The organism is Solibacillus sp. FSL H8-0538 (assembly GCF_038003525.1).
Lineage (GTDB): Bacteria > Bacillota > Bacilli > Bacillales_A > Planococcaceae > JBBOPI01.
Window position 1 is genome coordinate 1383773 of the sequence record NZ_JBBOPI010000001.1, and the last position, 115343, is coordinate 1499115.

The following is a 115343-nucleotide window of genomic DNA, read 5'->3' on the forward strand; positions in this document are numbered from 1 at the left end:
ATAATCAATATAGAGGACGTCAACACAAGTAAAGTAGATATGACGAGTTTTCGCGGGCGCATTATTAAAATTGGTAAGGATGCGTCTTGTGATTTTAGAGCAAGTCATATTCGCTACACTCAAGACGGCATGCAATTTATTCTGCATCACAAGATGAAAAGTTATGACATATTCATACCAGGATTTGGTGAGCATCAAGTGTATAACGCACTTGCTTCCATTGCGGCGGTTTATGAAATGGGTGTAACAATTCCAGAGGCTGCTGTTCAGTTACAATCATTCCGACAGTTGAATAAACATCTACAACTGTTTGAAGGTATCAATGACTCAATACTGATAGATGATACATGGAGTATTACAACGACTTCCTTAAGCGCTGCATTAGAAGTATTAAATGCACTTGGAAAAAGCAAAAAAAAGGTGGCAGTCATTGGCACGATTACGGATTTAGGGTCAAGTGGATATATTATTCATGAGCAGGCAGGGGAATTGATTCATGACATTGGTGTAGATGTGCTGATCACCATTGGGGATCATGCTAAAATCATTGCTGACCATGCTGTGAAATTAGGAATTGGCGTCCCAGTCTATTCGTTTAAAAATAATGTCCTTGGTTACCAATTATTACATGATATTGTGGATGCCAATACGATTGTACTAATAAAAGGGGATATGTACAGCAAATCAATACATGAGTTAGCCTCAAAAATGAAGAAATCATCTTTACCCACTGAATAGAGTTATTATTCAGTGGGAATTTTTTAGTGGATAAGAAAGTACAACTTACCCATCCACAGTGATAAGGACATCAACTCGCTCTATTTTGGACGAGTTTTGTTTTTCAAATGCTAGATAGAAAAGTAAATCTTCTCTACTACTACGTGACAAATACTGTGCCTTCGAAGTCCCCACGATAATATATTGTAATAATCTAATAAGAAGGGAGAGAAATATATGGGTGTAATTTGTCCTTGTGGGGTAATTGTTAATGCAACTAAACAAAGAGAAAACGTCAAATTTGACGGGGTGCGGGGTACGATTACTGGGAATTTGACGTATCTAGCAGATGTTTGTGTGACGACACTTGCTTCTTCTACACTTTCATTAGCATTTGATGATACAGAGACGCCAAATCAATTTAGCTTCTTGTTTACGGCCAATGCCATCACTAGTGTTACATGTGTAAGGGAAGGGCAGAACTGTGTTGTTACAGTAAAAGGTACAGGAACGATTGGAATGCAGGAGTTTTCTTTTGAAGCAACTTTTAGGGATCAAGTTGCTCAAGCGGCGAATGATATTGTTCAAAGCTTTGTAATTAACGGTTTCTTTAATCAAAATGGTGCAGTGCCTGTTGCGCAAGGTTCTATTGTTGCATTAGGCTGTCAGACTTTGTAATAGTAGTGAAACTCTCAGTTGAAATTGACTGAGGGTTTTTTAAAACGAGGAGGAGTTAGGAAATGAAGGCTAGTAGAGGGAGGATTAGCCAATACAAAATATTAAGAGCTGATGAACAATTAAGAAAGCATCTCGTTAAAACGGAACTATTATCAAAGCAATCCTTATTAACAATGTTGGGTGTAAATGAGTCAATTGTCATCAAACCTGTTTATGGTTCAGAGGCAATCTGTATATTTCAAAAAAATAATCTATACCATATTCAAACAAATGACTTGGTGTCAACAGTGCAGGGCAAAGAAGCATTATTTATAGCAATACAAAATGGAATGACACAACAATACTATATTATTCAAAAGTCACCATCTACTAATAAATTATTTCGACAGTTTGTGACAATGCACAGAAACACGCCGTTATCTGAATGGTACGTAGCATCGAAAACGAAGCAGGCACATTCGATCTTCAATCCGCTACTTGCTAGAATCTATTTTAAGAGAATACAGCAGGTAGTCACTCGTACAGCTAAAAGGCTAGGGAAATCGTTTTCAGGTTGCCATACGATTGTGCTAGACATAGCATTCGATTGGCGTGGGAATATATGGATTTTTGATACGGTCCTTCATTTTCCGAACAGTAAGTGGAGCCAGTATCATGTATTAAATAGAAAGCGAAAAATTCGTAAATATTTGCCTAATACAGATTTACTGACGCAAGAAACGTTTCACCAATATTTACAACATTATAAAGCCATCATTCTGAAACCATGCATCGGTCAAAATGGAAAAGGAGTCATTCAAATTAGTCAAAAAAGTGACTTGACCTATGAAATTCATGTAGGAATAAAAAAGGTAGTGAAACCGAGCTTGGATGAAGCGTTTCATTTTATAAAAAAGACCTATTTATTCAAAAGCGATTACATTGTACAACAAAAAATTACATTAGCTACGATTAACAACTGTCCAATTGATGTACGTGTAGTAACGCAAAAGGTGAGTGCAGCGTGGAAAGTAACAGGAAAGATTGTAAAAGTCGCGGGCGAACAGTTTATTATAACGAATGCAGCGCAGAAATTACTAACGTTAGATCAGGCAATACAGGATGCAAAAATCCCACAAATTCATGCCAAAAATCTCGATGCTCGGCTGAACAAGATTAGTTTGCTTGCTTCAGAGCTGTTGGAAGAAAACAATGGAGAGCTTTCTATTATTGGCTTTGACATCGGCATGACAAAAAGGGGGACCTTGTGGATTATTGAAGGCAATATGGTTCCTGACGTCAAGATGTTTAATAAATTGGAAGATAAAACAATGTATAAAACGATAGTGGATGTTAGAAATGCGAAAAAAAAGTGAGTTTATATCCAATCATCAAAAAAAGCTGTTCATACTATACTAGGTGGAGGTGTTATCTTGAAACAGTTACTCGTGAAGGATATTCAGAAATTACTGCAAGGAGAATTACTAAATGGTTCAGTGGATTGGCATGTCAGGCATGCGATTTATTATGAACGGCATGATTTGACACATTCCAATACACTTATATTTGTAAATAAAAATGATTCAATCAACTGGCAAGCCATCAATAATAAAGGGCCTTCTCTTGTCATTTCCGATAAACCTATTAATGAGCTAAAGAATGCGCTTGGTAATACTACCGTTATTAGAGTGAGGAGTATTATGCAGGCATACTGGACATTTATCGATTATTACCGAGGCCTTTTTCAAATACCCGTTGTTGCATTAACCGGAACATGTGGGAAAACAACGACGAAAGAAATGATTAAATACATCGTAAGTAAGGAATGGCCGGTGCAGGCATCTGTAAGCAGTAAAAATGAGCCCCGTCAATCATTGCCTTATTTAACTGGTATCGAGAAGGATACAAAAGCAGCTGTGTTCGAGCTAGGTCTAGGAAACACAGGGAATATTAAACATCAATGTATGATATACAAACCTACAATTGGCATCATTACAAATATCGGTGTGCATCATTTAGATGGATGCAAAAATCTAGAAGGTTATATAAAGGCAAAGTCAGAAATTGTAGAAGGATTATCCAATGAAGGTACATTAATAATCAATGCAGATGATGAAAATACGAAAAAAATTCCATTGCACAGCTTTAAAGGTAAGGTTATTACGTTTGGTGTACAAGGACAGGCAGATTTCAAAGCCGCCAATATTCAATTCACAAATAACGGTATGAAATTTCAACTCCATGTGTCCAATAAAACCTATTCTGTGTCTGTTCCTGGATTCGGTGAACACCAAGTTTATAATGCACTAGCTGCCATGGCGGCTGTAAAAGAAATGGGATTGACGATCGAAAAAGCCATCGCTCATTTAAGATCATTTAAACAAATGGCAAGACACTTAGAGTTTTCAAGTGGCATAGAAGGAAGTACCATTATTGACGATACATGGACAAATAACCCTACATCTGTTGAAGCAGCATTGAAAGTTTTGGATACGATAGGAAAAGATAAAAAGGTAATCCTCTTACTTGGCGATATTAACCGACTAGGTAACTTCGAAAAAAAGTATCACCGTGAAATTGGCACGATGGTTGCAAAAAGAAATATTCATATGCTTATTACAATTGGAACAAAGGCAGAAGAAATAGCCAATCAAGCGATAAAAGAGAGAACAAAGGCAGAGGTTCATATTTTTAAAGATGTCACAGGGGTACTCGATGTACTAAAGTCAAAGATCGATAGTGATACGATTGTGCTCATAAAGGGCCCTATGTCTAGTAAGTCCATGATTGAATTTGCAAATAGCTTAAAAAAATAGCTTAGAACAAGAAAAAGAAGCATCCACTTTAACGTTATGGAATGCTTCTTTTATTTGTATATGTTCTTGATAACGCGGCGTGCAGTTACGTAGTTTTGTTGCACCAAAGTGGTACTTAAGTTTTTCTTCCCTACATTGCCTGATGTCATACTAATATATTGATTGTTTCCAAGATAAATGCCTGTTTCCGTAATCGTCTTCCCGCCATTATTTGTTGAGAAGAAAATATGTTCGCCTTTTTGCAGTTGTGATATTAATACGGCTTTCCCAGCTAATGCTTGTTTACTTGCTAATTTATCCTTTAAATCAATTCTATGCTGTTTAAAGACACAGTACGTAAAGCTAGCACTCGTAAATGTGAGTGAAATTTCGTTTTATGAATAGCTGAATTTTGCTTTTCCAATAAGGCTTGATGTAGTATTGATAAATTTATCTGAAGTTCCAGATGGTAAGCTGACAGTCGGAACTGAGCTTTCTTAAAAAACTCGTTTTGCTGTAATATAATGCTCATTGTAATAGTCAACTAACAGTACTCTTGTAATAACACCATCAGAATTTGGAATAATCAGACGATGGTTACCCGCATAGATAGCTACAAGAGAAGGAGTTTTAGAACCTTTTACACTATTAAAGAACACTAAATCCCCCTTCTTTAAATTGGCGCGTGAAACAGTCTTTCCAAGGTTCATTTGCGCTTTTAAGTTCGTAGTACCCAAATTTACGCCACTTTTTTGATAGACGTACTCTACAAATCCAGGGGCTGTAAAGCGTAGGTATTTTTCATTATTCGTTGTGCTAATTTTTACTTTGTTTTTTAAATCATAAGCGTTTTGAACAATCTTGTCACCTTTAGTTGCTGGATTAGCTGACATTAAAGTAGGTAATACTCTTCGGGCAGATACATAATTTTCTGTATAATATGGTTTGCTATTTAAGTCAGAAATGACGATATTTTGCTTAGAGTCAGCCATGTGTATCATTTTGTTGTTACCAATATACATACCAACGTGATCAGGATCTGTTCCTGTCTTTTTACTCTTAAAGAAGAGTAAATCCCCTTTTTGTAATTGATTTCGCGTAACATACGTACCTTGTTGGATCATATAATTTTCGTTATATGTCGCAAGATCTACGCCGTTTTTTTCGAAAATGTACATTAGAAATGTAGCACAAGAGAATTTGTATGGAGCAGTAGGCTTGTACACTGTATTACTATACGTTGACTTACCTATTAAGCTTTTACCTGTTTGAATTAGCTGGTCCGCTTTCGCTGCAACGGCTTGATTGTTATTTTGTGTATTTGTGGTTGCAGCCTCTACTTCTATTGGTTGACTTGTTCCTGGTAACATTCCCAACGAACTAAAACCAATTGTAAGTGCAAGTGTCGTCTTTAAAAAATATTTATTCATGCTGTGTAATTCCTCCTAGAAGTTTTCGTAGAACTAATAAAATCATAGCATGCAAAAGTGTTGTTTCAGGAGGTAAATGTTTCCATGGTTGTTTTGGAGGGCCTGTAAACCTTGATATGAAGGGCTTTGTTGATGGAGTTTACAGTTTGATTAAAAATATTACAAATTAACATATTAAGGACTAGAACCATAGATTATGGAGTACGTGAGTGAATAGTACTTCTATTAATTTATGTCCGATAAATAGGGTTTAGTTCATCTGAGATGATGTAAAGTAACTTGGAAAAAAAGCTCTATGAATATATTTAGCAAGGGTGGGGAAGCGTTTCGTTTATTGCGAGAAATGTGAGATAATTCTTTTAAATAATGATTTCAACTGGGGGAAGAAAAATGGAATTTGTAGCAATCGATTTTGAAACAGCTAATAGTATACGATCTAGTGTTTGCTCAATTGGAATCGTAAAAGTAAAAAATGGCAAGATTCAGGAAGAACTACACTCACTTATTAATCCATTGAGTGAATTTCACTATTACAATACGAAAATTCACGGTATTACTGAGGAGATGGTATCTAGTGCACCTACATTTGAGGAGTTTTGGCCTGAATTTAAACATTTCGTCGAAAATCAAACAATTATTGCACACAATGCTAGCTTTGATATCGGTGTGCTTCGTGAATCTTTAAAACGCTGTCATGAAGTAACACCAAATTTTGACTACGGATGCTCCTACCAAATTGCTAAAAAGGTTTGGCCGGATTTATATAATCATAAGCTGTCTACAGTATCAAACTACTTAAATATTAGCTTAAGACACCATGATGCATTAGAGGATGCGCGTGCTGCTGCTTTGATAACATTAGAAGCATTGAAAAAAACGAAAACAAATTCTGTTCATGAATTAGCTAAGTTAAACAAACTAAAGATTGGGGCATCAAACGAGGTAGCTAAAAGGACAAGCCGTTCGAAACCTCGTTATTCAGATGCTCAAATTTACTCTCTTGTAAAGCCCTCCACTACACCGAGGAGTGGGCATCCGTTTAATGGAGCAATCATTGTGTTTACTGGGGAGATGGTTGCGATGACGAGAATACAAGCAGCTCAATACGCAGTGGATTGTGGCGCAAATTGTACAGGGACTGTAGATAATCAAACGAATTATTTAGTAGTAGGCGATCGTGCATTGGACAAGTATGTGCAAGGTATAAAGAGCACAAAAATGCAAAAAGTGGAACAGATGATTTTGCAAGGGTATAAAATTGAAATCATTGTCGAACAGGATTTTATAAAATTAGTCAAAATGTGAATGAAAGAGGTCGTATTTAACATTTTACATGTTAAATACGACCTCTTTTTGTTTTTTCACCTGAGAGTAAATGTCTGTTTTATTTTGAATGAATAATACTTATTAAGTTCGGTACGTTTCTTATGCACTATATACTGTGTTGGAATTACTATTTTGCGCTTATGATACGGTGAACCGTATCATAAGTAAATGAGGTTTTTAAAGTAACCGCCAAAACATTATATTAATAGTGTTTTGGTGGTTTAATTTGTTAAATCATTCCGAGTTGTATGCGAAAATAGAAGAACAGACGTTTACTCCGATAAAAACCTTAATTTAATGAACCACACTTAGACCATTCAAGGTGAATCGTATCATAAGAAAATACTGTTAAGAAAAGAACCACCTAGAACGTTGAATTAACAATGTTTTAGGTGGTTTTCGTTTATCCAAATTCAAAAATGTCTGTTTTAAATAAGTGCCTGTCACTGTTCGTTTTCTAATGAAAAATTCATTATTTATCGGGAAATGACAGGCACTATTGCCTGTCGATGAGCTACAGGCTTTTTTCTTCGTTGGTTAATAGATTTTGGATAACTTGGTTTGTTATATTTGGTACTATTTCTAATGAGTATTTCATTTCCATTCTTTCAAGTTTCTTGTGAGCATCCAAACCATATGGACCGATATTAATAACAGGGACATTTATATCTCGGATATCTTGAAACTCGACATAGTGTTTTGTGCCCCAACCAGGGTTATTTGTCGAAACGGCGTTGATGCCATCTTCATCATCACTTAGAGCCATAAAGCTCATATCAGAGATATACGGGAAAAAGTTTCGAGTAACAATTGGATGTGGATATTCTGGCTGTATTGTCTCCACTGCTTTATCAAGCGCGCTAATTAAGTTAAGCTCATCAGTTGTTTTCCCTGTCACTTCAATCCTTGGAGAGTATAGGGAAGAGTAAAATAAAATAATAGCCGGATCTTTATCCTTCATCCATTTCCAGGCTTCCTCGACAACTCGTGCAGCAAACATTCGCGTATCTAATACCGTATTTGTCAAGAGGACTTCTTTAAATTCATTCATGTGTACAATGTATGAATCACCGTTTTCTTTGATTAATAATTGTTCCATTTCTTCAAATGTAACAACTCTCGGCTTCCAAGGGGGCGAAACAAAAGGTTCGCCACTAATTTCACTGTATTTGTGATACCTCTCTTCAAAAGTAGCAAGCGCGTTGGCAAAAGCGATCATGGCTTGATCTTTAAGCTTGACCAGTACGTCTTTTGGAGACCAAGAGTGAATAAAGAAATTATAATAAACATAAGAGGATAGTGCTGTTTGAACGGTATAAGATGGTTTTAAGTCCGTTTGTTTTAATGATACGGGCGGAACTGTCGTTTCTCCATAAGCCTCGTTACAAAGCTCAGGATTATAGTTTATTTGCTTTGTCAGTTCGGCAGCGATAAAGTTAGGATCCAAACCTTCAAAAGCTGAACCAACATGTGTTTCTGCACCGGTTATAAAAAATGATGGCAGCAGTTTGCCAACTGTTCCTTTATAGATATAGCGATTTTCATCTCCTTCAAAGCGGGGTGAAACGAAATCAGAATTGATGGCTGCAATATATTTAAAACCATGTTCCTCTTTCCATTTTTTCAACGTTTTTAAAGAGGAAAGAACTCCGTGTGAGCCGTCTTCCTCGTCACATTCTGCTAACAACAAAATGTTGCCGTCCAGTTCCTCAAGATGTTCGGAATAGTACTTTAAGAGATAGAGATTGCTAGCAACGCCGCTTTTCATATCAAGGACACCACGGCCAAACAACCAATCCCCGGATTCTAAATGTTCTTTGGCTGAAGTAGGTAATTTTTCCTTTTTCAATGCTTCCATTAGGTCATCTGGAGAACAGGCATGTTCTTTCAACTGGTTGAAATCATCGATCCCGACCGTATCTATATGGCCCATTAAAATAATTGTGTCGTTGCTATTTCCTTTTTTTCCTTTAACAAATGCCATAACATTATATCGTTCTTGATCATCGTTTATAGTCTTCTCTAAAGTTACTGACCCAGGATTATGTAAAAAGTATGGTAATGAAGAGATGGTCTGGAATAAAGAATGGGCGATTGTCCCCTCGCCAGTTGTATTTACGATACTTTCTATGTTAACAAGCTGTTTCGTATAAGTAAGTATATCATCACGGCAATTCAACATATGACTTCCTCCTTTTTTTGCATGTTATTTTATCAAAATGTAACTTAAGATATAAACCTCGTCAAGTGTACAGCCATAAATTTCTATTGTACTATGCGAAATATTCTACTATAATGGACAAAGTTATTAAATTTCATATCAAATCCTCATCTTTAGCATTAGGTGGGGTAGAGGTCGCGATTTATAAAAGTATCCTATTGGAGATTTAGTGAAATCTAGGAAAATGGGAAAAAGGATGAATCGCCGAAGCATTTTGAAATCACTATTTTCAATTTAGCTGGGGCTGCACTCGAATAGGGGCAGAACTGTCACAATTCCTTTGAATTGTGGAGAACTATCACAACAAATGCAAAGAGATGAGGGTGTATTTAAAACACTGTCAAATAAAAGCGACAGTGTTTTTTTTATTTCAAAGGAGGAACACAAATGAAAAAGTTTTCAATTTTTTTAGTGGCGGCAATGTTGTTGGTTTTATCCGCATGTGGCACGCAGAAAAGTAATCAAGGAGAAAAGGAGACAACAAGTGGATCTGAAAATGAGTTAGTCAAAGAAGGATCATTAACATTTGCGATGACAGGGCAGTATCCGCCATTGAACTTCAAAAAGGATGGTAAGTTGGCTGGATTCGATGTGGAAATTGGAACTGAAATTGCTAAACGAATGGGGCTTGAGGCGAATCCTGTAACAAATCCTTGGGAAACAATTATTCAAGGGCTAAAGGCAAATAAATATGATGCGATTATCGGAAGCATGACCGCAACACCTGAACGTGATAAGCAAATTGATTTTACTGAACCGTATTATCTGTCAGGTGCACAAATCTTTGTTGCAGAAAACAATACGGATATCCAGTCAAAAGAAGATTTAAAAGGTAAAACAATCGGAGTTATTCAAGCAAGTACTTGGAAAAGTATAGCTGAAACATTAACATCCCCTAATAATGTAAAGGGCTATCCAGTTGACGTTAATGCACTTCAAGATTTGGCACTTGGACGCTTGGATGCGGTTATCACCGATAAAATTGTTGGTGTAAGTGCAAAAAATGAAAAAGGCTTAAAAATCAAACCTATTGGCGATTTGTTAAATGAGGACCGCGTGAGTATAGGGATCACTGAAGGAAATAAAGATCTCGCAAACAAAATCAACGATGCACTTCAATCCATGATTGATGATGGCACATACGAAAAAATTAGTATGAAGTGGTTTAATACAAACATTATGGAAAGATAGCTATTAGTATTTCAAGCAAGCACCTTTTACTAGGCGCTTGTAATATAAAGGAAGGAGGCTGGTCTCATGGATTTTTTACAAAATATCGTGGATATTTTTAGTGAACATGGAGTTGCCTTTTTAAAAGCTTCTTGGATGACGATCTCGATAACGGCTATTTCCTTGCTGTTTGCGATGATTATTGGACTTGTTTTTGCTTGTTTTAAAATTTCTTCAAAGAGGATCCTAAATTGGATTGCCGATATTTATATTGGAATTATCAGGGGAACGCCTCTCATTGTTCAGCTTATGTTTTTGTATTATGGGTTGGCCAATATAATTAATTTAGACAATTTCACAGCAGGTGCATTGGCATTGGGTATTCATACCGGTGCTTATATTGCAGAAATCTTTAGAGGATCCGTACAATCAATTGATCGCGGACAGATGGAAGCAGCAAGGTCTTTAGGAATGTCTTCCTCTCTTGCAATGAGAAGAATTATCTTTCCACAAGCTTTCAAAAGATCCATCCCTCCTTTGGCCAATCAGTTCATTATTGGCTTAAAGGATTCTTCCCTTGTCGCTTATATTTCGGTAATAGATTTATATAACACAGCCCTAGGAGTCCAGGGAGAAAACTATATGCCATTTGAAACCTATTTTGTCGTCGGAATTTATTATTTAGTAATTGTGCTTGTTTTCACTTGGATTGCTAAACGAATTGAGCAGAAAATGGATGTTAGCAAACCTAAGGAGGTTAATATAGCATGATTGCAATTCATAATCTTTCAAAGTCCTTTGGAAAGCTTGAAGTTTTAAAGAATATCAACTTAAGTATAAATGAGCAAGAGGTAGTTGTTTTAATCGGTGCAAGTGGTTCAGGTAAAAGTACACTACTTCGATGCCTAAACTTTTTAGAAGTGGCACAAAGCGGTGAAATTTTCATTGATTCAGAAAAAATAGATATAGCAAAAACGGATTTAAATAAAGTAAGAGAAAAAGTAGGAATGGTGTTCCAACACTTTAATCTTTTCCCTCATAAAACCGTACTTGAAAACATTATTGAAGCACCGATTTTTGTTAGAAAAAAGGCGAAAAGTGAAGTTATTGTAAAAGCAAAGAAACTCCTTCAAAAGGTAGGGTTAGAGGATAAGGCAAACTATTACCCCGAACAGTTATCAGGAGGACAAAAGCAGCGTGTAGCGATTGCAAGAGCATTGGCGATGGAACCGAAAGTTATGCTTTTTGATGAGCCGACTTCCGCCTTGGACCCTGAGCTAGTCGGTGAAGTCCTTCAGGTTATGAAAGATCTCGCAAGTGAAGGGATGACGATGGTGATTGTGACCCATGAAATGGGCTTTGCAAAAGAAGTAGCAGACCGGGTCATCATGCTTGCAGACGGCAATATTATTGAAGAAGGACATCCAAGCGATATTTTTGCTCAGCCAAAACATGAGCGAACACAAAGGTTTTTGAATCAAATATTATAAAAATGGAAAATCTACCTTCTGCTTTATCGGAAGGTAGGTTTTTTCGCTATTAGACATGTTGCGGAGAACCGTACCACAAATAAATGAGGTTTTTTCTTTTTATAATAATCCCATTAATAAAAAGTATAGCTTTAAGAAATAAAAATGAAATAGGTGGAGTATTTAGAATATAAAAACGGTCTCATTCGTAAACTAGTCATTTTATGACCTACTTTTTATGCAGATAAGAAAGTATAACTTTCTTATCTGCATAAGTAAGGACATCATCTCTCCCTAAATTGGGCGAGATGTGTCTTTCTAATCTTCTACATTACCGAACCGGCTAAATACATTAACATGTGGAACTTTTCATCCTTAACATGATAATCAAAAAAAGGTCCAGGATCTGTACAATAACCGATATTTTCGCTTTGTATTATTTGAAATCCATTAACTAATAAATTCTCCTCTATGTAATTTGGAAATAAAATGTGTTGGTGAGAATCTGGATATATGGATGAAATATTTCTCAATGATTTGGACGAACTATCATAATAAGAGTACCCCCCAACGATGATTGAATCGCTGTGGAAACGGTTTTTTAGAATACGTATAGGAAACTGTGGATTGAGTAATGAAAAATCATTTGTTGTTAAACTGTCCACAAAAACATCGATACTAAGGGGTTTCAATGGCAGGTTTAAATCGGAATTCAAAATATAAAGTACGTTAAGTAAAGGATTGATACCTTCAATCCTTTTTCTAACCTTCTTGAGCATCGCAAGTGAGTAGCCGCTGAATACATAGGATGCACACAAGTCGAAATTGTCAATGTATTTGGGTAGTGTCACAAAGGCATCAATGTTGGTTTCCACAATTAATTTGTTTTTCAAATCTATTTTTTGCAGTGCTTTTTGAAACCAAAAGTTACTTTTTTCAAACAAATTTATCATTCCGTGATTCATCTCTTTAATTGTTTGTATGTCGTAAAAATAGGACGGATATGGAGAAGTCTCATACAAGTTCGCGGTGATGATAATACCTTCTTCAATAACTGCTTCGTAACCACAAGTACAAGTTAAACATCCTTTTTGAATGGAATTATTATTAATCGACACATCTTTCATTTCAAGTGGGATGTGGCACTTTGGACAATAGAGAATATTTACAAAGGCTAGCGGGACTCCTGTTAAATTTTCCCTTTCGGATACAGGATAACTGGTATGAACCGATTTTTCAATTAATTGGATTGCCCTTGATAATTCATTTTTTTTCTGGATTAGCTGGTTTTTTTTATCAATTAGCAAGGTGTTGTAGTAGTCGATATCTTCATGGTCCATGAAATTTGTAACACGCTGATACGATAGAATTTGTTGTATTTCTTGAAGTGAAAAATGGAGTTTTTTTAGCTTAGCAATAAAAGCCATATCATCGTGGCTCGATTGATTCATTTGATACTGGGTGTTTTTTTTGTCCGGAAGTAACAAACCAAGCTCGATGTAATAACGAACAGTATCGTTTGATACATCGAAAATCTTTGCAAATGTACCGATTTTCATAGATTTCCCCCCTAATAAAAAAAGTGGAGTTACTCCATTTTTTTTTGGAAATATGTCTAAAAAATGAACAAAAGACTATTGACTTTGAGTCAGCACCAAATATTATGATAGCTCTATTAAGTCTGAATAGTCAGAAAAGTTTTGGGATTATTGTAACATATCAGTCAACAAAGGAGAAGAAATACTATATGGATAATATGGATCGAATGGATACGCTTTCATTGTGGAAAGCGACTGAAAACAGCTATAAAAAAGAAAAGTCTCTTGAAGGAAATGTAGAGGCAGATGTTGTCATTATTGGTGCAGGATTTACAGGCCTTTCTTCTGCGTACCATTTACAGAAATTAGGTCGAAGCGTTATTGTGCTTGAACAAGAATCGATTGGATATGGTGCCAGCGGTCGTAACGGTGGAATGGTATTACCAGGCTATAAACCAACAATGCAGGAGCTTTCTAAAAAATATGGACCTGTCGAAGCGAAACAACTAAATGATCTTTCATTGCTTAGTGTTGAACTAGTAAAAGAAATTATAGAAGAGCATCAAATTAACTGTGATTTTAGAAGGACGGGTCATATTGTAACAGCTTTCAAGGCGAAACATTTTGAAGGATTGAAAGCTGAAAGCGAATATTTAAATAAAAATTTCGGTTATGAATCAAGTGTACTTGATAAAAGTCAGTTACATAAAGAGATTGATTCTCCAATTTATCATGGTTGCTTAGTTGACAATTCAAGCTACTCATTCCATCCGCTGAACTATGCAATTGGTTTGGCAGAAGCCGCTAAATCAGTTGGCGCGAAAATCTTTGAGTTTTCGAAAGCATTATCAATTGAATATGGTCAATCAAGTGTGAAAGTTGTAACAGAAAATGGGGTTGTTACTGCGAGGGATATTATCGTGGCTACAGATGGCTACTCCGGAAAAATCATAAATGAGTTAAACAAAGGTGTACTCCCTGTTTCAGCACGTATGATTGCTACAGAACAGCTTCCGGAATCACTGTTGAATACCATCATCCCTAAAGATCGTATGGTTTTCGATACAAGTAACTTCCTATACTATTTCCGTCGTACACCTGATAATCGAATGATTTTTGGAGGGGGGGATATCCGACCAAACTTAGGAGATAGCGTCTACCAAAGTGTTTATGATGCTATGGTGACAACTATGCCAAAATTGGCTGGAAGCAAGATCGATTACCAATGGGGTGGCTTTATTGGAGTAACTATGGACACTTTTCCAGTGGTAGGTAGGTCTAAAGAAGGTGCCTATTTCGCAACAGGTTATTCTGGACATGGAGCATCGCTTACTACGTTGTTCGGTAAGTTATTGGCTCAATGGATTGTTACGGGAGATGCAGGAGGATATCGTTTTGAAAAGGAACGTCTAAAAACAATCCCATTTTATAATCAAAAAACGATGTTGGTAAACCTTGCACATATTGGATTCAAAGTGCTAGATAAAATTAGATAAAGGAGAGATACTAATGAACATTAACATGTTTATTGATGGAGAATGGAGAGAATCGTTATCAGGTGGAAGAAAAGACATTTTAAATCCAGCAACTGGAGAGGTGATTGCGTCGGCTGCTAGTGGAACCGTAGAAGATACAAAATTAGCAATCAAGGCAGCTCGTGGAGCGTTTGATAGCGGCATCTGGTCAAATTTATCAGTAGATGAAAGAGCTGATTATCTTTATAAGATAGCAGATCGTCTTGAAGAAAAGGCGGCAGAAATAGCACTCTTGGAAACAGAAAATAACGGTAAGGTTATTCGTGCTACTACAAATGTGGATATTCCTGTTACCATTCAAACCTTCCGCTATTATGCAGACCAGATCAAACTTATGGAGCAGGAATCCTATACCCGCGCTGACTCTTCGGAAACGATTATTATTCAGGAACCGGTAGGTGTTTGTGGTTTGATTGTACCATGGAACTTTCCACTTATGATAGCTGCTTGGTCTATTGCTCCGGCCCTTGCCGCAGGAAATACAGTTGTCCTTAAGCCTGCTGAAGTCACACCTGTAAGCGTATACAAATTATTTGGAATTTTTGAAGAAGTCGGTCTTCCAGCAGGTGTGGCCAACTTGATTTTAGGACCTGGGTCCAAAATGGGGAACGAGCTTGCTGAGAGTTTTGAAGTTGACAAGGTGGCCTTTACCGGCGGAACACAAGCGGGACAAAGCATTTTGCGAGCTGCTGCTGGCAATATGAAAAAAGTCACGCTTGAGCTAGGGGGGAAATCACCACTAATTATATTTGACGATGTGGATTTTGAAACGGCAGTCGAAAATGCCATGTTTGGCATTTTCCACAATGCGGGTCAAGTTTGTACAGCCGCATCTCGTTTACTAGTACATGAGACTATTTACGATAGGTTTGTAGAGAGATTGGCAGAACGTGCAAACAAAATTGTAGTTGGCAATGGGGAAAGTGAGACCATTGAAATGGGGCCACTTACAAATGAATCCCATATGATTGAGGTTTTACATTACATTAAATCTGGAATTGAAGAAGGCGCAAGATTAGTATGCGGTGGTAATCGCATAACAGAAAATGGGCTCGATCAAGGATTTTTTATTGCTCCAACGATCTTTGCAGATGTAAATCCGAACATGCGTATTGTAAAGGAAGAAATTTTTGGTCCAGTTCTTGTTGTAGAGAAATTTAAAGATGAGGAAGATGCAGTCCGAAAAGCGAATGATTCCATTTATGGATTAGCGGGTGCTGTATTTACTGAAGATATAGATCGCGCAAGACGTGTGGTTAGTAAATTGCGAGCGGGAATTACTTGGATTAATAGTTATCACCTAGCTTATGTTGATAGCCCTTGGGGAGGGTATAAGCAAAGTGGAATTGGAAGATCATTGGGTGCTATTGGGCTGGAATACTTTATGGAATTGAAGCAAATTAATATTCATCAGAAAGCTAACCCTGTAGGCTGGTATGCGAATTAACGGTTTAACTTGCTAATAAAATTGAATATATAGGAGGATATATCTATGGGAAGAGAAGGGAATCGTCCCTCGGTAAAGAGAGATCAAGCAGAGGCAATAAATAACGTGGAGTATGATTCAATACTAGGAACAAAAAGTATTCCTTCACTGTATTTTCGGTTTGCTTTAGCAGGAATTATGGCTAATTTGATTCTTGGGGTTGTAGCTGTTATTGATGGCCATTTCGTCAGTTATTTTTCGGTATTAGAAGTTGAAGGGATCGGTATTGGTTTCACAGTTATGGTTATTACTCGTATGGTCGGGGTTCTTTTTGGAATAGGAGCTGGAGCAGTTATTTCTCTCCGACTAGGAAAAGGGAAGATTGAAGAAGGTAGATCAATAATGGGTCAAACTCTGTGGTTCACCCTATTCTTTTCTATTTTGCTAGCTGTAATAGGATTGGTCTATGAAAAAGAATTGATGATATTATTTGGGGCAAGCAGTGAGTCTCTCTCTTATGCGGTGGAATACAGCCGTCTTTTATGGATTACACTGCCCATAACGATATTAGCTGTCGTACTTAGTATATTAACTACTATCGACGAAAAACCTTTATTATCCATGAACAGTTGGTTGTTGGCTGCTCTTGTTGCCGGAGCTACAGAATGGGTGTTGGTCACGAAATTTGATATGGGAATGATGGGTTCCTCATGGGCCAATACAATTGCGCAATCGGTTCCTGCTCTACTAATATTTTATTTCTGGTTTGGTAAAACAAAACTGAAGCCAAAAATGAAAGATATTAAGATTAAACTTAAAAAAATCGGTGAAGTAGTTTGGACGGGATTTGCCTCTTTCTCAGGTCAACTTATGATGTTTTTTGCCATAATTTTCATGAATAATTTACTTCAAGAATACGGTGGTGGGCTACATGTAGCCGCTTTCACCATTCAAAATGGATATGTTACAAACCTGCTTGCCTTAGCAGCGCTCGGTGGAATGACAGGACTTCAACCAATCATTAGTTATAATTACGGTGCTGGTAATTATGATCGTGTTAGAGATGCAATCAAGTTCGGACTAATTTTTACGACAGCATTCTTTGTAATAACTACAGCTATGCTCATCATTTTTGCGGATCCAATAGTGACATTTTTCGCTGGCGGAGATCCAGAATTACATCAACTAGGCGTCTGGACAACTATCATTTTTAATTCATTGTTTACATTTAATGCAATTAGTATGCTTATCTCCGGCTATTACGAAGCACAGGAGAGAAACTGGACAGCAACATTTATTAATGTAAGTAAAATGGTATTGTTTGCGTTCCCGTTCATGTTTATCTTTCCGAAATTCTGGGGTGTGGATGGTATCTGGTACTCATTTCCCGCAGCAGAAATTCCTGGCGTTCTCATCGCCCTTTATTTTATAAAAAAGGAATTCAAATATTTAAATGAGATGAGTGCGAATAAGGAATTCAAGTATTTAAATGAAATGACTACGAAGAAGCTAAGTTTATAGAACTCTGCTAATCTATCAAACGAAAGAGAGATGTTAATAATGTTTTTTGCGAGAGAAGTAACAGATGAAGAAGCTAAACAACTAAGTGTTGATACGTGGGAACCATGGATAGGTGAAACGGATAAAGGAATGTGGCACCTAGAAGAACAAGAGGTTTTCTATGTAACAGATGGAGAAGTGTTCATTACCGTTGACGAAAAAAAATATCATCTTACGAAGGGATGGGTAGCTTCATTAGCTAAAGATCTTGTCTGTGAATGGGATTGTCCTGTCCTTGTAAAAAAGAATTTTATATTAAACACTGAAATCTATTTAAAATAAATATTGGAGGTTTACCATGGAAGTAATAAAAGTGGAAGCTGAAATTGTATTTGTAAATGGAGAAGTTATCACAGTAGATCAAAAGAATACTGTAACAGAGGCTGTAGCTGTTAAAGATAATCGCATCGTCTTTGTTGGGTTAAATCATGAGGTTAGTAGTTTCATAGGAGGAAAAACGAATGTCATCGATTTGCAAGGAAAAACACTTCTTCCAGGATTCATAGATTCTCATATTCACCTAACGTTTTATGGGTTGAATCAGCTGGCGATAAATTGTAAAGCTGAACATATCGATTCCATTGAGATTTTATTAGATGTTTTGAAAAAGAAATCCTTAGAAACGCCTAAGGGTGAATGGATACGGGCTGTTGGATTTAATGAAACTGTTGTAAAGGAAATGCGGTATCCAACAATCGCTGAACTGGATGCAATTTCAGTAGAACATCCTATTATGATATCACGCACTTGTAACCATATAAGTGTCTTAAATAGTAAAGGACTGGAACTAGCGCAAATAAACGAGAATACACCAGATCCTGCTGGTGGGATTATTGAAAGAGATCTAGAAGGAAGATTAACAGGAAGATTAATTGAAGCAGCAAATATGGAAATGCACGAGGTTGCAAGTTATTCAGAAGATGAACAAAGACAGGCTGTAAAAATTGCATCAGATCATTTCATTGCTTCGGGCTTAACAAGTGTACATGAGGCTGGAGGACAAGGTTCTGATAGTTTTCGCATACTGCAACTGGCTGTGAAAAGCAGGGATATTCGTGTCAGAGTATACGCAATGATATGTCAGATAAATAACTCCCAAGAATTTGTTCATAAAATGGTAGAAGCTGGTGTGGTAACTGGTACAGGAGATGAAAGATTTAAAGTAGGACCGGCAAAAATGTTTACAGATGGGAGTAGCACGGGACCTACCATTGCGACCCGTGAGCCATACGACAGTGACCCAAACAATTATGGCATTCTTTATAAAAGTGAGGAAGAAATTTACCGAGTTTTAGGAGAAGCACATAAAAAAGGATATCAACTCACTGTACATGCACAAGGTGATAAAGCCATTGAAATGTATTTAAATTGTGTAGAAAAGGCGATGGAGGAATCACCAAGAAAAAACCATCGACATCGGATTGAGCATGCGGGAATCTCATCGCCGGATTTACAAGAAAGAATGAAAAAACTTAATATTATACCGATTCCAAATCCTCCATTTCCGTATGAATTCGGAGAGATTTATGTTAGGCATTACGGTGATCGCGTTCAACATATGTACGCTGTCCGTGATTTTATTGATCAGGGGATCATAGCAGCAGGTGGATCCGATGCGCCAGTTACTGAAATTAACCCTTTATTAGGAATTCATGTTGCTGTTAATAGAAAAAGCCAGTCGGGTATGGATATTGGTTCCAGTCAATCCGTAAGTGTTATGGAGGCTATTAAACTATACACATGGAACGGTGCTTATGCGAGTTTTGAAGAAGATATAAAAGGGAGCATAGAGGTTGGGAAGTTAGCTGATTTAGTTATCCTTAATAACAGCATTTTAAATGTCAGCCCAAACCAAATTAAAGATATAAAAGTAGAAACAACTATGATCGATGGGGAAATTATCTATTATAAAGAAAATTTTGTGGAACTAAATCGAGTATAGATTATTAAATTATGGCATGCGGAATACTCCTATACTCCAGTTTTTATGTACAAAAATTCCGTGATTTGTGCCTATTATATTATCACGGTGAACCGTACTATGAACTGAACCCCGAATAGTGGACACTTTAAAAAAAGTGGACCTATTCGGGGATTTTTGTGTTTTTAAAAGGCAAAATCCCGTTATACTATCATTTAACAATTAGGAACTGATGATACTCAAGAGTAAAATTATCTTTAACGAACAACAGATTCGACAACTAGAATTAAATCCAAACGTGGCAACAGTGTCTGATCTTGCCATTCAATAGACAGCAGAATTTAAAATTAAAGCAGTCGAAGAAAATATAGCCGGGAAAGGCCCTGCACAAAGCTCTCATGAAAATGGAGTATTACAATACTTCACGCAAGCAATGGAATCTAAAAAGAGGGCTCCAGCAGAATACAGGAACCATCTCATCGCAGCTTAGACCGCTAAATCGCTTTTTATTAAATTGTCCGTTAAATGGGGCGCAATTCACCAAAAAGCGATGGATGAAATAGCTATCGGGGAAACTTCCTTTGTGATCGCACACCGTTTATCAACCAAAAAAATGCAAGTTTAGTCATTGTCATGAAAGGTGGCGATATTATTGCAACGGGTAACCGTTTCAATATGTAAATAAAAACTATGATGATTCTAAATAAAAATAAGAATAACTTTGAAAGTAATAAAGAATATTAGTTAAAAATGTATATGATTGTAAATATGGATATAAAAGTGAAACCCAATCATAGTAAGCGGTATGTATTAAAGAAGTATCAAAGAACAACTAAACGTTCTTGATACTTCTTTTTTTCAATTTCATATAAAGGGATTACTGAAATATGATTAATTATGGCATAGAAAGGTTTTGGTTCTCCTGGAAATACCATAGGGAAGCATGCCAAGCGTTTGTTGCTTCCCTCTTATGCTAATTTCTTTTGTTTTTGATCTAAAAAATGACTAAAGAAAGTTAGCAGAGCTGCACAGACTGCAACTATCCCACCGACCCATGTTACATTTATTAAATTCTCTTGATGGTATACAATTCCGCCTAATGCAGAACCAAAAGCGATACCTACGTTGCTTGCCACTGGCATAAGTGAAGCAGCGAGCCCTGTTGCTTTTGGCTGATAAATTCCGGCGAGGTCTATTAAATAAAGCTGAGTAGATGTTGTTAATAGGATGGCCATTAACGACATCAGGCCAATGTTTACCAGTCCTAAAATAAAATGATTTGTAGTCCAAAACAGACTTGTCAGAACAACTGCCTGAACGAGAAAAACAAACCGGAGGCGACCGATAGCATTGTGGCTGGCAATTTTACCGGCAAGGATGTTGCTGAAAATCGAGATAAATCCGTACCCAAATAAGACTAAACTAATCGAATGATTTGGTACTTCCATTCCCTTCAAGATAGGAACAAGGTACGTAAAGACGGTATAAGTTGCGCCAAATCCGAGAGCAGGAATGAAAAAAGCCATCAAAATTCTTGGATTGGTCATTAAAGAAAACTGATCACGTATCGAACTGCGTATTTGGCTGAGTCTATTAGGCAAGACAAAAAAGGATGCCAAAAACGCCAATCCTCCTAGGAAAGTAGTTAACATGAAAGTGGCATTCCAGCCGTACGATTCGGCGATGACAATACCAATTGGCACTCCAACGACATTTGCAAGTGTGAAACCACCGAAAACGAATGATATAGCAAGTCCGCGTTTTTTAATCGGCATGGTTTCACTTGCAACAATCATGGCTAGAGAGATTAATACTCCTGTTACTATCGCTGTCATAATTCGAAGTGCAAGGAACATGATGTAGCTCGTGGAGATTACACACAAAGCATTCAGTATGATGAAAGATCCTATCAAAAACAACATCCATTTACGCTTTGGAAAATGACTTGTTGCTGACATCACTAGTGGTGTGGCGATGGCAAACGTAAATGCAAACGCAGAAACGAGTGTGCCTGCTTTTGCATTTGTTATATGAAGGCTCGAGGAAATATCTGTTAAGATTCCGACAATAACAAATTCGCTTGTCCCGAGAACAAATGTTAATAAAGAGAGTGTTAAGATGAGCAACCAATGTTGCTTAGATAATTTTGTGGGGTCCATAAATACCTCTATTCTAAGATGAATGTCAATGTATCACATTGTAGATAAACGACCTAAACATCATACCATAAAATATTTTTGCGAGAAAAATACTTTTTTATTAAATAGAGGTTAATGGATTACCGGGATCAAAAATACAACAGGAATTAGCAGCAAACTATTTAAGAAAGCACATTTCTGTTGATAAGGCTATTTGTAGCGAAGGCACTGAAAAAGTTAATTTCTACTGAAAATTCTAATAAGTATTTGCTAAATAGTGAAAGATGATTAGTGCTCTGGCACTCGCTTTCCGCGGGCGGTGGCGAGCCTCCTCGTCGCTACGCTCCTGCGGGGTCTCACCTGTACCGCTTTTCCCGTAGGAGTCTCGCGCCGCCGCACCAATGCTTTCTGAAAAAATAAAGAAGAAGCATAAAATTATTATAAAAAAATAATGTTTCGGGGTTTTTCAGTGCCCTCTTTGTAGCAGTAGGTATTCTTAGATTTAGTGAAATGGGCATACGACTTATCTGCAAATAACTGCAATCTTATGTCACTAAATAAAAATTATGTCGTATGTCAATTTCACCATTTTACATATAGGTCGCTTTTATAAACTATTGTGAAAAATGTGATTTAGATATGATATGCGGAACTATATTATAAGTAAGTACAATTTTTTTGAATTTGAAAGAGGAAGTTTTCATGCAATTCACATTTTAATGAGTTGTCGTGAGCTATCTTATAGTTATATAATTAATAACTGATTACATAGAGGAGTTGAAAAGAATATGTTCACGCGCAATAAAGTATTTTATTTTGTCTTTAGCCTGATGGCGGTAGCTTTTGTTTTGACGGGTTGTGGAACATCAAAAGAAATTGGGCAAACAGAGGATAAGACGGTAAAGGAATCGGACGAAAAAACGGATTATTCATCAACTGTGAAAGAAAATCCAATTGTCACGATTACTATGAACAATGATGAAAAAATCGTCATTGAACTAGATCCTTCTATTGCTCCTAATACGGTAGCAAATTTTGTTTCCTTAGTCGAAGAAGGTTATTATGATGGCCTTATTTTTCATCGAGTTATCCCTGATTTTATGATCCAAGGGGGAGATCCTTCAGGAAATGGTTCAGGTGGACCAGGATATTCTATTGAAGGTGAATTTTCTAACAATGGTTTTGAAAATAATCTGAAACATGAACGCGGTGTCATTTCAATGGCACGGACGCAAGATCCAAATTCTGCGGGATCACAATTTTTTATTATGGTAAAAGAAGCGCAAAATCTTGACGGAGATTATGCTGCTTTTGGAAAAGTAATTGAGGGTATGGAAACAGTAGATGCTATTGTTGCCGCTGAAAGAGACGGTGCAGATAAGCCGTTAGAAGATCAGCAAATGAAAAAGGTCGAAGTGGATACGAAGGGCTTTGACTATCCTGCTCCAGTAGTACAAAAATAGAGGATGTAACAATCCAATAACTTGTTATAAGGGAATTGTTAAGGAATACAATTCCTTTCTAAGTAAGGACATCAACTCGCCCTATTTTGGGCGAGTTTTGTCTTTCTAATGACAGTACTGCTATGTAGCTCATTTCTGATGACTAATTGCTTGATGTTCATATACAACAAACGAAATAAGCTTTTCCCAACAATGATGAAGGTGAATAGTTGAAATTAATTTTTAAGAAAAAACAGAGTGAAAAGGAATCTCATCATTATTACGATAAAACGTTGGATTTCCTTTACGTCAAATGAAGTACTCTCTAGAGTTAGAAACAACAGCTAAACTCAACTGTACCCAATAAAGTTGTACCATTTTCATGTACAATTCCGAATTCTTTTAGAACTAAGTATATCACTGATTCTTATTAGGAATTAAAAACATGCCACTGCAGTTTGCAGTGGCATGTTAAATCGTTATTGTAGAATATTGGGTGGAGATGCGTTGTTGTTTGTTGAAGATGCGTTTAATACCGATGCAGCTATATTAGATAAATGAGCATTATTAGGTGTACCGTCTAGAGGTGTTTTTGTTGCACCTGCATTTAAGCTGTTGTCACCATTCGTAGAAGAATCTTGCTTGTTCCCGCTATTTTTAGAAGCTGAAGTTGTTTTAGTACCCCCACTATTTGAAGAAGCTTTTTTCCCGCCACTTGAATTTCCATTTTTAGCATTATTCGCGTTAGCATTTACGTTCGTAGTGGAATTCTCATTTGATGCGCCACTCGATGCGGACGATTGCTTTCCACCATTATTCGTTCCAGTAGCATTTTGTGATCCGGTCATACTCGCCACGTCATTCATAATTTTACCAACCTGTGGTACTACGGTTTGTGCGATGTTACCAATAGTTTGAGCCGCATTTCCACCGGACATTTGTTGGGCCACCTTTTCAATCGTCTGAGCAATGTTGTTCCCCGCAGCATTTTGTCCAACCCCGCCATCACTCATGTTTTGTGTATCACTCGTACTTTGAGATGCATTTCCACCATTTACTATTTGCAAAATATTTTCTACCATCTGGAAAATGGTTCCTCCCGTTTGATTAGTGCTACTACTCGAAGCACTTTGTCCGGATTGATTTCCGCTTTTCATCGCTACTCCTGCACCAGCTAATGAAACTAGAGAAGCGTTTCCGTTCATCACTTTTTGCAACAAGTTACTGCTCGACATCGCGGAACCCATCGCTTTTCTTGGACAATATCTTGTTGCGCCTTCCGCTGCTTTCATTGAACCATACAAGACGAGCATTTGACCACGTTTGCTTTTCGGATTCCGCATAAGTTGGATAGTACCGTATGCGGTCATCATTGAGCCCAGCATGAAACGGGCGTATGCATTTCTGGAACTGATGTTTTGTTGATTATGTGTCATCTGTGTGGACCCTCCTATTTGAGTTTTGGAAAGAGCGGTGCTATTCTTTTAAAATTTTTTCACCAGTAACGAAGTAGTGAGTTAACAAATACATGGAAAAGAGAATGGGTGACATGGCATTGCCGGTTTGGAAAATAGGGAAATGCGGGGTAAAATAATTAAAGTTGGAAAGAAGGTACCGGAACTACCGTTTACAAACCCCACGTAATAGCGCGGAATTTTAAATCTTGAGTATCAGGTAACATTTGGATTTTTGGTGATCATATAATTGATGCAGGAATGTAAAATCCCTAAGAAATAGAAGGCGCGGAAATCGTAGATAAAAGTTAAATGATTATTCGGGGCAATATTGAGCCACATGTTCACCTATTTCAACTATATAATCCCCATTCAGTTGCTGATTATGCGTCTGAAATTTTTCTGTTTATTTTATAAGAGGCATCTTAATAAAAATTAGTTTCTTCTAGATCGAGGTTTTTTTGTTAAAAATAAAAAACAAAGGATACAAAGTAAACTGCGTGTTCTAATAGTGAACTTTAGCATCCTTACGTTAAAAAAGATGACTCAATTTGGTAGCAGTCATCTTTTTATATATTCCATAGAATTTTATCTTAGTTTTATAGAGAGTTTAGAAATACGAAAGAATAAATAATCTTCATAAACAATAGAGAGGACTTATTCGTAACACTAGGTTGCGAAATAAATCCCCAAAACATTGCATAATCATGTCATATGCTTACTATCATATTCTGGGAAGTGAAAAGCATAGATGAAGGTTAGAAATTCTTCGAAGGGAAGGGAAGATTCTCCTTCTAGTTCTCCATTTCCCGTAACGCTTGTTTGAATAGAGTTTCCCCAAGTTTGCAAACTGTCGTTATTTGGATTGTAAAAATAAACACGAATGGTACCAGATGGATCTGAATCGATTCTTTGTATAAGGACAGCGTGAGCACCAAGAACCTGGCCGGTACGATTGTAAATTGTAATGCCAGCAGGTTGAGGAAGCCCTGCATTAACGTTAGGGTTCATTGTTGGATGATAATAACGTCGGAAGCTTTCATGAAACGTTAAGTCATTATAGATATCAGAAAAACCTGACCAAATTCCTATCATATGAAAAGCTGGGTTAATCCACTTATGAGGGTCTTGCCCACGTCCTTCAGCTGCTTTTAACATTTCGAAATAAATCGCATCCAGATGAGCAACAAATAGTAAGGATATCCGATCGATATTAATTTCATCTTCAAGCGGAACAGGAGAAAGCATATCAGAAGAGATGACTCTATCTTCAAAAGGAATTGAGATGCTTCCTGTTCTCAAAAATTCATTAAACATTTTTAATAACAGCACCGGTTTTTTTTGTGACCAATAACTGATTGCCCTTGTGGATTGGCACGTAGGATTAAACCCTTGCCCGATCCCTAAAGGTGTTCCTAAAATATTTAACATTTCTGACACGATAAGAGCTCGTGGAGTAGGTGTATTGGTGTATTGTTGAAGAGTTGAAAGTCTGGTTTTAATCTGCTCATGGATAGGAACCTTCATCAGCTCTTCTAGTTCTTTTATCAGTTCACTCGTAAATATATCTCTTTGTAATAAACGAAGTAAACCATAAATACTTCTACGCGTTTTCACCATAATTGAAGAAGAAATAAAAGAAGAAATAAAAGGAAGGCTTAACTGTAGATTTCCTTTTGCTTTTTCGTCCACAGCAAGAATGTATTGGAGCAAGTTTGGTTTTTCTTTATTGATATAATGCAAGAAGACTACATGAAAGGGTGAAACAAGCCCAGTTCTTTCCATAGATGAACGTAACTGCTCAGCTTCCTTCATTAAAATTGAGTCGCTTACGTTTTTTAGTTCGTATTCATAATCTCCCCCAGTACTTTTAGCCATATCTGATGGAGAAAAAACGGCATTTTCATAAAGCATCAGCTTCGAGTTCGATTCTTCCAACCTACCAGCTAATTTTTTTGCACTCCCAATGAGCTTCATAATTTTATTCGTGACAATTGGCCTTTGAACAGCGAGGTTATCCACCTCTTGATAGAGATTTTCATAAACACGTGACGAAAAACAGTGTTCAGAAATAAATCTTAAAATTTCAGAAGCCTGTTCATCCTTGTAAAGTAGGGTTACTCGATTTTCTTCGGTTTCCTTCATGATGAGCAAATCGATATTTAAAGCCAATACCATCGTCAAAAATTCTGTTGCTTCATAGGCATACATATTTGGATGTACATAGTGACCTCTTGCAATGGCAAGAACTCTTAGATTGCTCAAGATTTCTGCTACTGCCTGCTTACCATCATGCAGTGTACCTCTAACAAGAGTAGGATTGAGTTTCTGTACATTTTCCCATGGTTTTCCTATAAACAATCCAGCCTGATCAAAGAGATGAGCATAGACATAAAGTTTTTCCAATCCATTCGGTTCTTTGAGAAGGGCGGATGCTGCATCAAATACAGTTTGTTGAAATAATTTTTTACTTTGTGAAGAAGCATGCCATAACTGTTGAAACGCTCTTTCAAATGAATTCTCTGTAGATAATTGGAAAAGTCCCATATTTTCGTCCTCCTTTCAGTTTTATAAATATAATTAACAAAAATGTTTCATTTTAAAACACCATCATCTAATCGGTGGTTAGGTTGTTATAGTTAGAATATTTAAAAACTTCAATAAAATTACCATTAAATAAATAAATTTAAAATTAATTGATTTTCTCGAATAGTAAAAAATTAATGAATTATGGAACAAAGGCTAAGTACGCTACGTCCTATGGCAACGCCTTTGAGACCATCATCGTGTTGGCTTCATTCCAGGGACTCAAGTTGCTTGCTAATCCCCTAGAAGTTGACGCCTCCACTCGAATCAACTTGTAATTGCTGAGAATAAATGCGTCATTGGCATTTATTTACTGATAAGTTGTATCTAGAATTCGTCAATTCGCGTTTTTCAAAAAAATTAGTCGTTTATTAGAAAGGCAGCACAAGCCGAACAATCCCTTTTGCAAGAAATCGAAGTATAAAAAAAACACGTGAGAAATCACTATAAAATTGAAATGAAAAATACTGACTAAACAATCACTGTAAATATGATACAGCTTCATTCGTGGCCAATCTGAAACGGATTGTGAAATTACTGACCGGAATAGTGAAAGAATAGAAAAAGAAAACCGACACTTCCTGTTCAATATCGAACAAAAAGTGCCGGATTTTTATTTTGAAAAATCAATTTGTTTTATAAACATAAGTTTTTCAATGCGCTCCGAATCAATTTGGTTCTTTTATATCGAATGCATTAAAATAGAACGACTTCGTTATGCCCAGACATAATTTTTTCCCCAGCTGTTCTTCGCCAATGCTTCCACTTTTTCAACAAGGCTGTCTTCCACCATATACGTGTCACCTTGTTCGTATGGATTATAGTGGTATGCATACATTCTTGATACAAATTCATGAAACGGTAGGGAGGATTCGCCCTCTAATTCACCGAGGCCTGACACACTGGCTTTAATGCCTTGGCCCCAATTTTGAGTGCTGTCGTTATTAGGATTGTAAAAATAAATTCTAGTAGCACCATTTGGATCTTTATCAATCCGATGAATCGAAACGGCATGAAGACCAAGGAGCTCTCCATGTACATTTGTTAGAAAAATACCGACTGGATTTGGATAAATTAACTCATATCCCTCATTAAAATCGGGATGGTGGGTTGCGTAAAATAGTTTCACGAAAGTGGAATAGTTGGTAACTTCCAATGAATATTGATCCAGTACATTGTTAAAACCACTTGGAATCCACTCACCATAAAATTCGCGGTTCACCCACTTATGACCATCCTCTCCTCGAAGAAGTGTTCGCATCATCATTTCGTTATAAATTTTATCTAGGTGGGGGACAAGAAGTATCGATACTGGATCTAAATCTTGTTTCATATCATCGGCAACCCCACCTAAAAGAAGGCTGGAATGAATGATTTCATTTTCAAAAGTCATCACAATATCATGGTCGCGTGCGGCACGAATGATGAATTCCAACAGCTGACTCATATTAAATTGTGCCCAAAGAGAAATGCCCCTCGCGGATTGACAAATTGGGTTTAGACCTTGCCCAACACCAAGTGGTTGCCCGAGAACACTTACGACTCCAGCAATAAGAATGCCATTTATGCTTATTGCACTCTGTTCATTGACAAATAGTGAAAGTGATTTACGTACATGTGCATGAATCGGCAGCTCAAATAACTGACGAAGGATAGGGACAACTGAATCTATTTTAAGTACGCCACGATTAAGCAACTTTGAAAGTCCATATATTGCTTGTCGTGTTTCAGGGTAGATAGCAATCTGGATAATATCATGAATTAATTTTTGATTCGTATTAAAACTTGAAGTTCCCGTTTCTGTTAAAGCGAGTGATGTTGTAATAATATCGTAATTTTTCCGGTTAAGGAAACGAAGAAGAACGGCATGGAAAGGTGAAACAAGGCCGGTTTCCTTCATCGATTCTGCAAATATTTTTGCCTCAGCCAAAAGTTCTTCTTCATTTGCCTGTTCTAATTTTAGTTTGTATTCTCTTTGATCAGCAGAATCTATGCTTAGTGGTGTTGGAGCATCTGTGGCACGTGCATACTTTTCAAGAGCTCCTGTTGTTTTTTCGTCAATCTCACTATTCAATAATTGTTGTGACATGTGAATCATATCTAGAATTCTACGAGTAATAATAGGGCGTTGAACCGTCAGTCTGTCAATCTCTTGAACCATTTGCTCAGCAACTGCTTTGAATGAAAGCTCCTGACCAAGGTACGTAAATAAATTTTGAGCACGGATGATATGATCTTCTAGAGGAGTCGTATTTTCCTCTGTTTCAACAGGGGACAACAAATCAAGATTCAGTGCTAGGACTTCATTTAGAAAGGCACTCGCATCTTCTTCAGTTAAACGCTCATGTTTAGCGGTTCCTTTTGCAATCGCAAGCATTCTCATTTCACTCAACAATTCGATAATGGAATAGATTCCTCTCACTCGTAAAGAAGCACCTACAAATGGAGGTTGTAATTTTGATGGGTCTTCCCATTCTCCTCCGAGGAACACACCGGCTAGGTCAAATCGGTGTGCATATTTTTCAATAATGGCCATGCCTTCGTTTGTAGATGCTAACTCATTCGCAATTTGGTAAACATTTGTTTGATAAAGACTTTTTGCGAAAGGCTTTGCCTGTTCCAGTATATTTAAAGCTGGTTCAAATTTTTCTTCTAATAGGGTAAATGGGTTATTGACCTTTTTTCTCCTAGAAGTCGTACTTGCTGTTTTTTTTCTAGGTGTAGTACTTGCTGCATTTTCTTTTGTTACAGTACTCATGCTTCAATTCACTCCTTATAAGTAGAAATTATGTTTTTCAAATTTTTCTAGCAGAATTCGCATTTCTTGACTATCTTCACCGAAGAATGTAATTGATCCATAATGGTTACCATATCCTACTCGTTCTGCGACTTTGGCTGTCATCGGGATGAACATATCATGTTTTAGGAAATATGGATGTTCTTTCAGTTCAGTCGGAATGTTTAATTTTGTTACAGATTTTACTTTTGGATAAACCATCAAGTTGCCGGAATGCCCTTTTGCTGAACCAATTTCGTCAGGGAAAAAGGCTTCTAGTTGTTCTTCTAGTGTATCTGGATCACTACAAAGAACTTGTGCTTGATATGGACTGAACCCATAAACTCTTTCAATATGCTCGAAAATATGACCGCCTGGGATACGTGCAGCAACCTCACCGAAATATAAGATGCCATCAGTGCTAATGAAAAACTCAGGATGGATAATGCCGTATTGAATTTCAAAAGCATTCACAAGCGTTTCAATCGCTTCTCTAATTTGTGGTCTCCATTGTTCAAGTGATGGAGAGGCGGGAACAAAGTTAGAGTGCCCAAGCTTGACATATTCCGTGATATTCAAGAATTTTATTTTTCCATTATGGATAAAGGCCTCACATGAAAATTCTTGGCCTTCTAAGTGGCTTTCCATTAAAAGAGGGAATTCTGAATCGTCAATTTCTACTATGTCATCTAGATTTGAAATCATTCGATGCCCAACTGTACCAGCTTTATCAAATGGCTTCACATGAATCGGTTCGTAAGTCTCACCATCTAACTTTATTAATGATTGGTTCATTCGTTTGAAGAATCGGGCAATATCTTCTTTATTAAATGCTTCTTCAAAGACACCAACTCGAAGACCTGCTAAGTGTGCTCTACGTTTCATCAATCCTTTATCTCGTAACAGTAGGGATTTATTAAAAATTTTAGGGTTTTCCCAAAGTAATGAATTAATCATGCCAGCCCATTCAACAGTTTCTTCATATATTGGGACAGTTAGTTTTGTATTTAGTTCTTTTAATTTTTCATAAAGCTCGATTGAGTTTTCGATTGGAACTTCGAAATTCCAAGGGATTAATTCGATTCCATTTTTTTCAGCAAACTCCTTAAAATCTGCTGGACCAACAACGACAAATGGACGCCCCATTTTATCAATTGCTTCAATTGCTTGTAGACTCCAGCCAAGTAATGCTGTAGTTTGGGTTTGATTCTCTTTCATCGCCATGATTCTCCCTATCACTTGATTTATTTTATTTCTAGTAAAATGTTCTATTCGTATCTTATTTTACTAAAAAAAATAGCAAATGAAATGCTTTCGACAAATAATTCTGAATTATACCAAAAATAGAATAATTGCTACATTATATCCTATGTATTATTTAATAATCCCAATGATAAGATATGATTAACTCAAATTTCAGACTTATTAGATAAAATAAAAAATCAGTCAAAGGGGTAATTCAATTTGGTAATCCAAAAAGAGAGTGTAATTGAAGAAGTATACGCGGTTAAAAACTGGTATGAACGATTGAAAGAATATTTTCCAGAGCGAGAAATGAAGTCTAAAAAGCATTTTGATGTTCTTTTTAAAGAAAAAAAGGGAACTTATAAAATGATGGAAGGTTTGGATTATCTAGTTGTTTACTTTGAGCAACAAGAGTATATATTCATAGATTATATTTTAGTTTCGGGGAATAGTCGGGGAAAAGGCGTAGGAACTGTGGTTTTGAATGAATTGAAAAGTAAAGGAAAAGCAATTGTATTAGAAGTTGAGCCCATTTCGGAGATTGATCCGGATTCTGAAAAAAGAATTCGCTTTTATCAACGACATGGTTTCTTAATTGTGGATAATATTGGTTATGAGAGAGTTCATTTAGTAACAAATGAGCTCAATAAAATGGATATACATTGCTGGTCGCCACAATGTGTAACGGAACAATGGGTATTAGATTGCATGAAAGAAATTTATAGTGAAGTTCATGCATATAAAGTAAAAGAAATCTTTGGCCGTGACCCTCAGCCAGCATCAGAAGTGCTCTGGCTAAAAGAAAAAGTAAATGTCCAATAAGTGTCTAAATAAAGCCTTGTCTAGAGCCGCAACGGAGAACCGTATCATAAGTATTTGAGGTTTGGCTCTTAAGCATAAAACAGTCTGATGAACGAAGCTGTTAACTTAAAGGCAACTATGTTTTCGATATTTAATTAGTAAAAATGAGTGTATACAGAAATAATAGGTGATAACTGTGCTCCGACCTGTTTATCTCTTGTTTATTTTCACATTATCATAATTAATTCAGAAAACGGTTTAGTTGAAAACCTAAAGGAAAAATCACTATCCTTTCTATTTAGAAAGAATAGTGATTTTTTAATGCAATGATGTTGGAAAAACTAATTTCGAATTAGATAATCAAATGCGCTTAATGCTGCAGTTGCACCGGATCCCATAGAAATAATGATTTGCTTATAAGCACTGTCTGAACAATCACCAGCAGCAAATACACCAGGAATTGTAGTAGCTCCACGCTTATCAACGGTGATTTCACCAATACCATTTCGTTCAAGCGTTCCTTCTAACCAATCCGTGTTTGGAACTAGTCCGATTTGGACAAATACACCAGCTAATGCGATCTGTTTTTCTTCGCCTGTCGCTCGATTTACGTAAGAAATACCATTTACTTTGTCAGTACCAGTAATTTCTTTTGTTTGAGCGTTTGTTAAAACCGTGACATTTGGAAGGCTGTATAAACGTTTTTGTAGTACATCATCAGCTTTTAACTCAGAGTTATATTCAAGAACTGTTACATGATGCACAATCCCTGCAAGGTCAATCGCTGCCTCAATACCAGAGTTACCTCCACCAATTACCGCAACGTCTTTTCCTTCAAATAATGGACCATCACAGTGAGGACAATAAGCGACACCTTTATTTTTGAACTCTTGCTCACCAGGAACATTAATATTGCGCCAACGAGCACCAGTTGAAATGATTACTGCTTTACTCTTAAGAACAGCACCACTTTCTAATTCAACCTCAATTAGCTCTTTCTTTTCTAAACGTTGCGCACGCTGTAGGTTCATAACGTCAATATTGTATTCTTTCACATGCTCTTCAAGAGCTTGAGCAAGTTTAGGACCTTCTGTAGAATTCACACTAATAAAGTTTTCTATTGTAAGCGTGTCTAAAATTTGGCCACCAAAGCTTTCTGCTACAATTCCTGTGCGAATCCCTTTACGTGCTGAATAGATTGCAGCACTTGAACCAGCTGGACCACCACCAATAACAAGAACATCGTAAGGCTCTTTTCTGGAAAGTTCTTCTACGTTAGGACCAGTACCTAATTTGACGAGAATCTCCTCAATTGTCATTCGACCATTTCCAAATGATTCACCATTTAGGTAAACAGCCGGTACTGCTAATATATCTTTGCTCTCCACTTCTTCTTTGTATGCTGCACCATCAATCATTGTGTGTGTAATGTTAGGGTTCAGTACACTCATGATATTAAGTGCTTGGACAACATCAGGACAGTTGTGGCAAGTTAAGCTAATATACGTTTCAAAGTGATATTCACCGTCAATGTTTTTAATTTGATTGATTATACTTTGATCAACTTTTGGTGCTCGTCCACTCACCTGGAGTAGAGCTAAAACTAAAGAAGTAAATTCATGCCCAAGTGGAACACCAGCAAAAGTAATCCCTGTTTCTTCACCAACACGGTTGACACTAAAGCTTGGTGTTCTTGCTAGTTCTACTTTTTCTACTGTAATTTTAGATGAAAGGGAAGCTAGCTCATCTACTAAAGCTAGCATCTCACCTGAAACGTTGTCAGAACCTGCACTTACTTGAAGTACGATATCGTTTTCAAGCAGTTGAAGGTACTGATTTAATTGAGACTTAATTTCTGCATCAAGTGCCATTTAATATCGCTCTCCTTAAATTTTACCAACAAGGTCAAGGCTTGGCTTAAGTGTTTCGCTACCTTCTTGCCATTTAGCTGGGCAAACTTCACCTGGATTGTTGCGAACATATTGTGCTGCTTTAATTTTATTTATTAGCGTACTTGCATCACGACCAATACCATCTGCATTAATTTCAATCGCTTGAATAACGCCATCAGGGTCAATGATGAAAGTACCACGATCAGCAGCACCTTCTTCTTCAATAAACACATCAAAGTTGCGAGAAAGAACGTGTGCAGGGTCACCAATCATCGTGTAAGTAATTTTGCCGATCGCTTCTGATGAATCGTGCCATGCTTTATGTGTAAAATGAGAATCTCTTGAAGATGAGAAGACTTCAACACCTAAATCTTGCAGTGCAGGATATTGATCTTGAAGGTCTTCAAGTTCGGTTGGACAAACAAAAGTAAAGTCTGCTGGATAGAAGCAAACAACACTCCAATGACCTTTGAAATCTTGTTCTGTTACTTCGATAAATTCACCGTCTCTGTATGCTTGTGCTTTAAATGGTAGCACTTCTTTTCCGATTAATGACATAATTAAAATACCTCCATAAATTTAGTTGATTGTTATTATTATCTAGAAAAAACTGTAATTTAAGTGTAGGATACTGTTGACCATTAATATTCTGTATTAACTTTTAAAAAATATACATTTTAATTAAATGAGTATCTTTCTGGGTCCAGTAGGATAAAAGCAAATATAGGGATTTGGGATAAAAGGGGAAAATGTTATAAAGTACTAAATAAAGATAATACTACCGATACAAAGTAAGACCGAATTCTTTTGGTTCGTGAGTAGACTATTTTTCTAGAATCTGTTACTAGTGTACTGTGGAATTAATGGGTATTGTCGTCTAGGATAGGAGGAATTTTGATGATTGATCGAACAGCACTCGTGCTTATTGATGTGCAAAAAGGTTTTGATGATCCGAAATGGGGAGAACGCAATAATGTAAATGCTGAGAAAGTAATGGAAGCGATGTTACATTTCGCTCGCACAAACGAATGGGATGTAGTTCATGTGCAGCATGCGTCGGTCAATGAAACATCACCTTTACACCCCACAAAGGAAGGGTTTGAGTTAAAAGCGTGTGTAGCACCGTTAGCACATGAAAAAAAGATTCAAAAAACCGTCAACAGTGCGTTTATCGGAACGGATTTAGAAGATTACTTGCGAAATAGGTTAATTGAAAATGTTGTATTGATTGGGCTGACAACGCCACATTGTGTATCCACAACTGCAAGAATGAGCGGTAATTTAGGATTTAACACATTTATTGTCGAGGATGCCACTGCTGCGTTTTCGTTAACGGATCATCGCGGCTATGTGTACCCGGCAGAAATCATTCACCAAGTAACTCTCGCCGCACTGCATCGGGAATTTGCGAGGGTTATTTCGGCGGAAGAGTTGAGAGAGATCGTTTTATCACAATACACTCGTAGATAATAAAGGACATCTAAAATTATTACTACTACGCTAAGGTCCCTGTAAGTGAGGAGAACGGATTTTCTGTTTAATGCTTAAAACATGCAGATTTCATGACAAAATTTCATATTAATTGTAAGAATCATGCGAAATAACTGAAATCCATATTAAAATTAGCTCTATCAACGGGAGAGAAGGATTTTTATGTGGATTGTGGCAGCAATTGTGACGATGTTTTGCTTTGGTATCAATAATATGATTTTTAAGGTGACAGCAGGAAAAGGTCTATCAAAGATACATATGCAGTTTTTCTTTTACCTGATCGCGTTTTTATTAATGTTTGGTTATGGTTTGGTTGAAGGGTTTGCGCCATTCAATATATTAACCATCGTTCTTGGTGCGGTAATTGGGATATTAAATACAAACGGCAATATTCAAATGTCCAAGGCGTTTGAAAAGGGGCCCGCGAGTTTAACGTCGCCGCTCATTAGCACGTATACGGTTATCCCAATACTAAGTGCGGCACTCATTTTCCATGAGCATATCACCCTTATGCAGTGGGTCGGTATTATTATTATGCTTGCGTCTGCGGCAGTCATTCAATATGCACCAGGGAGTGGAGGTACAATTGATTATAAGCCGTGGATGTACCGAATTTTACTGTCTATTTTATCGTTTGGTATACTCGGTGTGCTCATGAAGACTTCTTCTCACTTACATATCGACTCGATGAATACGCTGGTTTGTATGTATGGTGGCGGTGCGGTTTATTTAATTATCTATAGCTGGATTATGAAGGGAAAATGGCATCGTTCAGAACTGAAATTTGGCGCGCTCATAGGTTGCTTTAGTGTTGTAGGGTATAGTAGTTACTTTTTTGCCCTTGATACAGGGGTGGCAAGTATTGTATTCCCAATCGTTAGCCTAAGCTGTTTAGTCGTCGTGCTTGGCAGTTGTTGGCTATATAAAGAAAAGCTAAAAGTTTATCAAATCGTCGGGGTCTTGTCAGCGGTAGTTGGCATTGTGCTAACAAAAATTTAACAAAAGATAAGTACTTTATAGGTATAACCGTACCGTAAGTAATTAAGATCAATACAAAAAAGGTGATGTTTTGGATTTTTTCTAAACGTCATCTTTTTTTTATAGTTCCTTAACTATACGTCTATTTCTGAAAAAGAATTGTTACGGTGGTGGTTTTTTATAGTCTCTTTTAATTTTGATTGTTAATTTAGAGAGAAATTAACAATCAATCTGGCTTTTAAGGAAGGCTATATATTTATCCTAGCAATACCCCCAATAATACTCTAACATTCCACGCTACTAGACAAACGCCGTAGTGGAAAAAATTCCAACACATAGTATAGAAAAGACTAATTCTTTTAAATATATTTATGTAAAGGATGAGGAAATGGAGAATAAAGGAGTGACAATTTCAATATTAGGTAGTGCTGGTGGAGTTGCAAAAGCAGTGTTGTCCTTATTAAATAAATCAATAACGAATCCCAATGACCCACTTTACTCGTTATTAAAGCGAAGTAAGTTACATTTAATCGATTTAAAGCAAAAGGATATTAATTATTACAAGCAAATATGCCCTAATTTGACTAAGCGAATTGTTCTCTGTCATTTCGATCTTCATGAATTAAATAGGGTGCGAAAACATTTATCTGAAACCAAAACTTCGCTAGTAATCGACCTTTCGTGGGCTGATACAATAGATATGTTGGATATCTGCAATGATCTGGGGATTTCTTACGTGAATTCAGCATTAGAAAATGTAGAAGTAGATAAGGATGACGATTTAGCAGGTTTTACTTTAATAGAACGTTTTAATAGATTTGCTGATGTAAGAAATAGATTTACAAATATGAAGGGGATTGTTTGCTCAGGCATGAACCCTGGTGTTGTGCAATGGATGGCGCATTCCATAATGAACAAACACTTAGATGAAAAACCACTTGCTTGTTTTATTGTTGAAAGAGACACTACTTTTTTTAAGGATAAGTCTCTTGTTCGAAAGAATACTGTCTATTCTTCATGGTCACCGGAATGTTACTTAGATGAAGCTATAGAAAATTATCCGATGTTTGTTAAACAACACGTACCTCTTTATCTATATGATGATGTTTACTCCAAAGAATTTAAGGTCACATTAGGGGATATTCAATTTTACGGTTGTTTAATGGCTCATGAAGAAGTTGTCAGTTTAGGAAGCCTCTATGACCTAGAAACGGGCTTTATTTATAAAGTCAATGATTATACAACACAAACAATTCGCGATAATTTTGGTCAGTTAGATGATTTATGGAATTGGGAATTTGAAGTATTCGATCCTTCTGCTGCGGAGCTTGAGGGAGAGGATTTGGTAGGGGTCCTTGTTGTATATAAAGATAAAGAACGGTTTATGTATAATGTAATAAACAGTCAGTTTGCATTTCGAAAATATGGAATAAACGCAACCTATTTACAGGTCGCCTCCGGAGTGTACTCTGGGATTTGCACGTTGTTATTAGAGACTATTCCTAAAGGAGTATACTTTGTTGAGGAAGTACTGAAAATGGATAATAACATTGATTACGGCAAATATGTCTCGCAATTCATCCCGGATTTTGTAATAGGTGAAAACCCTCAAACAGATGGGTTTATCTTAGATAGAATGAGGGATTTCAGACAGTAAATAGTAAAATAGTAATCTGTTGGAAGGAGTCAACTCGCCCAAAATAGCGCGAGTTGATGCCCTTATTTATTTGGACGGGAAAGTTATACGTGTTTATCCACCAAAAAAGCCACCCTAGACGAGTGGCTGATAACAAAAATTATTTTGTGTAAGAAAGTATGGCAGTTTGCTTGAATGTTTTTAGTGCAATTGTTGCCTCGTTTTTAGTGCTGTACTCGAACATACGGAAAGTATCTTTTTCAAAAACTGTAATAACCCACATATTTCAGGTCCCCTTTAATTTGTTTTTCTGTAATATAACAATTGTAAGAATAATGTCTTTTCATTATAATTGTTATATATCAGTTTTAAGTGTTATTCTACTACGATTTCCTGAAAAAGAAAGTAGTATGTGCACAGTTTCACAAATCGTTCAATAACTCGGAATGATTTGTGAACATTGTATGAAAAGCGATTTTTTTCATACTAAATTAAAATGGATTGAGTATTCGTTCAAGTGAAGGTAATTACCAATGTCGATTTTTCGTAGAATTTTGAGAAAAACTAGCCGATTTTCTACACAAAGCATGGTACTATAGACTTGTGGCGAAATTAAGACAAAGGGGCAAGAAATACATGACTTCGTTAGAGCAAAAACTAGAGCACTTATTACAGCAATCAGCAATACAATACATGATATATAAAGAAAATCACGATACTGAGCGGATGGATAAGCTCAATTTATTCGCACGAAAATTATTACAAAAAGAATATGTAATTGGCTTCGCGGGGCATTTTTCTGCAGGCAAATCGAGCATGATCAACGCATTATCAGGGGAGGACATTCTGGCGGCAAGCCCTATTCCGACGAGCGCAAATATTGTGAAAGTACATAAATCAGACGAGGATTTTGCAATTGTCTATATGCATCATGAAAAGCCGGTGAAGTTTGAAGCGGGCTATGATTTTAAAACGGTGAAAGAGCTTAGTAAAAACGGTGAGCTTGTGTCCCAAATCGAAATTGGCCATAGTACATCTAGTCTTCCAGCAGGTGTAACGGTAATGGATACACCCGGCGTTGACTCAACAGATGATGCGCATGCGATGAGCACGGAATCGGCGCTTCATATTGCAGATATGGTGTTTTATACAATGGACTACAACCATGTTCAGTCTGAGCTGAATTTCCAATTTACAAAACAATTGATGAAATACAATCCGAATGTTTATTTAATCGTTAACCAAATTGATAAGCATCGTGAATCAGAGTTATCGTTTGAAGATTTTAAGCAGTCCGTCCATAGCTCATTTGCGGCGTGGGGTGTTGTACCAAAGAATATTTTCTTCACATCGCTTAGAGAAGCGGATCATCCGAACAATGATTTCACTAAAGTGAAGAAAATCGTAATGGATTCGATGGAAGACTGGCAGGATCAGCTAGTTCAAACAGCAGAAAATACATTAAAAAAGCTACAACATGAACATGAGAACTATTTAATCGAAGAAAAGCAGGACCGCATCCAAACGTATGAAGAAGTGCTGGCAGCGGATGAATGGGAAAATCGTGCTGATATTTTGGAGCAGTATGACAAACTAACGCGTCAAACTGAGCTGTTTTCATTTGAACAATGGAATGAGACTTTCGAGGAAAATCGTAAAGAACTACTGGCGAATGCAGTAATTATGCCCGCAGATCTTCGTGATAAACTACGTAGCTATCTTGAAAGTAAACAGGAAGGCTTTAAAGTTGGTGGATTATTTTCTGCAAAACGTAAAACAGAGGAAGAACGCCAGCGCCGAATCGAAGAGGCCTATGCTGCATACGAAACCGTTGTACAATCGCAAATTACAGGGCATATAAAATCATTAATGAAAACGGCGCTGAAGGATGTCGGAGCATTAACAGAGGAACGTGGCGGGGCAATTGATGAGAAAAGCTTTGACATTCCGTTCACAGTCATTGAGGAGCAAGTACAAAGTGGTGCGCTCGTAACAGGAGATGCCGTGCTTAATTTTGCAAACCGTGTATCCGAAGCGACAAAACGTTACTTTATCCGCATGACAGATGATTGGAAAAAAGAACAAGAGGCCGTACTTCAACAAGTAGCTAATGAAGTATCCGCCCCAGTAAAGTTAAAAATAAATGCGATGACACAAAAAGTAGAGGCAATACGCCATATTCAGGAAATCGATGCGTATAAAAACTTTAGTGACAAGCAAATGACGCAAGCTTCTAATGAAACACGAGCGGCTTCAAAAGAGCAGTATGTCATTTGGCAGCGCGCATTTGAACAAGCACTTAGTGAAATTCGTCCATTCGATGAGTCGATGCTAGCACCGAAAGTGGATCAAGTACAGCAATATGAACAGCAGGTAGCTGCAACAACTGGCACGAATTTGAGCACAAATATCGTTATTGCCGAAGCGTTAAAAACAGCACAAGCAGTTGGGACTGTGCAAGGATTTAAAGAAGTAGCAAGCTTCCTGACGAAAAAAGTAGAACGCCTGCAGAAAAAGGATTTCACAATTGCTCTATTCGGTGCCTTTAGTGCAGGGAAATCAAGTTTTTCTAATGCGTTAATGGGTGAGCGAGTACTACCTGTTTCACCGAATCCAACAACAGCTGCCATCAATAAAATTCGTCCTGTCACACCAGAACATCCGCATGAAACAGCAGATGTACATTTAAAATCAGAAGCTCAGCTACTTGAAGATATTAAGGGCTCATACGAAGCAATTGGCCTCCGCGTTACTTCATTGAAAGAAGCGTTCGAGCGTGCAGATGAAGGGTTAGCGGTACAGTTAACGGATGAGCGTTTAAATGTGCATAAATCATTTATTCGTGCTTATTCTGAAGGCTATGGTAATTTCATTCCTCAGCTAGGTACGACAATACGCGTGAACCGGTATGACTTTGAAAAATATGTGGCGCAGGAAAATCGTTCATGCTTTGTTGATAATATTGATTTCTACTTTGATTCGCCGATTACTCGAATGGGTGTAACACTTGTAGATACGCCGGGAGCGGATTCAATTAATGCCCGCCATACAGGTGTTGCGTTCGACTATATTCGAAATGCGGATGCGATTTTGTTTATCACGTATTTTAACCATGCATTTGCGAAGGCAGACCGTGAGTTCCTGATTCAGTTAGGGCGTGTAAAGGATGCGTTTGAGCTCGATAAAATGTTCTTTATTGTAAACGCAATTGATTTAGCGGCCACAATGAACGAGGAAGAAGAAGTGAAAAATTACGTGCGCTCTGAGTTGCAACGCTTCGGCATTCGCTTCCCAAGGCTTTACGGAGTCTCAAGTCTTCAAGCACTGCGTGAAAAGCAAGAGGGAAATGACTTCCAATCCGGGTTGCCACCATTTGAGAATGCGTTCCATCATTTCTTAAATGATGAATTATTAGGCATTGCGGTTCAGGCACTACACGAGGAAGTGGAAAAAACGCATACGCGTCTGCATGATTTGATCGCACAAACAAAGGATAACTTAAAGCGAAAAGATGAGCGTTTAGAAGAACTTGCACTTTTAGAAAAGCATGTACGTACTACGTATAGCACAATAAATACGTCGATGGTGGAAGCCGATACGAAGCAGGAAATAGACGAGTTACTGTATTACGTTTTACAGCGCGTGTATTACCGCTACCCAGATTTCTTCCGTGAAAGCTATAATCCGTCTACATTTGCTGCTATTCCAGCTCAGGCTGCCCTTGATACGGCACTAAAAGAAGTACTGCAGGCATTAAGCTTTGACTTTGCACAAGAACTGCGTGTAACAAATTTCCGCTTAGCACAGTTTGTACAAAAGAAAATGACAGAGCGTTTTAAGGAAGATGTACGAGCTTTAAAAGAATATAACCAAAGCTTCTCATTCCTTGCATATGAAGGTGAAGAGCCAAGCTTACTGGACTTTATCGGGCCATTTACGAGTCGCGAACCGTATGTGGGCGTTAAATCCCGTTTCAAAAATGTGAAGGCATTCTTTGAAAAAAATGAAAAAGAACAATTAAAAGAAGCGCTTGAGCAACTAACAAAGCCAGACGCACAAAACTATTTAGATGTTGAAAAAGATAAACTCCTAAACTGGGCAACAAATTATATTGCTACAGAGATGGAAATGTTAAGGCAGCATGTATTTCAACAGGCGCTTGAGCAAATCGAAACAGAGCGTATGCTACTTCAAGAAGAAAGTCGTTTAGCAGCATGGAAAGATATCTACGCACAACTACAAGCATAGGGAGGGGTAATAATGACAAAAGTATTTGTAACACCTGATAGGTTAGAAAGAAATGGTCGTTTTATTGATACACGCTTTGATTTACAAAATCCAATGCAAGGTCAAGCCCTTTATGAAAAATCGCATATAAAAGGGGCGATTTTTTGGAGCTTAGAGCGAGATTTATCAGATATGAAGAAAAATGGGGGGCGCCATCCATTACCAGAAAAACAGGTGCTCCAAAATTTATTTGAGAAATCTGGACTTTCTTATGATGAAGCAATTTATATTTATGATCAAGGCGGTGCACCGTTTGCAACTCGAGCTTGGTGGATATTAAAATATGCAGGCTTTCAGCACGTCTATATTGTGAATGGTGGCTATGAAGGTCTCGTTGTTGCTGGCTTTGAAACAACGACAGAAGTGCCACATTTCAAAAAAACAGCTTTATCGCTGCAATGGAATGAGGACATTTATGCGAGTCGTTTAGATGTGAAACGTATTGTAGAGGGTAAAGAGTTCGCAACATTACTGGATGCGCGTGCTGCCGGCCGTTACAGAGGCGAATTTGAACCGCTTGATCCGGTAGCTGGGCATATCCCAACTGCGAAAAACTTTGACTGGGAGCAACTTAAAGATGGTAAACAATTAGTTGCTAATAAAGAGCTTCTTAATAAAGTGTCCAAGGATGAAGAAATTGTTGTGTACTGTGGCTCTGGCGTTACAGCTACACCTGTGTATACAATTTTAACGGAAGCCGGCTATAAAAATATTCGATTATTTGTGGGCGGGTATAGTGAATGGGTTGCAAATTATGAAGTAGAAGTTGGCGAAAATCTTTAAATAAATAGTTTAAGTGAGAACACAGTGTAAGTGAGAAACTTACGCTGTGTTTTTGATTTTAAGTATTTTTTCAAATTAATAATGAATTGCTATTCATTTAATGCTATGATGCGAATATAGTATTTTTTCGTATAAAGGAGTGAATTAAGTGTTATTTAAGAAAAAATTCAACGAAAATAAAATTGGTAACATCCGTTTAGGGAATGGTTCAATACAATTTCAAAGGATTCGATTGAATGTGTATAGTTTCGAGGTTGATGGGGTGTTAATAGATGCCGGAGCACATTCACTCCTCCAGCAGTTTAAGCCGTTTTTTTCAGAGGCAGATGTGGACCAGGTAATAATTACACATTACCATGAGGATCATACGGGCTGTGCAAAGTATTTACAGGATACTTACGGCTACCCAGTTTATATGAATGAAATGACGATTCCTGAGTGTCAGCTGAAGGCTGATTATCCGTTGTACCGCAAATTATTTTGGGGTGCGCGCCCGGCATTTGGTGCTCAGCCAATTGGTAAGACGTTTGAGTCGCGCAGCGCAACATGGGATGTCATTGACACACCAGGGCACGCAAAAGATCATCTGGCTTTTTTAAATCGTGAAACAGGTCAATTATTTACGGGTGATTTATACGTCTCGCCAAAAACAAAAGTCATTTTACGAGAGGAAAGTGTGCCGACGATTATTGATTCACTTGAGCGCGTATTAACATTTGATTTTGAAGAGGCTTTTTGCTGTCACGCGGGCTATATTGAAAATGGGCGACAGGCGCTTACGAACAAACTTGATTATTTACTAGAGCTACAGCATCGCGTCCAAGGACTACGTGCGGAAGGCTTAAGTGAAAATGAAATTCATGAGCAGCTATTTAGTAAAAAGTATCCGATTACGCGTGTGTCATTTGGTGAATGGGATTCGAAGCACATTGTCGCATCTATATTAAAAAATGGCTAAGTTGTAATGCTAAACTTCTAGAATTTACTAACTAAATAGAGAGAAATAATTGCCTAAACGAGACTTTTATGAAAGTCTCGTTTTTACATTGTTAAATAAAGGATGAAAATAAAATTTACAATTTCTTAACATTATTAATCCATTGTAAAGATTATCGTATGATTAAAAAAGAATAAAGAACCCTCGTTTTTGTTAAAAAAACCGAAATAGTTGCAAAAAATAATGAAATATTGTATTTTTTTAATATTCGGTTATTATTTCTCGGCCAAATATGTAAAAAATGTGTCGAAATTTAAATTACACGAATGTAAAGGTTTTAATATGTACGTAAAAAAATATTGATAGCTTTGAAAACAGGATGCTATGATGGCGTAGATTCATAAAACATTTATCTTCAGGAGGATTTACATCAATGTTTAGTTCAAAAAAATCAGACCCATTTTTCGAATCACTTTTAACTATCGCGAAAAATGTTCAACAAGGCGTAAATTATGCATATGAATGCAAAATTGAAAATGTTTCAGATTTAAAACAAATCTCTGTTAATATGAAATCTTATGAGACAGCGGGCGATAAACTAATTCACGAGCTAATCGTTATGTTAAATCAATCATTTATGACACCTATTGAGCGTGAAGATATTTTAGATTTAGCAATTAAATTAGATGATGTGTTAGATGGTATTGAAAACACACTTGCGCATTTTGAAATGTACTCTTTTATAGAAGTTAATGAGGCGATGCGTCAATTCTTACATTTTATTATGATGAGCGTGGATGAAGCAGTAAAAGCAATGGAATTGTTAAACCGAAAAGATTTACTGGGTATGCGTAAGCACGCGATCTTAATAAAAAATTATGAGCGCGAATGTGATGAAATTTTCCGTTCTTCAATTACACAGCTATTCCAAACTGAAAAAGATCCAATTCGTTTAATTATTTTTAAAGACATTTACGAACAATTTGAAGAAATTGCTGACTACTGTCAAAATGTAGCAAATACAATTGAAACAATTATTATGCGTAACGCATAATAACATAAGGAGTAAGTTATGGATACGCTATTAATAATTACGGTTTTAGTCGTCATTTTTGCCTTAGCATTTGACTTTATTAACGGTTTCCACGATACAGCCAATGCCATTGCGACGTCCGTGTCAACGCGTGCGTTAAAGCCGCGAGTTGCAGTGCTGATGGCTGCGATTATGAATTTCGTTGGTGCAATTACATTCGTTGGGGTTGCAAAGGCAATCGCTAGTGACATTGTTGACCCATTCTCTTTAAATGCATTTGAAGGGGATACAACAGGGTCTGTCGTTATTTTAGCAGCCTTATGCTCAGCGATTACATGGAATTTACTAACTTGGTATTTTGGAATTCCATCAAGTTCATCTCATACGCTAATTGGCTCTATCGCAGGAGCAGCGGTGGCATCAGCTGGGATAAATATTTTAAATTACGACGGCTTCTTAAAAATCTTACAGGCGCTCATTATTTCACCAATTTTAGCGTTAACAGTAGGTTTCCTGGTGATGAAGCTATTTAAAGTGTTATTTAAAAAATCTCCACTTTATGCAACAACGAAAGGCTTCCGTTTAATGCAAATTGCGACAGCGGCACTTCAATCGTTTACGCATGGTACGAATGATGCACAAAAGGCGATGGGGATTATTACAATGGCATTAATCGCGGCAAACTGGCAGTCAACGGATGAAGTACAGGGCTGGGTTCGTATTGCCTGTGCCCTAGCAATGGGTCTAGGAACGTCAATTGGTGGTTATAAAATTATCAAAACAGTTGGCGGTAAAATTATGAAAATCCGTCCGATAAACGGTGTAGCAGCAGATTTAACTTCTGCATCAATTATTTTCGGTGCAACTGTTATTGCGCTTCCAGTTTCAACAACGCACGTAATTTCTTCCGCGATCATGGGTGTTGGTGCTGCACAGCGAGTTAAAGGCGTAAAATGGGGCACAGCACGTAAAATCATCATTACATGGTTTATCACTCTACCAATTTCAGCATTAATGGCTGGTTTATTCTATTTCTTATTACAATTAATTTTTTAATCACAAAGAAAAGTTTAATTCAAAAAAAAGGCTTACTTCAAAATTTGAAGTAGGCCATTTACTGTTTTAAGGGGTAAATTGTTCAGGTAGACGCGTTAATAATTCATCAACCGGTATAAATAAGCCGACACGACCGAAATCGTTACGTTTTCCTGTCGCAAACACAACACCAATTACAACGCCATCTTTATTAATTACCGGGCTTCCGCTATTGCCTTTATATACAGGCGCATCCATCATGATAATGTCCGTTTGAATATCACTTGCTGTCGAATAGTCAAGCACAGTGCCTTCATTTGCTATGCCGGTGAAGTAGAGTGGATTACCGATAAAATAAACCGCCTCATCTCGTTCAAAGGATGCTTCCTCTGCCAACTCTAAATAGGGGAATTCGGTGGTACCTTCCACTTTTAAAATTGCTAAATCCACTTCCTCATATGCCGCAATCACCTGCGCTTCGTAAAGACCGTCATTAGGAAACACGACAGTAACGGATAAAGCGTCTTCAATGACATGCTCATTCGTAATAATATAGCCATCATCAGAAATGGCAAAACCAGTTCCCTTACTAGAGTCGGTTGAAACAGTAACCACCGCCTTTTTATACATTTGGATATCTTCCTGTGTTGAAAGTTTGGAGGATGCTTGTAAAAAATCTATGGCAGGAATCGAATACATATTAAAAATGATGGCGAATGTATTAAAAATAAGTGTTAATGCCATTAACCATACTGCAATTTTTACTATAGGGCGCGTTTTTTTAGGAGCAGGAGTGCCGTTTAGGCGGCGTTGTTTTGCCTCAGCTAGTGCCTTTTCCTTCTCCTGCAAAACAAGCTCGAGAAACTCTTCTTCGGTTAGTTCATCTAGTGTATTTGGTTTGTTGTTCAAGTTAGAAACCCCCATTTCATTAAGTGTAATGGAAATGAGACAGGTGACGCAATGAATTGTTCCGTTTTTAGGTAAGGATTATAGGAATTTAAATATGAGCTAATCATTATAAATATAGAAATTGAGATGGTAAGGGTGGAAAATTTCCATCCTTTTTAGATGTGAATTTCATTAATGGTTTAAAAGAGTTCGACTTTCCTTGTTGAATTTATGGGAATATTTAGGAGAAACTAATAAAGTATGAAAAAAATTTGTCAAACTTTAATTTTAGTCAATTTAAAAGAAGCAGTAAAAGTTTGTGAAAAAAATCATATATACTTCAAGAAAATGATACGTGCAATTATTCACATTATAAAGCTTTGTTATAATAGTATTCTTGTATTATGATAGAGCGTAAAAAACTATTTTAATATAGTTAAGAAATGAGAAAAATCAGTTTTTTTTCTTAAAAAAAATGGCGAAATTCCAATTAAAAACCGCGTCAAATAAAGGTTTTTTGATTTTTTATATAAAATCTAGAATGTTATTGTTGACTTTATTTTAGTGAAGCAATATGATACTGGAATATAAAGAAAGTTAGAGTTTTTTCGAAAGGGTGGGTTAAAATGGATTTAATGAAAAAGTCGTTAGAAATGCACGAACAGTACGGGGGTAAAATGGAAATTCGATCAAAGGTGCCAGTACAGGATACGTATGATTTAAGTTTAGCGTATTCGCCAGGGGTGGCAGCACCTTGTTTAGAAATCGAAAAAAATCCTTCAAAAGTTTATGATTACACAATGAAGGGCAATTTAGTTGCAATTGTAACAGATGGTACAGCCGTTCTTGGACTTGGTGATATCGGCCCAGAAGCAGCACTCCCTGTAATGGAAGGGAAGGCACTATTACTAAAACGCTTTGCTAATGTGGATGCTGTACCGATTTGTTTAAATACAAAAAATGTAGAAGAAATCGTTCAAACTGTGAAAATGATTGCTCCTACATTTGGAGCTATTAATCTAGAAGATATTTCTGCACCGCGCTGCTTCGAAATTGAAGATCGTTTACGTGCTGAATGTGGCATTCCTGTATTCCATGATGATCAGCATGGTACAGCAATCGTTGTTGGCGCTGGCCTAATTAATGCCATTAAAATTGTGAAAAAAGAAATACCGGACATGAAAGTTGTTATTAACGGGGCGGGAGCTGCCGGTATTGCGATTTTACGTATTTTAATTCAATTAGGTTACACAAATATTGTAATGTGTGATACAAAAGGAATTATTTATACAGGTCGTCCAGAAGGTATGAATCCAATAAAAGAAGGCGTTGCACATTTAACAAATCCGCATAACTTACGTGGTAGTTTAACTGATGCACTAGTAGACGCAGATGTCTTTATCGGCGTATCTATAGCCAACCTTTTAACAGAAGAGCATATTAAATCAATGGCTAAAGATCCAATTGTATTTGCACTTGCGAACCCTAACCCAGAAATTACACCTGAGAACGCAAAAAAATGGGGCGTTCGTATTATTGGAACAGGTCGTTCAGATCATCCAAACCAAATTAATAATATGCTTGCCTTCCCGGGGATTTTCCGCGGTGCATTAGATGTTCGTGCAACGGATATTAATGAAACAATGAAACTTGCTGCTGTAGAAGCAATCGCATCACTAGTTACAGAAAAAGAATTAAGTGAGGACTTTATCATCCCTGGCTCAATGGATGAGCGCGTAGCAGGCGTTGTGGCAAAAGCAGTAGGTTCTGCAGCAATTGACACAGGTGTATCGGTGTTATTTCAACAACCAGTAGCTAAGAACAATATAATAGCTATCTAAATGAACGTGAAACGATCGCGCCTTATGAAAAGGTGGCGGTCGTTTTTGGTAGATAAGAAAGGACAGCATCTCGTACTATTTTGGCCGAGATGTGTCTTTCTAATTTCTTCACAACCAAAAAACAGCCCTCACAAGGAGAGCTGCTATAAAACTATTCCCCAATCTCAGCTGTTAACTGTTCTAACTGGTCAATCATATCTCCGATAAAGGTGATTGTATCGCGTAACGGTTTTTCTGTTGTAATATCAACCCCTGCCATCGCGGCAAGCTCTACTGGTGTTTTCGTACCACCTGCTTTTAATACTTCTGTCCAGTCCGCCACTGCCGCTTCGCCTTCATTTAAAATGCGCTGCGACACTTGTGTAGAGATAGTTAAACCTGCTGAGTATGTGTACGGATATAGACCCATATAGTAGTGTGGCTGACGCATCCAAGTAAGCTCAGCACCTTCTGTAATTTCCACTGTGTCGCCCCAGAACTCCTCAAGCACGCCACGTTTTAATTCGTTTAATTTCGGTGCATTAATACTACCGCCAGCATCAATAATTTCATATACTTTACGTTGATATGCAGCTTCTAGTAAATGCGTTACGAAATTGTGATAATAAGTGCGGCTAATAATTGTTGAAATGACCCAACGTTTAAAGCGCGCATCGCTAGAATTTTTTAGTAAATGATTCGCCATTAGCATTTCGTTCATTGTCGATGGCGCTTCAATGAAGTAAAGGGAGGCGCGGGCGTTGAAAATGTTTTGCTCAGCATTCGCTAAATAGAAGTGACCTGCATGGCCTAATTCGTGAGCTAACACAAATACTTCATTCATACGACTCGTCCAAGAAATCAAAACGTAAGGATGCACACCATATGGACTTGAACAAAAGGCCCCTGTAGATTTCCCAGCATTTTGTGCAAAATCAATCCAGCGCTCATCAAATGCGCGGTCGAGCATCTTGCTGTAGTCCTCGCCCATCACAGCAAGGCCGTCCTTCATATATTTGCGTGATTCCTCAATTGTAATTTTTGGCTCATAAGAAGGATCTAATGAAATTTTTAAATCAGCAAAAGTCATTTTATCAAGGCTATGTGTTTTTTGTAAAAGCTTTGCATAACGGCGCATATGCGGTGCAAGCTCCGTTGTAATTAAGTCAATTTGACGATTATACATCTTGCGGTCGACTTCTTGTGGAAGTAATAGCATATCAAAAATAGAATTGTAGCCACGTAAATCTGCTTCCGTTTTTTCATTTTTCAATTGCATGTCATAAGCTTTTGCTGTTGTATGTTGATAGTCGCGTAATTTCGCAGAGAATGCAGCAAAAGCAGCGCGGCGCACGTCCGTATTGTTTTCAAGCTCCCAGTCGCCTTCAAATAGGTTGTAGCTAAGTGGATAGCTCTCGTCGCTTACTTCAAAGTTCGAGAATTTCATATCGACTAATTTTGTTGTATTATACAGCTCATATGGTGCATTGAACGTAGCACCAAATGCAGCTAATGCTTTTTCTGCCTCAGGGTGTAATTGATAAGGCTTTTGTTTTAATAATTTTTCAATATAGTGCGCACAGGCAGGATTCAATTTGCCCGCTTGTTGTAAGCTAGCTTCGTCTAGTGCTAATAATTCACTCGTAATAAAGGATAACTGCGCACCAATACTAGAAGATAACTGACCGAATCTCGCTGCACGCATTTGGTTTTCTGTATTTGTTTGATCGACACTATGCGCTAAACTTGCGTATGTGCCAATGGGAACCAGTTTCTCATATAATTTTTCATAGGATGAGATGGCGTTGATGGCACTTGCAGCATCAACAATTTTCCCTTTTAATGCAGCTTCAATGTTGCTAGCGATGTTTTTTACTTCGACAAGAGCTGCTTCAAAGACTTCTTCTGACGTAAATAAATCATCTAAATTCCAAGTTTCCGAAAGCGAGACTTGATCACGTGTAATGTTTGACATAGTCATTCCTCCCATATTACGATTCTCGTAATAAAGCGTAGCATATTTTTGGATTGTTTGGAATTGAAAAGCAATTAGCCTCTTAATTGTGAAATAAAACTTCACGCCTTCGCCAAATATTCGCCAACAACTTCTAATATTCATTAATTTTGAATTAAAATAGTTTGAATTCGAAATAATGATTTTCTAAAATGAAAAGCGTACATACTACAAGGGAGGAAATACAAATGAAAAAACTAGCTATTTTTGGCGGGATAATTGTCCTGCTTTTTGCAGGCATTGCATTATTAACGAATAAAGCGTCTAATGATAAATTAGCAAATGTGGATAACCCATACGGTACAAATGATTTACAGCAAGCAACTATTGACCAGCTTGGTGATGAAAATTACAGTAATATTATTTTACCGGATGAATTAACAAAGAAAATTGAAAGTGGCGATGAGACGTTTGCCTATTTTTTCAGCCCAACATGTGTGCACTGTAAAGCCTTTACACCTGTCTTAATGCCGATTGCACAAACAGAAGGTGTTCATATTGATCAGTTTAATGTACTTGAATTTGATTTTGGTTGGGACAAATATGCGATTACTGCTACTCCGACTTTAATTCATTTTAAAGAGGGTAAGGAAGTGGATCGCTTAGAGGGCGATGCACCGAAAGATATAACGAAGCAGTTTTTAAATCAATAAATTTAACATGACTCAGCAAGGCATATAGAATTGTAGTCGACCGTATAATTCCACGATACGGTCGATTTTTTTCGAGCATAAATGGGGAAATTTTGCTAGCATAGTAGTAATGATTCAAATGAAAGAGTGATGAGATGCAGCGAACTTTAGTAGAAAATCGTAGCTTAATATTAGAAGGTGGGACATTCCGTACTATTTTCTCAGCAGGTGTGCTCGATGCAATGCTAGAAGAAGGGATTCTAATGAAGTATGTCGTAGCGATTTCGGCTGGTGCAATTAATGCGGTTTCTTATATGTCACTACAGCAAGAACGCACAAAACGAGTCCTTGTAACGTATCGCAATGATGGTCGCTATATGGGCGTACGGAATATTTTGAAGGAAAAAAGTTTATTCGGCTTAGATTTTGCGTACAATGTCATTCCGAACCAGCTTGATCTATTTGATTGGGAGGCGTATTACAATTACCCTGGTAAGGTTGAGTTTGGCGTGACAAACGCTACAACAGGTGATGTTGAGTATATGAGTGCTCATGATATGGACAAGAAGTGCCAAATACTGCGCGCAACATGTGCGATCCCGCTCGTATTCCCAGAAATTAAAATTAACGAGACGCCTTATTATGATGGTGGTTTAACAGATCCAATTCCTGTTTTGCGTGCCATTGAGCAAGGGTTTGACAAGCATGTCATAATTTTGACACGTCCTCAAGGCTACCAAAAGTCCAATGATAAAAAAAAAAAGATGGTCATGAAATTATTAGCTAAACGCTATCCGAAGCTTGTTGATAGCATGAATAAGCGTGCGGAGCGGTACAATGCGACGCTAAAGCAGTGTCTAGAGCTTGAACAGCAGGGGAAGGCATTTATTTTTAAGCCTGAATTTTCACTTAAGAGCTTTGAAGGCAAGGTTGAGCGCATGGAAATTAATTATCAAATGGGCTACCGCCAAGCACTAGAACGCATGGCAGAACTGAAACATTTTTTAGGTATATAAATGAAAACTGCACCTCCGATATATACGGAAGTGCAGTTTTTTTAATTTGTTTTCGTAATCGTAATACCGAGCCAGCCAAATAGAATCGTCATCACCGGGCTAAGCAGGCAGAAAAATGCAAAAGGCAAGTAGCTAAGCACGCTTACGTCGAGCATTGAAGCAATGAATAGCCCGCACACACTCCAAGGTACGAGCGGATTAATTACCGTCCCAGCATCCTCCATTACTCGTGATAAGTTTTTCGGATGCAGCCCGAGCGAACGGAACTTTTCTTTAAATGCTTCACCTGTTAGTAAAATTGATAAATACTGTTCACCAATTAGAATGTTAATCCCGATGGCTGTGAGTGCAGTGCCTGTAATAAGCTTGCCAGTTGAAATGAGCCATTTTTCAATCGTCGCAAGTAACGTCTGAATAATACCGAGTGAAAATAATAGACCACCCATTGATAACGATAAAATGACAAGCAAAATTGTGAAAAACATACTACTAATCCCGCCGCGCGTTAACAGCGTATCAATGCTTTCTACACCGATTGTTGACACGTAACCGCTATATAACACTTTGCCAATTTCCTCAATTGATAGAGGCATATGAATGTAAGAGATTAGAATACCGCTTACTGTGCTAAGTGCCAGTGTCAGCAGGGCAGGCACCTTACTAATCGTACAAATAATGAGTACTAGTAGCGGAATTAGTGCATACCAGTGGACGAGTTGCGTCATCATTATTGCTTCCTTGTAGGTTGTAATAACTTGTGCATCTACAGTTTTAATAGCGGGCGACAATATTGCATAGCCAATAGTTGATAAAATAAACGCTGGAATTGTTGTATAGGTCATATTACGAATATGCGTAAATAAATCGATACCAACAATACCGGCTGCTAAATTTGTCGTATCCGATAGCGGCGACATTTTATCTCCAAAAAACGCACCTGAAACGATTGCACCAGCCGTAATAGCAACAGATGCATCTACTGCCGTTGCAATTCCTAGTAATGCTACCCCAATTGTTGCAACGGTTGTAAGAGAACTACCGATAACAGTACCTACTAAACTCGTAATAATAAAGACAATTACATAGAAAAAGCTTGCTGATACAATTGAAAACCCTAGATATAACAATGTTGGAATTGTTCCTCCAATAATCCAACTACTAATAAGCAATCCAATTAATATAAAAATATAAACAGCACCTATACCGGAGGAGGCAGCATGAATCATGCTTTTTTCCAATGTAGAAAAAGGAATCTTTTTTCCTAGACCATAGGCAATTAATAAGAAAATAGAAAATAAAATCGGGATATGTGGTACGGTATTAAATTGACTAATGGATATGGAAATCGTCAGTATTATTGCAATAATTAATAAGAAAGCTTCATAAAAACGAGGCTTTAATTGATTTTCTTCTAGTAGCATCATTAATCTCCCTAATAACAATAATTTGATTTAGCACGTTGAAGCACGAAAGTAATGATAACATGAAATAAGAGTAAAAGGAAGTTTTTAATAGAAAAAGATAATTTCTTGTGAATTTTTTATTGATGAAATAATTGGTGGTAGTTTTTGTGCATACAATTTCATGGTAAAATCTAATATGAATAATTCATTAGATATAATAGCATCAATTTGGTTTTTGAAAACATCATATTTTCAATGACTAAATCTTTTTTTTGAAAGGTAATATATGAATAAATAAAAGGAGTTTCGATAGAATGAGTTGGACAGTAAGTTTAGAAGTGGGTAGTCAAGTTGTAGAAGTGACGACAAATGGGTGGGGAAATCATGAACGGACATACAGCATTCTCAATGTTGTCAGTATTTCCTCATCGGGTAGAGTGAGTCTATCAAACGGTGTTATGCTAGATAAACTAGGACGAGAATGGGGTAAACATTCGCGTATATTAGACATTAAATATTGTGAACTAACCGATGAAATTTTAGAAAAAATTAAAATGGACGAGAACATTAAGCAAATCGATAAAATGATGGGAGATCTAAACGGGATTAAGTTGCATAAACAAAATCCTGAAATGGTGAAAATCATTCACCGCCAAATTACAGAACTACATACTTTAACGTTTGGTAATAAAGCAAACGCGATATAAAAATAATGAGCTGTGCCAGAAGTGAGTACTAATCACTTTCGGTACAGCTCATTTTTAATGGTAAAGAAAGTTGTGTTTTCTAATTAATTGGACGTAATAGTGAGTATGAGAATACCTTACTCAGACAACATAATTTTTTCAAGTTCTAGAGGCTCGATGTATGTATCGCCTTTATACGCTCGCATATTTCCACCAGAAATTTCATCGATTAATATAATCTCGTTCGTATTCGCATCTCGACCGAATTCTAATTTTATATCGTAAAGTGTTAAGCCTTTTTTAGCTAGTTCAGCACCTACGAATTTAGAAATTTTCACTGTACGCTCTTTTAAAATAGCATACTCTTCGTGAGATAGAAGATTAAGCATAGCTAGGGCATCTTCAGAAATCGGGGGATCTAGACGATCGTCATCTTTAATTGTTACTTCTACGAATGAATCAAGTTCTTGACCTTCTTCTACGTAAGCACCATAACGACGTAGGAATGAACCCACTGCTTTAAAGCGGCAAATTACTTCTAATCCTTTACCGAATACAGTTGCGGGCTTTACTGTCATTGTGGCGTCATCAAAGTTCGCATCCACATAGTGAGTAGGTACGCCTTGTTCGTTTAATTTTGAATAGAAGAAAGATGTTAAACGTAAGCCTGCAAGACCAGCACCGTCGATTGTTAGGCCAACTGTGTTAGCACCTGGATCGAATACACCATTCTCACCTGTTACGTCATCTTTAAATTTTAAAAGAAAATGACCATCTTCTAATTTGAATACATCTTTAGTTTTACCAGTATAAATTAATTCCACAAAAAAACCTCCATTTCAATTACGTTTTCCATTATAACACGAATGATTTAACTAATGGAAGTGTTGATCGTTCGTGTTTAAAAAGAAAGACGTCTGACCAATAGTTATTTTTCCAATAAAAAGATGATGACCCAAGTCATCACCAATTTACGGACATTAATAATATTAGTATACGCCTTCAGAAATTAGTCCATCTGCAACCTTTACAAAGCCAGCGATGTTTGAACCAACTACAAGGTTACCTGCATAGCCGTATTTCTTTGCTGCTTCTGAGCTTTGGGCATAAATTGATTTCATAATACCATGTAATTTTTCGTCTACTTCTTGGAATGACCAATAAGTACGTCCTGAGTTTTGCGCCATCTCAAGAGCGGAAACTGCTACTCCACCAGCGTTCGCAGCTTTTCCTGGACCAAATAGGACTCCAGCATTTAAGAATTCGTTAATTGCTTCTAGGTTTGAAGGCATGTTTGCACCTTCAGCAACTACTTGTGTGCCATTTGCAATTAATGTACGAGCGGAATCGCCGTCAATTTCATTTTGAGTAGCACAAGGAAGTGCAATATCGCATGGAATTGACCAAATACCTGTACAGCCTTCATGGTAAGTAGCTGTTGGACGGTATTCAACGTACGTATTAATGCGATCTCCATTTATTTCTTTAATTTCTTTAACGAGTTTAATATCGATACCTTCTGGATCGTGGATATAACCAGCTGAATCTGAACATGCTAATACGCGAGCGCCGAAATGCTGTGCTTTTTCAATAGCGTAAATGGCAACATTACCTGAGCCTGATACGACAACAGTTTTTTCAAAGAAAGTTTGATTTGCTTCGCGGAGCATTTCTTCTACGAAATATACTAAACCATAGCCCGTTGCTTCTTTACGTGCAAGTGAGCCGCCATAACCAGGTGTTTTACCCGTTAGTACGCCTGCTTCATAGGCACCGCGAATGCGTTTATATTGACCCCATAGGAAGCCAACTTCACGTGCGCCTACACCAATATCTCCTGCAGGAACATCGACATCTGGACCAATATGACGGTATAATTCAGTCATGAATGCTTGGCAGAAGCGCATAATTTCAGAATTTGATTTTCCTTTTGGATTGAAATCTGAGCCGCCTTTACCACCGCCGATTGGTTGACCAGTTAATGCATTTTTGAAAATTTGCTCGAATGCTAAAAATTTCATGATTGATTCGTTTACTGTTGGGTGGAAGCGTAAGCCACCTTTATATGGTCCAATTACATTATTGTATTGAACGCGATAACCACGGTTTACTTGAACCTTATTGTTGTCATCTTGCCAAGAAACACGGAAAGAAATGATACGGTCTGGTTCAACGATACGTGCTAAAACATTGTGTTTAATGTACGCGGGATTCTGCTCAAATACGGGTACTAAAGAAAGAAAAATTTCTTCTGCAGCTTGTAAAAATTCAGGTTGATGTGCGTTTTTTTCTTTAAGTGCTTCGAATACGCCGTCAATGTATTCTTTTGCATATTGCGTGTTGCTAACTACTTGTGTCGTCATAGTGTAACCCCCCAAAAAAGTTGATAGCTGTATATTAGTATGATTTTTCTAACAATTCAATATTATTTTACATCACATCGTCTCGTAAGAATAATGATGGGTTAGAAAAAAAGGGAAAATTATTATTTAGATATAATGATTTTGAGGTAAAAAATGAGAGGGTGAAAAAAGATTTTACAACTACTAATTGATGCGGATGGTTGTCCGGTTGTTGATTTGGCGCTATTTGTTTCATCTCAATATGAGATGAAACCTATCTTGTTCTGCGATACATCACATCGCATCGAAAGAGAAAATGTAATAACAATTATTGTCCCAAAAGGACCTGATTCAGTTGATTTCAAGCTAATTAATGCGCTTACAAAACATGATCTTGTCATAACTCAAGATTATGGGCTTGCTGCAATGTGCTTGGCGAAGGGAGCGTTTGTCATGGATCAAAATGGAAGAGAGATGACATCGGACAATATTGATCAGTTATTGTCATTTCGTTATGAAAGTGCCAAAATAAGACGTGCTGGTGGTCGTACAAAGGGACCGAAAAAGCGTACAGAAGAAAACAATATTTCGTTTGAAATGAATTTTCGACAAATTTGTGAACGAGCGGTTTTAGCGAAGGGAGAATGGGAAAAACATGAACAAAAAAATTGATGTGAATAATTTGTCTCAGCAGTATCCTTTAATTAAGGAACTGCAAAATTTGAACTATGTGTTCTGGGCGAACCCCAAAAAGCAGCAGTCTCAACCACAATCCAACGCACTTTCAATGGCGATGGTTTACGATGCCGAAGCAAGACTAAAACGGTTTTCTTCCTATATAAAGGAAGTGTACCCAATTACGCGAATATCAGACGGCATAATAGATTCAGATGTGAAAGAAATCGAAGCGATGAAAAAATTGATTGAAGGACGTCGCGGCTTAACGATTCCTGGTAAACTCATGCTAAAGTGCGATCATTCTTTGCCAGTTGCAGGTTCAATTAAAGCACGCGGCGGTATTTATGAGGTGCTAACCTATGCTGAAAAGTTAGCAATCTCGCATGGTTTGTTAACAGAACAGGATGATTATGCAAAATTACATGATGAATCATTTAGAAATTTCTTCCGTCAATATAAAATTGCAGTTGGTTCAACAGGAAACTTAGGGCTAAGTATTGGGATTATTAGCGCACAACTCGGTTTTCAGGTCACTGTTCATATGTCGGCAGATGCAAAACGATGGAAAAAGGCGCTTTTGCGTAAAAAGGGCGTGGAAGTGATTGAATATGATTCGGATTATAGCGAAGCGGTAGCTGCTGGGCGGGCACAGGCAGCTCGGGATTCGATGTGTCATTTTGTAGACGATGAAAACTCAAAGGAGCTTTTCCTTGGTTATGCCGTGGCGGCGGTTCGACTACAAAAGCAATTGCAACAAGCAAAAGTAAGTGTTGATGCGGAACATCCACTATTTGTTTACTTACCATGTGGTGTTGGTGGGGGGCCTGGTGGAGTAGCATACGGCTTAAAACAAATTTATGGGGATGATGTACATATTTTCTTCGGTGAGCCGATGCAATCGCCTTGTATGCTACTCGGTATGATGACAGGTCTTCATGATGAAATAAGTGTAGCAGATATCGGTTTAACAAATGTAACCGAGGCGGATGGTTTGGCTGTAGGGCGCGCTTCAAAATTCGTTGGGACCGTAATGGAGCCAGTGATTAGTGGCTGCTATACAGTAGATGATAGCTTTTTATTTAGAAGCTTGAAGGCCATGTATGAGCAGGAAAATATTTTTATGGAGCCGTCTGCACATGCGGGTGTGTACGGGCCGATTGAACTCATTAATCGTGGAATGGACTATATTCGATCGAATGGGCTTGAAGACAAACTAGACAATGCGGTTCATCTTGTTTGGTCAACAGGAGGCGATTTAGTTCCGCACGAGCTTCGTCAGCACTATTTACAAACCGAAATATAGAGAGGGCGTTGTGTTGTGTTAATTGCTATTATTATCGGGGGATTTATCTTAACGGGCATGATTGATTTATGGCTGCGCAAAAAATTTAAAATCGAAAAGAATCATAAGTTTTTAGATCAATACTTAAACAAGAAGCATTTTGTTTTTGAAGCGCTTGCCTGCGTATTATTTATGACGTTTATTTCAGGGAATGGCTATACAGGAAAGGATCTGTACTTCCTGTTATTTTTATTTTTCGCCTGCATTTTTATAACGCGTGCAGCTGTAGAAATCATTTTTATGCGCGCTAAGCGTAAGCATTTGATTTCGTTCGCTTATACAGGCGTTAGTATGCTTTGTAGTGTAGGTATTTTATTATTACTTTAAAATGAACAATCCCTAAGCGACGGTTGTGCTTAGGGATTGTTTTTTGAAGAGATTAATGAAGCTCTGGTTAAAAGTAGTGAAAATTCATATAAACGATCTAAACACCTGAATAACTTAACCAACGACAATCCTACACCTAAAAAACTAGTCTGCTTGAATTTCTTCTACAGTTGCCTCAACTTCAGCACGTGTCATTTTTTCACGGCCATCCTTTAAAGCTTTAAGCGTTTTATGAGCAAGCGCTAGTGGTAGGCGACAGAATAAAATAATGCTGCGCTTATTTAGATCCTTCATATATTCATCCGCTTTTGCTAAATTTTCATCTGCGTAATCAAATAAATCATTACGTGTCCAGTCGTCTGGTACGAAGCTAACACCTCGTTCTTCCATATCTTCCTGTTGATTACGTAAAATGTTTACGGCTTGTAGTCCTCGGCCATACCCGATTGCAAGCTCACGGTCTGTTTTAATACCGGCACCCCATTCCCATAAATCAGAAAGCATTACCCCAACAAGACCAGCAACGTAATATGTATAATCGTCTAAGTCTTGGCGCGTATGCACTTGCCAGTTTGCTTTTGCCCATTTACCCATACCCATTGCCATTTCACTTGTTGCTGCTAATACACGGTCAAGTGCGCCTTCTGGACAAACCTTCAGCCAGTCACCTAAACGTAATGTTACTTCCGGCATTTTATCTTTAATAGGAGCTAGTGCAGCTAAATAAGCCTGTTCATCAAATGGTTGTTTTAATAAGTCGCTAACTTGTAATAAAATTCCATGCTTCGTATCGTTATCTACATCTTCGTGGTCTTCAATTTCATCGATCGCACGCATCGCTAAATAAGCTACTGATACCGCAAGCTTTAAATCCTTTTGTAAAAATGTGATTGGAATATAAAAAGTACGGCTCGTTGCTTTTAATACTCGCACTGCATCTTTGAGGAGAGTTTTGTCGTTCATAATTAATGGTTCCTCCATTCGTAATTGCTACTTTATAATGTTAACGCAAAAATGACAAAAGATAAAATAAATCTTCTACAGTGCAAAGAAAATGTAAAATAGCGGGGTTTATAGTAGAAAATCTGCGCGCATTTACAAAAAACATTTTGATTTCTTAACATTAGCGTGTCATAGACGCTATTTTTCGTTACAATAATAACAGAGAAAAGTAATTTGGATAATATTGTTTTAGATGAAAGTAGTAGGTGGAATAGTTGGAACGAAGAAAAACGTATATAAGTGTAGACGTGGAGGCGGCACTCATTCGCGGACGCCAATATATTATTGAGATTGGTGCAGTTAAATGGTTACCAGATGGCACAACGGAAACCTTCACACAGTTAATTCAACCCTATAAATTTAAGAAGTTGAACTATCATATTCAAAAACTAACAGGCATTACAACTGAAGAGCTATTAACAGCACCGTCCTTTAAGGAAGCGTTTTATAAATTTAAGCGTTGGTGCAAAGGAGATTATGTATTTTTAACCTTTGGCGAATTTGATCGTAAAGTATTTGAAGAAGAGCTTGCACGTAATTACGTCAATCGTGAGTTTTTATATCCGTTAATTGATTTTCAGCAAAAATATATGATTGAGTATGAGCTGAAAGAGCAACCGAGCCTGGGTGGACTAATGGCACAGCTTGGACTGGAGTTAAATACACAGCATCGCGCACTTGCAGATGCCGAAAGTTTATTGCGTATTTTCCAAACAGTAGGTGGAGAAAAATTAATTGAAAAGCAAAAGACAAATGAGTTTGTACTACTCTTAACGAATTTTAAACAGCTTGAAACTACATTTGATTTAATGATCTCCTATTCATTCTGCCGTATTGAGCGTGGAAATGTAGTAATGGATGATATGAAAACTATTCGTGAGCAGTTACCATTTGAACTATATGAAGAAGAGCGTATAACAAATGATGGAGAAACTCAAATTGCTTATATTACGACGATTAAACCAAGTGTTAATGCGCAGCAGTTTTTACAGCAAATTGTAGGGCAAGCATCGGGGCGTATTATAATTACACGCACAGGGTTGCGTTCGATTTCGCGTATTTTACGATTACATCATTGTACGATGCCGAAAACAGAAGTGATGTCACTAATGCACTTAATAAACGATGAAGAGGCTGTGGGGAAATTCAATATTGTTGATGAAACGACACATGCTTACGAGGCGAAAATTTCACGATTACTACATAAATTTGAAGGCCCAATCATCGATGAATTCAATAAACGCGCCTTATTACCTAAACAACCCGTGGAAGTGTAACAAATAGAATACATAATCAAGTGAATTTTGTTACATCAAATTATTGCACTATTATATTAAGACGAGTAAAGTTTAGAAAGGGAGAAAGTAAAGGAGAGCGTTTATGTCTACTGTGATAGGAATAGATACTGGGGGAACGTTAACAAAACTAGCTTACTTAAATGAGCAAAATGAGCTAATGTTGAAGGTGTTTCCATCAAATGAAATGCATTTAGTAAAGGAATGGCTACAGAATCATCCTCAAGTAGATGAAATTGGCTTAACGGGCGGGCGAACAGAGCAGCTACGCGACGTTTTAAAGACGATGAAGTCGATTGAATATATTGTAGAGTTTGAAGCAACGTTAATGGGTGTCCGTTATTTGCTTAAACAAGAAGGACATCAAATTGAGAATAGTATTATAACGAATATTGGTACAGGCACATCCATTCATTATATGGACGGCAACTCTCATATTCGCATTGGTGGTACTGGAATTGGTGGCGGTACGTTAATCGGGTTATCTGCTATTATGACTGGGATTACGGATTTTAATGATATTAAAAACCGTGCAGCCAATGGCAACCGGGAACAAATAGACTTGCTTGTAAAAGATATTTATCAAGGTATGGATACGCCAATTGATGGTAATTTAACAGCAAGTAATTTTGGCAAGGTGGGCATTACGGAAGATGTACAGCATGATTCAAATGATTTAATCGCTACTGTTCAAGGTCTTGTAGGTGAGGTGATTACAACATTAAGTATTCAACTTGCCGAAGAACGGAAGGCAAAGTATATTGTGTACATTGGCTCAACTCTAACTAATAATGAACATTTAAAAAAGGTAATCTCCCACTATACGTATTTAAAAAAACACACACCCGTTTTCTTGGAGGATTGTGGATTTGCTGGTGCGGTCGGCGCACTATTAAATATTATGGAATATTGTAAAAAGGATAGTTAATTTACTTGCTGATAAACTGGATTTCCCGGTTTATCAGCATTTTTATTGGTTACAAAAGGATACCGACTTGATTTTGGGCAAGATGTGTTCTTCTTATTGTTAAGGAAATAAGAAAATTACGCAGTGTGGATAATAAATATGTAAATGAAACGTCTAGGTGAAGGAGGAAGCCCCACGAGGTCGCGTCGAATCCTCCGGTGATTTGGTTATTTACAAATGAAAAAAACAGGCGTAATATAGAAAAAGTAAAATATTTAACTAAGTAAATAAAGTTGGTAGAGGTGTTTATATGAATCCGTTATTTCACGTGTTTTTTCAGCAAAATCGCTATTTAGTAAATCGTTTAAACGATACCTTGCATAAGCATGAATTATTTAACTCGCAATGGACGATTTTATTTTTACTACATGAAAATGGACCGATGTCGTTAACGTCAATTTGGAAGTATTTAAATGTGGAAGCACCAACCGTGACGCGAACAGTCGCGCGTTTAGAAAATCTCGGTTGGGTTATACGGGAACAGGGCACGGATAAACGGGAGAAAATTGTTCATTTAACTGAGCAGGCACTTACACGTTTCCCGCAGGTCGAGGCGTCTATTGTGGGGTTTGAACAGGAAATGTCGAAAAATTTATCAGACGAAGAACAGCAACAACTAATTGATTTACTGTGTAAGATGAAAGGTTGATTTGATTGGAACAGCAAAATCCAATATTTACGAAAAGGTTTATTAGTTTGTTTCTCACAAACATTTCCGTTTTCTTTGTTTTCTATGGATTAATTACAACGTTACCACTTTACGCGATGGGTACATTAGGTCGTTCAGATGATGAATCGGGCTTACTCATAACAGTATTTTTACTGTCAGCAATCGTTGTGCGCCCATTCAGTGGGAAATTACTTGATATGTATGGTAAGAAGCGCATGCTTGTTAGTAGTATCATTCTTTACGTAGCTTGTACGGTGCTTTACATATTTATTAAACCTTTTGCTATTTTACTAGCTCTACGTTTTTTCCAAGGGATTTGGTTCAGTATTGTGACTACGGCTACTGGTTCACTAGCAGCAGATATTGTCCCAAAAAATCGCACTGGAGCAGGTATTGGCTACTTTATGATGTCAACAAACCTAGCTGTTGTAATTGGCCCGTTCGTTGGGTTATTAGTTATTCAATATGCTAGCTTTAACGCATTAATTAGCATTTTAACCGTAATCGTTTTACTTGGAGCAGTGATTGCCTTAACGATTAATACGGATGATCTCCCAAAACCAGAAAATGTGGACCGCAGCTTCAAATTCAATGATTTATTTGAGAAGAAGGCATTACCCATGGCATTTCTTGCAAGCTTAATCGCCTTTTCATATGCAAGTGTGTTATCGTTTTTATCTCTTTATGCAGAGCAAAAGGATTTACTAGAGGCGGCAAGTTATTTCTATGTGGTATTCGCAGCAACTATGTTAATTACTCGACCATTTACTGGGAAGATTTATGATACAAAAGGTGCTAAATACGTGGTATTACCTTCATTTGTATTGTTTTGTGCAGGCCTTGTAATGCTCGCAGCGGCAAATGGCGCAGGGTTATTTTTATTTTCAGCAATCTTCATTGGTATCGGCTACGGTACATTAACGACAAGTTTCCAATCGCTTTGTGTACAGTCAACAACGCATCAGCGAAGTGGCTATGCAACTTCTACATACTTCACATTATTTGACTTAGGAATTGCAATTGGTTCATATATTCTTGGTTTAATTGCGGTCGGCTTAAGCTACGAAATGGTGTATTACATAGCGGCAGCCATGTTAGTCGTTGTGTTCGTTATTTACTCGGTCTTAGTGATGCGAAAGCCAAGAGCTCAAGCATAAAGAAAGCGACAAAGTCTATTTTGGACTTTGTCGCTTTTTTTGAATCGCTGCGCGAGCTAGCGCATCAGCGGCTTTATTTTCTTTATCAGGAATCCATTTGATGAAAAATAAATCAAATTGTTCGATTAGCTGGAGAGCTCGCTCAAGATACGGTTTAAATTCTTCATTTTTTACATAAGCTTTTTCTACAGAAGCAACAACAATTTTTGAATCAGAACGCATGGAAACAAGGCTTGTGCCTGTTTTTGCTGCTTCTTCTAAACCACGTACAAGTGCGGTAAACTCGGCAATATGATTATTCGTTTCACCAATATATTCACTAATTTTTTCGTGTAGACCTTCACCTTTTAGGAAGATGCCAATACCGCTCGGGCCAGGATTTCCAGCACTTGCTGCATCAATATATACTTCTAACATAGTTGTCCTCACTTCGCTTTCTTTGGATTCATTATACCAAAACGTTGCCATTGGACAAATGAAAAATAGACGTAGTAAAATAGAAAAATGTTATAAAAAGGGGGGACTTCACTATGGATAAAGTCTCAGTTGTAAACGATATCGATGAACTTACAGATACATTTTGTACAGATTGTCTTGTCATATGCGAACTTCGGAAAACGCGCGGTAAAACAGGCGCACATCGTTTTTGTATCGAGTCTTGCTCAGTAGGAGAACAGCTCCAATTTTTAGGCCAGGAGCTACTAAAGTTTTGTGAAAAATAAAATTCAATAAAATTTGAATATTACTATTGAATATTAGTAATAATTTGATATACTATTCAAGTATTTCTTTTTGCATTGCCAGAATCTCTGGTACAGATTCAACTCGGCTTGCAATTACATTGAACTTGACGGCTGGTTACCGTTGAGAAGTTTCTTCAAACCCCTTGTTTATATAGGGTTCGATGGGGTGCATCTTAGGATGTACCCCATTTTGTACTAAAAAATTAACAAGCAAAACAACATCATCTTTCTTCGGATTAGCGAGGGAAGGTGATTTTTTGTTTTAGAATGAAGAATATTGGTGTTCCGGATGAACTTCCGAACAACCAAAACCAAGTACATTCCCATAAAAAACACCAACACTGCGCTGATTTCTATGATCAGCGCAGTGTTGGTCTCTCATCAAACAGCTACTGCATCAAATGCTAGTAACTCTTGGTGATATTTGTTTAAAGAAGAAGCCGAGATGCCGAAGCTTTCTGCGATTTCTTTTACGGTGAACTTCCCGTCAAATAGCCCGCGGTCTTGTCCGAAACGGATTGCACCAGCTGCAATTGCGCCAGCTTTACGTGCAGTAGGTTGTTGCTCCACTAAGTAGTCCTCTAAGACAGTAAGTAATCTTTCGCCATCCAAGTCCTTCGTAGTTAAAAACTCTTTAACTTGCCCGATTACGTCTTGCTCAAATGAAGTGAATTCTTCACCCGCATAGCCACCATCCACTAGAGCCATCCAAAAAGAAAGATGGTTTGCTTTTACAAATTCGGGAGCAGTTAATCCGCTCGCTTTGAATGTTTTTGTAAACGTGTCAAATGTGTTTGCATGCTCAGATGGGAAGAAGATTAATGTAGAAACGGCTAATACGTGGTCTTCATGGCCAGTGCCGTCTGGTAATAAGAAGGCGAATACTTGCATGCCTTCAGGAATTGGCTTTTGGTTTTCGCGGCGAATCATGTAGCTTTTGTCAGTTAGAATGCAAGTTGCTTTGAAGTATTTTTCTTCTACTGATTCAACACATCCGATAAAGAATGTTGGCTCTGTCCAAGATTCTAATAATGCAATCGTTGCTGGACGAACCATTTTTTTCATCGTACGTTTTAAATAGCCTGTCCATACATCTGGACGTTTGTGGAAGAAGAACTCGTCTAATGCAACCGCTTCGATTAATTCCCTTTGTAAGTGAGACTCTAATTTTGGCAACCATGCTTGCACGATTTCAACATACTCGCGGATATCCTTGCTCTCAGGGTATGTACTGTAGAAATTTTGCAATGTGTTTTCGATTTCTTCATTGAATACAGACACAACAGTCGTTTGTTTTTGGCCTTCACAGCACTTTTTATATTTCTTTCCGCTACCACATAGGCATGGGTCATTACGTCCTATCATAAATACACTTCCTTTGAATTCTAGTAATATTTTTATTGTAAAGCTATACATATCTAATAATAACGGCAGTTTCTTATTAAGGAAACTGATTGTATATTACAAAAACTCTGATATTTGATGCTAGTAAAAGTATATGGTGCATGTTGATTAAATAGAACAAAATGAGAGAAAACATTTTCTGTAAACTATTAAAAAATATTTAAATACTGTAAAATAATATAAAATAGTATAGAAGGAGAATATATATGAAAATTGTACGATTACTAGTTTTATTAGCTGTATTTGTACTAGCGTCTTGTGATGAGGGATTAAACGAAGGTGTAACAAGTGATGAGGTCAATGCCTCTCAACAAAACGTTGAAGAAATTGAGCTAATAGATAACGGCTGCTATAGCGGAGAGGTTTATATTGAGCATGAGGATACATGTGCGCTGTCTATTCAATGCTCGGACTATGAATCTTGTATTGCTTGGGGTAATGAAGTTTTAGCGACATTAGAAGATAATTACGGTTCACTTGTAGAGGAAGAATCGGTTGGGACAGATGATGACAGTTTAAAGGTCATTGCGAAATATGATGTGGATAATGGCGATGAAGTCATTTATACCGATGACGATGTGACGGATGAACAGCTTGAGTACCATGCAGATCTTTGGTTTAGCTATGCATGGCTCATTCCCGAAGATCAACGGGAAGATATGAATAAATTTGAAGTGTTCGAAAGTGGCCAGACGCTTGCGTACGTGCAAACACATGATGATTATGCAGAATACTGGACGCTTGGTATGAACAATGAAAATATCGAGCTCGCATCTGAAACTCTAGTTACTTATTTGCATGAGTACGCCCATTTACTTTCTTTACGGAGTACGGAGGTGGATTATTGGGAAGATGAAACGAGCTGTCCATCTCTTTATATAGAAGAATCAGGCTGTATGTTTGAGGATGCCTATTTAGCTAATTTTTACTGGCAGTTTTGGGACGGTGGTGGCTATGACGAGCTTGAGGAGTATTATGTATCTGAATATGCAATGACTTCCCCACAGGAAGACTTTGCTGAATCCTGGGCGCATTTTGTTCTAACTGGGACACCTGTTGGAGATTCGGTAGTAGAAGAAAAGATCTTATTCTTCTATCAATATGAAGAACTAGTCGAGCTACGTGCTCGAATTTTAGCTAGAGTTGCGACATGGCTTGTGCGGAGTGTTAGCTTGGATGAAGAAGTTTGAGTCAGTTCATCATATAAAAAAAAGGCGGTTCCAATAAGTAGACGAACTACTCCGGAACTGCCACGTAAGGTTGGGATTGTTTTTTTGTTAGTTAAGAAAGAATCACTTCCTTCAATCCATAAGAAAGAACATCATCTCGCCCTATTTTGATGTGTGATAGGTCTTTCTATTACCACTTTTTCAGTAACTTGACGAATGACTAAAAATTGCTCGAACTGGGCAACTAAATTGCCGGCCAAAATAAACGCACCACCAATTAGTAGCTGTGTTGTCAATGCTTCTCCTAGGAATATCATTGCAAACAATGCGGCAAAGATAGGTTCTAGTGAAAAAATTAAGCCGGTATGGGTAGGTGAAGTGTACTGTTGTACAACAGCTTGTGTAATGAAACAAAACGCTGTACAAATAATGCCAAGACCTAAAATAGCAATCCAACCCATTGAATTTGTTGGGAGTTGTGGAGTTTCAAATACTAGACAAAGTACTGCACCGAATATACCAGCAATACCTAATTGATAGATACCATAAGAAATCGATTCAACAGACTTCGTGAATTTACTATTTAAAATTAAGTAAATCGAATAACTAACGGCCGCAATGGCTACTAAGATATCCCCTGTTTGGAATGTAAGGGACTCTTTCAAGGTTAATATCGTAATTCCAATCATTGTAGAGACAATGGCAAAGCTAACTGCACGAGAAGGGAGCCGCTTGTCAATAAAGCCTGTAATAATAGGCACTAGAACCACTGTTAAGCTTAGAATAAAGCCTGCGTTTGAGGCAGAAGTTGTTTTTAATCCGAATATAGATAAGGCAAATACAGCAAAAAGTAAAAAGCCTTGAATACTTGCGTACGTAATTGTCTTCCAGTTAATACTTACCATTTTTTTGTAAAAAAGTAATCCTGCAATAACAAAGGCAATGGAACAGCGTAAAGCAACAACATTATACGCCTCTAACACCTCTAAGCCCATCACCATAAATGTATAAGAAAGACCCCACAACATAGTGACAATCACCATTAAAATATTTGCTTTTCCTTGAATACTCATTTTGTCACCACATTCCATACTTAGTAGTTTAAATTCCTGTTATAATACACTATAACTTGGCGCTTGTGATTAGTAAAACGAATGTTTATAATGATTAACATGAAAATAATTCATGTTTAATTGATGAATTCGAGGTGATATAAATGAGTTTAGTAAAGTATGAAATTTTGAATAAAGTGGCAGAAGTGCAAAGCTTTACAAAAGCCGCAGACCAGCTAGGATTGACGCAGTCTGCGGTTAGTCATGCGATTTCGAGACTTGAAAAGGAATTTGGGTTTGATCTTATTCATCGTAGTCGCTCCGGTGTAAAGCTGACCGAGGATGGCCATATAATGCTTCGATCAATGCGTAAAGTGTTGTCTGCGGAGGAACTTCTTCAGCAGGAAGCTGCAAATATTTTAGGTGTAACAAGGGGAACAGTGCGTATCGGGCTCATTTCAACAATTTCTACGAGCTGGATGCCAAATATAATTCATATGATGGAGCAAAATTATCCAGCTATAACAATTGAACTCCGTGAAGGGGATTACTACGAAATTGATCGATGGCTTATTAACGGGGAGATTGATTGTGGCTTTATGAACCGCACAAGCTCCAAACAATTTGATTTCATGCCTTTAAAGCGTGACTGGTTACTTTGTATTGTATCTTCAAAAAGTCCGCTATATTATATGAATGAGGTGGATTTACGCGACATCGAGCAAGAACAGTTCATCATGCCGTCTTATAAGGGGACGAATGATGTATTAACAATCTTTGAAAAATATGGCGTGAAACCGACAATTCGCTTTAACTTATATGATGAAAATGGAATCATGTCGATGGTTAAGCACCATCTAGGGATTAGCATTTTGCCTCAGCTTGGTATTTCGCAATTGCCATCCAATGTAAGAGCACTACCGCTAAAGCAGGAAAGCTTCCGAACAATTGGTCTGGCTACAAAGCAAAAGCTGTCACCAGCCGCTCAAAAATTTGTGGAAGTGTTGAAACAATGGCTAGAGAAAAACGAGGTCGATTTAACGAATGAATAATGGGGGAGTACAGATGTTACGAGGCAAAACGGTATTAATTACGAGTGGTGGAACACTTGAAAAGTGGGATAATGTACGAGGACATACAAATTTATCAAAAGGGGCAATGGGGTGCTATTTAGCGGAGGCCGCACTTCAGGCCGGGGCGAATGTCATTTATATGCACGGTTATTTTACAAAGTTACCGGAGCATGCAAGTGACATGCGCCTTGTACGTTTTGAAGGAATTGTTGATTTAGGTGACACATTAAAAGGCATTCTGCAGACGGAGCAGGTGGATGTGGTCATTATGGCAGTAGCTGGATCAGATTGGATTATTGATAAAGTGTTTGATCAGTCTGGTAATGAACTGACAGAAAAGGGGAAAATGCCTTCCGATGAGCCGCCAGTTATTCACTTTAAAAAAGCACCGAAAATTTTAGCTGAAATTAAAAAATGGGCACCCGAGACAACGCTTGTCGGCTTTAAGCTAGAGGCAACGGAAGATATTGACTTTTTAGTTGACCGTGCGAAGTTGCGTATGGAAGCATCAGATGCACAGTTTATGGTAGCCAATAGCTCGAAATCATTATACGGTGCCGCAGAACCGCATTACATTGTAAGTCGCAGTGGTGATATCATCCAAGTAGATGGGAAACAAGCTGCAGCACAAATCTTAATAAAAGTATTAAACTAGCATAATTGCTAGTTTTTTATTTTAATTCCAGAATATTGTTAGTATAATGATAATAACTCTGAAATAAATGGAGGTATACAATGTCATTAGCATCAGTAAAGGAACATTTTAAACAATTTGAGCGAGACAACTCTATTTTACAATTCGAAGCAAGTAGTGCAACAGTAGAGCAGGCAGCTGATGTATTAAACGTAATTCCTGCACGCATTGCGAAAACATTATCATTTCGAGCAACAGACGATGGTGCATTATTAGTCGTAACAGCTGGAGATGCAAAAATAGATAATACAAAGTTTCGAGCACAGTTCGGGGTAAAGGCACGCATGCTAGCTGCTGAAGAAGTGGTCGCACAAACAGGTCATGTGATCGGCGGCGTTTGTCCATTTGGCTTAGCGAATGATTTACCGATATACTTAGATATTTCAATGAACAGATTTACTACAGTATTTCCTGCATGTGGCAGCTCGAATTCAGCAATTGAGCTAAGTTGTGAGGAATTAGAGCGTTATTCAAATGCCACTGCTTGGGTTGACATTTGTAAAGGTTGGGAATAACAGATACATAATAGCTAAGGGGGAATTTAATGTATAAGCTAGATCATATAGTACATTTTGTTGAGCAGCCGGAACAGGCGATGGCACAGCTTATAGAAGAAGGGCTTCACGTAGTTGCAGGTGGTAAGCATGAAATGTGGGGTACTTATAATGCCTTATGTTATTTTGGTACTACGTATGTAGAACTTATTGGTATTTATGATGAAGATTTATTTACGGAAGCGGCAAAAACGAATTATACGCTTCATGCCTCACATGAAAAGCGCAAGCGTGCAAGTGGGCTGACACGTTTTGCGTTACGTACGTATGCAATTGAAGAGGATGCAGAAAAATTCCGCGCGGCAGGATTTGACGTAATTGGACCGGAAACGTATTCTCGTACAAGACCAGATGAATCCGTTGTTCGTTGGCAGCTTTTACATATTGGTCATCCAGATTCCAAGATTGAATATCCATTTTTCATTCAATGGGAAGAGGATGATGCAACCCGCCTGGCTGATATGGAAGAGCGCGGCATTATTACACCGCATCCAGCCGGACAAATAGAGATTGAAGAAGTATCTTATATTATCGATAATTTCAAACCCGTCAAGTTAATGAGCACGCTTTGCGGAGTGGATATGACAGTAAATATTGACAAGGAGTTAAATGCTGAAGTTGCTACAGTTCACGTAGAAGGTGGTAAACTCGTATTTTATCGTCCGCTTGGTGAGGGGGACGTGTGGGAAGCGTTGCTTGAACATGGACAAGGCTTGTACAATATTGTTTTGAACGGCGCAGAGGAAGAGAAAATTGTATATTGTGAAGAAGCAAACTATGTTTTTTTGGTGGTTAAGAAAGTATAACTTTCTTAACCACATAAGTAAGGACATCAACTCACCCTATTTTGGGCGAGTTGTGTCTTTCTAATAAAAAGGATTTTACTATTTTCGAAAAAATTCGTTGCTACGAAGGAAAGTTAATAGCTTTTTTTAAGAGGTAGCCTTTACTGCTGCCGGCAAAGGGTCTCCTACAAATGCAAAAAAAACACCAGAAAATTTATCTGGTGTAAAGCATTTATTGTTTTTTTACATTCGCTGCTTGTGGACCGCGATTGCCTTCTACAAGGTCAAACTCTACTGCCTGTCCCTCTTCTAGTGTACGGAATCCTTCTTCTTGTATACCAGTGAAGTGTACGAACACGTCCTCACCATCGTCACATTCAATAAATCCATAACCTTTTTCGCTATTGAACCACTTTACTGTTCCTTGATGCATGAGCGTTCTCCTCCCGTACTAACGAATTATAGCTATTTTCAAGAAAAGTCAGACAATTACGAATAGAATATACATTATTATTATGTGAATGTCAACAATTTGTCGGAAACTCTAGCAAGTGGGGCTGTGTTTTCGTCAAAACATGCTTATAATAAGAAGAACTACTATGGAAAGAAGGTTACAACATGATTACAATAAAACCTTTATCTGATTTAGAAATTGCAACGAAGTCCGTAATGAAGCCGATTACCGAAATTGCAGAGAAAGCACAAATTCCAGCCGTAGCAATTGAGCAGTACGGCAGTTATAAAGCAAAAATTAATACGAGTAAAATTGAAGGTCAAGCAACTGCAAAGGTCGTTTTAGTAACGGCTATTAGCCCCACTCCAGCAGGGGAAGGTAAATCCACTGTTACAGTTGGACTAGCGGATGCATTAAAGCAACTAAATCAAAAAGTAATGGTTGCACTTCGGGAGCCTTCACTAGGACCCGTTATGGGTGTAAAAGGCGGCGCAACTGGTGGTGGTTATGCACAAGTTTTACCAATGGAACAAATTAACCTGCATTTCAATGGTGATTTTCATGCGATCACTTCAGCAAATAACGCGTTATCTGCGTTCATTGACAATCACCTTCACCAAGGCAATACATTAAATATTGACCCACGCCGTATTATTTGGAAACGCGTACTTGATTTAAATGACCGTGCACTTCGTAAAGTTATGGTTGGTTTAGGCGGGCCGTTACAAGGTGTACCGCGTGAAGACGGCTTTGATATTACAGTAGCATCTGAAATTATGGCCATTTTCTGTTTAGCTACGAGCATTACCGATTTAAAAGAACGTTTAGCTCGCATCGTCATCGGCTATACATATGACCGTGAGCCAGTTACAGTGCGTCAATTAGGTGTGGAAGGCGCATTAACATTATTGCTTAAGGAAGCGCTAAATCCGAACCTAGTTCAAACAATTGAAGAAACACCAGCGCTTATCCACGGTGGACCATTTGCTAATATTGCACACGGCTGTAATTCAATTATGGCGACACAAACTGCACGTAAACTAGCAGATATAGTTGTAACAGAAGCTGGATTCGGCTCAGATTTAGGTGCGGAGAAATTTATGAATATTAAAGCACGAGAAGCAGGTTTTGCTCCGGCAGCCGTTGTTGTAGTAGCTACGATTCGTGCGCTAAAAATGCACGGCGGAGTAGCAAAAACAGAGCTAGTTACTGAAAATGTAGCAGCGCTTCGCAATGGTATCGAAAATTTAGCCAAGCATGTCGATATAATCCGTACATTTGGTGTGGAACCAGTTGTTGCACTTAATCGTTTCATTACAGATACAGAACCGGAGCTTGCAACAATTTTACAGTGGGCGAAGGACAATGATGTTCGCATCGCACGTACAAATGTATGGGAAGAAGGCGGCAAAGGTGGCCTTGAGCTAGCAAAACAAGTGCTAGAAGTTATCGAACAACCGAACAACTTCCATCACCTTTACGAATTGACGGATTCAATTGAACAGAAAGTGACAACGATTGTTCAAAAGGTGTACGGAGGAGCAGCCGTTCAGTTTACTGATGCAGCCAAAAAACAAATTGCTCAAATTGAAAAATTTGGCTGGGATGTATTACCGATTTGTATGGCAAAAACACAGTATTCACTATCCGATCAACCGAATTTACTTGGTCGTCCAGAAGGCTTCACGGTAACTGTGCGCGAAGTGATTCCTAAGCTTGGTGCAGGCTTCCTTGTTTGTTTAACGGGTGATATTATGACAATGCCAGGCTTACCAAAGCAACCAGCTGCATTACGGATGGATGTTGCAGAAGATGGTAGCGCTGTAGGACTATTCTAATTTTGATAAGATAGTAAAAAGCTGACTTTCGGGTCGGCTTTTTTTGCGGAAAGATTGCACGACTGTCGCGGTAGAAAGAAGAGTTTCGTACCAAAATAGGGAGAGAAAATGTTCTTTCATAACTACCCAAAAAGCATCCAGAAGCAAAACTACTACTTCTAGATGCTTATTTATATACGGTAATTTTATAAATTAAATGTATTCACTAAACTCTCTAATTCCTCAGCAGTTGCAGCAAGCTTATCTGCATTGTGTGAAACTGTTTCCATTGAACTTGCGACTTCTTCTACTGTCGCAGCAGTTTCCTCGGCACTTGCAGCAGATTGCTCAGAAATAGCAGCAATATTTTCAATCGCTAAATCAATTTGATCTCCACTACTTGCAATTTGCTGAAGGTTATCAGATACACTACGAATATTGCCGACCATTTCTGAAATTGCACCGGAAATATTACGATAGGTTTCGCTAGATTGGACCGCTTGCAACGCGCCCTTCTCGACTTCCTCGTAGCCCTGTGCTAGCGACTGTGTAACACTAACGGTTTCGTTTTGGATTGAGTGTACAATCAATGAAATATCTGAAACAGAATGAGTTACTTGTTCAGCGAGCTTACGTACTTCTGCAGCTACAACAGCAAAGCCTTTTCCTTGTTCCCCGGCACGCGCCGCTTCAATTGCTGCATTTAGAGCAAGTAAATTTGTTTGATCAGCGATAGCAGTAATCACCTCAACAAGTTTTGAAATTTGCTTCGTTTGTTCGTTCAAGCCCTCTACTTTTTCTACGGCAGACTTCACAATCGAATCAATTTTGATCATTTGCTTTTGAGAATTGTCCATTAGTTCCTGACCTTGCTGCGTCATATTATAGACCTGCTCAGAATGCCCCTGTACCTTTACGCTTTTATCATGTGCTTCATCCACATTTGTCGTAAAGGCAACTATAAGCGAGCGTAAATCCATAGCAGATGAGGCTTGAACTTCTGTACCTTCAGCAATTTGTTCGATGGTTGTAGCTATTTGACTCGTTCCAGTTGAGACTTCATGCGCAGAGTTTTTTAAATTTTCACTGCTATCCGAAACAGATACGGCACCTTGTTGAATTTGAAGAATAATACGCTGCAGTTGTTCGGTCATATTATTAGTAGCATGTGTAAGGCGACCAAGCTCGTCCGCTGAGGACACTTTTAACGCCGGATGATTAAGCTCTCCGTTTGTAATGCTATCCATTCGACGCATAAGGCGAGCAATAGGGAAGGCAAACATTATTGAAATCACTCTTGCCATGAATAATGCAACAAGCGTCACGCAGCATGAAATAATGACAAGTAATATTTTTGTCTTAGCCATCTGTTTAATCATCTCTTGCCCTTGCAATTCAATCGTGGTTGCACTTTCAACAGCAGCTGCTTCAAATAGTTGCTGAATGGCTTGTGCTTCCATATCCATACTAGTTAAATTTTGAGTAGCGAGTTCTATGTTATTTGTGTCATAAACATTGATAACATTTTCTTGGATATATGTGTGCCAAGTGCTCGCGCGGTTAACAGCCTCTTCAACATCTTTAAAACCGTTATACTGCTGAAGATCTAATTGCGTATTGTAGGCACTTTCAGAATAGGCGGCGAAAATCTCCTTATGTGTCTGGTCTCCTGTAAGTACGTAACCTCGTGCAGCGGCTAAGCGTACATTAATCGATTGGGCTAATGATTGTTCTGCATTTAATACAATCAAATCTTCTTCGATCAGATGCTTTGTATCAGTCATTAGAGATGTATTGGCAAAGTAACTATAAGATGAGTAAAACCAAAAAATTCCGATTATTACAACGAAGCATAAAATTACTTTTAATCGAATGGATTTAATATTGCTGAAAAAGTTGAATTTCCCCATATGACTCAAATCCTCTCACTTTAATTGGGATACATGGTAAAATAGCATTGCTACAATAATCAATAAGCTGTATACATTTATTATATTGTATTTGGAGTTTACAAAATATAGTTAATTGAAAATTAAAATAATTTTAGTGTCGGTAGGGTGATTGAATGGAAACAATAAAAAAATGTGAGCAGTTAGTAAAGTCGATTTATGATCAAATGGATGCAAGTCATGACTTTCAACATATTGAACGAGTATATATGAATGCAGAAGCAATTTTACAAAGTGAGCCGACAGCAAATGAAAAAATCGTCAAATTGGCTGTACTGCTACATGATGTGAGCGATCCAAAATATGCGGCGGATAAAAGCGATGAACAGCGTATTATAAAAGAACTGGCGTTAACGGCTGAGGAAATCGTACATATTCAGGAAGTTATTGCAGCGGTGTCCTTTAATGGTGGCAATGAGCTAGAGGCGACAACGATTGAAGCAAAAATTGTGCGCGATGCAGATCGTTTAGATGCCATTGGTGCGGTTGGAATTGCACGTACATTTGCCTATGGTGGTGCAAAGGGCCGTAAGCTATATGATGATGCGGAAGAAGCACGCCCTGATATGTCAGTTGAAGAATACCGTACGAAATCAACCGCTTCTGTGACGCATTTTTATGAAAAGCTCTTATTACTTAAGGACTTAATGGTGACAGAAAAAGGGAAACAAATGGCCAAAGCACGTCATGCGTTTATGTTATTATTTTTAGAACAGTTAAAACAGGAAAGAGACGGGATCATATGAGTCATTTAATCGTATCAAATTTAACAAAAACAGTTGGCGATAAAACGCTATTTCAAAATATAGAATTTACTATTTATGAAGGGGAGCGTGCAGGTTTAATCGGGATTAATGGGACGGGTAAATCAACATTATTATCTATTCTAGCTGGTAGACAAGACGCGGATACCGCTACGATTGATCACCCAAATAAATACCGTATCGCTTATCTTGAACAAGATCCGCAGTTTACATCAGGTGTAACGGTATTACAGGCAGTTTTTAGCGGAGACTCACCGATTTTGCAGTTAAACCGCGCGTACGAGGAGGCACTAGCCGAACTGACGAGTAACCCACAATCAGAGACGCTTCAAAATCAATTATTCCGCCTGCAGCAGCAAATGGACACAAACAATGCATGGGATGTCAATGCACTGGCAAAACAGGCCCTTACAAAGCTTGGTATTGATATGTTTGACCGTTTTGTAACGGAGCTTTCAGGTGGTCAGCAAAAGCGTGTAGCCCTAGCAAAAGTTTTAATTGAACCAGCCGATTTATACTTGCTAGACGAGCCGACCAACCATTTAGATGTAGAGTCAACAGAGTGGCTTCAAGAGATGGTGTCTCGCTTAAAAGGGGCAGTTATTTTCATTACCCATGACCGATACTTCCTAGATGAAACGGCAACGCATATTTACGAGCTTGCGGACCAAACACTATATCGTCACACAGGGAACTACGCGGACTACTTAGAGTCTCGTGCGATTCGCGAGGAAAATAATGCAGCAACACAGGCGAAACTGCGTAACCGGTACCGCTCGGAGTTAAAATGGATACGCCGAGGAGCGAAGGCACGTACAACAAAGCAAAAAGCGCGTATTCAGCGTTTTGAGCAGTTAGATGAGCAGGTTGATCGTTCGAATGACGAGAGTAATTTAGAATTAGCTCTTGCGACGACGCGTTTAGGTAAAAAAGTTCTAGAGGCAGAAGCGATTTCAAAATCATTTGGCGACCGCGTCATTTTAAAGGATTTTGCCTTCCTACTACAGCAAGGCGACCGTATTGGTATTATTGGAGCGAACGGGTATGGTAAATCAACGTTAATGAATATGTTAGCGGGGGAACTTGAACCGGATGCTGGTGAAGTGCTAGTTGGTTCAACGGTTAAGCGTCTACATTTCAAACAGGCATTACCGCCAATGAACGAAAATGCACGTATGATTGACTATGTGCGAGAAGCATCAAATGATATTACCGATGCAGAAGGTGTGCGTTACTCGGCATCACAAATGTTAGAGCGCTTTTTATTTCCATTAGGTTCGCACGGTACACCGATTAGTAAGCTTTCGGGCGGTGAGCGTAAGCGTCTTCACTTACTACGTTTATTGATGGAGCAGCCAAACGTCTTATTACTTGATGAGCCGACAAATGACTTAGACATCGAGACGCTTGGTGTACTTGAGGACTTCATTGAGCATTTCCCTGGCGTTGTTATTACGATTTCTCATGACCGCTTTTTCCTTGATCGTATTGCGAAAAAGCTATGGGTGCTCGATGGACGCGGCGGTGTTGAGGAAAGTTTAGACGTTTATACAGACTACTTAGCGAAAAAGGCAGAGGCAATACATGCGGTTGCAAAGGAAGTAAAAGTAGAAAAGCCAAAGCAGGAAAAGCTAAAGTCTGAAAAGAAAAAGCTGTCATTTAAAGAGCAGAAGGAATGGGAAACGATTGCGGAACAAATCGCAAAAGCGGAAGAGGACATTATGCAAACAGAGGCCAGCATTGCATCAGCCGGTGCAGATTTTACGAAGTTGCAACAGCTAACAGAGAAATTAGAAGCACTAAATACAGCGTACGAGACATTAATTGAACGTTGGTCTTATTTAGATGAGATTGTTAACGGATAGGAGATCTATATGAAAATTATTACAATAGAACCGACACCAAGTCCAAATTCAATGAAAATTGTCATTGATCAAGATTTACCATTTGGTAAAAGCTTTAATTACACAAAGGAAAATATTGCAGAAGCATCTGCTACTCTGCAAGCAATTTTTGCTGTTGAAGGAGTAAAAGGTATTTATCACGTTTCAAACTTTTTAGCAGTTGAGCGTAACGGTAAATTTTCGTGGGAAACGATTTTATCCGGTATTCGTCATGTATTAGGTGAAAACAACAAAAGACATGAAGCGGTAGCACAAGTAAACGAGCATTTCGGTGAAGTGAATGTACATGTACAAATTTATAAAGGTGTACCACTACAAATAAAAGCTTTTGACGGTGAGGGTGAAGTACGTATTGCAACAGGTGACCGTTTTAAAGAGGCATTTAATGCGATTCAAACACAGTCGGCTGATGAAAATTATATTTTCCAGCGTCAGTGGATGGACTTTGGTATCCGTTACGGCGATAAAGACAAGGTAGCAATAGATGTAAAAGCTGAAGTAGTTGCGCTTTATCCTGACGAACGTGTGCAACGTATTTTAGAGGTAGCAAATAAGCAAGTAAATACAGTGACAGAAGAGCGCCAAGCCGTTACAATTGAGCAATTCCAAGTTGAGGACTGGCAGCAACGATTCCAACTACTCGATCGGTTACCAGACCCTGAAGTAACAGATATTCCGTTACTAACGCTTGCATTAGACGACGAGCAAATGGCAATCCGCCGCTTAGCAACAGTATATTTAGGCATGATTGAGGATGTAGCTGTTGTACCAGCGCTTGAAAAAGCATTAGCTGACAAAAGTGCTGCTGTGCGCCGTACTGCGGGAGACTGCATGAGTGATTTAGGTTTAGCCGAGTTTGAACCAGCCATGATTAAGGCGCTAGTTGATAAAAATAAGCTTATCCGTTGGCGTGCAGCAATGTATTTATACGAATCAGGTACAGAAGCAGCAGTTGATGCATTACGCATTGCAGCAGAAGATGCCGAATTTGAAGTAAAACTCCAAGCAAAAATGGCACTTGCACGCATTGAACAAGGTGAACAAGCAAAAGGCTCCGTATGGAAACAAATGACGGATGCTCGTACACACGAATAATTTAATAGAAGTTATCCTGATATGCTCTAGTAACGTAAAAGGATAACTTCTTTTTATTTAGCGGAAGAATGAAGAAGGTGAATACGTTGTCGAAATTTAGCGAATTTAATTATTTGAAAAATCTGATTTTTTAGATTACATTGTAGGTAAACGGTTGAGAGGTGTCGAAATTTGAATGCAGAACATATATTACATACAGAATCGTTATTCGATGTTACGCCCGTGGTAGAACAGGAGTTTTTAAATTTTGCAAATAAATTTGTTCAATGGAATCACATACAGCCAACGTCAAAACCAGTAGAAATTAGAAAAGCATTATTGGTACAAGATATTTGGTATTTTTTTTATTTGGGACAAGATTGCGAGAGCTTTATTATTCCAAAAATGAAAGAAATCAATGAATTGCGAATGGAATTCCTACGATTAATAACAAAAAATGAGTGCTATCAATATCATCACGAGCAGTTTAAAGAAAATACCTATTTGTGTAGCTTTATCGCTCTAAATTTAGCTAAAGCGTCCAGTCAGTGGGTTGAAGAAAAGTCGCTAGAAAATCAATTGTTAAAAAAGTTAATATCGCAGGATAATGCCCTTTCTGTACAACTGAATTTAGAGGAAAGTAAGGCGTTCCAATCGAAATTAAATTATGAACTAAGGAAAGAATGCTACAAGGATTTTTATAACTTCACAAAAATGATCAATCACGCCATTCAAAATGCAGTACGTACTAAGCAGACCATTCTGCAACTTATTGGGCAAGAGCAGTATGAACAGTTAACACAGGCCGATATATTTCATTTTTTAACAAGCTTTTTAGATGGTGACGAAATGGAAGAGGTTGCTTTTTGGAAGAATAAAATGGCCCCTAGCTATAATAGTACTATATTATTCTCAGAAAAAAAATCGCTCTATACAGTAAGATTACTATGTGTTCAGCAGGATAATAGTATGCGCAAGTATAGGAATTTAGTTACTGGTATTATTAGTGGTGTGTGTGAAATTAGTAATGAAGAGAAAAGTGATTTTATATATATTCCGTTCGCGCAAAATGTTTCAAAAGAATTATATAGTATGAGGGGCCAAGTAACGCTAGAAAACTTCTTTGATTTTTCAAGGAAGTTCATTGGGGGAGACACAGAAATTAATTATAAGGAAGTACTAAATATCGCGTTCATGATGCTTAAACTAGAAGTACACGGGTTAGGTGGAGATATCGGGATTATCTGTAACGAAAAGATTTTCGATCAGCTCCCAGACGATGTGAACTGGAAGAAAGCGGTGTTAAATTATAAAGAGCAGTTGGGGATTAATATTTCGGTTTTTGTAATTGGTGATAAACAATGTGGGGAGCCGATTTGGTTTGCAGACCGTGTTACGTTTATTCATGAATTAAATAAGCATTTTTAAGGTGCTGCATCCAAAAATTATGAAGAAGCACCTTTTTCTTGTTCATGAACGACAACCTTTTGTTCAGGGGAAAATACGGTGTATAATATGCTACCAAAAATTAATAGGATGCCGAAAGTTTGCAACAGCGACGGACGAAATGATAATAGGATCGCATCTAGTAAAATCGCCACAACGGGATCAACAAAGACGAGAACCGATACAACGACCGTAGATAAGTTGCGTATACTATCAAAAAATAAATAGTATACAAAGCCAGTATGTATAATGCCTGTTCCTAAAATGTAAATCCAATTGGATGTTGTCAACCCGCTAAAAACGGTGAAATCACAAAGCGGGAACAGCATTATTATTCCAACGATCGTTTGAACAAATGTAAGTGCATAGGCAGATAAGCCATGAATTGTTTTGCTTGTAAACATTGTTAATGCATAGCAAATTGCAGACAAAAGTGCCCATACAAAGCCAGAACTAAAGAAATCCTCTAGAGACGTAAAATTATCAATCCCTACGATGAAAATACTACCAACGAAGCAGATTAAAGTTGCGAAAATCGAATACATGCCCATTTTTTCAGCGAGTAAAACGGCACCAAAAATAAGGACGAAAATCGGTGCTAAATTATAAATGGAAATCGCTATCGAAATGGACATTTGCTCGAATGCTTTAAATAAAAACACCCAATTCGATACGATGAACACACCGCAAATAATTGTTTTGCCTAGTTCTTTTTTATCCCAAACTTCTGTTTTATGTCCTCCAGTAACAAACCACATGCCGCCAAGAAATAGCGTCGCACAAATACAACGTACGAACACGAGCTCCACAGCAGGGATTCCTGTATGAATGGTGAAAAAACCAATGGATCCAAAAATGGCCATTGCTACACACAATTTTATCATAGCTGCCACGTTCATATTATAACCTACCTTCATGTCAAATACGCATTTAACTATAACAAAAAATAGTGTGCAAGGGGTATTTTTTCTGAAAAATTGGATAAATAAAAGCTGCATACTCTTTATTTATTAAAATTGACTAATCGTAAAAACGGATAAGTGGAATGCAGATATCCTAGTTTTAGCAACTTAATACACAACAATTCCAATAATAAGACCACATAATACAATAATCCATGGTGGTTGTTTAAAGCGGACGAGCAGTAAAAATAACAAACATGCAAATAAGAAATCTTGGCCGTTGTGAATCGTTTCGGAGAGTATCGGTGTCACAAAGGCTGCAGCTAATATACCCACAACAGCGGCATTCATACCGATGACCGCACCTCGTAGTTTTGGATTGCGGCTCATTTCATACCAAAAAGGAAAAGCTCCTAGAATTAGAAGAAAAGCGGGTAGAAAAATGGCAAACGTTGCAAATAAACCACCTAATGGACCATTCGTGACCGTGCCGATATATGCGGCAAATGTAAATAATGGTCCTGGCACGGCTTGCGTTAAACCGTAGCCGGCTAAAAATTCAGAAGCACTTAGTATGCCACTTGTAACAAATTGTGTTTCCAACAGCGGTAATACAACATGTCCACCCCCAAAAACAAGGGCACCAGCAGTATAAAATTTCTCAAATAAATCAAGCCAATAGTAGTTTGTAGTGTTTGTGATAAAAGGTAACCCAATAAGTAATAGGAAGAATAAACAAAGGAGAAAGCCCCCAAGTTTTTTCGAAATTGGCACTGCAATGTTCGTGAGTGGTCCAACAGTTCCTTTAAATAATAGATACCCTAATACAGCAGCAATAACGATAACTGCTATTTGTGTAAAAGGACTTTTAAGTAACAAGAGTGCAATTAATGCTATTCCAGCTAGTGTGTAATGTTTCCATGTAGGGAGTAATTTCTTTGATAAATCCAAGATAGCTTGTGCCACAATGGCGACTGCGACAAGTTTTAATCCTTGCACCCAACTGAAATCGAATGAATCTGACATCAGCAACATAGCAAATACGATGAGAACAACTACAGATGGCATTGTAAAGCCTAGGAAAGAAACGATACTCCCTATAATGCCTCCCCGAAGTAAGCCAATACCCATTCCCACTTGACTAGAGGCTGGTCCTGGTAAGAATTGACTAAGTGCCACTAAGTCGGCATATTGTGCATCGGTTACCCATTTGCGCTTTTTGACATATTCATTTTGAAAATAGCCTAAGTGTGCTGTTGGTCCACCGAAAGAGGTACAACCTAATTTCAACGAAACCCAAAAAATTTCTAATAAGTTTTTCATCTAAATCCTCCTTATATTAGTAAGAATATAGGCTTCGAACTTATCGTAGTGTAAATTTTATGTAAAAATTACTGTGTTAAAAGAATAATGTTGTTGAAAGTGCCGGGGAAAACGCTCATTCACCTTTCAAGGGGACAAACATTTAATCAAACTGCTAACACTCAAAAAAGTTATTTGAGCAATTCTTTATTATGATGTAGATTGTAATGAAGAGAAATCAGAAATTTATTTTGAAATAAAATTGATAATAATACATCCGTATTTACTAGTAATATTACTTAAACTCGTTTTCTTCATATTGTTTACTTTAATACCGGTTGTTACCAAGTTATTGAAATAATCACTAGGGTAAATCATTCATAGAACAACTAAAGGATGCGCTATCTCATTACGAGTAATACGCCTCCTTGTTTATTACTATTAAGCAAAAGCTACATCAAGAATCATCATCACTGTAAATCCAAGCATTAAACAAATTGTTGCTAAATCACCATTTCCATTTTCTTGAGAACCAGGGATTACTTCTTCTACGACAACGAAAATCATTGCTCCCGCAGCGAAGGCTAATGCAAATGGGAGAATCGGCGTCATAAAGGATACAGCTACTACACCTATTACTGCAGCAATCGGCTCTACCATTCCTGAAAATTGACCATAGAAAAAGCTTTTTCTGCGTGACATACCCTCTCTTCGTAAGGGCATTGACACAGCAGTTCCTTCAGGTAAATTTTGAATCCCAATACCGATAGCTAAAGCAACTGCTGCTGTTAAGGACGCAGAAGGAGAACCTGCTGCTACCGCACCAAAAGCAACCCCAACTGCCAGCCCCTCTGGTATATTGTGCAATGTAATGGCAAAAACAAGCAAGGTACTTCGTTTTTTCCTTTTAGGATGTAATCCCTCAGCATGATCTAAAGGAGACGATGGATGTAAATGGGGAATAATTTTATCGGCTATCCAAAGAAATCCCCCACCTAATAAAAAGCCGATAGCAGCTGGAAACCAAGTAGGAAAAGAACTTCCTTCTGACATCTCAATTGCTGGAGAAAGCAACGACCAAAAACTCGCAGCAATCATGATGCCGCCCGCGGAGCCTAACATTCCGTCCATTAATTTTTGGTTAACCGTTTTAGTAGTAAACACGAGTGCAGCACCGATAGCGGTCATCCCCCATGTAAAAAGTGTCGCTAATAATGCTTGCGTTACTGGACTAAGGGTCGAAATGAAATCAATCATATTTTCTACTGCTCCTTCCTACCTTTAATTTCAAGGAGTTTCTTAAACTATTGTATGCCAGAAGTTTCCCTAGTGCAACATTTTGTATTTCTACATAACTTGACGAACAGGTGGCATGATTTTGAACTCGCCTGAATTGAATCCAATACGGTCCTATTTTTCATAATCTAAAAACGCCGTCAGTTCCGTCGTCAGTATCGAATTGACCGGTGTTTCTAAGTTCGCACGAAAAACTACGGCAATATATTGTTTTTTACTAGTACTTAGGCGTATGCTGTTGTAAATTGATTCATAGGGAAGACCCCTTTCTAAGGATAGGTTGTGGTTATTTAATTTAACCAAGCAAAGGTCGTACATATTTCGCCTTATTCATTGACACAAAATAATTTATACGCTCTGATAATTGCAATACAATAAAATGGAAAAATATATTCAGACCTCAATGCATAATATTTATAATTTGCTTAAGTGTTTCAAGTGTTTTTTCTACATATTTTCTACATATTTATTCTCTATAATAGCCTTAGAGGAGCGGATTAAGTATTTGGAATCTATCGATATTATAACGTCATTAATTAGTTCGGATATTAATAGCGTTAAATGAAAGGTGCTTCATAAATGTATAGTTTGATGTCAGAGATTAGTCAGATATTTAGTGAGCCGATTACCTTGTTTTTAAATTCATATGAACATTCCCCCCTAATAGTTGCAATACTCCTTGGTTTGGTGGGGGCTGTTGCACCATGTCAACTAACAGGAAATATGAGCGCCATTACTTTTTACGGTAACCGCACAATTCAGAAGGACAGATATTTGGGAGAGATTATATACTTTATTTTAGGGAAAGTAGTTGTTTTTAGTTTTATCGGATTGCTCGCTTGGCTATTTGGACAATCTTTCGAAACAAGAATGACGGAGTATTTTCCGATTTTCAGGAAAATTATTGGTCCATTAATGATTTTGACAGGGTTTGTTTTATTGGGCATATTAAAACTTCGCTTTCTTAACCGTGTAACAGCACATATTCCAATGGTATTGAAAGAAGGAAAGTTTGGATCATTTATGCTTGGGGTAAGTTTTTCACTAGCTTTCTGTCCAACAATGTTTGTTCTCTTTTTTATATGGCTGATGCCAACTGTAGTCTCAACTTCATATGGTTTTGTGTTACCTGCTATTTTTGGTATTGCTACATCGATTCCACTAATCCTTTTATTTGGATTGATATGGTTTTTTGATGCGAAGCGATTTATTATGAAAAAAAGTATGAAGATAGGGAGAGCTGTACAAAAGATAGCTGGAGTTATACTTATAATTATTGGTGTTTTTGACACGATTACCTATTGGGGAATATAAGTAATTTTAGAATAATCATTTACTATTACGTAAAGCAATTCTTTGGATTTTCATATTAATCCATGTAAGTTGGTTGATAGCGGGTTAAAATATTTGTTTTCGGATTTGTATTATTACTAGCGTTTGGCACATCATCTTTATTGTGATGTCGTCATAAAAGAACGATTTCAATTATTTTAGTATTTTGGGAATAAGGAGTGACATTAATAATGCGTAAATCAGTTGTGTTAGTATTATTTCTATGCCTTGTTTTATTAGTGGCATGTTCAAATGGAAATGAAAAAAGCAATCAAGAAGAACAAAGCGAAAATACAGCAATCAACTCTGGTGACTTAAGAGAAGAGACCGCGTCTATCGAGGTGTTGCCCGAGTTCTTAGATAATAAATCGGAAGAGATCCAGAATCTATATATGTACGTGGCAAAGAATAAGGAGCTATTGGAGCACATCCCTTGTTATTGTGGTTGTGGTGAATCTGTTGGTCATAAAAATAATTACGATTGTTTTATATACAAAAATAACGAAGATCATTCACTTGTTTGGGACGATCATGCGACTAGATGCGGTGTTTGTTTAGAAATTGCAACACAATCTATTAATGATTATAATGGCGGGAAATCTATTAAAGAGATTCGAATCTTGATTGATGAAAAATACCGAAGTGGATACGCAGAACCTACTTCAACTCCAAAAGTATAAGAAAATGATACTTTGACAATGTTATAAACACTTTTATTTAAATGACAAAGAAGACTGCCCCAAAATACAAAATTAGGGACAGTCTTTATTTTTTGGATTACAAAGGGTATAGAGTGTTATATCAGGTTAAAGATTCGGTTTATACTATAAAAAAGAAAAAAGCATTCATTCTATTTATAGTAGTAAGATAAATAGCACGAACGAATTTTTACATAAGTAAATATTAAATCAAACTTAAATTTGTCTGTAATGAAGTAGTATAACATTTTAATATAAGGTTGGTGAATTCATAAAATGAAAGTGTTGTTAGTAGATGATGAAGAAAAGATTACAAATGTATTAGCTTCTTATTTCGAAAAAAATGGTGATATTACATACATTGCGAACACGGGAGAGTCCGCAATTCAATTAATAGACCAAATACCTCTTGATATGATTATTCTAGATTTAATGTTACCAGATATGGATGGAGAAAGTATTTGTCAATATGTGAAGTTGAATTATGATGTTCCCGTCATTATGTTAACGGCTAAGATTTCAATCGAAAGTAAAGTAACGGGATTCGAGCTTGGTGCTGATGATTATGTTGTGAAACCATTTCATCCTAAAGAGGTGATAGTAAGAGCTGAAAGGCTGCTTCCAGAATCACATAAAAAACAGGTGATTACATCTGGAAATTTAGAGCTCCATAAAAATGAAAGACAAGTAGTATGGAAACATCAAATTGTGCAGCTTACCCAACATGAATTCAATATTTTACTGTTACTAGCTGAAAGTCCAAAAAAGGTATTTAGTCGTGATGATATTATTCAAAAATTATTTGGTTATGATACAGAAATACATCTACGTGTTATTGACCAACATATTAAAAATATTCGCAAGAAGATTAATAGAGATTATATACAAACCGTCTTTGGCTTAGGATATAAAATGAATGAGAAGGTTAAAAGCGAATGAAGTTTAGTATAAAAATTTCAGCAATTATTGCGATTTTTTCTACCTGTATGCTCCTCATGATTACAGCTATATTGCTGTATAAAGGACATGAGCATTTAATGATGCTCCAAATTACAGATTCTGAAGTATTAATTCGCCATTTTGATATGGCATTAAGAGAAACAGCGTTTTGGTCAGTAGGTTTACTTATCATTGTCATAGTTGTTTCTAGTATATTAATTGCAAGAGTGTTGATACGCCCGATTCAAGAAATGGATCGGTTTGCATTGCGGCTTGTACGAGGAGAACGCAACTTAAGTATTAGCTATAAAGAAAATGATCAACTGGGTCAATTAGGACAATCATTAATAAAATTAGATGAAACTTTGAGTACATACGAATTGCGTCGTAAAGAAATGACACAAGATCTCGCTCATGAAATCCGCAACCCACTAGCTTCAATAAAAAGTTACTTAAATGCATTTGAAGATGTTGTTTGGACAGCTACACCAGAGCGCCTACATGCATGTGTAGAAGAAATCAATCGACTTATTATCCTTGTTGGTGAACTTGATACGTTAAATGATATTAATAGCCCAACATTTAAAGTTGTAATGAAGGAACAACCGATTGCTTACTTAATCGAGCAATCCGTTATTACTTTGGCAAGCGAATTACTTGAAAAAGAATTACAGGTTGAATTGGATTTAGACAAAACTATCCATGCAAAAGTAGATGCACTTCGAATGAATCAAATTCTACACAATATTATTAAAAATGCAATGTATCATGTTCAAAAAGATGGGATCATCTCCATTAGGTTATATAAACAAAAAAAAGACTTTTTAATCATTGTGAAGGACAATGGAATTGGAATGGATGAAGAGACAAGCAAGAAAATATTTGAGAGACATTTCCGAAGTGAAAATAAATATACTGGCAACGGTCTAGGTATGACGATTACACAAAAATTAGTACAGGCGCATGGAGGAACTATTACTGTAGGTAGTGAAAAGAATGTAGGGACAACTATAACGATCACAATGCCATCTTCTACATAATTTTTACACAATTTATTTGTATGCTAATTGCGAAAGGAGTGATTAGCATATGAAAAAAATAGTATTGGTAGGTATTATGATTAGTCTAGGATTACTCGGTGCATGTAGCAAAGGGGATAATAATTCGTCTTTTAGTACTGAAATGGAAAGAATGGATCACTCTTCTATGAATATGGAAGGCTTGGATGAATCAACAATGGATATGAGCCACGAGTCTATAGCAGAGTTAAAAAGTAGTCTTGGTGAAAATGAATTAACTTTTCCAAAAGTATTAAAACCAGATCAAGAAGTTAACAATTCTATTTCATATACGATTCATGCTCAACAAGGTACGACTGAAATATTTGATGGAATTAATACTGAAACTTATGGCTATAACGGAAATTTTTTAGGACCGTTGATTCAAGTGGAAAAAGGAATGGACGTCACTATTCATTTAGTGAATGATTTAAAAGAGGATACTACTTTCCATTGGCATGGCCTTGAAGTACCTGGTAGCGTAGATGGTGGTCCACATACAGTATTGAAACCTGGCGAATCTGAAACGATTCAGTTTACTGTTAATCAAGATGCAGCTACATTATGGTTTCATCCACATCCTATGCATGAAACAGGAAAACAAGTATTCAAAGGCTTAGCAGGACTGCTCTATATTGTTGATGAGAATAGTGAGCAGTTAAATATACCAAAGACATATACAGAAGATGATTTTCCAATAATTTTACAGGATAAAACATTCTCGGTTGATAGACAAATTGATTATGACGCAGTGATGAATGCAGATGGGACAACAGGAGATACCCTACTGATTAATGGTGTTGTCGATCCAAAACTAACAGTTGATCGCAAAAAAGTTCGCTTACGCGTTTTAAACGGTTCTAATATGCGTAGTTACGTATTACATTTTAATAATGATATGGAATTTCAACAAATCGCAAGTGATGGAGGGTTTTTAAATAAGCCGAATACTACGAAAGAGATTGAGGTTTCGCCATCTGAACGAGTTGAAATCATCGTAGATTTAACAAAAGTAAAAGAAAATGAAGTCTTGCTCGTTAATGAAGATAACACAACAATTTTGCCTATATATTTGAGAGAATCGAAAGAAAATAGTTTAAAGACAGCAGATATACTCAACAATCTTGCTATCCCTGATAGTGTGAAAAATAAAAAGGTCACAAAAACAATCAAATTGGCTGGGATGGGTAAAGTTGTAACAATCAATGGTCAAAAATTTGATCCAGACCGAATTGATTTCATACAAAAACAAAATGAAACCGAAGTATGGGAAATTGAAAATGTAAATGACGCTATGGGCGGAATGAACCATCCATTCCATATACACGGAACACAATTTCAAGTTATATCGATTAATGGGGAAGCGCCACCGTCAAGTTTATCGGGTTTAAAAGATACAATTTCTCTGAAACCAGGACAAAAGGCAAAAATAGCTGTAAAATTCACTCAAAAAGGAATCTATATGTTTCACTGTCATATTCTTGAACATGAGGATAATGGGATGATGGGGCAAATTAAGGTGAATTGATGATTCGAGTTATAAATCGAATACAAAAGTTGAATAATACTAACACATAGGCGTTTATTAAGTACAAAAGTTACTTAATGAGCGTCTTTATTTATGAATTGCACGTGAATGGTCAAAAATTTCCGACTTTCAATATTTTTGTGTAAATGACTTGATAACCTTTTCAGATAGGTAGTCACTTTTTGATTATTAATTGTTCTTGTTCGAAGGATTGATTTTGGTTTTGAGAAAGGGGTACCCTTTCTCAAAATCCAAATTTGCGCTGCGCTTTCCTCCTGCTTATTCTGGAGATTCAAACATCGAGATTAGTTTTGCAAGCGCTTAGTTGAAACCAATTTGACAACGTGTAGGGAAACGTTAATTGTATTCTTCAAACTGTGACACTAAGAATCGTTCCAGAGCTTCTTCGTTCGGGAATTGTTCTTTGCGTCTCTTATATTTTTTTGCCTTGTTTTTTGTAGTTCACTTAAGTCGTTTCCTTGTTTATAATACGTGCTTTGAGGAATTTGTAGGACGTCGCACAGTGCTCATGCCGACTATTAAAGAGTGTTATTTGGAATTACATCTATTTACGTCCTATGATATGTGTTGCTTGCTATAAAATGTCATTCGTTACTCTATCTAGAATTATTATACCTGCATCTGATACACATACAATTACTAGTTAGTTGATGCTCTATGTGTTGCTACATACTCATTATTGAAATCTACTAATCTTAAACGCTGATAGGTCTAATGCAGATTTCCCAGTAGTAGCTAACTCGCTTAACGTTTCACCAACTGCGCTCGCAAATTTAAAACCATGACCCGAAAAACCAGCTGCAATCGCGATGTTTTTATAAGCGGGATGTGTATCGATAATAAAATAATCATTCATTTTAATGTTATAAATTCACAATAATTGTAATCTGTCGGAGGTTAATTTTACGTCACTGCATTTTTTTACACATGAATTGCACAATCGACCAAATCGCTATACGACTTATTCGTAAATAAGCGTCAGCAAGTGAGATCCTAGTCTTTTTGCACATATTTTTGGATATGTCGTATCGTCTTTTTCGTGATTTTACAAAGTCGCTTGGTTTATTTTAGAGATATTTTACTCATGTACATTTTATAGCGAAGAGCCAGAATTAATGAAGGAATTATTTGTACTAGACGTATGACTGAAGTAATGAATAATTAGCTATGAATTGTTTGAAAAAAATTTGTTCGCATGCTGAAGTCTGAAATTATGACAGCGCATGGGTAACTTAATGAAACCTGTCCAAGTGAATGATTACTAAAATCTGTTATTAAATTTATTGATTGCTGCCATCACCATCTCCTCTTTTATCTTCTTTAATGAATACATCATTTAGCTTGAACTATCATTTTGTTTATATTTACAAAATAAAAAAAGTGAAATAGTTGTCAATTTCCTTGTATATAAATGCATGAATGGAACCTAAAAAAGTATTTCGTTTTTGTATATTAATGGTTATTAGAAAATATTTTTTTATCATTTCCACTTTAGCCTTTTCATTCGGCTAAGCCTTGAATTTATTAATATATGCTACACAATTAAAGGAGGAAAGACAGTTGATATACGATGATGACTATTCGTTCAGGGAAGTAAAATGTTCAAGTTCCAGTAATAACGATGGCAGTAAGTTCGGTCGGCTTTTTCCAACTTTGCCGCCATTTGCCAAAGACACCGAAAAAGTAAGAGCCGCATTGCTGGAACTTGGGAAAAAGGGAGGAATAATGAACCAAGAGTCTAACAATCAAGACAATCCCAGTATGCTTTCAGGCTTTACATTTTTGGGCCAATTTATCGATCATGATATAACATTCGATCCAACATCTAGTTTTGAACAACAGAATGATCCAGAAGCAATAAAGAATTTTCGAACACCTGTGCTAGAACTGGACAGTATTTATGGAGGGGGGCCTTTCGTAGATCCCCATTTATATGACATTACAACCGGAGGCATTAAGTTTTTAATTGAGAAGGTATCTTCAGCTGAGAATGCACCAAATGATATACCAAGAAACAGTCAAAACACAGGACTAATCGTAGATCCGCGAAACGATGAACATATGATCATTGCTCAGCTTCATCTTGCATTCCTAAAGTTTCATAATGCGGTTGTGGATCATCTAGCTGATCGAATCAAGAATCCAATCGAACGTTTTTTTGAAGCACAGAGACTTGTTCGTTGGCATTACCAATGGATTGTTCTACATGAGTTCTTACCTCATATTGTTGGTAAATCAATGGTGCGCCAAATTCTTAAGGGAGGACGTAGATTCTACAAGTGGGAAAAAGAACCATTTATCCCTGTGGAGTTTGCAATCGCAGCATACCGATTTGGCCATAGCCAGGTTCGACCTTTTTATCGAGTTAATGAAAGATTTGGAGCCTTAGTATTTGATGCCAGAATAAATCCAACTGATCCAGATCCAAATGATTTGCGCGGCGGTAAACGTGCTCAAAGGCGCTTCGTGCAATGGGACAACTTTTTCGACACTGGCACAGGCACTCCTCAGAAAGGAAAAAAGATTGATACGACGCTGTCTAGCCCCATGTTTGAGTTACCATTCGTACCATTCCCTAATTCTCTTGCCCAACGGAACTTTTTACGCGAACTGGCATTTGGTTTGCCATCTGGGCAGGACGTAGCGAGAAAAATGTCTATTGAACCGCTCCTTCGTAGTGATTTGTCTGATGTCGCAGCGTTAGGTTTTGACCGAAAAACACCACTGTGGTTTTATATTCTTCGAGAAGCAGAAGTTAAAGCAGATGGAAGAAGATTAGGTCCAGTAGGTGGTCGGATAGTGGCAGAAGTACTGATTGGCTTGCTTGAAGAGGATAAGCAGTCTTTCTTAAGTCAAAACTCTAATTGGGTGCCAACACTGGGGACGAATGGAAAGTTTGGTATGGCAGATCTACTAAAATTTGCGGGTGTGGCTTAATATAGAGAAAAAAATTTTATGACTTGGATAGTCCACAGAAATATTAATATGCAGTAACGATATGGTAGTAGAAGGTGGAATAGAGTCAATTATGAGCTTCTAGGACTAAAAATGTTCTAGGGGCTTTTTACATGAGAAATGCAAGAAAACATCCAACTATTTATAAAGTGTTATATAATGGTTTTAATAGATTATTTTGGATAACTACCAAAAATCGGGGGTGACTACTAGAGTATGATGATTGTTGATTAGAGTGAGCATAGCGAGGAAAGCGGCATATCGAACGCCGCCTGGAAAGCGTCCAGCCAGTACATAAATCAACCCTAAGTTACGGTGTTGAGCCAATATTTTTGGGTTTATAAACTAACTAAAATGAGGAATATTCCCGTAGTTCAAAAATATGACGTTATTCTAAAACATCGACAAAAGAAAGTAGAACGATTTAGATGTCTAAAATGAATTAGAACAGCGCAACTTAGAAGAGTAACGGTTCGCTGGTAACGGCAAATTAAAATCGTAGACCGTGCAAGAAGTTGTGTTAAGACCTAGTTTTTTTGTGTGCTCCTAGGTCCTTGTTGTAGGACTTCGCACTTTTTACTAGCTTTAATTAGCTTTTAACTATCATATAGTAATTGATATTTTTATTTTCGAATAATTGTGATAGACTATTATAGATTTATAATTGATACAGAAAAGGTGTATTCCTAGTCGCGCCTTGGCTTGGTGTGATAGCGCCTACATCCATTCTGCAAATATAGGGGAGTAAGGAAGGTTAAAATGAGCAACAGCGAAACTAAAACAGACGTCATCTTAATAGGTGCCGGAATTATGAGCGCAACTTTAGGAACAATGCTAAAAGAGTTAGTACCGGACTGGAACATTCAAGTGTTCGAGAAGCTGGAAAAAGCAGGCGAGGAAAGTTCTAACGAATGGAATAACGCAGGTACAGGGCATGCTGCACTGTGCGAGCTTAACTACACTTCAGAAAAATCAGACGGATCTATCGATATTAGCAAAGCGATCAATGTTAATGAACAGTTCCAGCTATCAATGCAGTTTTGGTCTTATCTTGTAAACAACAAACTAATCAATAATCCACAGGACTTTATCAAGCCATTACCTCATATGAGCATGGTACAAGGGGAAGACAATGTTGCGTTTTTAAAGAAACGTTTTGAAACGATGACAAACAATCCTCTGTTCCAAGGTATGGAATTCTCTGATAATCCGGAGACATTGAAACAATGGATTCCACTGATTATGCAGGACCGTCCAGAGAGCGATCGTATCGCGGCAACAAAAATCGACTCTGGTACGGATGTTAACTTTGGTGCTCTAACGCGTATGTTAATGGACCACTTAAGTAACCAAAACGTTGAAGTCAATTACAACCATAACGTCTACAGTATTAAACGTACGAAAGACGGTTTATGGGAAGTTGGCATTCACGATTTAGAAACGCTAAAAGTAAAATACATTAAAACAAAATTCATCTTCTTAGGTGCTGGTGGGGGAAGCCTGGAGTTACTACAAAAAACAGGTATTCCTGAAGGGAAACACATCGGTGGATTCCCAATTAGCGGATTATTCTTATCGTGTACAAATCAAGAAATCATTGAGCAACATCATGCAAAAGTATACGGAAAAGCTGCGGTTGGTGCGCCTCCAATGTCTGTTCCTCATCTTGACACACGCTATATTGATAATAAAAAATCATTGCTATTTGGACCGTTTGCCGGCTTCTCACCGAAGTTCTTAAAAACAGGTTCAAATATGGATTTAGTCGCTTCTGTAAAACCACATAATATTACAACGTTATTGGCTGCAGGAGTTAAAGAGATGGGATTAACAAAATATCTGATCCAACAACTTATGTTATCTAAAGAACAACGTATTGAAGAGTTACGTGACTTTATCCCGAATGCGAAAAGCGAAGATTGGGAAATAGTTGTAGCAGGTCAACGTGTTCAAGTTATTAAAGATACTGAGGCTGGAGGTAAAGGGACACTCCAATTTGGTACAGAGGTTGTTAGTGCCGCTGATGGTTCAGTTGCAGCATTACTAGGTGCATCTCCAGGTGCTTCTACTGCGGTTCACGTTATGATTCAAGTAATCAATAAATGCTTCCCTGAACATGTAAAAGAGTGGGAACCGAAACTAAAAGTAATGATTCCTTCTTTTGGCATGAAACTAATGGACAACCCAGAGCTTCTGAAAGAAATTCATACGTCAACAGCGCAGTCGCTTGGTCTAAGCGAAAACGAGCCAGAACATAGTTAATTCTTTGGATTTAGAAACAAATGTATTTAATGAAAACTTTAAGCAATTTTTTATTAATTGACATCTGTTTTTATGATGAGGAGATTTGAATCGAGCCCCGAATAGTGGACACTTAAAAAAAGTGGCCCTATTCGGTTTTTTTTTTGTTAAACGATATATCCCGTTAGACGACCAATAATGAATTATGCGCGGGGAAATCATCTTGAGTATAACTATTTTTACGCACAACAAAGGTTGCAATTAGCGAATCCAAATGAGCAATCAGTTTCAGATTTTTCCATTCAGTATTAGAGCCAAAAAAGAAAATTGAGCTGGTAAACAACCTTCCTAAATTTTATGGGAAGTGGATTTAAGTGAGAGCTGATTGGGAGAGGAAAAGAGAGATCTCTTTTAATGCGTTGAAAAACCACGTATAAAACTATAGGAGACCCAGGCTTATTCGAAAATCGTGTAGATGCAATGTTCATCCAAAAGCGATGATTCATTCGCATCACGGGGTTCATGACACCCACCTTGAATGCCAACATCGTGTGAAGGAAATGGGCGTGCTTCAGTCGAATTCAAGAAGATGAAACAGTATCGTTACGCCCCAATGGAATCATTTTCAGGGTACCATTACCATAAAGAGAAGTTAGATGTTTAAATCCGCTAAAAACCTATTTGAATTGAGGGCAATGGTTGATACGTATATGGTGTATTCCATTGCCACACGCAAGCAATGGAATCTAAAAAAGATGGCTTCGGTAATATACCGAAACCATCTCATCGTAGCTTAAATTGCACAGGTACTTTTTATGAGACTGTGGGTTAAATAGGGCTCAGTTCAAAGAGCAGTGGGTTTATGTCTTTCTAATTGGATGTAAGACCCCTGATCAACCTCTAACCTGCCCATCCCCATAAACAAAGTACTTAGTGGATGTCAGCGCAGGTAAACCCATCGGACCGCGGGCGTGGAGCTTTTGTGTCGAAATGCCAATCTCCGCACCGTATCCGAATTCAAAGCCGTCTGTGAAGCGGGTAGAGGCATTGAGGTAAACAGCCGCCGCATCTACTGAATTTAAAAAGATAGCTGTGTTTTCTGCATCTTCCGTAATAATAGCTTCCGAGTGATTTGTACCGAATTTATTAATGTGATGTATTGCTTCGTACACATTATCTACTACTTTTACGCTCAGTGTTAGCGATAAAAATTCCTCAGCATAATGATCTTCTGTTGCTTGTAGAGCTTGTTTTAGCACACCGCAAACGTGTTCATCGCCGTAAATTTTAATGCCAACCTCTGATAAAGCTTCAAGTAACTCTTTGCCGTATTCCACAAAGAAATCTTCCTGGATTAAAATGCTTTCTGCAGCGTTGCAAACAGAAGGGCGCTGTGTTTTTGCATTAATAATGATTTTGCGCGCCATATCTAAGTTTGCCGACTTATCAATGAAAATATGGCAGTTCCCGGCACCTGTTTCTAGAACAGGCACGCTTGCTTCGCGTACAACTAAGTCAATTAGATTTTTCCCACCACGAGGGATTAGTACATCTAAATAGTCGTTTAACGTAAATAATGTTTTTGCAGTTTCACGGCTAGTATCTTCAATTAATAACACAGCATCCTGTGGAAATTTCACTACTTCTAGAGCGCGGTGAATGGATGCAACAAGCGCAATATTCGAACTTTTCGCAGAAGAGCTCCCACGTAGAAGTACAGCATTGCCTGTTTTCAGTGAAAGGGTAGCAGCGTCAATTGTAACATTAGGACGCGCCTCGTATATCATGCCGATTACACCAAGAGGCACGCGCTTTTTCATGATATGTAAGTCGTTTTCCTTCGTAATATCCTCAAGTACTTCTCCTACAGGGTCTGGTAACTCTACAAGCTGGCGAATGGCCTCACTCATTGCGCTGATGCGTTCTTCGTTCAGCATAATGCGGTCTAGTGTCGCATCATCCAGGCCCATTTCCTTACCGGCTAACAGGTCTTTCGCGTTTTCGGCAATAATGACTTGTTTATCAACTAACAGCTGATCGGCAATACTCACAAGTGCAGCATTTTTTTCCGCTGTTGATTTAATATTCATTTCAAAGCTCGCTATTTTTGCGCGCTTTCCTTTTACAATGACTTCGTTTTCTGTGATCGTTTTAGCCATCCTAATTCCTCCTTATACTTGTACCCAGTTGTTGCGATGAATCACTTCGATTGGGTAATTCGTCAGTTCCGCTGTCCGTTTGCCCATTGCTTTTTCAAGCTCCTCACTCGAATACAGCACTTCGCCGCGACCGATACATTTGTGGCGATCATACACTTCTACGACATCGCCTTTTACAAAGTGCCCCTCAAAGGCGTAAACACCAGCCGGCAGAAGGCTTTTCCCACCGTTTTGTAGTGCATGAACAGCACCTTCATCAATAAATAACTTACCAGAAGCTTCTGTCAGCGCTACCCATTGCTTATTGTTTGGGACAATGTATTTTGTTGTCATTTCGAAATAGGTGCCGTCACCCTTACCCAATAAAACATCAACAAGTTTGTTGTCACCAACGCCAGTGCCGATAAAGACATTTCCGCCTGCATTCATTGCGTATTTTGCGGCAGAGAGCTTCGATTGCATGCCACCTGTCCCAACTTTTGAGCCTGAGCCGGATGCGAAGCCAAGCATTTCATCTGAAATTTCTTCAATACGGTCAATGCGGCGCGCCTCTGGATTATTTAGTGGATTGGCATCATATAACCCATTTACATCTGTTAAAATGATGAGCTGATCTGCATGAACGAGACCGCTGACAAGTGCTGAGAGCATATCGTTATCGCCAAATGTGAGCTCCGTTATGGATACGGTATCATTTTCGTTAATTATAGGTAAAATAGAACGTTCTAAAAGTTCTGAAAATGTAGCATATGCATTTTTATAGCGTTTTTTCTCACTGAAATCTGTACGTGTTAATAAAATCTGAGCAGGGGTAATATCATATTGACTGAAGCCATCGCTATAGGATTGAATTAACACACTTTGGCCAACCGCTGCCGCTGCTTGCTTGCCTTTAATAGTTACTGGCCTAGAAGAATAACCAAGCTTACGAAAGCCTGCCGCGACTGCTCCAGAGGATACGAGCAACACTTCATGACCAGCATTTTTTAATTTCGCGATTGCTCCAATATGATCTGAAAACTTTTCTTGATCAATTTCACCCTTTACGTTCGTTAAGGAACTACTGCCGATTTTTACAACAATGCGTTTTTTCTCCATTTTTTCCCCTCCAAATAGAAAAGCTATTCGTGACCGTTCAAACTCGAGGACGAACCGCAACCTCTTGGTGGACGTGCGAATGCCTAGCCTTCAATATAAAAAAAGCCCATTTCATCCTACTGAATAGGACGAAATGAGCTTCCGTGGTACCACCTAAATTGAATGCATGTATATTTGCATTCCACTTTCCTCATAACGCTGAGACGGCGCCTAAGTTTTGTTAGGAGCTTGTTGAAGTAGGTTGGGCGGTTTGGGTCTGTGCGATTCTTTCAGCCGGTGGAATCTGCTTTCTTATCCAGTCAAATGACGCTTAGTAGTCTTCAATGTGCTTTTCACATTTTTCTAATAGAATGCACGAACTTTAGATTTTTGTCAACAACCTAGTGCAAAGTTCTAGCCTTAATAAAAATTAAGAAATAAATATGAAGGCATTGCAACAGAAGTTATAAAAAAGCGCCCCAAGATAGGGACGCTACATTGTTAATTCATATATACTTGTTCGATATATTTTTCGCGGTCAGCATCCGTTTGCTGAACATGATTAATTAGTAGAACACCTAATTCATGCTTGGTAATTTCTTTGTCCACGACAAATTGTAAATTCACCGGCTGCACTTCTTTATCTACCTGGCATTCCCCTTTAAATTCCACGACATTTTTTCTCATCTGCGTTTTGAAGAACACCCATGAGCTTTTCTCACAATAGTTTGACAGTGCTTCTTCAATCGAAACATTACTATTCTCAACTAAAGAAAGTTGTTGCACATAGCTTATGTAATCATTGTCCGTAATATCTTCTTGTGGCCCGTAGAAGTAATAAAAAATACCAATAATGGCAATTGGAATAATCCAAAGAATGGTACGTTTCCCTGGTTGCATCAAAATTCCCCCTATCCCTTTGTAAAAATAGTATAACATCGAAATGGTACTTTTTGCTAGATTAAGATAATATATTCTCGTTTAAGTAAAAAACTAGCACCTCCTATTTTAGGGAGACGCTAGTTATTATTTCGGCAATGATTTTTTGCGAATCGGTTGCAAAAATAGTGTCATGACGACAATACAGATGGCGATGATAACTGCTGAGTAGAACATACCGCCGTAGCCAATTTGTGCAGCCACTTTCGTTATTTCGTTAACGCTCGACAAGATACTATCTTTAAGAGTTGGATCTTGTAAGTGACTTAACCCTGCTGTCATTTGCTCAGGTGTCACCGAGCCACTACCGGCAATTTGGCTTGGAGTTTGCTGAAGCTCTGGAATGCCAGCTTCACTACGATCTACTTCTGCAATATTGTTTTGCAGTAAAGTGTTGAAAAAAAAGTAATCCGCGCTCATACGTTCGTATCCAGTTGAAATTAAATGATTTCATACTATACTTGATTAAAAGGCTCGTTTATATTCATCGTTGATATTAATAAGAAAGCTAAGATTGTCCACTTACTTACAAATCTAACAGAGCCAATTAAAAAGGAGGTCGGGGAACGAATGCAACGAGCACTATTAATCGCAGAGAAGCCGTCTTTAATGCGAGACATTGAAAAGGTTTATAAAAAAATGAATTTGCCATATACGATTGACTTTGCATCGTTCGTTGGCCACGTCGTCGAACTGAAGGAGCCCCATGAATACAAGCAAGAGTGGAAAAAGTGGGATTTAAATTTATTGCCGATGATGCCGGAGCGCTATGAATTTCGTGTAAAAAAATCGGCGTTTGATGTTTATAAAAAAATTGATTCATTGCTCAAGCAAAACCGTTATGATTTTGTTATTAACGCATGTGATGCAGGGATGGAAGGGGAAAATATTTTCTATTCCTTTTATAAGCGTGCTAGGTGTAAATTGCCGGTGAAACGTTTTTGGACGTCTCAAACGACAGATCCAGCTATTTCTTCTGCACTCACAAACTTAATCGATGAAAATGACGCAATCATTCGAAATTTACGTAATGCTGCGATGTACCGCACTATTTTTGATTGGCTAGTGGGGCTGAATTTAACGCGTGCGGCTACAGTCAAGGGTGGCCGTACGATTAAAGTAGGGCGCGTCATGACACCAACGCTGGCGATTGTGGTAAAGCGCGAGCTAGAAATCCGCCAATTTCTGCCGCAAGCGTATTTTCAATTGGAAATGGATTTAGGTACATTTAAAGCATTGTGGTTTCATCCAGCAACAAAGGATAATAAAATACCGACAGAGGAGCTCGCAAGGCAAATTCAGGCACGCATTTCAAAGCTAGCTACAATTCACGATATAAAAACAGAACGCAAAACAATTTTTGCGCCGAGCCTCCATTCACTCCTTGAACTGCAAAAGGAAGCAAATAAATTTTACGGCTTAACCTCGGCGGAAACATTAAAAATTGCGCAAAGTCTATATGAGAAAAAGCTCATAACGTACCCGCGTACCGAATCAAAGCACTTGCCAACTGAATTTGCCAAAACGATTCGCAATAATATTGGTGCAATTGCAACGCTTCCTGAATATGAGCAAGTAGCAGGGAGTATTTTAGCTCAAAATGAGCATATCCAAAAAATTACGTACTCTAAAAAATACGTCGACGATAAAAAGCTAACGGATCACCATGCCATTACGGTTACGGATGTAAAGCTAGGAAGAAAAACATTATCACCGGGTGAGTCAAAAGTATATCATTTAATCGCGAAGCGTCTTCTTGCCATCTTTCTACCGCCTTATGTACTCGATAAGACGGTCGCTGTGTTAAAATCAAGCGGCGAGCATTTTAAAGCAAATGGCAATATCGTCATCGATAAAGGATATACCGTGCTTTACGAAATGTTTAAGAAAAAGCAGGAAACACCGCTGCCTGCGTTGACACTTGGACAGGATATAGCCATTTACCAAACGAAAATTTTATCTAAAATGACGGAGCCACCAGCTCGCTATACAGATAGTACACTGCTAGATGCAATGTTCCACGCAGGTCGATTTGTTGAGGACAAGACACTGCAGGCTATCTTAAAGGATGCTGAAGGAATCGGTACATCTGCCACACGTGCAGAAATTATTGAAAAGTTAATTTCTATTGGTATGATTTGTCGAGAAGGAAAATCAATTGCCGCTACGCAGTTTGGTATAGATGTCATTGATAGTTTGTCAGGTCATGATATTGTATCGCCCGTACTGACGGCTATTTGGAGTAAGAAGCTGAAGGATATCGTTGATGGTACATTAAGCTCGCGGCAGTTTTATACAGAAATGCAAACGTTTATTCAGGACACGACCGCTCGCTTAAAAGCATTAGAAATGGAAGTTGCCGAAAAGGAAGTAATCGTCGTCGGAAAATGCTTAACATGTGGTCAGCCTGTTACAGAAGGCTTCCGCGGTTATAGCTGCTCTAATAAAGAATGTAAGTTTTTCATTAGCAAAACGTTAATGAAAGGGAAGATTACAGCGACGGATGCGAAGAAGCTTCTCGCAGGTAAAGAAACCCGAGAGATTTTCTTTACATGGAAAAGTGGGAAGAGAGGTAAGGCAAAACTGAAAATGAACGGTGATAAGCTTGAATTTGTTTTTTCGGCTTCAAAAAATCATCGAAAAAAATAGGGTGGAAGTGTTTTCTTGGGAATAGGTGTATTCACAAAATTCTACGTTGAATACGTTTTTTTCTGTGTGATGTAGCATTTTCTTTTAATCATGCAATAACTTCACTATAACTTAACAAATTACATATAATAAAAAAACAAGTTCAATAAATACTCATATTTCGACAACATTATTATCTGAATTTGCAGAATAGTCTTGACGTATTCAAATAGAATTTGTACACTGTGTAAAATCAAATGTTTTTTCTAGAAGTACAACAACAAACATAAAGTAAGGATCTGGTGAAATGATAGTATGTAAATTTGGCGGAACTTCCGTCGCAAGTGCAGAACAAATCAAAAAAGTAGCAAATATTGTGAAGTCTAATCCTGAAAGAAAGATTGTCGCTGTATCCGCTCCGGGGAAACGTTCAGGCGATGATATTAAAGTGACGGACCTACTGATTGAATTAGCTGATGCAGCGTTAAATAATGGCAATGTAGAAGAAAAGATTCACACAGTAGTATCGCGTTACCAAGCTATTGCTGAGGGATTAGGGCTTGACCAATTGATTTGTGACGTAATTGCACAAGACTTACGTGGGCGTGTAGCTGGGGATCAATCGAATCACGAATTATTTATCGACAATTTAAAGGCTAGTGGTGAGGACAATAATGCGAAGCTAATTGCGGCGTATTTCAACTTAGCCGGCCTTCCTGCTAAATATGTAAGCCCTAAAGATGGCTTAATCCTCAATGATTTACCTGAACGCACATATGCTCTACCGGAAGCGTATGAAAACTTGAGTAAGCTAGCAGATGAAAAGGAAATTATTATTTTCCCAGGATTCTTCGGATATACAAAAGACGGGGTTTTACGTACATTTGACAGAGGTGGTTCGGATATTACGGGCTCTATTTTAGCGTCAGCAGTTGGGGCAAAGCTTTATGAAAACTTTACGGATGTGGACTGTGTATTTGCAGCTAATCCAAAAGTTGTCAATGACCCGGTAGAAATTAAAGAAATAACTTACCGTGAAATGCGTGAGCTTTCATATGCCGGATTTTCGGTATTCCATGATGAAGCACTAATGCCAGTATACAAACAAGGTATTCCAGTAAATATTAAAAATACAAATAACCCATCAGCACCAGGTACACGTATCGTACCAACGCGTCCAGCAACTGGTCGACCAGTTACAGGTATTTCTGCGGACGGAGGCTTTTCAATCCTTTATGTCTCAAAATATTTAATGAATCGCGAAGTTGGATTTGGCCGACGTTTGCTTCAAATTATTGAAGAAGAAAATATTTCTTATGAGCACACGCCATCTGGATTAGATGATATTTCAGTCATCATGCGTTCAAATCAGTTAACGCCTGAAATTGAAGAGCGAATTGTTCGTAGAGTCCGTGAAGAGCTTTATGCCGATGACGTACATTTCCGTCATGACTTCTCGATGATCGTAATTGTCGGAGAAGGAATGCGCAATAATACGGGGCTTGCTGCTCGTGCGGCAACAGCTATTTCAGCAACAGGTGCAAACATTGAAATGATTAATCAAGGTTCTTCTGAAGTTAGTCTAGTATTCGGTGTTCGCTCAGAGTTTGAAAATCAAATTTTAAAAGCATTATATAGCGAATTTTTCGCAGCAGTTCCATCTGCTTGAAAAGATCAGGTATCCGATTAATTTCGGGTACCTTTTTTTAGTGGTTAAGTAAGTATAAATTTCTTAACCACATAAGAAATGACATCATCTCTCCCTATTTTGGCACGAGATGTGTCTATCTAATTGGAAAACGGGGAATATATTGTACAATAGGTATACTGTACAATAACGGTGAAGAAAAGGAACGACTTTGGCAAGATAAAGAGAGTATTTCTTCTCGTTTTTGGCAATATGTATTATTATCGTGTCGATTATTTTCAAAGCTTGTTGTCACGTTGCTCGTTCGTTTCATACTTGATTTAATAAATGGGGAGCAATATTTCGTACGGTGCATTTTATATAAGTGGAACATTAATTTTTAAAGGGGTAAGTAATGAAAACGTATTTTTACAAGCAAGCGGGAAACATCCGGTCTACGGAGCCGCATACGATAGTAAATGAACAAGGGACAGCCATTGCGACAGTACAGCGCATTTACGATAATGGGTTAAAAAAATTTTTGGACGGTTATTTTGATTACCGTTATTTTTTAAAGTATACGGTGCAAGCGAAAGACGAGGACAAGCAATTTGAAGTAAAGAAAGTATTTCGCCGCGGCAAAGTTTGGTTTGAGGGAAAAGATTTACAAACAAAAACCAAGTATATAATCTCGTATGAAAATTGGCGTATCGGTGTACCAGAATTATTTATTAGTGGTAATGAACTAAAAATGAAAATTGAGAAGGTAATGGAGGGCTGGTCTGAGTTTATCGTAGACGAACAAATTATTGCGCGCTGGAAAGCAGACTATGATGAACAGTCAGATGAGTTTTTCATGACATTAGAAATTGAAGAAGTGAGCCCGCTGCAGGACGTTGGTTTTTTTGTTGGCATCGCACAGGCCGCATTATTTATTGGAGTATAGGGGAGACAGAAAATGAACGTTGTATTTGTTATTACGGAAACGGCAGAAGAAATATTAGAGATGGTGTCACAAGACGTGGCAGGATTACTCGCAGCGGTGAAGGGGGAAAGTGTAACATTCCCTTCTGGCAGTTATACATATGATTGCCATACGCTTGATCACTACTTAGTAGGTGAAGAATATCGTCAGGAGCTTGTCATTTATTTGAAGTAGTTTTGCAGGAACTACGCAGTATTTGTTGAATATATGTTTGTAGTATTTTATGGTGGTGAGTAGAGTGGAACAGTTAAGCCTATTTCAATCAGTCATCGAAGAACAGCAGACGAAATTTCAACTAATGGACCGAGTGAAAGTCATACTAATTGATGAAGCGATTGACAGTGAAGCGCATCATTATAGGAAGTTTTACGAACCGTTTGTCATTCATAAAGTCGGAGAAATTACGAATATCTGTATAAATAAAAAACATGGAGTAACGTATGAAGTCGATATTTATGGCATAAAGTATCTCTTCTTGGAAGAAGAGCTTGTATGGATTGGATGAAAAGGTAGTGGTTCATATTTACTTTGAGTCACCTCCTTTTGTGGCAAAATCAATTGCAGGGAAAAAAGCGCTAATAAAAGCGCTTTTTTTGTTGGGAAAAGGGATAGTGTGTTACTAAAACCCTAAATTGTAAATTATATGTTAAATTTAGTTAACAGAAATGTTAAGATGAATACTTAATGAAATTTCTATTTTGGTGGTGATAGGATGCTAACGATTTTTGGTGGAATTGGTTTGTTCTTACTTGGCATGACCATGTTAACAAATGGACTAAAAGAAATTGCAGGAGATGCACTGAAACGCTGGTTGAATACGTTTACGAAAGGGACCTTTAGCTCAATTATTTCAGGAACCCTGATGACCATACTTGTTCAGTCCTCTACAGCAACTACGCTATTAACGATTGGCTTTGTGAGTGCAGGGCTTTTAACATTTATTCAATCTATTGGTATTATTATTGGTGCCAATATCGGTAGTACGAGTACGGGCTGGATTATTTCATTAATCGGCTTCAAAATTAGCTTACAGGCGATGGCGCTTCCGATTATCGGGGTCGGCGTCTTTATGTCACTAATTGCGCCGATTGATGTGAAGAAATTTGGAGGCGTTTTAGCAGGATTCGGTTTACTCTTTCTAGGGATTGATATGCTGCAACAGGGAATGGGGTCTGCTCAAGACTTAATTGCATTTGATTCGCTTCCGGCTGATTCAATTGTTTCTATTTTCCTGTTAATTATCATTGGGCTTGTTATGACAGTTATTATGCAGGCATCCAGTGCGGCAATGGCTGCTACACTGACCGCTTTATTTGCGGGTGCGATTGATTTTGAGCAAGCAGCGTATTTAGTTATCGGGCAAAATGTCGGCACAACTGCAACGGCGCTATTTGCTGCGATTGGTGCGTCGGTTTCGGCAAAGCGTACTGCAATGACGCACTTACTATTTAACGTAGTGACGGCAATACTAGTGACGCTTATTTTTCCGTATTTTTTACAGCTGACGAAATGGATTACTAAATATATGGCGGGCTCGTTTGACGAGACGCTTGGGCTTGCTATTTTCCATACGTTATTTAGCGTCCTAGGTGCGGTTCTATTCGTGCCATTTATTAAGCCCTTTGCTAATTTCCTAATTAAAATCGTGCCAGAGCGTGAAAATGCTTTAACGCGTAATTTGGATGATAACTTAGTGAAAATGCCGTCAGTGGCGATTGACGTGTCATTCAAGACATTGCGTGACATCATGATCGAATTAACAAATGCTCTACATCATTTAATGGCAGCAAAAAAGGTGACAGTTGAGTATGAGAAGAAGATGCTTGAAGTGGAAGAAGCAATAGATATTACACGACAGTTTTTAGACGGTGTTCTTGTAACATCAACACGTGAACGTCAAAAGCTAATTTCGATTCTTCATACATTGGATCACTTATCGCGTCTCATTAAAGTACTGCGCGAACAGCAAAAGGTGGAGGCCATTTATTTGCAGGAGAAATTGATGCAGGAATGGCATATAATTTTAACAAGTATTCAAGAAAGCTTGCTAGATGAAGATAAAATATTGGATATTTCGATTCTGTTGGAGCAAACTTCCCAGCAAATGGCACAAGAACGTCGTGAACGCCGAAATCTATACTTCGAACGCTCTGTAGCGAACGAAACGCAGCTTGAAGTAGCTGTTTCAAAGGTAGAAGCACTACTATGGATTGACCGTCTTGTATACCATTACTGGCGTGCAACTGCGCGTATGGCAGAGTTCCAAGCAATTAATGAAGAATAAAATTAAAAGGGGTAGCGCCAAAAGCGAGAATTTTCACTTTTGGCGCTACCTTTACTTCATCACCTCCAGCAATGACATTCCAAGTCGCTTTCGCAATAATGGATTTTCTTTCTTCATGATTCACTATTTTATGCATAGGAGAATTATTTATAAATTGTGGTATTATTTTAGTGCAGGTGTATTAAAAAGGAGAGTTAACGATGATTTGGTGGATAATTACTGCAGAAATAGCTTTTTGGATTGCGATCATTGCTGGTTTATTTACACGTTACATATTGAAATGGCATAAGGTGAGTATTGTATTATTTTTATTAACACCATTAATTGATTTAGCGCTAATAGTATTAACGGCTATTGATTTGAAAAAAGGTACGAATGCTTCCGCTGTCCACGGCATAGCTGCAATTTATATTGGAATTTCTATCGCCTATGGTAAAACAATGATTGCTATGGCAGACGAAAAATTTCAAACGTGGGTGTTGAAAAAGAAAAGTAATAAAGTGCGCCTAAAAGGAAAAGAAAAAGGTGTGTATGAAGTGAAAATGTGGGCGAGACATATCGCTGCTTATATTATTGGCGTTTCTTTGCTATGGCTAATGATTCAATTTATCGGGCAGCAAGGAGATACTCTAGCGCTTTATGGTGTGATAAAGTGGTGGGGACTAGTACTATTAATCGATGGGGCCATCAGTCTCTCGTATATTTTATTTCCAAAAGGAGTAAAAAGATAAACATGAGGGACATATAATAATTAGAGAAATGGTATTAAGGTGGCTAAAAATTATTAACATGGGACTTTTTTGCTAGTTCAGCCGTAGGGATAGTTAGCTTATAAAAAAGGAGCCAGACATCATTAGAAATCAAAATTTAGGCCTTGTGTTAAAGCATTTTATGTTTATGTGGATGTTGACAGCTGTTGGTCTGTTTATTGGTACAATGCTTCCACCGTCTATTATATTACCAATTTCCATTATTACTATTATTCTTCTTATCGTTGTAATTTTTGTGCGAAATGTGCGGTTGGCGAATTCAATTATGTATGCGATTCCATTATTAGTCGGGATTACACTATTTTGGACAACACAGTTTTATATGAATGAGTTAGGAAGTACGCTTGTCTTTAGTGTATTTGTCGGGACGATTGTGATATTTATACTACTGGGATTTGTCGGAATGCACATTAAGGATATTTCAGGTATCGGTGGTTACTTATTCGGCGCTCTTATTGTCATCATCGTATTTTCTGTGCTCTTTATATTCATTCCAGTGGGCAATACAGCCTCATTACTGCTTGCAGGGGCGACGATTCTCGTATTCACACTTTATACCGTGTATGATTTTAATCAAATTCGTCATAATCATGTAGGGGAAGATCAAGTTGTGGGAGTGGCGTTAAGCCTATATTTAGACTTTATTAACCTTTTCAGAAATATCCTTGAGATTATTTGGCGTTTAAAAGATTAATAATAGTAGTAATTTAGACAATAAAAAATCGTCCGTACATGTGCAAAATTTTTGCGCATGTGTGGACGATTTTTTTATTTACGCTGCTGTCGCTCTAGCTTTAATCCTTTATAGCGAATAATCATGCCAATTATGACAAATACCCAACCAATTGCCATGAACGCGTACTCAAGCGCCTGATTTCCTTCAGGTAGTACGTTGAAAATCGCTATACAGACGACAACAATGCCAGAAAACGAAACTAAAAGTCCTGCCATTACTAAACTCATACGTGTCACCTCTCGCCAAATTTTATCACTAGTCGCAAAGCAAAAGCAAGATGATAGGAGCTTTGTGAACTTCAAAGTGAAAAATATCCATTTAGTGATTGGCGTCTTATTTTTATAGCATTATACTATAGTGATAGGAGTTCCGTAAATTTAATAATGATAGAGGTGCGCAAAATGAATATTCAGCCCATTTCGAGAACATTGTATAAACACTTTCATAATTTTTCTGGAGAGGAGGCATTTTTGCAAGCAAATATTAAGTCGGCCGTGCTTTTTTCCATGCGTTGTAAATGTTCAACACTAAGGAAAGCATCAGAATTCCTATTATTCCAAAGATGAAGTTACGTTCAAGCTGCATATTGGCCATATCGAATACATTCGCCAAGTATACGATGAAATCAGGGTTGAAAAAAGTTGAACTACTGACAAGGCCAATAAAAATTACTGTAGCCATTATTTCATAGAATGTCTCAAATAATGCGAGTTTCTTTGTCCATTTTCCTTGTAATAGCTTATAGAAAGATAGAGCTACTTGGACGAGCAAAACAATTACAACGGGAATCGACCAGGCCATTAATGACTCCTGATTTAATGCAGGCATGACAAAAAGTAATTCACCATCAATGGTTTCATAAATACCAATTAATTTTTCTGCATTAAAATAAATGGTAGCCCAAACAGCAGTCCCCAAAAAACTACCATAAATGTGGGATTTAGAAATGCGTTTTTCCACTGCTATTAGTTCAACATCTTTCAAATGATTAGGTGTCCATTCTTCAAAATTCATCGTTAGTGGCTCCGATTTTTTTGAAGAGGATACACGTTCTAAAATCGCAAAAATAATCGTAAGCCAACAAAATACTTGTACCGCTACGGATACAGCTCGCGAAATCCCATTGCTTATAAATAGTACGAACGTATTTACAATAGAGCTATTAAGTTCGAGGTTAAAAAAAGAGGTCACTAGTAAAGTAATCAACGAAATTGTTATTGCAATCGGTACAATTAGTTTCAATAACGATACATATAAATCAAAGTAACGCGGCCCGATTAAGTGCATGTGGCGTCCCGTATAATTACTAGCAACCACAGCCGGATTACCTAATTTACTTAATACGTGGCGTAAATCTTCCTCAGAATATTCCTCTGGTAGCATATCTTTAATTGTTGCACGCAGTTCATGGCCAATCTTTTTTCGTTTGTTCCCTGGAAGGCGGCGCTGTACTTCTTGTATATACTTATCAATTAAATCCAATTGCTTTCCCCCTTTAAAAGGTCACTTAGTGGCATAAAGTTAACACCCTCTTGCAATCTATGAAAGTTTCTGTACTGTTATTTTATGTAAATTAATGTATGGATACAATCAAAATGAAATCTTTTATTCATCTAAAAATAAGAATAAACAGGTAATAAAAGTTTAGTGAACAAGCTTCTCGAATCTTTGTTTGAGAAGCTTTAAGGTTAATCGTTTCCAAACCTCGCTTTGGAAAGGTTTCTTAAAAGTTTTCATAATATTGAAAAAACAAATGTTATAATTAGGAAGAAGGGAGAGATGTGAATGACGTCCATTCAACTTATTACACCTACGCTTGCGTATAAATCACAAATAAATGCTTATAAAGATGAATTTCCATACAGTCCAAATGGAATTGAAGGTAGTTCGCAGCTTGTTCTAGCAAATAGTATAGAGGATTGGCTTAATCAAGTTGAAAATAATCGACATTGGGATACTGTACAACAAGGGTGGATGCCAGCAGAGTAGTACATAGCAATCGATACGAAAAATAATACAATTGTGGGAATGCTTAATTTACGAAAGGAAATAAAAGACAATTTATTAAATTATATTGGTCATATTGGCTACTCAATTGCACCAAGCAAAAGACGTCAAGGACTGGGTACCATAATGTTACAGCTTGCTTTAATAGAGGTAAAAAACCTTGGATTAGATAGGGTGCTCGTAACATGCACAGATGACAATATTGCTTCAGCTGGAGTAATTGAAAATAACGGTGGCGTATTAGAAAATAAATGCGTAGACCCTGGTGACCAAAAATTAACAAGAAGATATTGGATTGAATTGTAAGAATTCTTTTATGCATAACCAGACATACAACTTAGAAAAAAGGTTCCCAAATCAGTGGATAAAAAACCATTCATTTCATCTGTAAATGTGATTCGTAATAACGCTCACAAATATTCGGTATCAGCTATGTGTGCCGTCTTCAATCTGCCTACAAGCACATATTATTATCACGCTGATATTTCTCGTAAACGTGCACAAAAAGTCGAAGATACAATGATTTTAAAGGAAATAGCCTGTATTTTTAAAGAAAGTCGCAATAATTATGGCACACGTAAAATCAAGAAAGAATTGACGAGATTGCCTGAACCAAAACAGGTTTCACGTCGCCGAATTGGGCTCTTGATGATTGAACTAGGACTGGTTTCAATTTATACGGTGGCACAATTTAAACCACATAAATCAAGTTGTAATGAAGCACCCGTAAAAAATGAATTACAGCGTCTATTCAAGCAGGATGAGCAATTAGCGGTCATCGTCAGTGATGTAACCTACGTTCGTGTCGGAAAAAGTGGCACTATGTATGCTTATTTGTAGATCTTTTCAACCGTGAAATCATCGGCCATAGTGCTGGTGAAAATAAAATGGCAGAGCTGGTACATCAAGCCATTGCGCGTATCAAGGCTAATTTAATGACGTCAAAATGTTTCATACAGATCGTGGAAAAGAGTTTGATAACAAGCTGATTTCATAGGTGCTTGAAGCATTTGGTATCTAGCGATCACTTGCATGAAGGGTTGTCCTTACGATAACGCCGTGGCTGAAGAGACGTTCAAAGTATTTAAAACAGAATTCGCTAATCAAGCCCACTTCACCTCTCATGAACAACTCGCCTTGAACTTGGCGATTATGTTCATTGGTACAACAATATCCGAATTCACGGAACACTGGGCTATTTAACACCAGTGGAATTCAAACAACAGACCTCATAATTTTTGTCCAGTTTAGTGTTGATATTCCAGTTAATGGTATTGCAACTTGAGTTCATATAAAAGAAGAGGGAGAAAATGAAAAATATAAACTCTAAGGAAATAAGTTTGATTAAAGTTTATCTATGGGCTATTTCCTTTATAAGGCCATATTTAAGTAAAGTGTTACTACTAATTATTTGTGGATTAATTATCTCTGTAAGCGAACTAATCATTCCAAAAATGTTTGGATATTTTATCGACGATGTTTTAAAAAATAAGAAAATAAATTTATTTGTTTATTGTTTGTTCGCAATATTATTAATATTATTGCTAAAATTAATCGCTACAGCTGCGAAAGAATATTTGCAACGATACATTCAGGAAAATAGTGTGAGAGATTTACAGTGGAATATTGTGACGAAATTACGAATTCTTGGTGTCAGTTATCTGGAAAAGAACTCTACTGGGAAAATACTCGCCTTAGTAAACACTGAAGTTGCGGCATTACAAGAATTGTATAGAAGATATTTTCCTGAAATTATACAACATATTTTATTTGTTTTTATTTCTGTTTATTTCATGTTAGATATCAGTCTTTATTTAAGTATATCTATAATACCTTGCTTTTCCCTCTACTATTTATTCGGTCCAAAGATTGAAAAGAAAGCTTCGAATATTGCAAAAAAACTAGCAGGTAGTCAAATAAATTTAGGACAAAAATATTATGAAAGTGTCTCTTTACTCAAAGAACTGAATGTGTTTAATAGCTTTGAGTGGGATTTACATAAAACATTAACAGAGGTAGAGAACAATGCAAATTTATATTCGAAGCGATATTGGTATGCATATTTAAGAGGATCGATTCGTCGTTTTACTTATTACTTTGGCGCAATTATTCTTATTTTATTAGGTAGTTTTTTAATAAAAGAAGGTACTATAACTGCAGGGGAATTTGTTTCATTTTTACTATTATATTTAGTAACGATGCATAAATTAACATCAATCATTACTCTTTTAACGGAGCAAAAAATGCTAATGTTTCAAGCGAGTAAACTATATGAATTTACTCATTTAGAACCAACTATTAAAGAAAAGGAAGGGGCTATCCATTTAAATAAGGTAGAAGGAAATATCAATTTTGAAAATGTCTCCTTTTGTTATACTCCTAATAATCCGATATTAAAAGATTTAAGTTTTAATATTAAGTCTGGTGAAAAAATAGCATTTGTTGGAGAGTCAGGATGTGGAAAATCAACAATTGCCAAGTTGATTACCCGTTTTTATGATTGTAATAGTGGAACAATCTCAATTGATAGCAATCCAATTAACTTACTGAGTTTGGGGACAATTAGACAATCGATTGGAATTGTCTTTCAAGACGTTTATATTTTTGGATCTACCATTAAAGAGAATATTTTATTTGGAAATCCATACGCATCAGAAGAAGAGATAATTGAGGCATCAAAGGCAGCTCATCTGCATGACTATATCATGGAATTACCTGATCAATATAATACTAAAGTTGATGAAAAAGGGGTTACTTTATCAGGTGGACTCAAACAACGAGTGGGTTTGGCAAGACTATTTATAATGAATCCATCTATAGTATTAATGGATGAACCAACATCCGCTTTAGATAATATAACTGAAAAAAATATACAAAAATCTTTAGATAATTTTCTAGTGGGGAAGACGGTAATAACCATTGCTCACAGATTAAGTACGATTCGAAATTATGACCATATATACGTACTTGATAATGGCAAGATTACAGAATCTGGTTCACATGGGGATTTACTAGCAAAGAATGGCCTTTATAAGAAATTTATAATACAAACGAAAGAAGCTGGGCTCTTATGAAGAATATGCATTGGATTTGGTATTATATAAAAAATCAAAAGTTATTATATTTTTCTGCTATTTTTTTATTAATAATTGAATCAATAAGCTTTGTTTATTCAATCACTTTGCAACAATATATTATTGATAAAATAATTATGGGAACAAATTTTGGTGGAATTTTGAAATACGTTATATTAATAGCTTTATGTTATTTTGTATTCATAATATTATTTGTTGTTAATCCGTATATTCAAAGTAAAATTCATGGTCGTATTAAATATCAATTAGTTGAGCAAGGTTTATCGACTTTATATAGTACGCCAATAAATATAATTCAGAAAGAAAGAAATGCCCGCTATGTACATTTTTTTGCTAATGAAATACCAATTGTAGCAAGATTAATAGGAGAAGATATTTCGGATATTATAAAGCACTTAGTAAGTACTATTATTATTTGTGTATTATTTTTAAAGGCATCTCCAATACTTTTCTTATCGATTCTTACTTTGTCTCTTTTCTATATAAAATCGGGGAAAAAACTATCAAATAAGCAAAAAAAAGCTTGGAAAGATATTCAAGATAAAAAATCTTCACTACTAATTGTATTAGAAGAATGTATCACATCTACTCGTGATGTGATCGCAAATAATCGAGGTGATTGGGAAAACACGAGATATCAAAACAGTTTTATTAAATACTTTCAAAGTGTAATGTTGGAAGGAAAGCTAAAGATAAAAATGGTATTTTCATTAGAATCTATAACTTCCATTGCGCAGCTAATTGTAATTGGATATGGGGGATACCTTGTCGTGAAAGGGTCAATATCAATTGGTTTATTAGTTGTTATTTACCAACTTACATTAGAACTGCTCCATTCATTTGTAAAAGTATACAATTTAATATTTTCATTTTCAGGCAAGATGGCTTCAGTTGAAAATATTAGTAATTGGTTTAATACAATACCAAAGAAAACAAAGAGTACTAAAACGATTTCCGCAATTGAGTCATTAACAATCAATAATATCTCATTTCGGTATAATGCAGGTGAAAAATTTATATTAAGAAATTTTTCTTTAGATATACCAATTGGAAAGAAAATAGCTATAGTTGGCCCTAGTGGTAGTGGGAAGTCAACTATTGGAAGTTTAATTGAAAATTTATATGAAGTTGAGGAGGGGAGTATAAAGTCAAATAATATTAATATTACTGATATTTCAAAAGATATTTGGAAATCAAAAGTAAATATTGTTTTTCAAGATCCATACATATTTCCAGGTACTATAAGGGATAACTTATTACTGGGGTACAATCAAATTACTGATGCTCAAATAATAAGTTTAGCCAAAGCAATGTGTATTGATGATATGATTCAAAAATTGCCAGATAAGTATGATAGTTCTCTA

97 protein-coding genes, 3 pseudogenes and 1 riboswitch (2 of these 101 running past the window's edge) are annotated in these 115343 nt (G+C 37.4%); of the genes and pseudogenes, 65 read left to right on the forward strand and 35 right to left on the reverse strand.

The genetic code is table 11. The annotated features are described in order from the left end of the window. From MHH87_RS06500 to MHH87_RS06515, 4 genes are all read left to right on the forward strand, one after another. Positions 1-738 carry the 3' portion of a UDP-N-acetylmuramoyl-tripeptide--D-alanyl-D-alanine ligase gene (locus MHH87_RS06500; RefSeq protein WP_340748513.1) on the forward strand. Its footprint begins 603 nt before the window's first position, so 738 of the gene's 1341 nt are visible here — the last part of the coding sequence; its start codon lies off the left edge, out of view; the stop codon is at positions 736-738. 216 nt (positions 739-954) lie between these two features. After that, the gene (locus MHH87_RS06505; RefSeq protein ID WP_340748514.1) at positions 955-1395 is read left to right on the forward strand and encodes a hypothetical protein; all 441 of its coding nucleotides are present in this window, start codon (positions 955-957) and stop codon (positions 1393-1395) included. A 62-nt stretch (positions 1396-1457) separates the two neighbouring features. Beyond that, positions 1458-2750 carry a YheC/YheD family protein gene (locus MHH87_RS06510; protein WP_340748515.1) on the forward strand — a complete coding sequence of 431 codons (1293 nt, stop codon included), beginning with the start codon at positions 1458-1460 and terminating at the stop codon, positions 2748-2750. A 57-nt stretch (positions 2751-2807) separates the two neighbouring features. Continuing rightward, positions 2808-4190 carry a UDP-N-acetylmuramoyl-tripeptide--D-alanyl-D-alanine ligase gene (locus tag MHH87_RS06515; RefSeq protein ID WP_340748516.1) on the forward strand — a complete coding sequence of 461 codons (1383 nt, stop codon included), beginning with the start codon at positions 2808-2810 and terminating at the stop codon, positions 4188-4190. A 50-nt stretch (positions 4191-4240) separates the two neighbouring features. Here the strand turns inward: MHH87_RS06515 and MHH87_RS06520 are convergent, their stop codons facing one another. Then, positions 4241-4558, reverse strand: coding sequence for a C40 family peptidase (locus tag MHH87_RS06520; RefSeq protein WP_340750911.1), 318 nt, complete (start codon positions 4556-4558; stop codon positions 4241-4243). Positions 4559-4666: 108 nt separating this feature from the next. Further along, on the reverse strand, positions 4667-5599 hold the full coding sequence (locus MHH87_RS06525; protein ID WP_340748517.1) for a C40 family peptidase: 933 nt from the start codon (positions 5597-5599) through the stop codon (positions 4667-4669). A gap of 390 nt (positions 5600-5989) precedes the next feature. Between MHH87_RS06525 and MHH87_RS06530 the strand changes: the two genes are divergently transcribed. Beyond that, positions 5990-6904 carry an exonuclease domain-containing protein gene (locus tag MHH87_RS06530; protein ID WP_340748518.1) on the forward strand — a complete coding sequence of 305 codons (915 nt, stop codon included), beginning with the start codon at positions 5990-5992 and terminating at the stop codon, positions 6902-6904. A gap of 535 nt (positions 6905-7439) precedes the next feature. Here the strand turns inward: MHH87_RS06530 and MHH87_RS06535 are convergent. After that, positions 7440-9107, reverse strand: coding sequence for a M20/M25/M40 family metallo-hydrolase (locus tag MHH87_RS06535; protein ID WP_340748519.1), 1668 nt, complete (start codon positions 9105-9107; stop codon positions 7440-7442). A 160-nt stretch (positions 9108-9267) separates the two neighbouring features. Next, a riboswitch (Lysine riboswitch) is annotated at positions 9268-9452 on the forward strand. An 81-nt stretch (positions 9453-9533) separates the two neighbouring features. On the opposite strand from MHH87_RS06535, the gene MHH87_RS06540 reads away from it, so the two are divergent. The 3 genes from MHH87_RS06540 (at position 9534) to MHH87_RS06550 (ending at position 11806) form a co-directional block, all read left to right on the forward strand. Further along, positions 9534-10337, forward strand: coding sequence for an ABC transporter substrate-binding protein (locus tag MHH87_RS06540; protein ID WP_340748520.1), 804 nt, complete (start codon positions 9534-9536; stop codon positions 10335-10337). A 66-nt stretch (positions 10338-10403) separates the two neighbouring features. Then, positions 10404-11087, forward strand: coding sequence for an amino acid ABC transporter permease (locus MHH87_RS06545; protein ID WP_340748521.1), 684 nt, complete (start codon positions 10404-10406; stop codon positions 11085-11087). After that, positions 11084-11806, forward strand: a complete 723-nt coding sequence (locus tag MHH87_RS06550) for an amino acid ABC transporter ATP-binding protein (RefSeq protein WP_340748522.1) — start codon at positions 11084-11086, stop codon at positions 11804-11806. The genes MHH87_RS06545 and MHH87_RS06550 overlap by 4 nt, the downstream gene beginning before the upstream one ends. Positions 11807-12111: 305 nt before the next feature. On the opposite strand, the gene MHH87_RS06555 is transcribed toward MHH87_RS06550, so the two are convergent. Then, on the reverse strand, positions 12112-13344 hold the full coding sequence (locus MHH87_RS06555; protein ID WP_340748523.1) for a MerR family transcriptional regulator: 1233 nt from the start codon (positions 13342-13344) through the stop codon (positions 12112-12114). A gap of 188 nt (positions 13345-13532) precedes the next feature. Here MHH87_RS06555 and MHH87_RS06560 point away from each other — a divergent pair, with 188 nt between their 5' ends. From MHH87_RS06560 to MHH87_RS06580, 5 genes are read left to right on the forward strand one after another with little or no spacing between them, the layout of a single operon-like run. Next, positions 13533-14819: an NAD(P)/FAD-dependent oxidoreductase gene (locus MHH87_RS06560; protein ID WP_340748524.1), complete on the forward strand. Its 1287-nt coding sequence runs from the start codon at positions 13533-13535 to the stop codon at positions 14817-14819. A gap of 13 nt (positions 14820-14832) precedes the next feature. After that, positions 14833-16305, forward strand: coding sequence for an aldehyde dehydrogenase family protein (locus tag MHH87_RS06565; protein ID WP_340748525.1), 1473 nt, complete (start codon positions 14833-14835; stop codon positions 16303-16305). 45 nt (positions 16306-16350) lie between these two features. Continuing rightward, complete coding sequence (locus tag MHH87_RS06570; protein ID WP_340748526.1) at positions 16351-17805, forward strand: MATE family efflux transporter; 1455 nt, start codon at positions 16351-16353, stop codon at positions 17803-17805. 39 nt (positions 17806-17844) lie between these two features. Continuing rightward, positions 17845-18126, forward strand: coding sequence for a cupin domain-containing protein (locus tag MHH87_RS06575; protein ID WP_340748527.1), 282 nt, complete (start codon positions 17845-17847; stop codon positions 18124-18126). 16 nt (positions 18127-18142) lie between these two features. Further along, positions 18143-19786, forward strand: a complete 1644-nt coding sequence (locus tag MHH87_RS06580) for an amidohydrolase (RefSeq protein WP_445683083.1) — start codon at positions 18143-18145, stop codon at positions 19784-19786. 947 nt (positions 19787-20733) lie between these two features. Here MHH87_RS06580 and MHH87_RS06585 read toward each other — a convergent pair. Then, entirely contained in the window at positions 20734-21924 is a 1191-nt protein-coding gene (locus MHH87_RS06585; protein WP_340748528.1) for an MFS transporter, read from the reverse strand. A gap of 767 nt (positions 21925-22691) precedes the next feature. Between MHH87_RS06585 and MHH87_RS06590 the strand changes: the two genes are divergently transcribed. Next, on the forward strand, positions 22692-23366 hold the full coding sequence (locus tag MHH87_RS06590; protein ID WP_340748529.1) for a peptidylprolyl isomerase: 675 nt from the start codon (positions 22692-22694) through the stop codon (positions 23364-23366). Positions 23367-23824: 458 nt separating this feature from the next. On the opposite strand, the gene MHH87_RS06595 is transcribed toward MHH87_RS06590, so the two are convergent. The 4 genes from MHH87_RS06595 to MHH87_RS06610 all read right to left on the reverse strand — a co-directional run bounded on the left by MHH87_RS06595 (position 23825) and on the right by MHH87_RS06610 (position 31379). Further along, positions 23825-24781, reverse strand: a complete 957-nt coding sequence (locus MHH87_RS06595) for a hypothetical protein (RefSeq protein ID WP_340748530.1) — start codon at positions 24779-24781, stop codon at positions 23825-23827. Positions 24782-25504: 723 nt separating this feature from the next. Next, positions 25505-27346 carry a hypothetical protein gene (locus tag MHH87_RS06600; RefSeq protein ID WP_340748531.1) on the reverse strand — a complete coding sequence of 614 codons (1842 nt, stop codon included), beginning with the start codon at positions 27344-27346 and terminating at the stop codon, positions 25505-25507. A gap of 754 nt (positions 27347-28100) precedes the next feature. Beyond that, positions 28101-30143 (reverse strand): hypothetical protein, encoded by a 2043-nt coding sequence (locus MHH87_RS06605; protein ID WP_340748532.1) that lies wholly within the window; start codon positions 30141-30143, stop codon positions 28101-28103. A gap of 15 nt (positions 30144-30158) precedes the next feature. After that, on the reverse strand, positions 30159-31379 hold the full coding sequence (locus MHH87_RS06610; RefSeq protein WP_340748533.1) for an ATP-grasp domain-containing protein: 1221 nt from the start codon (positions 31377-31379) through the stop codon (positions 30159-30161). Positions 31380-31625: 246 nt separating this feature from the next. Between MHH87_RS06610 and MHH87_RS06615 the strand changes: the two genes are divergently transcribed. Next, positions 31626-32228 carry a GNAT family N-acetyltransferase gene (locus tag MHH87_RS06615; RefSeq protein WP_340748534.1) on the forward strand — a complete coding sequence of 201 codons (603 nt, stop codon included), beginning with the start codon at positions 31626-31628 and terminating at the stop codon, positions 32226-32228. A 320-nt stretch (positions 32229-32548) separates the two neighbouring features. Here the strand turns inward: MHH87_RS06615 and ahpF are convergent, their stop codons facing one another. Next, complete coding sequence (gene ahpF, locus MHH87_RS06620) at positions 32549-34078, reverse strand: alkyl hydroperoxide reductase subunit F (RefSeq protein ID WP_340748535.1); 1530 nt, start codon at positions 34076-34078, stop codon at positions 32549-32551. A 15-nt stretch (positions 34079-34093) separates the two neighbouring features. Continuing rightward, positions 34094-34657: an alkyl hydroperoxide reductase subunit C gene (gene ahpC, locus MHH87_RS06625; protein WP_340748536.1), complete on the reverse strand. Its 564-nt coding sequence runs from the start codon at positions 34655-34657 to the stop codon at positions 34094-34096. A 339-nt stretch (positions 34658-34996) separates the two neighbouring features. Here ahpC and MHH87_RS06630 point away from each other — a divergent pair, with 339 nt between their 5' ends. From MHH87_RS06630 to MHH87_RS06640, 3 genes are all read left to right on the forward strand, one after another. Then, on the forward strand, positions 34997-35569 hold the full coding sequence (locus tag MHH87_RS06630; protein WP_340748537.1) for a cysteine hydrolase family protein: 573 nt from the start codon (positions 34997-34999) through the stop codon (positions 35567-35569). 183 nt (positions 35570-35752) lie between these two features. Further along, entirely contained in the window at positions 35753-36589 is an 837-nt protein-coding gene (locus tag MHH87_RS06635; RefSeq protein ID WP_340748538.1) for a DMT family transporter, read from the forward strand. Between the two features lie 367 nt (positions 36590-36956). Continuing rightward, positions 36957-38225 carry an S-adenosylmethionine decarboxylase related protein gene (locus MHH87_RS06640; RefSeq protein WP_340748539.1) on the forward strand — a complete coding sequence of 423 codons (1269 nt, stop codon included), beginning with the start codon at positions 36957-36959 and terminating at the stop codon, positions 38223-38225. Between the two features lie 139 nt (positions 38226-38364). On the opposite strand, the gene MHH87_RS06645 is transcribed toward MHH87_RS06640, so the two are convergent. Continuing rightward, complete coding sequence (locus tag MHH87_RS06645; protein ID WP_340748540.1) at positions 38365-38487, reverse strand: hypothetical protein; 123 nt, start codon at positions 38485-38487, stop codon at positions 38365-38367. Between the two features lie 353 nt (positions 38488-38840). Between MHH87_RS06645 and MHH87_RS06650 the strand changes: the two genes are divergently transcribed. The 5 genes from MHH87_RS06650 (at position 38841) to MHH87_RS06670 (ending at position 46300) form a co-directional block, all read left to right on the forward strand. After that, the gene (locus MHH87_RS06650) at positions 38841-42452 is read left to right on the forward strand and encodes a dynamin family protein (protein WP_340748541.1); all 3612 of its coding nucleotides are present in this window, start codon (positions 38841-38843) and stop codon (positions 42450-42452) included. Between the two features lie 12 nt (positions 42453-42464). Continuing rightward, entirely contained in the window at positions 42465-43274 is an 810-nt protein-coding gene (locus MHH87_RS06655) for a sulfurtransferase (RefSeq protein ID WP_340748542.1), read from the forward strand. A gap of 148 nt (positions 43275-43422) precedes the next feature. Next, positions 43423-44232 carry an MBL fold metallo-hydrolase gene (locus tag MHH87_RS06660; RefSeq protein WP_340748543.1) on the forward strand — a complete coding sequence of 270 codons (810 nt, stop codon included), beginning with the start codon at positions 43423-43425 and terminating at the stop codon, positions 44230-44232. A gap of 412 nt (positions 44233-44644) precedes the next feature. After that, the gene (locus tag MHH87_RS06665; RefSeq protein WP_340748544.1) at positions 44645-45265 is read left to right on the forward strand and encodes a DUF47 domain-containing protein; all 621 of its coding nucleotides are present in this window, start codon (positions 44645-44647) and stop codon (positions 45263-45265) included. Between the two features lie 18 nt (positions 45266-45283). Then, the gene (locus MHH87_RS06670; RefSeq protein ID WP_340748545.1) at positions 45284-46300 is read left to right on the forward strand and encodes an inorganic phosphate transporter; all 1017 of its coding nucleotides are present in this window, start codon (positions 45284-45286) and stop codon (positions 46298-46300) included. 66 nt (positions 46301-46366) lie between these two features. On the opposite strand, the gene MHH87_RS06675 is transcribed toward MHH87_RS06670, so the two are convergent. Then, entirely contained in the window at positions 46367-47188 is an 822-nt protein-coding gene (locus tag MHH87_RS06675; RefSeq protein WP_340748546.1) for a S1C family serine protease, read from the reverse strand. Positions 47189-47793: 605 nt separating this feature from the next. Between MHH87_RS06675 and MHH87_RS06680 the strand changes: the two genes are divergently transcribed. Further along, entirely contained in the window at positions 47794-49008 is a 1215-nt protein-coding gene (locus MHH87_RS06680; protein WP_340748547.1) for an NAD(P)-dependent malic enzyme, read from the forward strand. Between the two features lie 151 nt (positions 49009-49159). On the opposite strand, the gene pepF is transcribed toward MHH87_RS06680, so the two are convergent. Then, positions 49160-50968: an oligoendopeptidase F gene (gene pepF / locus MHH87_RS06685; protein WP_340748548.1), complete on the reverse strand. Its 1809-nt coding sequence runs from the start codon at positions 50966-50968 to the stop codon at positions 49160-49162. A gap of 221 nt (positions 50969-51189) precedes the next feature. Between pepF and MHH87_RS06690 the strand changes: the two genes are divergently transcribed. Together MHH87_RS06690 and MHH87_RS06695 are read left to right on the forward strand one after the other, a co-directional pair. Continuing rightward, the gene (locus tag MHH87_RS06690) at positions 51190-51654 is read left to right on the forward strand and encodes a thioredoxin family protein (protein ID WP_340748549.1); all 465 of its coding nucleotides are present in this window, start codon (positions 51190-51192) and stop codon (positions 51652-51654) included. A gap of 134 nt (positions 51655-51788) precedes the next feature. After that, the gene (locus MHH87_RS06695; RefSeq protein ID WP_340748550.1) at positions 51789-52649 is read left to right on the forward strand and encodes a patatin-like phospholipase family protein; all 861 of its coding nucleotides are present in this window, start codon (positions 51789-51791) and stop codon (positions 52647-52649) included. Positions 52650-52690: 41 nt separating this feature from the next. Here MHH87_RS06695 and nhaC read toward each other — a convergent pair whose 3' ends face one another. Beyond that, entirely contained in the window at positions 52691-54070 is a 1380-nt protein-coding gene (gene nhaC, locus MHH87_RS06700; RefSeq protein ID WP_340748551.1) for a Na+/H+ antiporter NhaC, read from the reverse strand. 296 nt (positions 54071-54366) lie between these two features. Between nhaC and MHH87_RS06705 the strand changes: the two genes are divergently transcribed. Next, on the forward strand, positions 54367-54759 hold the full coding sequence (locus MHH87_RS06705) for a hypothetical protein (protein ID WP_340748552.1): 393 nt from the start codon (positions 54367-54369) through the stop codon (positions 54757-54759). Positions 54760-54875: 116 nt separating this feature from the next. Here MHH87_RS06705 and MHH87_RS06710 read toward each other — a convergent pair whose 3' ends face one another. Together MHH87_RS06710 and gdhA are read right to left on the reverse strand one after the other, a co-directional pair. Next, positions 54876-55562 (reverse strand): phosphoribosylaminoimidazolesuccinocarboxamide synthase, encoded by a 687-nt coding sequence (locus tag MHH87_RS06710; protein WP_340748553.1) that lies wholly within the window; start codon positions 55560-55562, stop codon positions 54876-54878. A 165-nt stretch (positions 55563-55727) separates the two neighbouring features. Beyond that, positions 55728-57101: an NADP-specific glutamate dehydrogenase gene (gene gdhA, locus MHH87_RS06715; RefSeq protein ID WP_340748554.1), complete on the reverse strand. Its 1374-nt coding sequence runs from the start codon at positions 57099-57101 to the stop codon at positions 55728-55730. Between the two features lie 171 nt (positions 57102-57272). Here gdhA and MHH87_RS06720 point away from each other — a divergent pair, with 171 nt between their 5' ends. Genes MHH87_RS06720 through MHH87_RS06730 form a run of 3 tightly spaced genes read left to right on the forward strand, consistent with a single transcriptional unit; the run spans position 57273 to position 59427 of the window. Next, positions 57273-57752: a YaiI/YqxD family protein gene (locus MHH87_RS06720; RefSeq protein WP_340750915.1), complete on the forward strand. Its 480-nt coding sequence runs from the start codon at positions 57273-57275 to the stop codon at positions 57750-57752. Then, a complete protein-coding gene (locus MHH87_RS06725; protein ID WP_340748555.1) occupies positions 57736-59061 on the forward strand; it encodes a D-serine ammonia-lyase in 1326 nt (441 codons plus the stop codon). The genes MHH87_RS06720 and MHH87_RS06725 overlap by 17 nt, the downstream gene beginning before the upstream one ends. 15 nt (positions 59062-59076) lie before the next feature. Then, positions 59077-59427 (forward strand): DUF4181 domain-containing protein, encoded by a 351-nt coding sequence (locus tag MHH87_RS06730; protein WP_340748556.1) that lies wholly within the window; start codon positions 59077-59079, stop codon positions 59425-59427. A 144-nt stretch (positions 59428-59571) separates the two neighbouring features. Here the strand turns inward: MHH87_RS06730 and MHH87_RS06735 are convergent, their stop codons facing one another. Continuing rightward, entirely contained in the window at positions 59572-60390 is an 819-nt protein-coding gene (locus tag MHH87_RS06735) for a squalene/phytoene synthase family protein (protein ID WP_340748557.1), read from the reverse strand. Positions 60391-60644: 254 nt separating this feature from the next. Here MHH87_RS06735 and MHH87_RS06740 point away from each other — a divergent pair, with 254 nt between their 5' ends. The 4 genes from MHH87_RS06740 to MHH87_RS06755 all read left to right on the forward strand — a co-directional run bounded on the left by MHH87_RS06740 (position 60645) and on the right by MHH87_RS06755 (position 64518). Beyond that, positions 60645-61706 (forward strand): 3'-5' exonuclease, encoded by a 1062-nt coding sequence (locus tag MHH87_RS06740; protein ID WP_340748558.1) that lies wholly within the window; start codon positions 60645-60647, stop codon positions 61704-61706. Between the two features lie 103 nt (positions 61707-61809). Continuing rightward, complete coding sequence (gene coaW / locus MHH87_RS06745; RefSeq protein WP_340748559.1) at positions 61810-62652, forward strand: type II pantothenate kinase; 843 nt, start codon at positions 61810-61812, stop codon at positions 62650-62652. A 289-nt stretch (positions 62653-62941) separates the two neighbouring features. Then, positions 62942-63340, forward strand: a complete 399-nt coding sequence (locus MHH87_RS06750) for a MarR family winged helix-turn-helix transcriptional regulator (protein WP_340748560.1) — start codon at positions 62942-62944, stop codon at positions 63338-63340. A 5-nt stretch (positions 63341-63345) separates the two neighbouring features. Then, complete coding sequence (locus MHH87_RS06755) at positions 63346-64518, forward strand: MFS transporter (protein WP_340748561.1); 1173 nt, start codon at positions 63346-63348, stop codon at positions 64516-64518. Between the two features lie 15 nt (positions 64519-64533). Here the strand turns inward: MHH87_RS06755 and MHH87_RS06760 are convergent, their stop codons facing one another. After that, complete coding sequence (locus MHH87_RS06760; RefSeq protein ID WP_340748562.1) at positions 64534-64935, reverse strand: ribonuclease HI family protein; 402 nt, start codon at positions 64933-64935, stop codon at positions 64534-64536. A 113-nt stretch (positions 64936-65048) separates the two neighbouring features. Here MHH87_RS06760 and MHH87_RS06765 point away from each other — a divergent pair, with 113 nt between their 5' ends. Continuing rightward, positions 65049-65240, forward strand: coding sequence for a zinc-finger domain-containing protein (locus tag MHH87_RS06765; protein WP_340748563.1), 192 nt, complete (start codon positions 65049-65051; stop codon positions 65238-65240). A gap of 402 nt (positions 65241-65642) precedes the next feature. Here the strand turns inward: MHH87_RS06765 and MHH87_RS06770 are convergent, their stop codons facing one another. Further along, positions 65643-66626, reverse strand: a complete 984-nt coding sequence (locus MHH87_RS06770; RefSeq protein WP_340748564.1) for a YecA family protein — start codon at positions 66624-66626, stop codon at positions 65643-65645. Between the two features lie 245 nt (positions 66627-66871). Between MHH87_RS06770 and MHH87_RS06775 the strand changes: the two genes are divergently transcribed. Continuing rightward, complete coding sequence (locus MHH87_RS06775) at positions 66872-67855, forward strand: hypothetical protein (protein ID WP_340748565.1); 984 nt, start codon at positions 66872-66874, stop codon at positions 67853-67855. Between the two features lie 131 nt (positions 67856-67986). On the opposite strand, the gene MHH87_RS06780 is transcribed toward MHH87_RS06775, so the two are convergent. After that, positions 67987-68907 carry a DMT family transporter gene (locus tag MHH87_RS06780; protein ID WP_340748566.1) on the reverse strand — a complete coding sequence of 307 codons (921 nt, stop codon included), beginning with the start codon at positions 68905-68907 and terminating at the stop codon, positions 67987-67989. 143 nt (positions 68908-69050) lie between these two features. On the opposite strand from MHH87_RS06780, the gene MHH87_RS06785 reads away from it, so the two are divergent. The 4 genes from MHH87_RS06785 to MHH87_RS06800 all read left to right on the forward strand — a co-directional run bounded on the left by MHH87_RS06785 (position 69051) and on the right by MHH87_RS06800 (position 72013). Beyond that, positions 69051-69938 (forward strand): LysR family transcriptional regulator, encoded by an 888-nt coding sequence (locus tag MHH87_RS06785; protein WP_340748567.1) that lies wholly within the window; start codon positions 69051-69053, stop codon positions 69936-69938. 13 nt (positions 69939-69951) lie between these two features. Next, positions 69952-70614 carry a phosphopantothenoylcysteine decarboxylase domain-containing protein gene (locus MHH87_RS06790; RefSeq protein WP_340748568.1) on the forward strand — a complete coding sequence of 221 codons (663 nt, stop codon included), beginning with the start codon at positions 69952-69954 and terminating at the stop codon, positions 70612-70614. Between the two features lie 80 nt (positions 70615-70694). Beyond that, positions 70695-71168, forward strand: coding sequence for a YbaK/EbsC family protein (locus MHH87_RS06795; protein ID WP_340748569.1), 474 nt, complete (start codon positions 70695-70697; stop codon positions 71166-71168). A gap of 29 nt (positions 71169-71197) precedes the next feature. Beyond that, positions 71198-72013, forward strand: coding sequence for a VOC family protein (locus tag MHH87_RS06800; RefSeq protein WP_340748570.1), 816 nt, complete (start codon positions 71198-71200; stop codon positions 72011-72013). Positions 72014-72224: 211 nt separating this feature from the next. Here the strand turns inward: MHH87_RS06800 and MHH87_RS06805 are convergent, their stop codons facing one another. Further along, a complete protein-coding gene (locus tag MHH87_RS06805) occupies positions 72225-72425 on the reverse strand; it encodes a cold-shock protein (RefSeq protein ID WP_340748571.1) in 201 nt (66 codons plus the stop codon). Positions 72426-72610: 185 nt separating this feature from the next. On the opposite strand from MHH87_RS06805, the gene MHH87_RS06810 reads away from it, so the two are divergent. Further along, complete coding sequence (locus tag MHH87_RS06810) at positions 72611-74284, forward strand: formate--tetrahydrofolate ligase (protein ID WP_340748572.1); 1674 nt, start codon at positions 72611-72613, stop codon at positions 74282-74284. A 185-nt stretch (positions 74285-74469) separates the two neighbouring features. On the opposite strand, the gene MHH87_RS06815 is transcribed toward MHH87_RS06810, so the two are convergent. Then, a complete protein-coding gene (locus MHH87_RS06815) occupies positions 74470-76173 on the reverse strand; it encodes a methyl-accepting chemotaxis protein (RefSeq protein ID WP_340748573.1) in 1704 nt (567 codons plus the stop codon). 155 nt (positions 76174-76328) lie between these two features. Here MHH87_RS06815 and MHH87_RS06820 point away from each other — a divergent pair, with 155 nt between their 5' ends. From MHH87_RS06820 to MHH87_RS06835, 4 genes are all read left to right on the forward strand, one after another. Then, positions 76329-76958 (forward strand): HD domain-containing protein, encoded by a 630-nt coding sequence (locus tag MHH87_RS06820; protein WP_340748574.1) that lies wholly within the window; start codon positions 76329-76331, stop codon positions 76956-76958. Beyond that, a complete protein-coding gene (locus MHH87_RS06825) occupies positions 76955-78841 on the forward strand; it encodes an ABC-F family ATP-binding cassette domain-containing protein (RefSeq protein ID WP_340748575.1) in 1887 nt (628 codons plus the stop codon). Before MHH87_RS06820 ends, MHH87_RS06825 begins: the two co-directional genes overlap by 4 nt. Positions 78842-78850: 9 nt before the next feature. Beyond that, positions 78851-79975, forward strand: coding sequence for a conserved virulence factor C family protein (locus tag MHH87_RS06830; protein ID WP_340748576.1), 1125 nt, complete (start codon positions 78851-78853; stop codon positions 79973-79975). 171 nt (positions 79976-80146) lie between these two features. After that, the gene (locus MHH87_RS06835; protein WP_340748577.1) at positions 80147-81382 is read left to right on the forward strand and encodes a hypothetical protein; all 1236 of its coding nucleotides are present in this window, start codon (positions 80147-80149) and stop codon (positions 81380-81382) included. Positions 81383-81399: 17 nt separating this feature from the next. Here the strand turns inward: MHH87_RS06835 and MHH87_RS06840 are convergent, their stop codons facing one another. From MHH87_RS06840 to MHH87_RS06855, 4 genes and pseudogenes are all read right to left on the reverse strand, one after another. Next, positions 81400-82299 carry a DMT family transporter gene (locus tag MHH87_RS06840; protein ID WP_340748578.1) on the reverse strand — a complete coding sequence of 300 codons (900 nt, stop codon included), beginning with the start codon at positions 82297-82299 and terminating at the stop codon, positions 81400-81402. 171 nt (positions 82300-82470) lie between these two features. Then, a complete protein-coding gene (gene chrA, locus MHH87_RS06845) occupies positions 82471-83625 on the reverse strand; it encodes a chromate efflux transporter (RefSeq protein WP_340748579.1) in 1155 nt (384 codons plus the stop codon). Positions 83626-84045: 420 nt separating this feature from the next. Further along, positions 84046-84861: a ZIP family metal transporter gene (locus tag MHH87_RS06850; protein WP_340748580.1), complete on the reverse strand. Its 816-nt coding sequence runs from the start codon at positions 84859-84861 to the stop codon at positions 84046-84048. A 156-nt stretch (positions 84862-85017) separates the two neighbouring features. Further along, positions 85018-85154 (reverse strand): annotated as a pseudogene (locus MHH87_RS06855) (IS256 family transposase); the annotation flags it as partial. Positions 85155-85479: 325 nt separating this feature from the next. Here MHH87_RS06855 and MHH87_RS06860 point away from each other — a divergent pair. The 5 genes from MHH87_RS06860 to MHH87_RS06880 all read left to right on the forward strand — a co-directional run bounded on the left by MHH87_RS06860 (position 85480) and on the right by MHH87_RS06880 (position 90455). Then, complete coding sequence (locus tag MHH87_RS06860; RefSeq protein ID WP_340748581.1) at positions 85480-86214, forward strand: urease accessory protein UreH domain-containing protein; 735 nt, start codon at positions 85480-85482, stop codon at positions 86212-86214. 209 nt (positions 86215-86423) lie between these two features. After that, on the forward strand, positions 86424-86912 hold the full coding sequence (locus tag MHH87_RS06865) for a PCYCGC motif-containing (lipo)protein (RefSeq protein ID WP_340748582.1): 489 nt from the start codon (positions 86424-86426) through the stop codon (positions 86910-86912). Between the two features lie 294 nt (positions 86913-87206). Beyond that, on the forward strand, positions 87207-87869 hold the full coding sequence (locus tag MHH87_RS06870; RefSeq protein WP_340748583.1) for a response regulator transcription factor: 663 nt from the start codon (positions 87207-87209) through the stop codon (positions 87867-87869). Next, entirely contained in the window at positions 87866-88909 is a 1044-nt protein-coding gene (locus MHH87_RS06875; protein WP_340748584.1) for a sensor histidine kinase, read from the forward strand. The genes MHH87_RS06870 and MHH87_RS06875 overlap by 4 nt, the downstream gene beginning before the upstream one ends. 49 nt (positions 88910-88958) lie before the next feature. Next, the gene (locus MHH87_RS06880; RefSeq protein WP_340748585.1) at positions 88959-90455 is read left to right on the forward strand and encodes a multicopper oxidase family protein; all 1497 of its coding nucleotides are present in this window, start codon (positions 88959-88961) and stop codon (positions 90453-90455) included. A 321-nt stretch (positions 90456-90776) separates the two neighbouring features. On the opposite strand, the pseudogene MHH87_RS06885 reads toward MHH87_RS06880, so the two are convergent. Further along, positions 90777-90899 (reverse strand): annotated as a pseudogene (locus tag MHH87_RS06885) (IS256 family transposase); the annotation flags it as partial. 253 nt (positions 90900-91152) lie between these two features. After that, the gene (locus tag MHH87_RS06890; protein ID WP_340748586.1) at positions 91153-91332 is read right to left on the reverse strand and encodes a hypothetical protein; all 180 of its coding nucleotides are present in this window, start codon (positions 91330-91332) and stop codon (positions 91153-91155) included. A gap of 704 nt (positions 91333-92036) precedes the next feature. Here MHH87_RS06890 and MHH87_RS06895 point away from each other — a divergent pair. Next, a complete protein-coding gene (locus MHH87_RS06895; protein ID WP_340748587.1) occupies positions 92037-93413 on the forward strand; it encodes a peroxidase family protein in 1377 nt (458 codons plus the stop codon). A gap of 777 nt (positions 93414-94190) precedes the next feature. Continuing rightward, positions 94191-95693, forward strand: coding sequence for a malate:quinone oxidoreductase (locus MHH87_RS06900; protein ID WP_340748588.1), 1503 nt, complete (start codon positions 94191-94193; stop codon positions 95691-95693). 872 nt (positions 95694-96565) lie between these two features. On the opposite strand, the gene MHH87_RS06905 is transcribed toward MHH87_RS06900, so the two are convergent. The 4 genes from MHH87_RS06905 to MHH87_RS06920 all read right to left on the reverse strand — a co-directional run bounded on the left by MHH87_RS06905 (position 96566) and on the right by MHH87_RS06920 (position 100267). Further along, on the reverse strand, positions 96566-97831 hold the full coding sequence (locus MHH87_RS06905; protein WP_340748589.1) for a glutamate-5-semialdehyde dehydrogenase: 1266 nt from the start codon (positions 97829-97831) through the stop codon (positions 96566-96568). Positions 97832-97843: 12 nt separating this feature from the next. After that, positions 97844-98929: a glutamate 5-kinase gene (proB, locus tag MHH87_RS06910; RefSeq protein ID WP_340748590.1), complete on the reverse strand. Its 1086-nt coding sequence runs from the start codon at positions 98927-98929 to the stop codon at positions 97844-97846. A gap of 480 nt (positions 98930-99409) precedes the next feature. After that, positions 99410-99808, reverse strand: coding sequence for a glucosamine 6-phosphate synthetase (locus tag MHH87_RS06915; RefSeq protein ID WP_340748591.1), 399 nt, complete (start codon positions 99806-99808; stop codon positions 99410-99412). Between the two features lie 126 nt (positions 99809-99934). Further along, positions 99935-100267, reverse strand: coding sequence for a hypothetical protein (locus MHH87_RS06920; RefSeq protein ID WP_340748592.1), 333 nt, complete (start codon positions 100265-100267; stop codon positions 99935-99937). A 150-nt stretch (positions 100268-100417) separates the two neighbouring features. On the opposite strand from MHH87_RS06920, the gene MHH87_RS06925 reads away from it, so the two are divergent. From MHH87_RS06925 to MHH87_RS06960, 8 genes are all read left to right on the forward strand, one after another. Then, a complete protein-coding gene (locus tag MHH87_RS06925; protein ID WP_340748593.1) occupies positions 100418-102496 on the forward strand; it encodes a type IA DNA topoisomerase in 2079 nt (692 codons plus the stop codon). A 286-nt stretch (positions 102497-102782) separates the two neighbouring features. After that, positions 102783-104144, forward strand: a complete 1362-nt coding sequence (locus MHH87_RS06930) for an aspartate kinase (protein ID WP_340748594.1) — start codon at positions 102783-102785, stop codon at positions 104142-104144. Positions 104145-104517: 373 nt separating this feature from the next. Next, positions 104518-105048 carry a tubby C-terminal domain-like protein gene (locus tag MHH87_RS06935; RefSeq protein WP_340748595.1) on the forward strand — a complete coding sequence of 177 codons (531 nt, stop codon included), beginning with the start codon at positions 104518-104520 and terminating at the stop codon, positions 105046-105048. A 12-nt stretch (positions 105049-105060) separates the two neighbouring features. Then, positions 105061-105261, forward strand: coding sequence for a thymidylate synthase (locus MHH87_RS06940; RefSeq protein WP_340748596.1), 201 nt, complete (start codon positions 105061-105063; stop codon positions 105259-105261). 64 nt (positions 105262-105325) lie between these two features. Further along, a complete protein-coding gene (locus tag MHH87_RS06945) occupies positions 105326-105592 on the forward strand; it encodes a hypothetical protein (RefSeq protein WP_340748597.1) in 267 nt (88 codons plus the stop codon). Positions 105593-105799: 207 nt separating this feature from the next. Beyond that, positions 105800-107371 carry a Na/Pi cotransporter family protein gene (locus tag MHH87_RS06950; protein WP_340748598.1) on the forward strand — a complete coding sequence of 524 codons (1572 nt, stop codon included), beginning with the start codon at positions 105800-105802 and terminating at the stop codon, positions 107369-107371. 200 nt (positions 107372-107571) lie between these two features. Beyond that, on the forward strand, positions 107572-108102 hold the full coding sequence (locus MHH87_RS06955; RefSeq protein ID WP_340748599.1) for a hypothetical protein: 531 nt from the start codon (positions 107572-107574) through the stop codon (positions 108100-108102). A gap of 145 nt (positions 108103-108247) precedes the next feature. Next, positions 108248-108835: a Bax inhibitor-1/YccA family protein gene (locus MHH87_RS06960; protein WP_340748600.1), complete on the forward strand. Its 588-nt coding sequence runs from the start codon at positions 108248-108250 to the stop codon at positions 108833-108835. Between the two features lie 74 nt (positions 108836-108909). Here MHH87_RS06960 and MHH87_RS06965 read toward each other — a convergent pair whose 3' ends face one another. After that, a complete protein-coding gene (locus MHH87_RS06965) occupies positions 108910-109104 on the reverse strand; it encodes a hypothetical protein (RefSeq protein ID WP_340748601.1) in 195 nt (64 codons plus the stop codon). Between the two features lie 256 nt (positions 109105-109360). Further along, positions 109361-110359 (reverse strand): hypothetical protein, encoded by a 999-nt coding sequence (locus MHH87_RS06970; protein ID WP_340748602.1) that lies wholly within the window; start codon positions 110357-110359, stop codon positions 109361-109363. 303 nt (positions 110360-110662) lie between these two features. On the opposite strand from MHH87_RS06970, the gene MHH87_RS06975 reads away from it, so the two are divergent. From MHH87_RS06975 to MHH87_RS06995, 5 genes and pseudogenes are all read left to right on the forward strand, one after another. Continuing rightward, positions 110663-110866 carry a hypothetical protein gene (locus MHH87_RS06975; RefSeq protein WP_340748603.1) on the forward strand — a complete coding sequence of 68 codons (204 nt, stop codon included), beginning with the start codon at positions 110663-110665 and terminating at the stop codon, positions 110864-110866. A gap of 9 nt (positions 110867-110875) precedes the next feature. Further along, complete coding sequence (locus tag MHH87_RS06980) at positions 110876-111190, forward strand: GNAT family N-acetyltransferase (protein WP_340750917.1); 315 nt, start codon at positions 110876-110878, stop codon at positions 111188-111190. 75 nt (positions 111191-111265) lie between these two features. Further along, a pseudogene (locus tag MHH87_RS06985) lies at positions 111266-112119 on the forward strand (IS3 family transposase); the annotation flags it as partial. 75 nt (positions 112120-112194) lie between these two features. Continuing rightward, entirely contained in the window at positions 112195-113958 is a 1764-nt protein-coding gene (locus MHH87_RS06990) for an ABC transporter ATP-binding protein (RefSeq protein WP_340748604.1), read from the forward strand. Further along, positions 113955-115343 carry the 5' portion of an ABC transporter ATP-binding protein gene (locus MHH87_RS06995; RefSeq protein ID WP_340748605.1) on the forward strand. 336 nt of this gene lie beyond the right edge of the window, so only the first 1389 of its 1725 coding nucleotides appear in the window; it begins with the start codon at positions 113955-113957; its stop codon lies beyond the right edge, outside the window. The genes MHH87_RS06990 and MHH87_RS06995 overlap by 4 nt, the downstream gene beginning before the upstream one ends.

Excerpts from the sequence above, each read along its gene's own strand:
- MHH87_RS06505 (WP_340748514.1), top strand. The coding sequence starts at position 955 with ATGGGTGTAATTTGTCCTTGTGGGGTAATTGTTAATGCAACTAAACAA.
- MHH87_RS06510 (WP_340748515.1), top strand. The coding sequence starts at position 1,458 with ATGAAGGCTAGTAGAGGGAGGATTAGCCAATACAAAATATTAAGAGCT.
- MHH87_RS06525 (WP_340748517.1), bottom strand. The coding sequence starts at position 5,599 with ATGAATAAATATTTTTTAAAGACGACACTTGCACTTACAATTGGTTTT.
- MHH87_RS06530 (WP_340748518.1), top strand. The coding sequence starts at position 5,990 with ATGGAATTTGTAGCAATCGATTTTGAAACAGCTAATAGTATACGATCT.
- MHH87_RS06535 (WP_340748519.1), bottom strand. The coding sequence starts at position 9,107 with ATGTTGAATTGCCGTGATGATATACTTACTTATACGAAACAGCTTGTT.
- MHH87_RS06540 (WP_340748520.1), top strand. The coding sequence starts at position 9,534 with ATGAAAAAGTTTTCAATTTTTTTAGTGGCGGCAATGTTGTTGGTTTTA.
- MHH87_RS06545 (WP_340748521.1), top strand. The coding sequence starts at position 10,404 with ATGGATTTTTTACAAAATATCGTGGATATTTTTAGTGAACATGGAGTT.
- MHH87_RS06550 (WP_340748522.1), top strand. The coding sequence starts at position 11,084 with ATGATTGCAATTCATAATCTTTCAAAGTCCTTTGGAAAGCTTGAAGTT.
- MHH87_RS06555 (WP_340748523.1), bottom strand. The coding sequence starts at position 13,344 with ATGAAAATCGGTACATTTGCAAAGATTTTCGATGTATCAAACGATACT.
- MHH87_RS06560 (WP_340748524.1), top strand. The coding sequence starts at position 13,533 with ATGGATAATATGGATCGAATGGATACGCTTTCATTGTGGAAAGCGACT.
- MHH87_RS06565 (WP_340748525.1), top strand. The coding sequence starts at position 14,833 with ATGAACATTAACATGTTTATTGATGGAGAATGGAGAGAATCGTTATCA.
- MHH87_RS06570 (WP_340748526.1), top strand. The coding sequence starts at position 16,351 with ATGGGAAGAGAAGGGAATCGTCCCTCGGTAAAGAGAGATCAAGCAGAG.
- MHH87_RS06575 (WP_340748527.1), top strand. The coding sequence starts at position 17,845 with ATGTTTTTTGCGAGAGAAGTAACAGATGAAGAAGCTAAACAACTAAGT.
- MHH87_RS06580 (WP_445683083.1), top strand. The coding sequence starts at position 18,143 with ATGGAAGTAATAAAAGTGGAAGCTGAAATTGTATTTGTAAATGGAGAA.
- MHH87_RS06585 (WP_340748528.1), bottom strand. The coding sequence starts at position 21,924 with ATGGACCCCACAAAATTATCTAAGCAACATTGGTTGCTCATCTTAACA.
- MHH87_RS06590 (WP_340748529.1), top strand. The coding sequence starts at position 22,692 with ATGTTCACGCGCAATAAAGTATTTTATTTTGTCTTTAGCCTGATGGCG.
- MHH87_RS06595 (WP_340748530.1), bottom strand. The coding sequence starts at position 24,781 with ATGACACATAATCAACAAAACATCAGTTCCAGAAATGCATACGCCCGT.
- MHH87_RS06600 (WP_340748531.1), bottom strand. The coding sequence starts at position 27,346 with ATGGGACTTTTCCAATTATCTACAGAGAATTCATTTGAAAGAGCGTTT.
- MHH87_RS06605 (WP_340748532.1), bottom strand. The coding sequence starts at position 30,143 with ATGAGTACTGTAACAAAAGAAAATGCAGCAAGTACTACACCTAGAAAA.
- MHH87_RS06610 (WP_340748533.1), bottom strand. The coding sequence starts at position 31,379 with ATGAAAGAGAATCAAACCCAAACTACAGCATTACTTGGCTGGAGTCTA.
- ahpF (WP_340748535.1), bottom strand. The coding sequence starts at position 34,078 with ATGGCACTTGATGCAGAAATTAAGTCTCAATTAAATCAGTACCTTCAA.
- ahpC (WP_340748536.1), bottom strand. The coding sequence starts at position 34,657 with ATGTCATTAATCGGAAAAGAAGTGCTACCATTTAAAGCACAAGCATAC.
- MHH87_RS06630 (WP_340748537.1), top strand. The coding sequence starts at position 34,997 with ATGATTGATCGAACAGCACTCGTGCTTATTGATGTGCAAAAAGGTTTT.
- MHH87_RS06635 (WP_340748538.1), top strand. The coding sequence starts at position 35,753 with ATGTGGATTGTGGCAGCAATTGTGACGATGTTTTGCTTTGGTATCAAT.
- MHH87_RS06640 (WP_340748539.1), top strand. The coding sequence starts at position 36,957 with ATGGAGAATAAAGGAGTGACAATTTCAATATTAGGTAGTGCTGGTGGA.
- MHH87_RS06645 (WP_340748540.1), bottom strand. The coding sequence starts at position 38,487 with ATGTGGGTTATTACAGTTTTTGAAAAAGATACTTTCCGTATGTTCGAG.
- MHH87_RS06650 (WP_340748541.1), top strand. The coding sequence starts at position 38,841 with ATGACTTCGTTAGAGCAAAAACTAGAGCACTTATTACAGCAATCAGCA.
- MHH87_RS06655 (WP_340748542.1), top strand. The coding sequence starts at position 42,465 with ATGACAAAAGTATTTGTAACACCTGATAGGTTAGAAAGAAATGGTCGT.
- MHH87_RS06665 (WP_340748544.1), top strand. The coding sequence starts at position 44,645 with ATGTTTAGTTCAAAAAAATCAGACCCATTTTTCGAATCACTTTTAACT.
- MHH87_RS06670 (WP_340748545.1), top strand. The coding sequence starts at position 45,284 with ATGGATACGCTATTAATAATTACGGTTTTAGTCGTCATTTTTGCCTTA.
- MHH87_RS06680 (WP_340748547.1), top strand. The coding sequence starts at position 47,794 with ATGGATTTAATGAAAAAGTCGTTAGAAATGCACGAACAGTACGGGGGT.
- pepF (WP_340748548.1), bottom strand. The coding sequence starts at position 50,968 with ATGACTATGTCAAACATTACACGTGATCAAGTCTCGCTTTCGGAAACT.
- MHH87_RS06690 (WP_340748549.1), top strand. The coding sequence starts at position 51,190 with ATGAAAAAACTAGCTATTTTTGGCGGGATAATTGTCCTGCTTTTTGCA.
- MHH87_RS06695 (WP_340748550.1), top strand. The coding sequence starts at position 51,789 with ATGCAGCGAACTTTAGTAGAAAATCGTAGCTTAATATTAGAAGGTGGG.
- nhaC (WP_340748551.1), bottom strand. The coding sequence starts at position 54,070 with ATGCTACTAGAAGAAAATCAATTAAAGCCTCGTTTTTATGAAGCTTTC.
- MHH87_RS06705 (WP_340748552.1), top strand. The coding sequence starts at position 54,367 with ATGAGTTGGACAGTAAGTTTAGAAGTGGGTAGTCAAGTTGTAGAAGTG.
- gdhA (WP_340748554.1), bottom strand. The coding sequence starts at position 57,101 with ATGACGACACAAGTAGTTAGCAACACGCAATATGCAAAAGAATACATT.
- MHH87_RS06725 (WP_340748555.1), top strand. The coding sequence starts at position 57,736 with ATGAACAAAAAAATTGATGTGAATAATTTGTCTCAGCAGTATCCTTTA.
- MHH87_RS06735 (WP_340748557.1), bottom strand. The coding sequence starts at position 60,390 with ATGAACGACAAAACTCTCCTCAAAGATGCAGTGCGAGTATTAAAAGCA.
- coaW (WP_340748559.1), top strand. The coding sequence starts at position 61,810 with ATGTCTACTGTGATAGGAATAGATACTGGGGGAACGTTAACAAAACTA.
- MHH87_RS06750 (WP_340748560.1), top strand. The coding sequence starts at position 62,942 with ATGAATCCGTTATTTCACGTGTTTTTTCAGCAAAATCGCTATTTAGTA.
- MHH87_RS06760 (WP_340748562.1), bottom strand. The coding sequence starts at position 64,935 with ATGTTAGAAGTATATATTGATGCAGCAAGTGCTGGAAATCCTGGCCCG.
- MHH87_RS06765 (WP_340748563.1), top strand. The coding sequence starts at position 65,049 with ATGGATAAAGTCTCAGTTGTAAACGATATCGATGAACTTACAGATACA.
- MHH87_RS06770 (WP_340748564.1), bottom strand. The coding sequence starts at position 66,626 with ATGATAGGACGTAATGACCCATGCCTATGTGGTAGCGGAAAGAAATAT.
- MHH87_RS06775 (WP_340748565.1), top strand. The coding sequence starts at position 66,872 with ATGAAAATTGTACGATTACTAGTTTTATTAGCTGTATTTGTACTAGCG.
- MHH87_RS06780 (WP_340748566.1), bottom strand. The coding sequence starts at position 68,907 with ATGAGTATTCAAGGAAAAGCAAATATTTTAATGGTGATTGTCACTATG.
- MHH87_RS06785 (WP_340748567.1), top strand. The coding sequence starts at position 69,051 with ATGAGTTTAGTAAAGTATGAAATTTTGAATAAAGTGGCAGAAGTGCAA.
- MHH87_RS06790 (WP_340748568.1), top strand. The coding sequence starts at position 69,952 with ATGTTACGAGGCAAAACGGTATTAATTACGAGTGGTGGAACACTTGAA.
- MHH87_RS06795 (WP_340748569.1), top strand. The coding sequence starts at position 70,695 with ATGTCATTAGCATCAGTAAAGGAACATTTTAAACAATTTGAGCGAGAC.
- MHH87_RS06800 (WP_340748570.1), top strand. The coding sequence starts at position 71,198 with ATGTATAAGCTAGATCATATAGTACATTTTGTTGAGCAGCCGGAACAG.
- MHH87_RS06805 (WP_340748571.1), bottom strand. The coding sequence starts at position 72,425 with ATGCATCAAGGAACAGTAAAGTGGTTCAATAGCGAAAAAGGTTATGGA.
- MHH87_RS06810 (WP_340748572.1), top strand. The coding sequence starts at position 72,611 with ATGATTACAATAAAACCTTTATCTGATTTAGAAATTGCAACGAAGTCC.
- MHH87_RS06815 (WP_340748573.1), bottom strand. The coding sequence starts at position 76,173 with ATGGGGAAATTCAACTTTTTCAGCAATATTAAATCCATTCGATTAAAA.
- MHH87_RS06820 (WP_340748574.1), top strand. The coding sequence starts at position 76,329 with ATGGAAACAATAAAAAAATGTGAGCAGTTAGTAAAGTCGATTTATGAT.
- MHH87_RS06825 (WP_340748575.1), top strand. The coding sequence starts at position 76,955 with ATGAGTCATTTAATCGTATCAAATTTAACAAAAACAGTTGGCGATAAA.
- MHH87_RS06830 (WP_340748576.1), top strand. The coding sequence starts at position 78,851 with ATGAAAATTATTACAATAGAACCGACACCAAGTCCAAATTCAATGAAA.
- MHH87_RS06840 (WP_340748578.1), bottom strand. The coding sequence starts at position 82,299 with ATGAACGTGGCAGCTATGATAAAATTGTGTGTAGCAATGGCCATTTTT.
- chrA (WP_340748579.1), bottom strand. The coding sequence starts at position 83,625 with ATGAAAAACTTATTAGAAATTTTTTGGGTTTCGTTGAAATTAGGTTGT.
- MHH87_RS06850 (WP_340748580.1), bottom strand. The coding sequence starts at position 84,861 with ATGATTGATTTCATTTCGACCCTTAGTCCAGTAACGCAAGCATTATTA.
- MHH87_RS06860 (WP_340748581.1), top strand. The coding sequence starts at position 85,480 with ATGTATAGTTTGATGTCAGAGATTAGTCAGATATTTAGTGAGCCGATT.
- MHH87_RS06865 (WP_340748582.1), top strand. The coding sequence starts at position 86,424 with ATGCGTAAATCAGTTGTGTTAGTATTATTTCTATGCCTTGTTTTATTA.
- MHH87_RS06870 (WP_340748583.1), top strand. The coding sequence starts at position 87,207 with ATGAAAGTGTTGTTAGTAGATGATGAAGAAAAGATTACAAATGTATTA.
- MHH87_RS06875 (WP_340748584.1), top strand. The coding sequence starts at position 87,866 with ATGAAGTTTAGTATAAAAATTTCAGCAATTATTGCGATTTTTTCTACC.
- MHH87_RS06880 (WP_340748585.1), top strand. The coding sequence starts at position 88,959 with ATGAAAAAAATAGTATTGGTAGGTATTATGATTAGTCTAGGATTACTC.
- MHH87_RS06890 (WP_340748586.1), bottom strand. The coding sequence starts at position 91,332 with ATGAATGATTATTTTATTATCGATACACATCCCGCTTATAAAAACATC.
- MHH87_RS06900 (WP_340748588.1), top strand. The coding sequence starts at position 94,191 with ATGAGCAACAGCGAAACTAAAACAGACGTCATCTTAATAGGTGCCGGA.
- MHH87_RS06905 (WP_340748589.1), bottom strand. The coding sequence starts at position 97,831 with ATGGCTAAAACGATCACAGAAAACGAAGTCATTGTAAAAGGAAAGCGC.
- proB (WP_340748590.1), bottom strand. The coding sequence starts at position 98,929 with ATGGAGAAAAAACGCATTGTTGTAAAAATCGGCAGTAGTTCCTTAACG.
- MHH87_RS06915 (WP_340748591.1), bottom strand. The coding sequence starts at position 99,808 with ATGCAACCAGGGAAACGTACCATTCTTTGGATTATTCCAATTGCCATT.
- MHH87_RS06920 (WP_340748592.1), bottom strand. The coding sequence starts at position 100,267 with ATGAGCGCGGATTACTTTTTTTTCAACACTTTACTGCAAAACAATATT.
- MHH87_RS06925 (WP_340748593.1), top strand. The coding sequence starts at position 100,418 with ATGCAACGAGCACTATTAATCGCAGAGAAGCCGTCTTTAATGCGAGAC.
- MHH87_RS06930 (WP_340748594.1), top strand. The coding sequence starts at position 102,783 with ATGATAGTATGTAAATTTGGCGGAACTTCCGTCGCAAGTGCAGAACAA.
- MHH87_RS06935 (WP_340748595.1), top strand. The coding sequence starts at position 104,518 with ATGAAAACGTATTTTTACAAGCAAGCGGGAAACATCCGGTCTACGGAG.
- MHH87_RS06940 (WP_340748596.1), top strand. The coding sequence starts at position 105,061 with ATGAACGTTGTATTTGTTATTACGGAAACGGCAGAAGAAATATTAGAG.
- MHH87_RS06950 (WP_340748598.1), top strand. The coding sequence starts at position 105,800 with ATGCTAACGATTTTTGGTGGAATTGGTTTGTTCTTACTTGGCATGACC.
- MHH87_RS06955 (WP_340748599.1), top strand. The coding sequence starts at position 107,572 with ATGATTTGGTGGATAATTACTGCAGAAATAGCTTTTTGGATTGCGATC.
- MHH87_RS06965 (WP_340748601.1), bottom strand. The coding sequence starts at position 109,104 with ATGAGTTTAGTAATGGCAGGACTTTTAGTTTCGTTTTCTGGCATTGTT.
- MHH87_RS06975 (WP_340748603.1), top strand. The coding sequence starts at position 110,663 with ATGACGTCCATTCAACTTATTACACCTACGCTTGCGTATAAATCACAA.
- MHH87_RS06990 (WP_340748604.1), top strand. The coding sequence starts at position 112,195 with ATGAAAAATATAAACTCTAAGGAAATAAGTTTGATTAAAGTTTATCTA.